This window comes from Cerasicoccus maritimus, assembly GCA_031296935.1.
GTDB classification, from domain to species: domain Bacteria; phylum Verrucomicrobiota; class Verrucomicrobiia; order Opitutales; family Cerasicoccaceae; genus Cerasicoccus; species Cerasicoccus maritimus.
Genome location: JAVDPD010000012.1, coordinates 57,672 through 149,494 on the forward strand (window position 1 = coordinate 57,672; position 91,823 = coordinate 149,494).

General features: G+C 56.2%; 66 protein-coding genes and 1 tRNA gene (1 of these 67 only partly in view). 33 read left to right on the forward strand and 34 right to left on the reverse strand.

Annotated features, from left to right (window positions below):
- Positions 1–207 carry the 5' end (the start) of a phosphatase PAP2 family protein gene (locus RBB62_RS09295; RefSeq protein WP_309398484.1) on the reverse strand. It extends 2,127 nt beyond the left edge of the window, so only the first 207 of its 2,334 coding nucleotides appear in the window; it begins with the start codon at positions 205–207; the stop codon falls past the left edge of the window.
- A 132-nt stretch (positions 208–339) separates the two neighbouring features.
- Positions 340–897, reverse strand: a complete 558-nt coding sequence (gene efp / locus RBB62_RS09300) for an elongation factor P (RefSeq protein ID WP_309398485.1) — start codon at positions 895–897, stop codon at positions 340–342.
- Between the two features lie 294 nt (positions 898–1,191).
- Here efp and RBB62_RS09305 point away from each other — a divergent pair, with 294 nt between their 5' ends.
- Both RBB62_RS09305 and lpxA read left to right on the forward strand, forming a co-directional pair.
- Complete coding sequence (locus RBB62_RS09305) at positions 1,192–2,517, forward strand: bifunctional UDP-3-O-[3-hydroxymyristoyl] N-acetylglucosamine deacetylase/3-hydroxyacyl-ACP dehydratase (protein ID WP_309398486.1); 1,326 nt, start codon at positions 1,192–1,194, stop codon at positions 2,515–2,517.
- A gap of 10 nt (positions 2,518–2,527) precedes the next feature.
- The gene (gene lpxA / locus RBB62_RS09310; RefSeq protein WP_309398487.1) at positions 2,528–3,301 is read left to right on the forward strand and encodes an acyl-ACP--UDP-N-acetylglucosamine O-acyltransferase; all 774 of its coding nucleotides are present in this window, start codon (positions 2,528–2,530) and stop codon (positions 3,299–3,301) included.
- 142 nt (positions 3,302–3,443) lie between these two features.
- On the opposite strand, the gene RBB62_RS09315 is transcribed toward lpxA, so the two are convergent.
- From RBB62_RS09315 to hrpB, 5 genes are all read right to left on the reverse strand, one after another.
- On the reverse strand, positions 3,444–4,439 hold the full coding sequence (locus RBB62_RS09315; protein WP_309398488.1) for a DUF6625 family protein: 996 nt from the start codon (positions 4,437–4,439) through the stop codon (positions 3,444–3,446).
- A 14-nt stretch (positions 4,440–4,453) separates the two neighbouring features.
- Positions 4,454–5,374, reverse strand: coding sequence for a hypothetical protein (locus RBB62_RS09320; protein WP_309398489.1), 921 nt, complete (start codon positions 5,372–5,374; stop codon positions 4,454–4,456).
- 322 nt (positions 5,375–5,696) lie between these two features.
- Positions 5,697–9,596 carry a DNA polymerase III subunit alpha gene (gene dnaE, locus RBB62_RS09325; protein ID WP_309398490.1) on the reverse strand — a complete coding sequence of 1,300 codons (3,900 nt, stop codon included), beginning with the start codon at positions 9,594–9,596 and terminating at the stop codon, positions 5,697–5,699.
- Between the two features lie 157 nt (positions 9,597–9,753).
- On the reverse strand, positions 9,754–11,244 hold the full coding sequence (locus RBB62_RS09330) for an alpha/beta hydrolase (RefSeq protein ID WP_309398491.1): 1,491 nt from the start codon (positions 11,242–11,244) through the stop codon (positions 9,754–9,756).
- A gap of 241 nt (positions 11,245–11,485) precedes the next feature.
- Positions 11,486–14,059 (reverse strand): ATP-dependent helicase HrpB, encoded by a 2,574-nt coding sequence (hrpB, locus tag RBB62_RS09335; protein WP_309398493.1) that lies wholly within the window; start codon positions 14,057–14,059, stop codon positions 11,486–11,488.
- Positions 14,060–14,102: 43 nt separating this feature from the next.
- Here hrpB and RBB62_RS09340 point away from each other — a divergent pair, with 43 nt between their 5' ends.
- Positions 14,103–15,686 carry a S1 family peptidase gene (locus tag RBB62_RS09340; protein ID WP_309398495.1) on the forward strand — a complete coding sequence of 528 codons (1,584 nt, stop codon included), beginning with the start codon at positions 14,103–14,105 and terminating at the stop codon, positions 15,684–15,686.
- Between the two features lie 18 nt (positions 15,687–15,704).
- Here the strand turns inward: RBB62_RS09340 and RBB62_RS09345 are convergent, their stop codons facing one another.
- Both RBB62_RS09345 and RBB62_RS09350 read right to left on the reverse strand, forming a co-directional pair.
- Positions 15,705–17,756, reverse strand: coding sequence for an alginate lyase family protein (locus RBB62_RS09345; protein ID WP_309398496.1), 2,052 nt, complete (start codon positions 17,754–17,756; stop codon positions 15,705–15,707).
- Between the two features lie 4 nt (positions 17,757–17,760).
- A complete protein-coding gene (locus RBB62_RS09350; RefSeq protein ID WP_309398497.1) occupies positions 17,761–18,003 on the reverse strand; it encodes a hypothetical protein in 243 nt (80 codons plus the stop codon).
- Between the two features lie 127 nt (positions 18,004–18,130).
- Here RBB62_RS09350 and RBB62_RS09355 point away from each other — a divergent pair, with 127 nt between their 5' ends.
- Positions 18,131–18,340, forward strand: coding sequence for a SlyX family protein (locus RBB62_RS09355; RefSeq protein ID WP_309398498.1), 210 nt, complete (start codon positions 18,131–18,133; stop codon positions 18,338–18,340).
- A gap of 25 nt (positions 18,341–18,365) precedes the next feature.
- On the opposite strand, the gene RBB62_RS09360 is transcribed toward RBB62_RS09355, so the two are convergent.
- Entirely contained in the window at positions 18,366–19,217 is an 852-nt protein-coding gene (locus RBB62_RS09360; protein ID WP_309398499.1) for a carbohydrate kinase family protein, read from the reverse strand.
- 127 nt (positions 19,218–19,344) lie between these two features.
- Between RBB62_RS09360 and RBB62_RS09365 the strand changes: the two genes are divergently transcribed.
- Together RBB62_RS09365 and RBB62_RS09370 are read left to right on the forward strand one after the other, a co-directional pair.
- Positions 19,345–20,094: a putative 4-mercaptohistidine N1-methyltransferase gene (locus RBB62_RS09365; RefSeq protein ID WP_309398500.1), complete on the forward strand. Its 750-nt coding sequence runs from the start codon at positions 19,345–19,347 to the stop codon at positions 20,092–20,094.
- Between the two features lie 150 nt (positions 20,095–20,244).
- Positions 20,245–22,590 (forward strand): Tex family protein, encoded by a 2,346-nt coding sequence (locus tag RBB62_RS09370; protein ID WP_309398502.1) that lies wholly within the window; start codon positions 20,245–20,247, stop codon positions 22,588–22,590.
- Here the strand turns inward: RBB62_RS09370 and RBB62_RS09375 are convergent.
- Positions 22,587–23,285 (reverse strand): hypothetical protein, encoded by a 699-nt coding sequence (locus tag RBB62_RS09375; protein WP_309398504.1) that lies wholly within the window; start codon positions 23,283–23,285, stop codon positions 22,587–22,589. The genes RBB62_RS09370 and RBB62_RS09375 overlap by 4 nt on opposite strands.
- A gap of 131 nt (positions 23,286–23,416) precedes the next feature.
- A complete protein-coding gene (locus RBB62_RS09380) occupies positions 23,417–24,148 on the reverse strand; it encodes an AraC family transcriptional regulator (protein WP_309398505.1) in 732 nt (243 codons plus the stop codon).
- 175 nt (positions 24,149–24,323) lie between these two features.
- Here RBB62_RS09380 and RBB62_RS09385 point away from each other — a divergent pair, with 175 nt between their 5' ends.
- Both RBB62_RS09385 and RBB62_RS09390 read left to right on the forward strand, forming a co-directional pair.
- On the forward strand, positions 24,324–25,148 hold the full coding sequence (locus RBB62_RS09385; protein ID WP_309398506.1) for a sugar phosphate isomerase/epimerase family protein: 825 nt from the start codon (positions 24,324–24,326) through the stop codon (positions 25,146–25,148).
- 9 nt (positions 25,149–25,157) lie between these two features.
- Complete coding sequence (locus tag RBB62_RS09390) at positions 25,158–26,261, forward strand: Gfo/Idh/MocA family protein (protein WP_309398508.1); 1,104 nt, start codon at positions 25,158–25,160, stop codon at positions 26,259–26,261.
- 121 nt (positions 26,262–26,382) lie between these two features.
- Here the strand turns inward: RBB62_RS09390 and RBB62_RS09395 are convergent, their stop codons facing one another.
- The 4 genes from RBB62_RS09395 to RBB62_RS09410 all read right to left on the reverse strand — a co-directional run bounded on the left by RBB62_RS09395 (position 26,383) and on the right by RBB62_RS09410 (position 29,103).
- Positions 26,383–27,396 carry a glycosyltransferase gene (locus RBB62_RS09395; protein ID WP_309398509.1) on the reverse strand — a complete coding sequence of 338 codons (1,014 nt, stop codon included), beginning with the start codon at positions 27,394–27,396 and terminating at the stop codon, positions 26,383–26,385.
- Between the two features lie 56 nt (positions 27,397–27,452).
- Entirely contained in the window at positions 27,453–27,833 is a 381-nt protein-coding gene (locus tag RBB62_RS09400; RefSeq protein ID WP_309398510.1) for a hypothetical protein, read from the reverse strand.
- Between the two features lie 13 nt (positions 27,834–27,846).
- Positions 27,847–28,290, reverse strand: a complete 444-nt coding sequence (locus tag RBB62_RS09405) for an ABA4-like family protein (RefSeq protein WP_309398511.1) — start codon at positions 28,288–28,290, stop codon at positions 27,847–27,849.
- Between the two features lie 204 nt (positions 28,291–28,494).
- On the reverse strand, positions 28,495–29,103 hold the full coding sequence (locus tag RBB62_RS09410; protein ID WP_309398512.1) for a thioredoxin family protein: 609 nt from the start codon (positions 29,101–29,103) through the stop codon (positions 28,495–28,497).
- Positions 29,104–29,177: 74 nt separating this feature from the next.
- Between RBB62_RS09410 and cysE the strand changes: the two genes are divergently transcribed.
- Entirely contained in the window at positions 29,178–30,017 is an 840-nt protein-coding gene (cysE, locus tag RBB62_RS09415) for a serine O-acetyltransferase (RefSeq protein WP_309398513.1), read from the forward strand.
- 329 nt (positions 30,018–30,346) lie between these two features.
- Here cysE and RBB62_RS09420 read toward each other — a convergent pair whose 3' ends face one another.
- From RBB62_RS09420 to RBB62_RS09440, 5 genes are all read right to left on the reverse strand, one after another.
- Positions 30,347–32,668: a sodium:solute symporter family transporter gene (locus RBB62_RS09420; protein WP_309398514.1), complete on the reverse strand. Its 2,322-nt coding sequence runs from the start codon at positions 32,666–32,668 to the stop codon at positions 30,347–30,349.
- A 27-nt stretch (positions 32,669–32,695) separates the two neighbouring features.
- On the reverse strand, positions 32,696–32,947 hold the full coding sequence (locus RBB62_RS09425) for a hypothetical protein (protein WP_309398515.1): 252 nt from the start codon (positions 32,945–32,947) through the stop codon (positions 32,696–32,698).
- Positions 32,948–32,952: 5 nt separating this feature from the next.
- Complete coding sequence (locus tag RBB62_RS09430) at positions 32,953–33,567, reverse strand: hypothetical protein (protein WP_309398516.1); 615 nt, start codon at positions 33,565–33,567, stop codon at positions 32,953–32,955.
- A gap of 92 nt (positions 33,568–33,659) precedes the next feature.
- A complete protein-coding gene (locus tag RBB62_RS09435) occupies positions 33,660–37,415 on the reverse strand; it encodes a hypothetical protein (protein WP_309398517.1) in 3,756 nt (1,251 codons plus the stop codon).
- A gap of 43 nt (positions 37,416–37,458) precedes the next feature.
- Positions 37,459–38,868 carry a GH1 family beta-glucosidase gene (locus tag RBB62_RS09440; protein WP_309398518.1) on the reverse strand — a complete coding sequence of 470 codons (1,410 nt, stop codon included), beginning with the start codon at positions 38,866–38,868 and terminating at the stop codon, positions 37,459–37,461.
- Between the two features lie 419 nt (positions 38,869–39,287).
- On the opposite strand from RBB62_RS09440, the gene RBB62_RS09445 reads away from it, so the two are divergent.
- From RBB62_RS09445 to RBB62_RS09470, 6 genes are all read left to right on the forward strand, one after another.
- On the forward strand, positions 39,288–41,948 hold the full coding sequence (locus RBB62_RS09445; RefSeq protein ID WP_309398519.1) for a CBM96 family carbohydrate-binding protein: 2,661 nt from the start codon (positions 39,288–39,290) through the stop codon (positions 41,946–41,948).
- Positions 41,949–42,209: 261 nt separating this feature from the next.
- Entirely contained in the window at positions 42,210–43,979 is a 1,770-nt protein-coding gene (locus RBB62_RS09450) for a GH1 family beta-glucosidase (protein WP_309398520.1), read from the forward strand.
- 109 nt (positions 43,980–44,088) lie between these two features.
- Positions 44,089–46,107, forward strand: a complete 2,019-nt coding sequence (locus tag RBB62_RS09455; RefSeq protein WP_309398521.1) for a family 16 glycosylhydrolase — start codon at positions 44,089–44,091, stop codon at positions 46,105–46,107.
- Positions 46,108–46,358: 251 nt separating this feature from the next.
- On the forward strand, positions 46,359–47,780 hold the full coding sequence (locus tag RBB62_RS09460; RefSeq protein ID WP_309398522.1) for a PEP-CTERM sorting domain-containing protein: 1,422 nt from the start codon (positions 46,359–46,361) through the stop codon (positions 47,778–47,780).
- A gap of 226 nt (positions 47,781–48,006) precedes the next feature.
- Positions 48,007–49,629, forward strand: coding sequence for a sulfatase family protein (locus RBB62_RS09465; protein ID WP_309398523.1), 1,623 nt, complete (start codon positions 48,007–48,009; stop codon positions 49,627–49,629).
- 6 nt (positions 49,630–49,635) lie between these two features.
- The gene (locus tag RBB62_RS09470; protein WP_309398525.1) at positions 49,636–51,228 is read left to right on the forward strand and encodes an arylsulfatase; all 1,593 of its coding nucleotides are present in this window, start codon (positions 49,636–49,638) and stop codon (positions 51,226–51,228) included.
- A 547-nt stretch (positions 51,229–51,775) separates the two neighbouring features.
- Here RBB62_RS09470 and RBB62_RS09475 read toward each other — a convergent pair.
- The 3 genes from RBB62_RS09475 to corA all read right to left on the reverse strand — a co-directional run bounded on the left by RBB62_RS09475 (position 51,776) and on the right by corA (position 54,129).
- Positions 51,776–51,850, reverse strand: a tRNA-Gly gene (locus tag RBB62_RS09475).
- Between the two features lie 100 nt (positions 51,851–51,950).
- On the reverse strand, positions 51,951–52,841 hold the full coding sequence (locus RBB62_RS09480; RefSeq protein ID WP_309398526.1) for a transporter substrate-binding domain-containing protein: 891 nt from the start codon (positions 52,839–52,841) through the stop codon (positions 51,951–51,953).
- 124 nt (positions 52,842–52,965) lie between these two features.
- Entirely contained in the window at positions 52,966–54,129 is a 1,164-nt protein-coding gene (gene corA, locus RBB62_RS09485) for a magnesium/cobalt transporter CorA (RefSeq protein ID WP_309398527.1), read from the reverse strand.
- A gap of 393 nt (positions 54,130–54,522) precedes the next feature.
- On the opposite strand from corA, the gene RBB62_RS09490 reads away from it, so the two are divergent.
- The 3 genes from RBB62_RS09490 to RBB62_RS09500 all read left to right on the forward strand — a co-directional run bounded on the left by RBB62_RS09490 (position 54,523) and on the right by RBB62_RS09500 (position 56,032).
- Positions 54,523–54,972: a hypothetical protein gene (locus tag RBB62_RS09490; RefSeq protein WP_309398528.1), complete on the forward strand. Its 450-nt coding sequence runs from the start codon at positions 54,523–54,525 to the stop codon at positions 54,970–54,972.
- 177 nt (positions 54,973–55,149) lie between these two features.
- Positions 55,150–55,479, forward strand: coding sequence for a hypothetical protein (locus RBB62_RS09495; RefSeq protein WP_309398529.1), 330 nt, complete (start codon positions 55,150–55,152; stop codon positions 55,477–55,479).
- A 181-nt stretch (positions 55,480–55,660) separates the two neighbouring features.
- On the forward strand, positions 55,661–56,032 hold the full coding sequence (locus tag RBB62_RS09500; RefSeq protein WP_309398530.1) for a hypothetical protein: 372 nt from the start codon (positions 55,661–55,663) through the stop codon (positions 56,030–56,032).
- A 51-nt stretch (positions 56,033–56,083) separates the two neighbouring features.
- Here the strand turns inward: RBB62_RS09500 and RBB62_RS09505 are convergent, their stop codons facing one another.
- Positions 56,084–56,380, reverse strand: a complete 297-nt coding sequence (locus tag RBB62_RS09505) for a hypothetical protein (RefSeq protein ID WP_309398531.1) — start codon at positions 56,378–56,380, stop codon at positions 56,084–56,086.
- Positions 56,381–56,591: 211 nt separating this feature from the next.
- Between RBB62_RS09505 and RBB62_RS09510 the strand changes: the two genes are divergently transcribed.
- The 5 genes from RBB62_RS09510 to RBB62_RS09530 all read left to right on the forward strand — a co-directional run bounded on the left by RBB62_RS09510 (position 56,592) and on the right by RBB62_RS09530 (position 61,901).
- The gene (locus RBB62_RS09510) at positions 56,592–58,031 is read left to right on the forward strand and encodes a phage terminase large subunit family protein (RefSeq protein WP_309398533.1); all 1,440 of its coding nucleotides are present in this window, start codon (positions 56,592–56,594) and stop codon (positions 58,029–58,031) included.
- A 140-nt stretch (positions 58,032–58,171) separates the two neighbouring features.
- Positions 58,172–59,350 (forward strand): phage portal protein family protein, encoded by a 1,179-nt coding sequence (locus RBB62_RS09515; protein WP_309398534.1) that lies wholly within the window; start codon positions 58,172–58,174, stop codon positions 59,348–59,350.
- Positions 59,351–59,435: 85 nt separating this feature from the next.
- Positions 59,436–60,323, forward strand: a complete 888-nt coding sequence (locus RBB62_RS09520; RefSeq protein ID WP_309398536.1) for a phage protease — start codon at positions 59,436–59,438, stop codon at positions 60,321–60,323.
- 63 nt (positions 60,324–60,386) lie between these two features.
- The gene (locus tag RBB62_RS09525; protein WP_309398537.1) at positions 60,387–60,929 is read left to right on the forward strand and encodes a capsid cement protein; all 543 of its coding nucleotides are present in this window, start codon (positions 60,387–60,389) and stop codon (positions 60,927–60,929) included.
- A gap of 48 nt (positions 60,930–60,977) precedes the next feature.
- The gene (locus RBB62_RS09530; protein ID WP_309398538.1) at positions 60,978–61,901 is read left to right on the forward strand and encodes a hypothetical protein; all 924 of its coding nucleotides are present in this window, start codon (positions 60,978–60,980) and stop codon (positions 61,899–61,901) included.
- 220 nt (positions 61,902–62,121) lie between these two features.
- Here the strand turns inward: RBB62_RS09530 and RBB62_RS09535 are convergent, their stop codons facing one another.
- The 3 genes from RBB62_RS09535 to RBB62_RS09545 form a co-directional block, all read right to left on the reverse strand.
- On the reverse strand, positions 62,122–62,691 hold the full coding sequence (locus RBB62_RS09535) for a DNA-3-methyladenine glycosylase I (protein WP_309398539.1): 570 nt from the start codon (positions 62,689–62,691) through the stop codon (positions 62,122–62,124).
- The gene (locus RBB62_RS09540) at positions 62,688–64,703 is read right to left on the reverse strand and encodes a thioredoxin domain-containing protein (protein WP_309398540.1); all 2,016 of its coding nucleotides are present in this window, start codon (positions 64,701–64,703) and stop codon (positions 62,688–62,690) included. Before RBB62_RS09540 ends, RBB62_RS09535 begins: the two co-directional genes overlap by 4 nt.
- A gap of 318 nt (positions 64,704–65,021) precedes the next feature.
- Positions 65,022–66,833: a cation:proton antiporter gene (locus RBB62_RS09545; RefSeq protein ID WP_309398541.1), complete on the reverse strand. Its 1,812-nt coding sequence runs from the start codon at positions 66,831–66,833 to the stop codon at positions 65,022–65,024.
- 128 nt (positions 66,834–66,961) lie between these two features.
- Between RBB62_RS09545 and RBB62_RS09550 the strand changes: the two genes are divergently transcribed.
- The 7 genes from RBB62_RS09550 (at position 66,962) to RBB62_RS09580 (ending at position 78,880) form a co-directional block, all read left to right on the forward strand.
- A complete protein-coding gene (locus tag RBB62_RS09550; protein ID WP_309398542.1) occupies positions 66,962–68,551 on the forward strand; it encodes an aspartate:alanine exchanger family transporter in 1,590 nt (529 codons plus the stop codon).
- A 163-nt stretch (positions 68,552–68,714) separates the two neighbouring features.
- Positions 68,715–69,179, forward strand: coding sequence for a VOC family protein (locus RBB62_RS09555; protein ID WP_309398543.1), 465 nt, complete (start codon positions 68,715–68,717; stop codon positions 69,177–69,179).
- 71 nt (positions 69,180–69,250) lie between these two features.
- Positions 69,251–72,262: a DUF748 domain-containing protein gene (locus tag RBB62_RS09560; RefSeq protein ID WP_309398544.1), complete on the forward strand. Its 3,012-nt coding sequence runs from the start codon at positions 69,251–69,253 to the stop codon at positions 72,260–72,262.
- 838 nt (positions 72,263–73,100) lie between these two features.
- Entirely contained in the window at positions 73,101–75,047 is a 1,947-nt protein-coding gene (locus tag RBB62_RS09565) for a hypothetical protein (RefSeq protein ID WP_309398545.1), read from the forward strand.
- 146 nt (positions 75,048–75,193) lie between these two features.
- Positions 75,194–76,612 (forward strand): vWA domain-containing protein, encoded by a 1,419-nt coding sequence (locus RBB62_RS09570; RefSeq protein WP_309398546.1) that lies wholly within the window; start codon positions 75,194–75,196, stop codon positions 76,610–76,612.
- A gap of 160 nt (positions 76,613–76,772) precedes the next feature.
- On the forward strand, positions 76,773–77,342 hold the full coding sequence (locus RBB62_RS09575; protein WP_309398547.1) for a flavin reductase family protein: 570 nt from the start codon (positions 76,773–76,775) through the stop codon (positions 77,340–77,342).
- A gap of 143 nt (positions 77,343–77,485) precedes the next feature.
- Positions 77,486–78,880: a hypothetical protein gene (locus tag RBB62_RS09580; RefSeq protein WP_309398548.1), complete on the forward strand. Its 1,395-nt coding sequence runs from the start codon at positions 77,486–77,488 to the stop codon at positions 78,878–78,880.
- 129 nt (positions 78,881–79,009) lie between these two features.
- Here RBB62_RS09580 and RBB62_RS09585 read toward each other — a convergent pair whose 3' ends face one another.
- Entirely contained in the window at positions 79,010–80,611 is a 1,602-nt protein-coding gene (locus tag RBB62_RS09585; protein ID WP_309398549.1) for an FAD-dependent monooxygenase, read from the reverse strand.
- Positions 80,612–81,098: 487 nt separating this feature from the next.
- On the opposite strand from RBB62_RS09585, the gene RBB62_RS09590 reads away from it, so the two are divergent.
- The gene (locus RBB62_RS09590; RefSeq protein WP_309398550.1) at positions 81,099–82,253 is read left to right on the forward strand and encodes a hypothetical protein; all 1,155 of its coding nucleotides are present in this window, start codon (positions 81,099–81,101) and stop codon (positions 82,251–82,253) included.
- A 38-nt stretch (positions 82,254–82,291) separates the two neighbouring features.
- Here the strand turns inward: RBB62_RS09590 and RBB62_RS09595 are convergent, their stop codons facing one another.
- From RBB62_RS09595 to RBB62_RS09610, 4 genes are all read right to left on the reverse strand, one after another.
- On the reverse strand, positions 82,292–82,963 hold the full coding sequence (locus RBB62_RS09595; protein WP_309398551.1) for a hypothetical protein: 672 nt from the start codon (positions 82,961–82,963) through the stop codon (positions 82,292–82,294).
- Positions 82,861–84,258, reverse strand: coding sequence for a hypothetical protein (locus tag RBB62_RS09600; protein WP_309398552.1), 1,398 nt, complete (start codon positions 84,256–84,258; stop codon positions 82,861–82,863). The genes RBB62_RS09595 and RBB62_RS09600 overlap by 103 nt, the downstream gene beginning before the upstream one ends.
- Before the next feature lie 172 nt (positions 84,259–84,430).
- The gene (leuB, locus tag RBB62_RS09605; protein ID WP_309398553.1) at positions 84,431–85,534 is read right to left on the reverse strand and encodes a 3-isopropylmalate dehydrogenase; all 1,104 of its coding nucleotides are present in this window, start codon (positions 85,532–85,534) and stop codon (positions 84,431–84,433) included.
- Between the two features lie 147 nt (positions 85,535–85,681).
- Entirely contained in the window at positions 85,682–87,103 is a 1,422-nt protein-coding gene (locus RBB62_RS09610; protein WP_309398554.1) for a sugar porter family MFS transporter, read from the reverse strand.
- A gap of 86 nt (positions 87,104–87,189) precedes the next feature.
- On the opposite strand from RBB62_RS09610, the gene RBB62_RS09615 reads away from it, so the two are divergent.
- The gene (locus RBB62_RS09615; RefSeq protein ID WP_309398555.1) at positions 87,190–89,145 is read left to right on the forward strand and encodes a sulfatase family protein; all 1,956 of its coding nucleotides are present in this window, start codon (positions 87,190–87,192) and stop codon (positions 89,143–89,145) included.
- A gap of 166 nt (positions 89,146–89,311) precedes the next feature.
- On the opposite strand, the gene RBB62_RS09620 is transcribed toward RBB62_RS09615, so the two are convergent.
- Entirely contained in the window at positions 89,312–90,496 is a 1,185-nt protein-coding gene (locus RBB62_RS09620) for a KamA family radical SAM protein (RefSeq protein WP_309398556.1), read from the reverse strand.
- Positions 90,497–90,617: 121 nt separating this feature from the next.
- On the opposite strand from RBB62_RS09620, the gene RBB62_RS09625 reads away from it, so the two are divergent.
- Positions 90,618–90,932 carry an ArsR/SmtB family transcription factor gene (locus tag RBB62_RS09625; RefSeq protein ID WP_309398557.1) on the forward strand — a complete coding sequence of 105 codons (315 nt, stop codon included), beginning with the start codon at positions 90,618–90,620 and terminating at the stop codon, positions 90,930–90,932.
- Positions 90,933–91,823: the final 891 nt, after the last annotated feature.

Below are 91,823 nucleotides of genomic sequence, written 5' to 3' on the forward strand. Positions count from 1 at the left end.
ATTGTTCTGGATGTGGAAGCTGGTATTCAGGTTGTCCTGAAGCGCCTGAACACCATCCGGCGTGCTGAGCAATTGGCTGAACGGCATGAGCAGTTCGACGGAATCAGCCGCGTAATCCGGATAAGTCGTTTCGGCATTGGAGCCAGCGGCAAGGCTAAGCGCTAGTATGCATCCGAGCCTTCGATAAGCAGTAGCAGTAAACGGCATTAGTGCATCTAAGGCCAATTGATCCCACCTTGCAATGAGGCATTTTGCCAAATTCTCATGCCAACAATACCAAATAAGCGCCAGCTGATGAGCTGGCACTTTTTAATTAAAGCTTGCTTGAACAACGGTCGCTTAGGCGCGGCCGAGGTAGCTGCCGTCTTCGGTGCGAATCTTGAGAACCTCGCCGGGCTTGATGAACAGCGGCACCTGAACGACCAGGCCAGTGGACATCGTGGCGGGCTTTTGCACGTTGGAAGCGGTGTCACCCTTAACGCCCTCAGCGGACTCGGTGACTTCCATTTCCACGGCGGCCGGGAGGTTCACGGAGACGGGATTGTCGTCCACAAAGAGGATTTCGTAAGTGTTGTTTTCAACGAGGTACATCTTGGCGTCGTCGCAGACTTCGGACGGAAGTACATGGTCTTCAAAGCTTTCCGGGTCCATGAAGTGGTAGCCCATCTCGTCGATGTAGGAATACTCGAGCTTCACGTTGGACGTGTGGCAAAAGTCGACGCTATCAGTGGAGCGGAACTTGGCGTTGGTGGAAACGCCGTTGTTGAGGTTGCGCATGGTTACCTGCACAAAGCCAGCCTGACGGCCCTGCGTGCGGTGCTGCATATCGAGCACAAGGTGCGGGGCGTTCTGAAAGTTCATTACGCGGCCTTTGCGGATTTCGGTGGGTGACGCCATTGGGATTCCTTTTGGAGATTTGTCGTTGCTGAAAAAACGATGACTTGTGGGGGAATGCAGGCCATCTGTCAAGATCAGGGAGCGGTGGACGGTGATCGGAGGACGGATGTCGGAGGTCAGTGGTCTGAAGTCAGCAGTCGGTATTCGGTATGGATAGGTCTTCTGCTCTCGGACTTCCGATTACCGATCACTGACCTCCGTCCTCCGACTTCCGCAATCGAGCGAATCGGCGCTTTACACAGCGGCACATCCCCCTACTTTCATTGGATTTTGGATACGATTCTACTCCAACACATGAAGCAACGGACCATATTGCGCGAAGCCTCTGTTAAGGGGAAGGCCCTCCACACCGGAGAGGTCGTTACGCTGACCCTGAAACCCGCGCCCGAGAACCACGGGGTAGTCTTTCGTCGTGTCGATCTCTACGGCAATCCGGAGCTGAAGCCCGACGTTTCCCTCGTCTCCGACTTGGTTCGCAGCACCACGATTTCCAACGGCCACGCCAAAGTTCACACCATCGAGCACGTCCTGAGCGCCCTCCACGGCTGCGCAGTCGATAACTGCATCGTGGAAATGGACGCCAGCGAACCGCCGATCCTCGACGGTTCCGCCAAGCGCTACGTAGAGCTCATTCAGGAAGCAGAACCCGTGGAGCAGGAAGCCCTCCGCGAATACATCGAGCTCGATACGCCGATTTCGGTGTCCAAAGGCGGCAGCTCGTTGATCGCCCTGCCCTGCGACAAGCTCAAGATTACCTGCACCAGCGCCGACGACCGCGGCATCCACACGCAGCACTATTCGCTCGAGATCGACCCGGAATCCTATGTGACCCAAGTCGCACCGGCCCGCACGTTTACCATTTACGAAGACATCGAAGAGCTGCTTAAGCTGGGCAAGATCCAGGGCGGCAGCCTCGACAGCGCAATCGTCATCAAGGGCGACAAGATTCTCTCCAAGGAGCCCCTGCGTTTTAAGGAAGAATTCGCACGCCACAAGATCCTCGATATCGTGGGCGACCTGATGCTGCTCGGCAAACCGCTCAAGGCGCACATCGTCGCCGTGCGCCCGGGCCATGCGCTCAATGCCGACCTCTGCCAGGCCATCGTCAACTCGCGAAAGGGCGGCGAGTCGAAGAAGGAAGTCCCGCACGTGCAGCAAGTCCTGCCGACGGAGACCGCGCTGGACATCCGCCGCATCCTCGACACCTTGCCGCATCGCTACCCCTTCGTGATGATCGATCGCGTCATCGACATCCCCAACCCGGATGAAGTTTACGCGGTTAAAAACGTCACGATCAACGAACCGTATTTCCAAGGACACTTCCCGGGCCGCCCCGTGATGCCAGGCGTCCTGCAGATCGAAGCTATGGCCCAGGCCGCCGGCATCCTCATGCTGCGCCGCATCAGCTCGGAGAACAAAATCGCGTTCTTCATGAGCTGCGACAAGGTGAAGTTCCGCCGCGCCGTCGTTCCTGGCGACGTTGTGGAGATCCACGTGAAGCTGGTTAAAAATCGCGGAAACAAAATCGGCGTGGCCGAGGGCACTTGTAAGGTCGACGGGAAAATCGTTTCCTCCGGCGAGTTGATGTTCACCATTGCCGACTCGCTCAACGATACCTAACTTCCCCTCAATGCCCGACATCCACCCGACCGCAATCATTGAACCCGGTGCTCAATTAGCCGAAGGCGTCCAAGTTGGTGCCTACGCTTACATTGGCTCAGAGGTGACGATTGGCGCGGGAACCGTCGTCCACCATCACGGCACGGTTGAAGGCTGGACCACCCTCGGCGAAGGCAACGAAGTCTGGCCCTACGCGATGGTCGGCGGCAAAACGCACGACCTGAAGTTCAAGGGCGGCAAGCCCGGCCTCAAGATCGGCGACCGCAACGTTTTCCGTGAATACTCTACCGTCCACTGCGGCACCAACGACGGCGAGTTCACCACTATGGGCAACGACAACCACATCCTTGCCTACAGCCACATCGCGCATGACTGCCACGTCGGCAATCATCTGATCATGAGCAGCCACGCCGCGCTTGGCGGCCATGTGATCGTTGGCGACCGCGTGGTCATCGGCTGGAACGCCGGCCTGCATCAATTTTGCCGCGTCGGCGACTACGCCATGATCGGTGCCTGCTCCAAAACCGTGCAAGACGTCCCCCCGTTTATGATCGCCGACGGCAACCCGGCCGAAGTGCGCACGATCAATAAAATCGGCCTTGAGCGCGATGGCTTTTCCGCGGAAGAAGTCGCCCTCGCCCGCACGATTTACAAGCTCTTCTACCGCGAAAATCTCAATAAGACCCAGGCGCTGGAAAAGCTACGCGCGCACCCGGAGGTCGATTCCCGCGTCGCCCAAATGCTCCTCATCTTCGCCGCCGCCGGCGACCGCGGCTGGGCCTAGCAAGGCGCAGCCTTGCAACCCCGATGCTCCGCATCGTGATGGGGCCATGCCCCATCGCTCGCATTGCTCGCCGCCCCCAATGACCTGCCCCACAGCTTTCGCACAATGTGCGAAACCTCCGGTGCAGCAGGATGCTGCCTGCCTAGGTTTGGGCGACTGGTTTGGCACCGCGTAGCTTTTGGCGCAGGCCAGCAGGAAGCACCCGCTTGAGGGCGGACTTCAGATAAAACGGCAAGGTCCGCACGAAAGCGGACAGAAGTGAGCGGCGGTAGCGTTTGCGGTCCGCAGCGGTAACCAACGGACACAACCCATGCTCATCGACAAAAAACTCGTCACAATCTGCCGGCAAGGGCTCGTAGCGGAAACCGTCCTTCCGCTTGCTTTGGATAAAGTGGAAATACCCGAGCGACCGGCCAATCAACACATCGCGCACCAGCCCCTGCTTCCAGTGAATCACAAACTTTGGACGCCCGGACCACCAGATCAGGCAATCGTCCACCTGCATGCTTTTTTGGAAAAACTTGATCTCGCCTGTGTCCTTGAGTGACAGCAAATGCTCCGCAAACACCTTTTCGTCGAAGACTTCATAATCCCGGCTGCTGAGCATTTCTAGGTAGCGGTCGCAGCTGCGGTAGAGCAGGTTGAAGAATTCGTTGTTTCGCAACAGCGTGCAATGGCCAACGATCATGTAAGGCGAAGCCGTGATGACATCGTGCTGGTCCAGCACCTCATCGGTGATGCAGTCGCCCAGCCGCCCCAACACGAGATCGACATCCGTGTATCCCCAGAAGTCGTATTGCTCCAAGTAGTCCGCGAAGATTTCCCCGTAAGCTGGCTTCATGTCGCAGAGCTTGTAGCCGTAGGAGAACTTATACGGGATTTGAAACACCTTGCCCACCCGCTCATCGAACTCCGCACGCGTGATGGAGTGTAAAATGACATTCTCCGGCGGATTCACATCCACGCTGCATTCGGTAAAAATCCGCCAGTGAAAATCCGGATTCGCAGAACAGGTCTTAAAAAAGTAATCCAGCCAATCCGGCCATTGCCCAAAGAACACCACCACAAAACAAACGCGCGCCTTGCCAGTCTGCTTGGCCACTGCCGTTGAATCCGCTTGCTTGAGTGTCGTTGTCATAATTGCCCCGCCGCTTAGACGAAGTAACGCCGATTGATGGCATCGGTCAGCTTGGGGTTGCGGTCATACTGGTGAACGATGGAGATCAGCTCGCCCGCAGCGGTTTTTACCGTGCAGGGCGGCTCAAAGCTGATCGCCTTACTCGACAGATGATGCAGCGTGACCAAGCGGTCGCTGCCCTCCGCGCAAAGCTCCACCCGCTCGCCCATTGGCGTAAAACGAAGCAGATGATTGTGCACGGCCTGGTCGTAGCCATTGGCCCGCACAATGCGGTTGCCCGCGTCGAAAATCACCTGACAAAACGCGCGCAGGTAGTCGCCCATCGCTTCAAATTCGCCACCCGTCACGCCGGAGCAGAGGATGAGTTTCTCCCCGATCTGCCTGTATTCGTCCTCGCCAAAGACTTGCACATACCAGTCGCCATTGACCTGGCACTTGCCCATTTCCAGGCACTCTTCACCGGTGAAGATCGGCTTGTCCGACTGGTGATCGAAAGGGTCTGCCTGAAAGAAAACGTCTCGCGTATCAGCCAGCAACACCTTGCCATAAACACCCGGCTTTTGCTGCAGATACCAGTCCAAGTACCAAAGATAACGCGCAATAGCCACACCATAGCCCAGCGTCACAAAGTGGTCGCTACAGAGTTCAACCCTACGCTTGGCGCTGCGCTTCTTCCCATAACTAAGCGCCATTTCTGACAGGCGACGTCTGCCGCGCCGAAACCTGTTCAGCCAATACCGCAGGCTGATGTCTCCCGGGCGAATCAGTGTAACGCTGGGGCAAGCCGCCTTCGCCTCGGCCACCGCCTGAGCATCGTCGCGGTGATAGAAAATAAAAACATCGGAGTTCGGGATCGCCTCATGGCAAGACGCCAAAAACGGCTTTAATTGCTCAATTGTGTATCCGCAAGCGGCACCTAAAATTACTGTCTTCATTAGGGCTCCTTACTTAGCATCTGTGCTAATTGCATCCACCCGGCTGCGTATCAAGTCCGTCGGGATTCCCCCGTCAACGGACATTTCAGCATTCCTGCCAAGGAACGCGCCATCACGATTGTGAGCATAGAGCAGCATACTGATCAGGAAATACCCGCAGCCCTTTCTGAGGCAAGGGTAATTTCCCGAGGTAGCGTGCCGCTGCACCCAGAGATTTGCGCAGGGCGCAAATGGCCTACCCAACTGAAAGAGGGCGGGCGACACCACTCCACTGCCCCACCGCTTTCGCACAATGTGCGAAACTATGGATTGAACCGCAGGTTCATTTTTTGCCGCGGGCCCAGGCGGGCTTAGGGGGCTCGGGGAGGGAGCGGGCTTGGCCGAAGACCCCGCGCACGCAGGGCTCGGCGCGGAGCTTTTTAAAGGCGTCCGGGATCAGCTGACAATTGAGCGATACGCCGAGGTCGGCATGGAGCGCGCGGTCGGGCTCAGTGAGGATCGCCAGCTTGACCGAGGTCGGGCCTTCGTTATTTTGCAGGTAGTCCGAGAGCTCGTGCGCGAAGTTGTCGAGGCGGTGCGCATCGTTGTCCACGTAGAACGTCACTGAGTCAATGAACGCCGACAGCGCCGTATCGAGGCGTGCCACGCGGTTGCCATTGAGGCGGACTTCATCGCGCTCGGTGTCGTAGCGGATCTCGCCCTCGATGCACACAACGGCACCGTTTTCGAGGTTCTGCATATTCTGCTCGAAGGCGTCGGGGAAGATATTGATCTGGTAGCCCATGCGCCGCGTCGACAGCGTGAAAAACGCCCACGGGCGATTGTCTTTACGCGTGAGTTTTTTAACGATGTTGTTGATGACGCCGCACAGGCGAAAGCTCTCGCGGTCCCAGCGTTTGAGGTCCTCACTTGGGCCAAAGCTATTGATAATATCGTCGAGGCCCGCATAGGCGTTCATCGGGTGACCAGACACGTAGAAGCCCAGTAGCTCCTTTTCAAACTGAAGGCGGTCAGCCTGAGACATCTTCGGACCACGTGTGTCGTAGTTGGCGGTGTTCGATTTGCCTGCCGCCGGCTCGGGTGCCGCCAGCAGATCGAAGAGATTGGCTTGGCCAGACTCCTTGTCCTTCTGCAAATCGGCAACTTCAGAAATGATGCCTTCCATCGAGCTGAGCAAGTGCTGGCGGTCGATGCCCGAGTAGTCGAAGGCTCCGGTTTTAATCAAACACTCCAGCACGCGCTTGTTGACGGCCTTCATGTCGACGCGCTGCGCAAAATCATGGAAGTCCTTAAACGGCCCGTTCTCTTCGCGCTCAGCAATGATCACCTTGGCCGCCGCGTCGCCCACGCCCTTGATCGCGGACATCCCGAATCGGATTCTTCCAGAAGAAGAATCCGATTCGGAGGAAAAAGCAGAATGATTAAACTTTAAAGACTCAGAATCAGAGGACGGAGCGACGCCATTAGACTCTTCACCATCCCCTTTTTCCTTTAACCTTTTTCCCTTAATCTCCCGGTCGTCGAGATCAACCACCGGCGTAAACATTTCGCGCGATTCATTGATGTCCGGCCCGAGCACTTCGATCTTCATCGACTCGGCTTCCTCGACGAAGTGCGAAACCTTGTCCGCATTGCCAAGCTCGGACGACAGCACCGCCGCCATGAACTCGGTGGGGAAATTCGCCTTCAGGTAAGCCGTGCGATACGAGAGCATCGCGTAGGCCGCCGAGTGCGATTTGTTAAAGCCATACTCCGCAAACTTCTCCAAGATGCCGAAAATTTCCGTGGCCTTGCTCGCTGGGATATCGTGGTGCTCCTTGGCACCCTTGATGAAGATCTCCTTCTGCTGGTCCATGACGGACTTGATCTTCTTACCCATCGCGCGGCGGAGAATATCCGCGCCGCCGAGCGTGTAGCCGGCGATGATCTGCGCGCTCTGCATGACCTGCTCTTGGTAAACCAGGACGCCGTAAGTTTCCTCCACGAGCTCCTTGAGCAGCGGGTGCGGCACCTGAATCGTCGAGCGGTCTTTTTTACCGCGAATATACTGCGGAATAAACTGCATCGGGCCCGGACGATACAGCGCGATAAGCGCCACAATCTCGTCCATGCTCGACACTTCGAGCTGACGACAAAGGCCCTGCATACCGCCGGATTCCAGCTGAAAGACGCCGACTGTTTTCGCCTCTTTGAGCAGTTGGAAAGTCGGGCCATCTTCGAGGCTGACCTTTTCGATGTCAAAGTCCGCCATGCCCGGCAGACGCTTCACATTCTCCTGCGCATCGGAGATCACGGTCAGCGTTTTCAGGCCGAGGAAGTCACATTTGAGCAAGCCGAGGTCTTCGGATGGCCCCTTCGGATACTGTGTCGTCAAGTCGCCCTCCTGCAAGGTGACGGGGATCAGATTCGTGATCGGCTGGTCCGCAATGATGACGCCGCAAGCGTGCTTGCCGGTGTTGCGCACCATGCCCTCGATGACCTTGCCCTGCTCGATGATCTTCTTCGCGATCGGGTTGACCTTCATCTCCGTGCGCAGATCAGCGGACTTCTCCACCGAGTCGTCGAGCGAGATGTTCAGCTCGTCCGGAATCATCTTGGCGATCTTGTCCGCGTCGCCGAAGGGAATGTCGTTCACGCGGGCCAAGTCACGCACGATCATCTTCGCGCCGAAGGTGCCAAAGGTGATGATGTTCGCCACACGGTCGCGGCCATATTTATCGCGCACGTAGTTGACCACGTCGTCGCGGCGGCGCATGCAGAAGTCCACGTCGAAGTCCGGCGGGCTAACACGCTCCAGGTTGAGCATTCGCTCAAAGAGCAGACCAAAACGGAAGGGGTCGATGTCGGTAATTTTCAACACGTAGGCGACCACGCAACCGGCACCCGAACCACGACCCGGGCCGACCGGGATGCCGCGGTCACGCGCCCATTTAATGAAGTCCCAAACGATGAGGAAGTAGTCGATGAAACCCGTGCCAATGATGATCGCGAGCTCATACTCCAGCTGATCACAGACGCGCTTCGAATACTCGAAGCTCAGTTCCTCGTTCTTGGTTCCTGATTCTTGGTTTTCGTCGCTCGAGTCTCCCGCCTCCGACTGCTGACCACCGTCCTCCGACTTCCGAAACGCATCGTAGTCGACATCATAGCGCTCCTTCACGCCCTCTTTACACAGCTCGAACAGGTAGAGGCCATTCTTGCGGAAGGCCACGCGCTCGTCGTCGGATAGCTTAATCGGGTCCTTGCCGTCGCGCACGAGGATCTCGTTTTTCTTCACCTCATAGAGGTCGAGAATGCGGTCGAAGTTGTCCGTGTCCTGCGCGTGGGTGATCTCAATCGGCTTTTCGTAAACCGGGTAATGGTCCTCGCCGAAGGGCAGCTTGACCTCGCACATTTCCGCGACGGCGTTGGTGTTGACGAGACAGTTCGGGTCGTAGCGATCGAACACCTGCGCCATCTGCTCGCGGCTCTTCAGGAAGAACTGATTGCTGTCGTAGCGGAGGCGTTTTTCGTCGGCCAGCTTGGCACCGGTCTGAATGCAGATCAGCGAATCGTGCGGCTGCCAATCGGTATCGTTCACGTAGTGCACGTCGTTCGTGGCGACGACTTTCAGGTCGAATTCCTTCGCCAACTTGAGCAGGTCGGGGATGATCCGCTGCTGCTCCTCGATGCCGTGGTCCATCAGCTCGATGAAGAAAAACTCCTTGCCGAACAGGTCCACAAACCAGCCGCAAGCTTCGCGTGCGCCAGCGTAATCGCCCTCCATCAGTCGCTGGGGAATCACCGCCGCCAAGCAGCCGGAAAAGCCGATCAAGCCCTCGCTATGCTCCGCAAGCTGACGCCGCGATACGCGCGGGTTGCGGTAAAAGCCCTCGGTGTGGCCCATGCTAACGAGCTTCGTCAGGTTCTGGTAGCCCTTGAAATTGCGCGCCAGCAGGCCCATGTGGTGGCTCTTCTGCTTGGCTTTTACGTCGTTGGTCGCGCCGAGCTCGTCCTCGAAAATCAGGTAAATTTCGCAGCCCAACAGCGGCTTCACGCCGGCCTTGTCCGCCTTTTTGTAGAAATCCGCCAACCCGAAAAGCACGCCGTGGTCGGTGATCGCGATGGCTTTTTGCCCGAGCTGGGCAGCCTTCTGGCAGAGTCGGTCGGTACGGCTGCAACCATCGAGCAGGCTGTAGTCAGTGTGGACGTGCAGGTGGACAAATTCGGGATCTTTGGACATCGGCGAAACCACCAAACAGTGCCCGTCGAAAACAGCCAATGCAAGCGGAACAACTTCACGGGTTATTCACCAAGTTATTAACATCCGTGAATAACTTCTTGCCTTGTCGCTATTTAGCCATCTTTGAGACCGTATTATTGCGAATAACAACAAATGATCAGGGCCGTGTGTCACCGGCTGGCGGCAAGTCCAAAAACGCGAATATCTCGCCGGCCATGTAATCGTAAAACGGATTCCAGTGCAAGCGGAGCATATCGCCAGGTGCAACGGTCAACACGCCGCGCTCTCCACGCAGCGCCAAATTGCCCAGCACAATGCGCTCACCCGGCTGCCGTGGCGCATCGCCATAGAGCGGGTCGTCCGGCGCAAACGGGAGCGCAATGTGCGACAGCGAGTAAACATCCTGTGGCCACGCCGCCTCGAGCAGACGCTCTGTCGGCTCGGTCTCGTCGGGCGCATGCGAGCGCGCGAGAACCTGCGGGCTGTCGGGACCGACGTTGGTCACCGCCGTCAGCGTGTAAGTCAGGTCCTGATCCTTGAGTAACGCGACGAGCTCGGCCTTGGGGTCGTGCTTGAGCAGCTCCTGCACCGGCGCAATGCGGTTCAGATCGAAAAGCACTAGCTCGCTCCCATTGGCGGGCAGGTTGGCAAACAACCCTTGCAAGACCGCCGGAGTGGACACCGTGGCGTCCACTGCCGATTGAAACGCCAGCAGCGGCGGACAATTTTTCAGCTTTCCCGCCTTGCCCATCTCGTGGATGCGCTCGCGAATGTGCCTGGTAATCCGGTAGGCTTGGTCCCCCGCATTGACGGCGAAGGAATTGTATTTATAGGGATCATACTCGGGCTGAATCGAGTTCCACGCCAGCTTGTCCATCCCCAGCAAGCGCCCGAGACTCGCCTGCATCCAGGCAAACTCCGCCACGGGCGAGACGCCAATCTCCGGCGAAATCAGCACGCCCTTCGTCACCTGTGGCAACGAGTCGTCTTCGATCGAATCCAGCGCATACTCCACCGCCAACGCCGCGCCATTGGAGTAGCCTACCAGGTAAAGCGGCCGGTCACCGACCTGCTCGGCCAAGTGCTTCATGGCGAGCTTCACGGCGGCTTCCATATCCTCCCAAGTCGTCTTGACCAGCCCGCTCGGCGCTGTCCCGTGCCCGGGAATCCGCAGCCCCACCACGTAAGCCCCGCGCGCGTGCATCGCCTCGCCCAGCGCGCGCAAGCTATAAGGCGCGTCCGACATACCATGCAGCAGGAGCACGCCGGCGACTGGGCTGCCTGCTTCGGGCTTCAGCACAAAAGTGCGGTTCCAATCGCGCTCCCAACGGCTGGGATTCGCAATACTGCCCGCGCCATAGCGGTTGACCTGTCCGTATTTCGCGGCGTCGACCTGGTCACAAACCTCCTCCTGCAACTGCGCAAAAAGCCGATCTTCCAACGCGAGGTATTCTTCGAACGTTTCAAGGTCATCCCGCGCGCGAAACTCTTCATCGAGATCCGCCGTGTGCCACACTTGCAGATCAGGGCGGTTATTCAAAAACAACACCACCGCGAGCAACAGCCCACCAAACAACCCCACCGCGCCATACAGCAAAAACAACAATGCATGCCTGAGGATTTTCGATTTAGGAAGCGGCAGTTTCATTCAACTACTCAGCCAAAAATCTCCCCGCGAGGCGAGGCTGTTTAGAGATAGTTCGCCTAAAAGACCTTCTGTATGGGGTGCGGCGCGAGGACGCGCCTGCGCTACCTAAGTTAGTATGTATAAACTCCACGCCACCGTGCGGCTTGTCTGGAGACTGCGCCCTACCTCGTTCAGTTGGAGTGGCATTTGCGCACTGCGCAAATCCGGATGCAACGCATCCGACGGTCCAGCCGGAGGCTGGCTAACGCCATTCGTGCTTGGGGTAGCGGCCGCGGAGTTCTTTTTTGACGCCCTCATAGGAGGTCTTCCAGAAGTTCTCCAAGTCCTCGGTAATTTGACACGGGCGACCATTCGGTGCGAGCATCTCGATGACCAACGGGATGCGCCCATTGCCGATTATGAGCTGCTTCGGGTCGACATCGTAGAAATCTTGCAGCTTGCTGGAGATCACCGCACGCGGACCGCCGGGAGCATCGGGTTCATAGCGAATCTTCGACGGGCGACGCCGATTCGGCAGCGTAAACTCAAGCGGCGCCATGTAATCGAGCGCGGCAATCTGCTCACCCGTCAGCCAGTCTTTGAGGAACGGCCACGGGTCCTTGTCGCGAATTTCTTTGTAACTCACGCAGCCATAGCAAAACTGTTCAAGGATCATCTTGCGCGCCTCGTCGTCGATTACTTCGACCTCCAGCTCCGGGAAACTTTGCGCTGCAAAGTTAACGCGGCTAATCCACTCATCACGCTGAGACGTCCACTTCTTGAGCTCCAGCTTACCCGCCATGATTTCATCCGCGAGCAAAGCCGCAGCGGCATAACTGGTAGGCTCGCCGCGATCAGTGGAAGCCAGCACAAGATCGCGGAACTTGCGCTCCTCGCGCATCACCACGCGGCGCAGGTCCTTGTCGTAAACGACTTCACTTTGCACTGCAAAGTCATCGGGGAAGAATTCCTCCAGCCAACCCTCCTCAATCTCCGTCGCCAGCGAGAGGACCACGTTGACATCGCCACGCGTTTCGATCTCGTCAATTTCGGCTGCGACAAACAGCTCGGCATCACGCGCCGCGCTGTCGCGCTTCAATTCGCCACGACGCCCGTGCACGATGGAACAACGCAGTGTGCCGCGACCATCGCGCTTGGCGAGGTGGTCCGAAAACGCGAGCAAGATGCAGCGGCGCAGCGCGTCTTCATCCAGCGGCCCCGGGCCAGCATTGAGCCCCTGCGACTCCGCAATGCGGCGGAACTGCTCCGCCGCGCGGTCTGCATCGCGGCTGGCGTTCGCATGGATGCCCCACTGGCGACAAAAGCCGTGGTTAAAGTTTTGCTTCCGCGCCATGCCCCACGCTGAGAGCCATTGAAAGAAGTCCGACGGCGCATCACCCAACACCGCCTCGCGCTCCTCGCGCTTACGGCGTTCCCGAAGCGGCATCAGGATATCGCGCCCCTGCGCAAAGGCAGCGAGCAGCGCCGCGTGCCACACGCAGCCCTCGTCGTGCGCGGCGAGTAACAAACGCGCCCAGCGCGGATGCAGTGGGAAGTCCGCTAGCTTGCGGCCAATCTCCGTGAGCTCGTAATGCTCGCCCTTTACTTTGCGTGGCAAATCTACTTTGCGATGCAAAGCGCCGAGATCCATCAGCAGTTCGATGCCGCGTTTGAGCGATGCCTGTTCCGGGCGCTCGAACCACGGAAATGCGTCAAAATCCGTCACCCCGGCCTTGCCCAATGCGAGCAGCGTTTCGCTGAGATCGATACGCTTAATTTCCGCCAGCTCGCGTTCCTCGCGATGCTCGTGCTCCTTCTCACTCCATAGGCGAAGGGCATGGCCCGGCGCGGTACGGCCGGCGCGGCCCGCGCGTTGGTCAGCCGACGCGCGGCTCGTTTTCTCGATGAGCAAAGTATTCACGCCACGATGAGGATCATAGCGTGCCACACGCACGAGCCCGCTATCAATCACCAGGCGCACACCATCGATGGTGATCGATGTTTCCGCGACGTTCGTTGCGACGACGACTTTGCGCTTATCGTATTGCGCAACGGCGGCGTCCTGCTCCTCGGGCCGCAGCTCGCCATAAAGTGGAAAAACCAACGACTCGCGCCCGGCCTTGGTGCACTGGATCGACTCCACCGTCCGCTTGATTTCATACGCGCCCGGCATGAAGATAAGGCAGTCGCCATCGTATTCGCGAGAGAGGCGCTCGAAGTGGTGCGCGGCCTGATCCCAAACCGGCGCGCCGGCCACTTTTTGCGCGGCGGCGGAGTATTCAATGGTCAGCGGGTAGGTACGCGTATCGACCGTCAAAACCTCCGCCGGTGCCAGGTATTCGGCGAGAGACTCGGTGTCGAGTGTCGCGGACATGACGATGATCTTCAGGTCCGGTCGCACAGTCTCCTGAAGCTGCTTAACCATCGCGATGCCAAGGTCGCTGTAGAGGTGACGTTCGTGAAACTCGTCGAAGACGACTGCGCCAACATTCGGCAACGTTGGCTCACTGAGCATTTGCCGCAGCAGGATGCCCTCTGTTACAAGTTTGATACGCGTGTGCGCGCCGAACTGGCGGTCAAAGCGAATGTGGTAGCCCACTTCATCGCCCAGTTTTCCATCGCGCTCGTGGGCAATGCGCTTGGCCAGCAAACGCGCGGCGAGCCGCCTGGGCTGGAGCACGACGACTTGTTGCCCACTCGGAATCAGCCCTGAATCGAGGATGATTTGCGGGGCCTGAGTCGACTTACCGGAGCCGGTCGGCGCCTGGAGGATTGCACGCGGCAAAGATCCGCTGAGCGCATTTTTCAACTCGACGGCAATGGAATGAATAGGCAAATTATCGGATAACATAACATCAACGCATACAATCCGCAAAGGAATGAAACGAAAACAACAGCATGTAACGCAAATGCGCCCCGGGAGAAGCATAAAAGCCTGGGTCGTGCTGAGCATCTTCATCTTTGGCGCGATTTACTCATCCGCAGCCGTCACCTGGCAAGCAAGCCCCAAGCAATCCTTTAAAGTCGGTTTTCCCGCTGGAACCGGCTCAGTCACGCTAGAGCCCGGCACCGCATATCCGATTATCTGGGAGAAGCAAGACGAGTGGTACATCACCGTCAATTTAGACGGCAAGGCTCGCAACCTGCTCGTGAGCAAAACTTCCGGTGCCACCACACGCGATAATGAACTCGTGGTGGCCAAGCCGTTGAAAATCGACGCCAGCCAGCAGTATGCAATCCTTCGAAAAGAGGAGCAGTATCCTGTCATTGAACGCTCCGAGGATAAGATTTCCATCGAACTGCCTGACGATAGCCCGCTACGCACCTGTGCCTTTCCCAAAAAATATTTCTCGCTGATCGCGATCATGGTCAGCGAAGATTCGCTCGCCCCGAGCGAGAGCGGCGACGCACTGAAGCAGCAGCATGACGCACTTAAAAAGCAGCACGCCCACGACCTCATCCTGAAGGCCGACAAGCCGGAAGACTACGTGCTGCTCATCATTGGGGACGCAGGCTCGGGCACCGGATTCCTGATGCGCGAGGGCGACAACGTTTATTGCTACACCGCCTTCCACGTCATCGACGGATTGAAGGGCATGCAAATCTTCAAAATGAGCGGCGAAGAGCTAACGCCACTCACCCTGGAAGTCTCCAACCGGCGCGACATCGCGCGCATGCTCATTGGGGGCATCGACAAGGCCTTGCCCGGCTTTCGCGAGGCAAAAATCGGCGAGGAGCTCACCGTTTACGGCAACTCCCAGGGCCGCTATCGCATCACCGAGCTAAAGGGCAAAGTAACCGGCGTCGGCAACAATGAGATCGAGACCAATGCCGAGTTCACCTCGGGCAATAGCGGCAGCGCCCTGGTGGCCAAGAGTGACGGCTATGCAATTGGAGTGGCCAGCTACATCGAATCCAGCGCATCCCCCGACGACCTCAGCGTGCGCGGCACCCAGTTTGCCAAGCCCCGCCGTGTCAGCGAGGCGCTGGACGATCGTATCGACTGGATCAACGCCGACCCCAGGCGCCTCATTTCCGCCAACCGAAAATACCAGGAGAACAAGGAATTCATCGGCCAATGCCTCTACGTGATGCTGCGCATCGTCGGCAACCCCTACAAGCCGGTTAGCGACCTGAATATCTCCGACCTAGGCCTGAAGCGCTGGATCAGCAACTACAACCGGCGAATCCAGCAAGCGCGCAAAGGAGTCTCTGATTACGAAAACAGCCCCGAAGGCGTTCAGGAATTTGCCAGCGATTTGCTCGTGCTTTACAAAGAAGAGATGGAGCGCTTTACCCGCTTGTGTAATGCCCGCGAAGCGCAAATTCGCGCGATGCGCTTCTACCCGGGAACTCATTTCCAAAACGAACAAAACCAGCGCATGCTTTACGAGATGGAAGCCTTGAATGAGATCAACGAGAACTTCGTCCGCCGACTGCAAACCCTGGCTTCAGGCAACTAACTTTGCATCGCAAAGTCTTTACGGCGCCAGCCTCAAGCCTTCCCGAAAACGGTCAAGCAGCTGATCCCAATTCGCATCGACCGGTGCAATAATCCAGTAGAAGGTTGCCGGAGCAGTAAGCTGGGTGCTGAAAATCGCCTGCGTCGCAGGGAATCGCTTATTAAAGGACGGGCTATACCAGCCCGCCTCAAAAGGCTCCGTTTGGCCGCGCAGAAGATCTACCGCCCAAGGCTTGTCGCTAACTAATACCATGCGCAGATTCGCGCCCTCGGCATCCACTGTCACCAAGCCATCATCATCCTGCTCGACCATGCGATCCGGGTGAAACAACCAACGCGCCTCCACCGTCGTCGGCCCAAAAGCAATCACTTCATCTTCCACAATCCAAGCCTCCCCGCGCAGGTAGCGCACCGTGCGCCGGTGGGTGCGTGGCCCCTGCCCCTTGAGCGGCTGCGCGGGGAACTGGACGCTAGCGGAAAAAACATCCTCACCCTCGCCAATCTCCGCTACGACCTCCATTGGCGTGCCGACTTTAGACGGGCCGGGCAGCGGCGCCAGCCTGTCGAGCATGATCGTGTTGTGCCCCATCGGCCCGGTGAAGTAATCCCGCGTCGCACCAGGCAGATAGTTGTAGCGCCCGGTATCGACGAGGAAATCTTTTCTGCCAAAAGACACCGACAAATGCAGCCGATCATTGTGGTGGTGATCGCTGCCGTAGGGGCCGATATCGAAGAACGCCCATTGCGCATCCCCCGTCCAGCCGTCGCGCATAATCGCGTGCCCCGCCCACGGATAGTACCGCGACTTGAACCCCTCAGGCTCTTGCCCACTTACACCTGCTGACGCGAGGTATTCCCAATCCGGATGCTCAAACCATTTCAAGGCCCGCTGCAATTCGCGGCGGTTATTGATCAGGTCAGAATCATTATTGAGCGGGCCATGACCATCGGGGCGCATCGCGTAAGCGAAGTAGTCCCACATGCGTTCCACACCAGGCTTCACGCGCTCGATGTATTTCGTTTTACCAGAGGCAACCAACAGCTCCAGATAACGCTGAAAACTCAGCAGCGCTGTGAATTGATAATGGTTCGTGAGCTCTTCATAAGCGCCATCAGGATAGACCTGCTTTTCCATCAAGCCGGCTACGGTGCTCACCGAATCATCGAGCCACGCCCCGGCGTCTTTGAACTCCGGAAACGCAATCGCGAGCAGCCCCAGCATGACCTTTTCCGTCAGCAAATGATTGCCCCATAGGGAGGGGTAATTCAGCAGCGCATCGGCGTGATCAGGAATGCTCGACAGCAGCAGTAGCCGCGCACTCGGAGAAAAATCCGGCGAGTCTTCCAGGCGCACAAAAGCAAACAGCCATGCGCGGTCGATGCGGCGCGCTACCTCCAGCGGACGCCAAGCCGACGAAAACGAACGTCCACCCGGGTAGGGATTCGCGCGCACCCAGTCGGCAATATTCTCGCCGGCAAACTTCGCGTAGCGCGGATCACCCGTCTGCTCCCACATCGCAGTGACGGGTATCAGGTAGCCCATGCGGTTGATCCACCACGACCACTCCGGATCATCGCGCGGCCCGCGATCCGCCCAGTCGAGGAGTCCATTCTCCTGCCGAGGTTGAAGCCCGTAGTTTCCATGCTGCTCGTAAATGTCCTGCATTACCAGCTCGGCCATCGCATAGTTCGCACCGATGCCCGAGACGTCCTCCGAAATAATCTCAGCCCACTCACGCTGCCGGTAATACTCGACCAAGGCCAGGCCCGCGGCCTCAAGATCGCCAGATTCGTAAAACGCCTTCACCGACTCAAGGCCCGGGTAGCCTAAATTGATCTGCTCCAGCAAACCACGTAGGCGCTCGCTCGATATTTCCAACGGCTCATTTGGCAGCCGCTCGTCGGGCGCGAGCTTAACACCCGCCCAGTCGATTTCCGCAGGCGGCCGCCATTCCGCAGCTTGCGCCTTCACTTCCGCCACGGTCGACGCTACATCGCCATAACCGGACGCAGCCAAAGCGCTCAACGCCACCGCGCAAACCAGCCCCCATCTGCGCATTGCCCCGCGCATGTCCTTAGGAAAGTCCACGCCCGAGCAGACGGCCCAGCGGCTTGCTCAGCGCCCACATCAGCCCGGCTATGACGATCAAGCTCAGCGGGCGCGCCACTTGGATCAGGATGAAATAGCCGAGGTAGGTGGGGTTAAAATCGCTCGCCCCTTCAATGAGGTTTGCGACCAACAGCCACAACCCCAGCACGCCAAAGAATAACGCGCAAAGCCGAACGCCGAGGATTGCATGGGCGGTAGTGGAGTTCATGAAGCCCACCTTAGTGGCCGAAGATTAAAGGAAAAAGATTAAAGATTAAAGTTTTTCGTAGCCCCAAGCCCAGCCGCGCCTCCCCTTTTTCCTTTAATCTTTTTCCTTTTTCCACTTAAACGCTTCCATGAACTCCGACGACTTCGAGCAATCCATCATCCGCCTGGAATCCCAGTTGGCGCACCTGCAGCGCCACGTGGAAGAGCAGGACCGCGAGATCTACCGTCAGGGCGAACTCGTCAACCGCCTCGTGAGCGAATCGAAAAAACTGCGCGACCAAATGCAAAACATGGCCGACGCCAAGGACATCCCCAACGAACGCCCACCGCATTATTAGACGACCAAGCTTTGCGTTGCAAAGTTTAGACCGCGCCGTCCTGCCCGGCAATCATCGCGCCACGCGCGCAGGCCGCCTTCAGCGCCTCGGCAACCGGCTGACCTGAAATCAGTCCGAAAATCAAAGCCGCCATAAATGCATCTCCCGCACCCACCGTGTCTTTCACTTCGACGGGCGGTGACTTGGCCGAGTGGACCTCGCCATTGTCCCAGAAAACACCGCCCTCGGCGCCACGGGTTACGCAGATACGCTGGCAACCGGCAATCACCTTCAGCTTCGTGCATTGCGACGCGACGCCGTCCACTGAGTCAGCGGGGTCGGAGTCGGTCAGGCGGCCCAGTTCGATCTCGTTGAGCTTCACCAAGTCGGCTTTAGCGGCGAGCTTGAGCGCGAGCTCCACATCGTCGTAAGGCTCGCGTAGATTCACATCCAGGCAGCGCATCGGCCCCTTGGGCGTCAGCAGGGACTCCAGCCGCTCGCGATTGGTGTGCAGCCGCAGCGCCAAAGTTCCGTAAACGATCGCTTGCACATCTTTCACTGCGGAGAGCACACATTGCCCTACATGAATTTCGTCCCACGCAACCGGCGTCGGAAAAGTGTAGCTCGCATTGCCCTCATCGCTGAGCGATGCGATCACCGTTCCGGTCGGCAACTCATTGTCGCGGAGGACATATTCCAAACCTACGCCGTGTGCCTCAGCTCGCCGTAGCGCTTCGTCGCCAAGAAAGTCTTTGCCTACCGTGGACACAAGATGCGAGTCAGCACCTAGCTGCGCCAGGTGACACGCGACATTAAAGGGCGCGCCGCCGAGGAAAAGCCCCCGCGGCAGGCAGTCCCACAGGATTTCGCCAAAACAGATAATGGATGGTTGAGGCACAGTATAATGAGGGGTCGAAGTTCCGTTAAAAGCTCGCCCTGTATCATACACCACCCCAAGCAGAACGCAAAAAGAAACCTGCGCTTCCGTTCTTGGCGGACGCACTTTTTTCCCTACTGTGGCGTATATGAGCGTCTACGAGACCGAACCCTTACTTGCCCAATATTTGTTACTTCACTACGGCACCGCCGATGAAGTGCTACCCTTCGCTTTCGGGCCCAAGAGCGCGCTGGACTTCCCACTTCGCTGCGTGGAAGACCTCGTGGCCCGCATCGATATCCCCGCCAGCGCCCGCGCGCTCGACGTCGGTTGCTCCGTCGGTCGTACCAGCTTCGAGCTCGCCCGCGTCTGCGAGGAAGTGATCGGCATCGACTTCTCCCAAAGCTTCATCAACGCCGCGCTTACTTTGCGGGACAAAGCTCAACTCGACTACGAACGCCCGCACGAAGGCGACATCACCCTGCGCACCACCGCCGTCGCACCCGACCGAGTGGAACGCGAGCGCGTGGACTTCCGAGTCGGCGACGCCATGAACCTCCCGGCCGAGCTCGGTCAGTTCGACGTTGTCATGGCGTGCAACCTCATTTGCCGTCTCCCCGATCCGATGAAGTTCCTCAGCCGCCTCAAAGAGCTTGTGAAACCCGGCGGTCAGTTAATCATCACCACCCCATTTTCCTGGCTCGAAGAATACACCCCCAAGGACAACTGGCTCGGCGGCCTACCCGACAAGTCTGACTCATTTCTCGGCCTCCGCAGCGCGTTGAGCACCGACTTCAAGAATGAGCTTACGCAAGACATGCCCATGCTCATCAAGGAGCACGCGCGCAAGTATCAATGGACAGTCGTCCAAGGCACACGCTGGCGTCGCAAAGGCTAAACAAAAACCCCCTGCGCCCACTCTACCGCTACAGCTTGCCTGGAGACTGCGCCCGACCTTTGCCAGCGATCTGTAAAAAGAAAAAGTCGCGCCGAAATTCCTTTGCCAACGGCGGCAACGTTGTCTGTATTCCACCCTTTTTCTCGCGCTATGAACGAAACCCATGTGATCTCCATTGCCCAGGAAATTAGCGTCCCCGTCATGCAAGTGGCGGCGACGGCCAAACTGCTCGACGAAGGCGCCACCGTGCCCTTCATCGCCCGATACCGTAAGGAAATGACGGGGCAGCTGGACGAAGTACAGATCACCGCGATTCGCGACCGCCTGGGCGAAATGAAGGCCCTCGACGATCGCCGCGCATCGATCGTGAAGTCCCTCGAAGAGCGCAACCTGATGACCGACGACCTCAAGGCCAAGATCGACGCCGCCGAGTCCGTCGCCCGCCTGGAAGACGTTTACCAGCCCTTCCGCCCCAAGCGCCGCACCCGCGCCATGATCGCGCAGGAGAAGGGCCTCGCCCCGCTGGCGGATTTCCTCTTCGAAAACCAGGGCGCCGCCGTCGACGCCGAGGCCGCGAAGTTCATCGTTGAAAGCGAGGAAGAAGACAAGGCCGTGCCGGACGCAGCCGATGCGCTCAAGGGCGCGCGCGACATCCTCGCCGAACGCTTCAGCGACGACACCGATATGCGCGTGAGCATGCGCAAGCTTTACGAAGAAGACGCCATTCTCGAGTCCAAGGTCATGTTTGGCAAAGAGGCCGAAGGCGCAAAGTTCCAGGACTATTTTGACTTCAGCGAGCCGCTCGCCAAGGTGCCCTCGCACCGCATGCTGGCCATCCGCCGCGGCGCGAACGAAGGCTTCCTGTTTTTCCGCATCGTCGTGGATGAAGAGCACGCGACCGGCCTCATGAAGCGCCGCTTCCTCGCGGGCAACGGCGAGGCTGGCAAGCAAGTCGAGCTCGCCATTGAAGACTCCTTCAAGCGCCTGCTCGGGCCGTCGATGGAGACCGACTCGCGCCTCTCCTCCAAGAAGCGCGCCGAGGAGCAAGCCACGAAGGTCTTTGCCGAAAACTTGCGCGAGCTGCTGCTTGCTTCGCCGCTCGGCCAAAAGCGCGTCATGGCGGTCGACCCCGGTTTCCGCACCGGCTGCAAAGTCGTCTGCCTCGACGCCCAGGGTGCACTGCTGCACAACACCGTCATCTACCCGGGCATGGGCGGCTACAAGGACGAGGAGGCGAAGAACGTTATCCTCGCGACCTGCCACCAGTTTAACATCGAAGCCATCGCGATCGGCAACGGCACCGCCAGCCGCGAGACCGAGGCGTTTATCAACAAGTGCGGCCTGCCGAAGTCGATCACCGTGGTGATGGTCAACGAGAGCGGCGCGTCGATCTACTCGGCGTCCGAAGTCGCCCGCGAAGAATTTCCCGACCACGACCTGACCGTGCGCGGCGCGGTGTCGATTGGCCGCCGTTTGATGGACCCGCTGGCCGAGCTCGTGAAGCTCGATCCGAAGAGCATCGGCGTGGGCCAATACCAGCACGACGTCGACCAAATGAAGCTCAAGGATAGCCTCGACGACGTCGTGGTCAGCTGCGTGAACGCCGTCGGCGTGGAGGTTAACACCGCCTCGAAGCAGCTGCTCAAATACGTTTCCGGCCTCAACACCCGCCTCGCCGAAAGCATCGTCGCCACGCGCAATACCAACGGCCCTTTCCGCTCCCGCAAAGAGCTGCTCAAGGTAGCCGGCATGGGCCCGAAGAGCTTTGAGCAATGCGCGGGCTTCCTCCGCATTCGCGATGGCGAGCACCCACTCGACGGCTCCGCGGTCCACCCGGAGCGCTACACGCTCGTGGAAAAGATGGCCGCCGACGCCGGTTGCTCGGTCTCCGATCTCGTCCACAGCGACAAACACCGCACGCGCATCCAACTGGACAAATACGTGAGCGACGAAGTCGGCCTACCGACGCTTAAGGACATCCAGTCCGAGCTCGCCAAGCCCGGCCGCGACCCGCGCGAAAAGTTTGAAGCGTTCAGCTTCGCCGAAGGCGTCAACACGATGGACGACCTTTCCCCCGGCCTCAAGCTGCCCGGCATCGTGACCAACGTTGCGGCCTTCGGCGCTTTCGTCGATGTCGGCGTCCACCAGGACGGACTGGTCCACATCAGCGAGCTGAGCGATGATTTCGTCAACGACCCGGCAGAGGTGGTCAAAGTCCACCAGCACGTGCAGGTGACGGTGCTCGAAGTCGACGCCGCCCGAAAGCGCATTTCGCTTTCGATGAAGACCATGCGCGACGGTGCCCAGCCGCACAAGCATGCCGGCCGTGGTGGTGATCAACGCGGACAGCGCAACGACCGTGGCGGCTTCCGTGGCAACGACCGCGGACGCGGTGGCTACGGCGGCGGCAATCGAGGCAATGATCGTGGCCCACGTCGCGGCAACGAACGCCAGCGCAACCAGTCCTTCGGCAACTCGCTGGGTGATTTGTTTTAAGGCGTGCCAGTGCTCTTGCCAGCCTTCATGCCCTTCAACCAACGCGCATGGGCCGTCCCACATTCCGGGCAATAGTAGATTCTTCGTGTTTTTTCTGGCATAACAACACAGCCACCCAACACTCTTTTTTTATAATGGGGGAAGCTGTTTGCTAACAACTTCCAATCAGGCTCAAATTCTTCACCAAGCGGAAGGCCGTATTCTATCTCGGCGTCAATTATCTGCATTGGGCGACCATGGACCTCACACACACCGCGTTCGTATACGACGACATCATTGCTCAGAATCTTAGTAATGACAGGTTCCATTCCATCAAAACAATATTCCGGGACTCCCTTCGCCAAGTAGTCCTTTTTATCTTTTTCGCTAACACTCGAAAACAGCGACGGATGAGTTTCCTTTTCCCAAACAAGATGAAATGAATAGACCTCACCTTCCTGAATGTTCTTTGGGAAGTATTCGAAGTCGCCATATTCATCAGGCGTGTCCCACTGAATCCAGAGAATTTGCTCACCAAAAGGTAGAGTCAACATCCTGGGCAAGTCCCCAGTCTCGCTACCAGTCGGAGCAAACTCTGCGGGGGCATTGATGACGATAGGCTTATAAACATCTTCCGCATAAGTCGCGATCGACATACAACAAACCAGCAATTCGGTGAATAATCGTCCAAAAACCTTCATCACAATTAGCAGCATACTTCACGCACCATAATTATCAATAGTGATTACACATGATCACTAGCTACGCTATCGGAATGAATCGGTGCCTGCGGTAGCCATGCTCGCTGCCCCAAGCGAGGCATTCGCCGGATGCGCAGGCAAAGACATCACACCAGATCAAAATCAGTTGCGTTCTTTGAGCGCGTATACGCCTCTCGATAATCAGAAGCCGAGCGGTCGTAAAACTTACGAAAAGCGCGGCAGAAGTTCTCGGTATTGGCGTAACCACATTCGGCTGCCACAGCTTTGATCGGCGTGTTCGTGGAAGCCAGTGCATGCCCGGCCGCGCGCATGCGCTTTTGAATCAGGTATTGATGCGGGCTCTCGTCAAGATGCTCACGGAACAGCGCATGCAGATGCGATACGCTGAGGTCGGCGCTTGCCGCGATGTCTTCCAAGCCGATAGGCAACGCGTAATTTGAGTTGATGAAGTCCGTCGCGAGCCTCAACTGCGGATGCAAGTTCTGGGTATTGGCTTGAGCATGAAAATGCTCCAACTCGAAACGCAAACGGCTCAAAAAAAGATTACCGATGACACCACGGTCCAAGGCCTCAAAGTGAAAGGCGTGCAGCATTTGTTCGGCAAACTGATGCATTGCCTTCCGGTCGCCCCATTGAAACACCCGCGGCCAGGGCGACATTGCTTCTCCCCGCAAGCGAACGATCTCCACATTCAGGCAATTGTAATAGCTATCCCGGGGCGACTCCGATACTGTATACTCACCCTCTTGATGGCAAAAGACCGCGCCTTCTGTATGCAAGACTGGTTCTTCTTCAAAACCGTAAACCGAACCCTCCAATATGATTTCAAACCGGTAATACCGCTTAGGAATTTGCACGGATTTAATCGCCCCGCCTTTTCCACTAAGGTATAAGCCGATACTTTTTAGATCTGGAAGATTTCGCCAACGATTCATAGAATTAGTCAATATACTGAATAAAGCAGCTATGTTATAGTGCTATTTATATAAATTTACAAAAGAATTTATCAAACCCCGAACTAGGACCCTTACTATGACTCCACAAATATCCGTGCAACTTTTCAGCGTTCGCGATCAGGCCAAGGCCGATTACGAAGGCACCATCCGCGCCATTGCCGACATGGGCTTTGGCTGCGTCGAACCCGCTGGCTATCCCGGCTCCTCGCCCGAAGCAGCTGCCAAGCTCTTCGCCGAGCTCGGCCTCAAGGCGCCCTCCGCGCACATCGGCCTGCCCATCGGCGACGATAAGAACGCGATCATTGAGCAAGCTCAGCTCATGGGTCACCAGTATCTCATCACCGGCTGCCCCCCGAAATTCAAGGAACACTACGAGTCCATGGACGGCGTGAAGGCCATGACCGAGCTCTACGCCGAAGCCGCCGCCAACGTTGCACCCTACGGCATTCAGATCGGCTACCACAACCACGACTGGGACCTCGCCGAAGTGGAAGGCCAGCGCGGCTACAAGTATTTCCTCGCAAATACGCCGGACACCGTCGTCTATGAAGCCGACATCTTCTGGGTCGCCCGCGCAGGGCTCGACCCCGCCGCCTTCATCAAGGAAATCGGCGTGCGCGGCAAGGCCCTCCACTTCAAGGATGGCATCGTCAACGATCAGGCCAAGTTCCAGGAAGCCGAAACCGAAAGCGGTAAGATCATGCTCAGCAGCTCGATCCCCTTCCGCGCCGCTGGCACGGGCCAAGTGGACCTCCTCGCCGCTTACAAGGCTGTTCAAGAAACCGGCCAGACCGAAATCATCGCGGTCGAGCTCGACAGCTTCGAAGGTGACATGATGGGCGCCATCAAGACCAGCTACGACTACCTCACCAGCAAGAACATCGCCCAAGGCACGAAGTAAAGGAACCCCATGGCAGACAAAATTGGAATCGGCATCATCGGCTGCGGCAACATCTCGCAAGCCTACTTTAACGGCGCGAAGCTCTTCGAAGTGCTCGAAGTGGTTTCCTGCGCAGACGTCAACATGGACGTCGCCAAAGCTAAGGCGGAAGAAAACGAGTGCCTCGCGCAAACCGTGGACGAGCTGCTCGCCAACCCGGATGTGCAACTCGTCATTAATTTGACGATCCCCGCCGTCCACGCGGAGGTCAGCCTTGCGGCGCTCAACGCAGGCAAGCACGTGCACAGCGAAAAGCCATTGGCGGTCACCCTCGAAGACGCCAAAAAAGTGCTCGAAACCGCGAAGGCCAAGGGCCTGCTCGTAGGTTGCGCGCCAGACACCTTCCTCGGCGGCGGCATCCAAACCTGCCGTAAGCTCATCGACGATGGTTGGCTGGGCGACATCAAGAGCGGCACCGCGTTCCTCATGAGCCGCGGCCCGGAAAGCTGGCACCCGAACCCGACCTTCTTCTATGAAGTCGGCGCCGGTCCGATGTTCGATATGGGCCCGTATTACATCACCGCCCTCGTCAGCCTGCTGGGTCCGGTCAAGCGTGTCAGCGCAGTGACCACCAAGGCTTTCGAAGAACGCATCGCAACCTGCAAGGAACAGTTCGGCAAGCTGCTGCCTGTCGAGATTCCGACCCATTACAGCGGCGTGCTCGAGTTCCATAGCGGCGCGGTCATCAACATGACCATCTCCTTCGACGTGCATAAGCATGGCCATAGCCCGATTGAAATCTACGGCACCGAAGGCTCACTCAAGGTGCCGGACCCGAATACCTTCGATGGCCCGATCTCCCTGTGGACAGCGGCAACCAAGGAATGGCAGGAAACGCCCTTCAGCCACCCCTACCGCATGAACTCCCGCAGCATTGGCGCGGCCGACCTGGCCTACGCAATCCTCAGCGACGGCAAGCACAAGCACCGCGCCAGCGGTGAGCTCGCCTACCACGCATTGGAAGTCATGCACTCCTTCCAGAAGGCTTCGGAAGCTGGCGCAGCAGTGACGATCGAGTCCTGCCCGGAACAACCGTCAGCCCTTCCCTTGCAGTTGATCGAAGGCCGCCTGTAAGGCGCAACAACTTAAGCATCTTCAACACAGCGCCTATCGAGGAAATCTCTCGGTAGGCGTTTTCTTTTTGCGCAGCTGTAGCGTTAACGGGCCTGCGAACTTTGTAATGAAAAGTAGGTAACTACGCCGCCGGAATATAATCCACGCCGAGGCGGTAGCCGCGCTTTTGTAAGTCGGCTTCAATGAGCTGACGCGCGCCGCGGGCGCCGACATAGATCAGCACCGCAACGGGGCCTGGCTCGGGGAGTCCATCGGGGGAAATAACGGGGATTCCTTCGATCTCCTGGCCGATTTTATTTTCGTCGATGTCGATGTAGCTCGCGATCTTAACACCGAGGCGGCGCAAGTGCTGAAGCCGCTTACGCGTCGTCCGGCCAGCTCCCCACACGTAGAGTTGCTTGCGGGCAAAGTTATCCCTCAGCCACTGATTCAGGTAGTAGGCCTTGAGCTGGTAAAACACATCCACGTCGTAGCGCGGATCGTTGCGCGAGAGGCGCGTCGGCAAGTCGCGCCAATGCAGGAGCGACTCTGGGCATTTTCCCATGCGGACCCCGGCAGCGGCCCAACGCAGCCACAACTCGTAGTCCTCGGGGAAGTCGCCGTTTTTATAGCCGCCATGCTGCTCGACGATCGAGCGCCGAAACGCCACGCTCGGGTGCGCGAAAGGCGACTCGACAAAGCGATAGACATGAATGTCTGAGGGGGTGACGAGCGTGTTAATCCAGTCCACGTAATTCGCATAGCCGGCGTTAGCGTCGCGGTCGCCGAGGAACGTTACACAACTGCCGACCACGCCGATGTCCGGGTTTTCCTCCAAGAAACGAATCTGCGTTTCGAGCCGGTGGAAGGTGGCGATATCATCGGCATCCATGCGAATCAAGTAACGTCCCTGCGAACTTTGTATTGCAAAGTTAAGCGCGTCCACAATACCGCGCCCTGGATTCATTTTGCACTGGATACGCGGATCGGCGGTGGCGAGCTTGCGTGCGATGTCGCCCGTGGAGTCAGTCGAGTGGTCATCCACCAGAATCATTTCCCAGGCGAAAAGCGACTGGGCCATGATCGATCGCACGGCGAGCTCGAGCGTTTCCTCGGCATTCCTCACCGGCAATAACACAGAAACCTGTGGCGGCATGAGCTAGACGCTAAGCATTCCGTACCAAAGCGCAAGCGAGGAGCGATGCCCGCTCGTCAAGGGGCAACGACGCTACTCAAATGAAAGATTGGCAGGAACAACACGCCAACACACAGCGCTCCAATGATCAGCACCAGCACGGATAGCGCCCAGAACACGCCACTGCTCTCACGCTCAGATTTAGACGAAGTCGCCACCACAAAGCCCGCAATTAAAGCAGCGAATATACCTGCGGTAACCAGCAGATTGTATTTCAGCAAGTGCGCCACGTCGAAGACGATCTGAGTCAGCTTCGGCAGCTTAGCGCCGAAGTCCGCAAACATCTCGGCAAAAACTGGCACGACAAAGAGTAGCCCCAGCAATAACAGCAGGCACAGCGAAAAGAAAACCGCAGGGGCTACGACGGACCCACTTTCTTCAGCATGGCGATCACTCATGCTGTAACAATACCTACTTTCCGCCCGCCTTGGCTAGCATTAATCGCAGCGCATACACCAGCAGCCCAATTGGCCCAAGCAGCCAACACAGCACCAGCTCCACCGGAATGCTCCACTTGCGCTTGCGCGCATCGATGTAAATCGATTCGCCGAGGAAGAGGTTCAGTATTTGCGCATGCGACCAAAGAATCAACAGCACCAGCGGATGCGTGGCGACGGCGGCTTGGTCGCTGTAGTCGAGCCCTGTTGGTGCATCGGGCAAGCCCACGGACCACAGCTGGTAATACAAGTAAATCAGCCCCAGCGCAAAGATCGGCGGCGCGAGGTACGGCGTGCACAAGTGCCGCGTGTAGGGTTTGCCCGGCAGGAAGATCATCAGCCCCCAAAACGGCGCGCCCGCGAGCGTTATGATCCAGAAGAGCTGCGTGAGCGTCTCTTCGGCAAAAAGTTCAATCATCCAACTGGGCATGCGAATACTGCGAAATTTAACTGCGGATCAACGCGGATTACTCATCTGGAGCCATCTTCCGAATGCACATAGAAATAGCAAAAAAATTTCCCCGCCCGGCCTAACACCGAGCGGGGACCTCTCATCTACCCCCTGGTTAACTGGGATGCTCCCATCCCAACTAACTGGAAATTGGAAAATCTAAGCTATCACCTAGTATTTGACGCTGCAACCATAAGGTTTGCTTTTAGGCGTGGTAATTTCTTTGCCCTCCATGGCTGCCGTCAGGGCCAGGTCCACGTAGTTGTCGGCCGACGCGGCATCTTTCGGATTCGCCGATGGCTTGCTGTCGATCGCGCCCATGTAGACGATCTTGCCCTCGGGGTTGATCACATACATCTGCGGCGTGTTGGTGGCGCCGTATTCCTTGCCGACCTTGCCCGTGTCGTCCACGAGGTAGGCCGAGCCAGACCAGCCCTTTTCAGAATTCGTGGCCTGCGCCTTGGCGGGGTCCATGTGGCCTTGCTTGCCAGGCGCGGAAGAGCAGACCGACAGCCAAACGACGTCCTTGCCCGTCCACTCCTTTTGGAGCTCGGTCATTTTCGTCGAGCCGTCGTAGAACTTTTTCACGAATGGGCAGCCGTAGTTCGTCCACTCCAGGACGACCCACTTGCCCTTGTAATCAGCCAGGCTGACTTCTTTGCCATTGGCGGCGGGCAGGGTGAAATCGGGCGCGGTCTGGCCGACGTCCACCTTCGCGGAGGCAGTCAGCGCCAGAGTGAAAACGGATGCGGCGAGGATTGTGTTGCGGATAAATGTCATAGCTTCAAGTGAGTTGTGAGCCCATTGGGACCGTTACTGTTCGAGTTTGTTCGAAATAATATCGTTACCAGAACATGAAAATCGTCAAATTACTTGCGCCGATTTCGTGTTCGCACCAAGTTCTCCCCATGCAAGCAGAGGAACTTTGGCAGGAATTATGGCAAGAGGCTGAAATCGTCGCGCGGCGTGAGCCTGCGCTGTCGGGCCTGATGAACGAAGTCATCCTGCTGCGGCACTCCCTACAGGAGGCGCTCAGCGTGCGCCTCTCGCGCAAGCTCGCCTACCACGCCACGCCCGAAGGCTACTTGAAGGGTATCTTCACCGAGGCCTTCGACCAAGACCCCACGCTGATCAAGCGCATCGTTAACGACATCGTGGCCGTCAACGAGCGCGACCCAGCCTGCCCCAACCCACTCTACCCGGTGCTCTATTTCAAGGGCTTCCAGGCATTGACCTGCTACCGCATCGCGCACCACCTGCTCTCGCACAACCGCGAGGACCTCGCCTTTTATTTGCAAAGCCTGATCAGTGAAGTGTTCGCGGTGGATATCCACCCGGCCGCGCGTATCGGCTCCGGCATCCTCCTCGACCACGCCACCAGCTTTGTGGCGGGCGAAACCGCTGTCATCGAAGACGATGTGTCGATCCTGCACGAGGTCACCCTCGGTGGCACCGGCAAGGAACGCGGCGACCGCCACCCGAAGATTCGCCACGGCGTGCTCATCGGCGCGGGCGCCAAACTCCTCGGCAACATCGAGATCGGCCAATGCGCCAAAATCGGTGCCGGCTCCGTTGTCCTCAACGACATCCCTGCGCACAGCACCGCAGTCGGCGTCCCCGCGCGCGTCATCGGCGTCGCCGACGAAGACGAGCCCTGCCGCATGATGGATCATCGCATCCGCAGCACCGACTAACCCCAGCCTCCGGCTGGACCGGCGAATGCCTCGCATCCGGATTTGCGCAGTGCGCAAATGCCACTCCAACTTGTCGAGGCAGGGTAACGCTCTTAAAAGCAAGCCGCGACGCCCAAAGAGGGCGTCTAAAAGTCGTACACGCAAGAAATGACTGCACAATGATTTACAATTCTGACACAGCCTTGTGATGCGTGCACGATATTCGAGTGATCATAGCCATTTGGGCCGACCGGGGATACGCCGGAAAACTCATTAATTGGGTTCCCCAAATAAGGCGTCACCGAAAAATACAACTGCACACCGTCAAACGATCCGATAACGCCAAGGGGTCACGCTTTTCCTCCAGCGTTTACATCGTCTCGCTCAATCTTGACCTCCTTGGCCTCGAAAGCTGCTTTATCGGCGAGGGAGACATGTCCATCCACCATTCCGTTGTCCAGTGGGTCATCGACGCGTGCAGCAAGATCGATGAAGAGTTTGCGGATATCAATGATGCCACCGATTAGGAACCAGACCGTAGAAATGATGCCAAGAATTGCAGTTACCCATAAACTCGTGACGAGGAAATAGTTACTCCACCACTCGGTCGGCCAAGGCGAGATGAGGTTCCAAATCAGCACACCACAAAAGCACAGTCCGAACTTGTAGATAAGCGCATAGCCAAAGACTGACCACGCAATGATTCTATCTCCAAGAGTATATTCAGGGGTGATACCGATTAGCTTATTGAAGGCATTGCGCAGACTCCACTTGAAAGGCTCTTTATATTCGTGTGCGACATCATAGACGCCACGGTGCAACAGTCGATCCAGGTTGAATGGTTTACGCTGAGTCAATGCAGATCCGATTACGTAGGCGAGGATCCCACTAACCATAGCCATAAAATAAAGTTCATAGGAATTAATTGGAAATTTGACCGCATTCATTTCCCATACGACGTATGGATTTAGCGGACTGGAAACATTCTTGAGGAATTGGCCAATAGGCGTCACCCAACCATGCGCATCAAGCCACGGATAAACCGTCTCGGCCCAATTCCTCTGCAGCAAAAGCCCAACCAGCGAAAAACCGGATCCAAAGATTAGCGAACCAAATGCGCCAACGGAATTACCAAACCGGCTGTAGAGGCCAAAGATCATGATCGGCCCGGCCCCACCTAGCCATAATCCGGTCATGATGACCGTGAACATCATAATATAGTCAAGCTGAACAAAGAATATCGAAACAACAAAGAAGAATAAACAGACCGCAACAGAGATCAGACGTATGGCGAGCAAATGCTGCTTCGGTGTAAACGGCTTCTTGCGGAAAGGAAGGATGATGTCCTGAACAATGGTCGATGAGGCATTAAAAACCCGCGAATCATCGGTGGAAATCAGTAGCATGAACATCAGTAGGCAAAATAATCCCATGAGCCCAACCGGAAGAATATTCCTCAGTGCAACGGGTAACATCATCTGATGATAGAGTGTTCGGAACTTTTGAAACTCTAAATTGCCCTCTGGCGTTCCAGTTAAAGTTGCGCGTGCAGTTTCAATATAAGGCGTGTCAATGTTCTGATGTCGGGAAAGCGGATCATCTTCGCCGATCTGATGATTCTGGACCGGCAGTTGAGATAAATTGGCATTGAGTTGATCCCTTAGCGTAGCATCAGCCACCGACTCCAATGAAACTTTCGTGGTTAGCTCCTGACGAATTTCGTGGGTCTGCTCTGCGAATTTCTGGTGCGTCATCAATGCAATCATCATAACTGCAATGAGCAGCAGCATGAGTTGGGCATAAAGCGAACGCCAAGTTCCCAGCATCCCCGCCATTTTTTGTTCATGCGGTGTGCGACCACAATTGGTCGTATCATTTCCGATCCAACTAGCGCGATTTAATACGTTTCCCATGATCGTCACCAAGAGCGCAAAGATGTTAAAATCGCGAAGCTTCTCGATATCGAAAGGGTTAATGAAGCTCTCGCCCTGCACACGATCCATCATCACAGGGCCAATCGTATCATGCCAACCGAAGTTCAGAAAAATATACCCAGCGACGATGACAAAAATCGGATAACTCAGTAACCCTTGAATTGCATCAGAAACGAGCAATGAGATACGCCCTCCTGGCCAGATCACTAACATGCATAGACACAGCGATAGCGCAACGATCAGCCCAAAGGTCGGCATATTAATACCGAAGAGCATGAATTTATGAGGGAGTCCGAGAAAGTAGATGAAAAAGTTGGCTGCTACCGCTGGACCAATCGAATTGGTCACCATCTCCGAAAATGTTCGCAGGCCCGCAGCAACAATGCGTAACGGGCGATTATAGCGCATTTCGAGGAACTGACCAATTGATAGCGAACGCGTCTCTCGAAAACGATAAACACAATAGCCTGTAAGTCCCATAATAACCCATACCGGGACCGTTAAATACTCCCAAAAAGTTAGCGCGTACCCGACTTGATATTTGGCTTCAACCAACGCCACCAGTGTAATGACACTGAGCCCTGAAGTGAGGTCTCCCGCTGACAATACATAGCGACCTGCAACTCGACCGGCAGCCAAAAAGTCGACCACTCCACGAACATACCGGCGACTATAAACAGCCAACCACAGGACCACCAACACGGGCCCAACCGCAATAATCCAATCGATCCAATGCATCGTCTTGTAAGATTAATGGCTGAGAGTTTACGCTGCCGAAATCCGCGCCATTGGTGAGACTTCCTTAGCCATCTCCGCTTGTATAAAGCGATGCAGGAATGTTGCCTTGATGTTGGCGTATTCTGGATCATTAAAGCGATTTATGTAATCTCCGATAGCTGTCTTCAGGTCGAAGAGCTCACCTTCATCCAAATTTCGATAGATCGTAAGTTTGTAATCAGCCTCGTGCTGTTGCTCACTGGTAATAAGCAATATCTTGGGTTTCGAATTTTTCTGCATCTGACTTATTGAATTAGAATACCGCTCTCGGTCTCCACTGTTCTCTCCCGGAACTCCCGGATGCTGACTCCCTTCGGATTGGGGTCTCCTTCGGAAGGAGGTATATCGGTAAGGAAAAAAGTTGTCCGGGTTCGGGAACTGACTGAGCGCGGTGAGCTGACCACTTTGATCCACCCTTCGTCATCATCGGCAACTGCGACTTTGAGCCACGCCTTTCGCTCCTCAGGATAACTCACGACCTTTGATTCCCCTGACTTTAGCAGTAGATTTTCACCCGACAACTGGACTGCCATATCGCGCTTTGAAAAATTGAATATACGAAATGCGCCAACGGGATGCGAATCGATTGAGGCATCAATGATCGCATTCCGGTAATAGGGTTCTCCGTTTCTGAATTCAGTTCGTAAAACGACTAGAAAAGGTCCATCCCCTGAGGGTAGATTCATTTGAGCAACGGGCACCTTTACCGGAGCCGAACTATCCGTAGGAGTCGTCTCGACATAGAAGCGAATTCTTCGGTCAAGAGGTGCTTCATACAGTTGGGAAAATGATCCTGCACTCACGAACAGCTTCTGGGGCTCACCTTCGTAATCGTAGTAGAATTGCGGGATGTCGTGCATCGACACCAAGCGGAATTTGACCGGTTGTTCCCCCTGCCCATGAATGCGGGAGATGCAGGCCAGCAAAAGCAGAGCCAGAATCCAATGCGATACTATACTTCGTCTGCAGTTAACCATCGAAATGAAATGATTTTAAATTTGCGGCCAAAATTGCGGTTCGTCTCATCAGTTGCGGGATCCTCGGGAGAGTCACTTTCATTAACATACTCCGGCAGACGCTGAACGATTGCCTCACACCACGCAGTAGAAACCACTTCGGAAGTCAATGGGTCCAACGCTTCTCCGCAGGCCCGGATGGTGAAGGTGTCCGAACGAGCGGTGAGATTGGCGCCAATTGCTGAAAGAATATCCCCCTGAGTTACATATTTGGGCGCAAAGGCAGAGCGGTTACTGTAAGGCCGGGCAGGCTCATCCGCTCCCCAGATCTTCTCTTTCTCATAGTGCGTCGAAATTTGATTGGCCTTGAGATCATCGGTCAACTCATCAGCCGCCCAGAATGACAACGAAGGATCGTTGGCAGGAAAATTTACATTCGTGCGATCCAAGGCAGCCTGTAGGGTCCCCCTGAAATCCTCATGCTCATATGATTCATTGTTGGCATTGGCGTCCCCTGTATCCGGATTGTCAACCAAGCGGCGGTTTACAAAATCTGAAAGCGAGGTGAACGGACCACGATTTTTAATCTCAATGACAATGTTATGCGCCAATTGAGCAATTTGCTCTTCGGTTAGGGTACGGTAGCCTTGCCACGGATCATTCGGATCGTCATCCGAAGTAGGCCTTCGGAAGCGTGGAAAGGCAGAGCCCAACTGATTCATGCTCGGCTGGCCTGGGTTTTCCGGATCATACTGCAATTGGTATAGACCTCCGAGCACCGCCCGCCACGCCTGCTCCGACGTTGAATTTACATTAAAGCCCCCTTCCAGCATCAAGCCTGCGGCGGCAACATCAGGATCACGCAGATCAACATCACTATATTTACGATGCCGCTTGTTGGGCAACTCATCAGGGATTGTTCCAGTTGCCGACACAGAAGAAAAGAAATACTGGTCCCAAAGCGTGCGATTCAATAGATAAGAAATATCATAATACCCAACCATGTCCGCTTGAAGACCACCCGACGACGCGCCATCCACCCGCGCAAGCTGATAGCCAACAGGTGTGCTTGAGTCCTGGTCATTCAACCGGAAGTCAGCCAAACTATTCCCTACAGGATACGCTGGGTATGAGCCCACGAGTGAAAGATTGGCATGCTGCAGTTGCCCAATCGATTGCAATGGCTCATCTCCAAATGGAAATTCAAATAAGGTCGCGTCCACCGGGGAGCCATTTTCCCAATCATGACCACTCCCTGCTGATGCTCGATTAGAGTTCTCCCCCTCGTCCGTTTGAAATTTTTGCCAAGGCGTTGTCACTCCTTCGGAACCCGTGGTGGCCGTGAACAATACATTGAAGTCTTTGTCACGACTGGTTCTACCGGTGCGCACTGCCCGCATATTTCCCTGCGCAACCCAACGCGTAGGGAACATAAATTGCCCCTTATTATACTGAGCATTGGAACCGGAGCCCGAAAATAAAGCCTGAGTTACAAAGGTATAGGCAGGAGGCAGGGCATCTGAAGGCGGGTCATAATAAAGTAGTTCAGGACCTTGCATGACAGACACGCCGCCCTCGTCCGAAGCGAATTCATCATAGAGAATGCTTTCGTCGAGAATTCGGCGATCACCGTCATCATCGGTATCCTCAACGAGCACTTTAGACAGAGCCATGCGGTTGACTACATTCCCATCCCAGCCAACACCTTGATGAGTCTGATACCAGTTCAAGTCCGATGAAGTTGGATCATACAAATGCGAGTCATTGTTGAGGTTATTGCTCATGGGAACTCGATCAGTTGACGGCTCCCCTAAGTAAACGAACATTTGCCCATTTTTCCCATCAGTCAGGCTCTTTCCTTTTGCCTGCCAAGTTTGCGCCCAGTTTCCCCAATAGTTAAAGGAAGTTAAACGGAATGGAAGACTCTCCTCCCCCTCTTCGAACGTCGACAAAGGAACCGACACGTAGGATGCGGGCTCTGGTTCAATATTCTCCAATACCGGTAAATTTGAATCTGAGTAAAGATCTCCACTGCTGGAAGCAGGCAATGAAAAGATCAGGCTTTGCCCAGGTGGAATATCAGGACAATTCAATCGAAAGCGCATGAATTCGAAAGTATTCGTGCTGCCATCTGAATCTTTCTGAAAATCAAAAGACGCCTTCGAACGCCATTCATAGGATTCAGTCGAAGCCTCACTCCCATCTTCGTTGTATTTGGTTATATCGCCCGGATCAAAAACCTCCAAGCTAACAGCGACATTCCACGTCGGGTAAATACCGACTTCGAAGTTACCCTCCCCGCTGGATGTTTCTGGAGCCTCTAGCGTAAAATCGTATGGATTCCATAGAATCACCAGTGGATAAAAATTTAAATTGATGTCTACTCCCGGTGCAGGATTGCCTCCGGGTGCCGCACGAAAGCCAAGCGACACATAGGTCAAAACGGGTGCAACGCCAACATCGTCCTGAGTGCCTACCTTATCATGCGCTGGTAAACGAACAGCAACGGAATTTGAGTCTGGATCGACATGTGTTTGCGCAAATGATTTCAAGTGCTTCCATGTTGGAATAGCATAGCCAGTTGTATCCCCTGAATGAGGTGTCCACAGGCGGTTACCATCATATGTTGGGTCATCGCTATTGGCAGTGAAACTCACATCCAGCAATGTGGACAGGTCCCGCTTGAGTCCGCCAGCATAGGTGTCCGATAAAACAGACAGTGAAAATGGCGTCAGATCATGGTAGCGATATTGAATAACGCTTTGAAACGCATTCTGGTCTGGAGACATTAAGGCGAGATCTTCCAAACCAACGACGCGTTCGAGTTCTCCATTGGGGTCATATCCGTCGCCTATCCTCGCGGCCTCCAATTTCCCCTGACTCAACTCGATGTCATCAAAGTCAATTGCCTCCGCTCGGTCCATAAGCTCAATCGCGTTTCTACTAGCATTGCTGAAGGCGTTCTTGCGGTCCTCCGTAGTAGTCGCCATTTCGAGATTCGCCCGCGCTTTGACGCCTTCATCCCCAACCCACCAGGCATAGCGCCCAGTTGTTGCAGAATTATTGTTTTCAAGATCGACCAGTGGGGCGACTACATAGGCTTGGGGAGCTACATTGCCAACGCTTCCTGGGCCCACCATAAGTCGAGCAGCATGCACCTTCCCTTGAGTATCTTCGATTTCGATATCATGCGAATTAGCGGTCACATCAGCAGGCATGGTAACGATGGCATCAGGCAAGAAATTAAACTCATCACTTGCAGGCGCATTAACAACTTCACCATCGTCACCAATGTCAGTTTGCGGGTTGAAAAACGCCGCCTCATTTCCACTCACCAGCCAGTTGAGTAATCGAGCGGAAGATCCCCGATCGTTCACCAGCTCGGTAGCCGTCAATTGGCTAACAATTACCTCAGGCGTCGCCTCATAGACAGGCGCAATAGAACTACCATAAACGCCCACCCAATACGCATTAGCATTCGCATCCCCATACTCCAAATCAGCACGAGCCGTCACACGTTGATCCGGACCCGCAAACTTTTGCAATTCTCCCAAAGCAACCTGCAGTCCAAGCAGCGCATTATTCTCGGCCTGTGTTTTAATTTTAGCGGCGGACGAAGTATGCACCTCAATCCGTGTCATACACACCAGTGAGGTGAATAAGATAAACATAAACGTCATGAGCATTAAGCTCACAATCAGCGCAAAGCCTTTCGGTATCGCGCGTTGTTTACGACTGTTTGCGTTGAACATACTAGGGGTAGTTAGTTGGGGCAGTTCTTCTAAATGTATGCGGTCATGCGGTAATGTAATCCATATTGCCGATGGATGAGGGTGAGCAAACACTGTTGCTCGCAATTATCTCACGGTAATAAAGGGCAGAATCTTTCAAGGTGCGCTCCTGCGTCTCGTAGTCGACATATATCAGGCCAAAGCGTTGTTTGTATCCCTCAGCCCATTCAAAATTATCCATGATAGACCAATGGAAATAACCACGAACATCCACACCGTCGTCAATCGAACGCTTAAGTGACTTGAGGTATCGCTGCATGTAATCGATGCGCTGCGGGTCATGCACCTGCCCATCCAATGACATCCAATCGTGGCAGGAAATTCCGTTCTCGGTAATATAAACCGGAAGCTGATATTGCTCATACAGAAATTTCGTCCCCCAGTACATCGCGTCAGGAGAGACTTTCCAGAGCATATGCGTGTGCGGGAAGCCATGATGCGGGGCAACTGGCTTCGGACGGCCATCCTCTCCAGCCTTGATCGCCATGCCATGATAGATGTTGCAACCGTAGAAGTCGATCGGCTGCTGAATAATGTCAAAATCACCAGGTTCGACCCTTGGGCAAGACTTGCCATATGCCCGCAACCCCTCCTCCGGATATTGGCCATGAACAACAGGATCACCCCACCAGCGATTATTAAAATTCGAATCAGCGTACACGCCACTCATGGCGGCATATGCCGCCTGGCGGTCTGCCTCAGAATCGGTCGCAGGGAAATAGCAAACGCCGACTGGTGCCCAACCGACCTTAGCCGGTATTTTAGCCCTGGCGCGAATAACCTGCGTAGCCCTGCCGTGCGCCAATAAGGCATTATGCCCGGCTTGGAGCACTTTGCCCATTTCAAGTTTCATCCCCGGAGCATGACTGCCGTTACCATAGCCTAAACCCAGGAAACACTGTGGCTCATTTAAGGTAATCCAGTGGCTGACGCGGTCCGATAGCGCATCCACAATGACTTGCGTGTATTCCGCAAACCACTCCGGGCTCTGCGCAGAAAGCCAACCGCCTTTAAGGTCCAGCGCATAAGGCATATCCCAGTGATACAAAGTCACCCAAGGCTCGATATTCGCTGCCAATAAAGTATCGACCAACCGATCATAAAAACCGAGCCCCGCCTTGTTGATGGTGCCGGTCCCATCGGGTATAACCCGCGGCCAGGAGATCGACATACGGTATGCCCCGAGACCGATCTCGCGCATTAATTCAACGTCACCCTTGTAACGATTATAATGGTCGCAGGCATCATTGCCATTGTGTCCCAACCAGCAATTCTTGTCGTTTTGCGAAAAGACATCCCATACCGAGAGGCCTTTGCCATCGGCATTCCATGCGCCTTCGATTTGGTATGAGGCCGCAGCTGCGCCCCACAAAAATTCATTTGGAAAGGTATCGTTGTTATTTCGGGTGTCCATCAACTCGCTTCTAAAAGGAAAGGGTTTGGGTTCAGAAAACTCTATTCTATACGACTTTCCACAATACCATGAACGCGAAACCGACTTCATTCGTGTCATTTTACGCTGCTAAAAATCGAAGCGATCGCATCCACAGAGAAATCCGACCAACCACGACCGCTCCACAGAGCCAAGGGTGAGCCAACAAAGCCCCTGCAGCCCTAGAGCACAAGCGTCATTCAGACGAAAACAGCGTCTAAATCCACTTGATTAAGAAACAATCGCGACAATCCAAATAGTCGGAAATCAATACACATAGAGTCGCAAAACGACTTACTCTTTTTCGCTTAAAGTGTTAACATTCCTACTACGACTGCGCCAGTCCTCCCCGCACACACCCCGCATTCACTGGTCAGTCCCGAATCGAACAACACAACCCCATGAAACATACACCCATCCCAATTCTACTTTGCCTAGCCCTACCAATTGCAACATTTGCCTCCAACATCCAATGGAGCGGCACCGCGGGCGACCACGACTACAGCAACCACCTAAACTGGTCTGGAAGCGTTGCCCCGGCCAACAATTTGACTAGCGACACCGCCGTTTTTGCCGGAACACCCGCCAGTCAGTCAATCGTGATTCCAGCCCATCGCCAAGCTTACGCGATAGACCTTCAGAGCGGAGGCTGGCAATTCTCCGGAACCAACAGTATATCACTGTCGGACTTAGACAGTGCAGGCACCGCCGCAAATACGTTTCTGCTAGATGTAAAAGTGCAGAACGACAAGACTTGGGTCGTCAGCAATTCACTAAGCTTCGAGTCCAAGTTGCTTCAATTCAATGATTCACTAACCATCCGGGGCGGTGGCACGGTGACTCTCTCGTCTCGCATTGCCGGCACCCCAACCTCAGGCAATCCCCGTGAGTTGCACATTAAGAGCGCCGAAGTCATCGTTCTTGATGATCGCGTATACCCTGACTATGCATCTGGCACTGTCTATTTGGAAGAAGTCAATTCATGCCTTGTCCTGCAAGCCACTATGGCAGAAGTCGAGAACTGGATCACATCGGGCAAAATCGTAGATGCCTACGGCGAAGGCTTAGTCCTAACTAACGATCCTGCTACCGGCTTTACCTCGGTCATGCCGCAAACGCAATTCGCCGTCGAGTGGACCGCCTCAGGCGGCAGTGGAGATTTCAATAACGTCCTTAACTGGGACCGAGGGGAGGTTCCCGACGCCGACGACTTTGCGGTTTTCTATAGCGGCAACACTGGAACAGCGGGAACCGTAACCCTCCCCGACTCGCAAACCGTCTTCGCCATCGATTTTCAAGACACAGGCTGGACCATTGCGAGCACGGATAAATACCTAAACTTGATGGACGTATTCAGTGCTGGCTCAGGCACGAACACTTTTGATTTAGAAGTTCGCCTCGGCGGAGCATCTTATTGGGTGGCACCCGAGGGAAACTGCATCTCCATTGCGGATAAGCTAACACAGATCGGAAACGACTTAACCGTGGACGGCGGTGGGCGCTTCGAATTTGCCCAGCGCATACTGGGCAATAACTCCAATGGCGACACTTGGGGCATCTACATCAATGAAGCAACTGTCTCCATCGAGGATACGAAAGTCTTCCCTGATTATTCAACCGGGATCGCCTTCATCAACAACGCCAACGCAGTCTTGGAAATGCAGGCGACAACCAGCCAAGTCCAAACTCTCATCGACAATGGCAGAATCGTTGATCTGACCGGCAAAGGATTGTTGCTAACTGACACAGGCAGCGGATGGACGCAAGTTTCACCCGCGATCGCCCCACCCATGCCTGGAAATTGGCAGCTTGAATTCGAGGACGACTTCGAAGGGACCGAGTTAGATGGAGACAAATGGCGACTTGGGACAATGTTTCCAGACATTGTTGGAATCGCCGGCATGGGCCCCAACAATGTCACGCTGGCAGACGGCAAACTGCGCTTGGGTGCCACCGTCATCGATGATGGGAACGGAAACCTGAGTTATACCAGCGCGCAGATTAGCACGTTCCGCAAATACCGTCAGCAATATGGCTACTTTGAAGCACGCATGCGCTATCCGGTGCTGGGCGGATTCTGGCCTGCCTTTTGGATGATGCCAGACCGCGGAAATTACGGGCGTGCTGCCAAGTATTTCGAGTCATTCCTAAAATTCGACCTCACCGGGATCGACCCCGCCACTATTTCTACTGCAGAACTCAGAGTAAATGTTGCCAGCTTGGAAGACACGACAAAGCACAGCGTGTGTTTCATGAAATTGGACGACGATTCATGGGATGAAACAACCCTAACCTGGAACAACAAACCCTCCCCTAAGCCCATCTGGATTAATCGCATCGCCAACGAAGCCGTTGTTGGCCAAGACATGGTCGTCGATGTATTTGACTACATATTAGAGCAGACTGAGGGCGATCAAGTTGTCAGTTTCGTTCTATCCGACCAATTCATGACAACCAAGGAAGTCGGCCTCCACACTCGTGAAGCGACTGACCCTGCGATTCGCCCGCGCCTGATCGTCGACGGTGTCACCTATTACCCGGTAGCAGACACCCAGGCACACCAACTGTCCCCCGACACGAACTACGGCACAAACACGGTGATGACCGTTTGCGAGGGATACGCGAACGCATCGTCCACTAAGACCATCGACGACGGACAAGGTATGGAAATCGACATCATGGAGCACCTCGGCGTATGGGGGCCAGACACTGCCTCACACGCCTTGCATTGGGACGGCTATGCCGCAGATCACAAATCTCTCAGCAGCGGCCACTTCGATTTTACCTCCGCTGAAAGCGACTTCCACGTCTATGGCGTTTACTGGGATGAAGCTCTGATTGAATTCTACGTCGATGGCGTAAAAACCTTCACGTGGGGCAATGGAGTGAATGAAGAGACCTACGACGCCTCACGCATCATGAATATCCCGGCCTACTTGATCTTGACCCTCCAACTCGGCGGTTGGGACGGAAATCTGGATGCGCTGGGCTCCCACGTTGACGGTCAGTATATTGAAATTGATTGGGTTCGCGCCTGGAGCGGGACTCCGACAAATCCATAGCATGACAAAGGCCTGAGTATGCGCACACTCCTCCAACATCAGACCATACCAACGAAAGAGTTGGCGCACCTCAGGCTACACTTGGTTTTAGCACGAGCCTTGGGCAATAAAACCAATCGATGTGTCGCCGTTGCCCCTCACTCAAGGGCAACCACCGACACTCTGCTCCATCCGGTCAATCACCTCACGCAATGCATCATAAGATGCGTTGCTACACAGTCATGAACAGGCAAACTCTAAACCATGTTCGATGACATCACCATGAGCAAAAAAACAGACCGGTTTCCCGACGGATTCATTTGGGGAGCCAGCACCGCGGCCTATCAAATAGAAGGAGCCTGGAACGAAGACGGTAAAGGCCCTTCCGTCTGGGATATGTTTACCCAACAGAAGGATAGAACCTGGAAAAACAGTGATGGCAAAATTGCCTGCGATCACTACCACCGTTACAAAGAAGACATTGCCTTGATGCGACAAATAGGCATCAAGGCCTACCGGTTTTCAATCTCCTGGCCTCGCATCATGCCGAATGGCACAGGCAAGGTTAACGAAAAAGGCATCGCCTTCTACGACAACCTCATCAACGAGCTGCTCGACAATGATATCGAGCCGTGGGTGACCATCTTCCATTGGGATCTCCCCTACGATCTATTTTTGAGAGGTGGCTGGCTAAATCGCAAGTCGGCTGACTGGTTTGCCAACTACACCAAAATACTAGTCGACCGCTTCTCCGACCGCGTGAAGCACTGGATCACAATTAACGAACCACAATGCTTCATTCAACTTGGCCATAAATCCGGAACCCATGCTCCGGGTTTACAGCTCGGGATGCCCGAAGTGTTACTTGCCGCACATCACACGCTACTCGCACATGGTCGCGCAGTCTCTGTGATTCGGGAATACTCGAAAAGTAAAAAGCCCATCATCGGCTGGGCACCAGCCTGCTCGGTTTACTGCCCGGCGACCCAGTCCGTCGAAGATTTGGCAGCCGCCCGCCAAGCATTCAACGGAGTTTTCCCTGATGGAGTGTGGAATAATCGCTGGTGGGGGGACCCCGTTGTGTTTGGCTGCTACCCGGAAAATGGATTGAGAACTTTCGGGGATGCGGTGCCCAAAGCAACCGCGAGCGACTTCGACATCATCAGCCAACCCATCGACTTTTACGGCTGTAACATTTCACACGGCGTCCTGGTTAAAGCCTCAGCAATGGGCGGTCCGGAAAAAGTTGAATCCGGCCAGAACACCAACTTAAGCCTGTATGGATGGCCCCAAGTCCCCGACTGCATCTACTGGGGTCCGAAGTATATTTCAGAACTCTACTCGCTCCCCGTAGTCATCACCGAGAATGGATTCACCGACATCGATCAGGTTCACTTCGATGGTGCGGTCCATGATAGCAATCGCATTAACTTCCTGATCAAGCATCTGCTTTCATTGAGGAAAGCGATCAGTGAAGGCATCGATGTTCGTGGCTATTTCCACTGGTCCTATTGCGATAATTTCGAATGGCAGGAGGGCTATCGACAACGTTTTGGACTCGTCCACATCGACTACAATACGCAAAAGCGAACGATCAAAGACTCCGCGTTCACCTATAAGGGCATCGCAGAATCAAATGGGGAAAGCATCAAGATGTTTGCCACTGACAGTGAGGATGAGCTGCCATACATCGTAAAAGAGGCAGTCAACTACATTGAAAGAAATATCTCCGAACAGTTTAACATCAAGACTCTAGCCAACAAGCTCAGGTGCCACCCAGACTTCCTCAGCCGCCGCTTCAAGCAACATTACGAGGTCAGCTTAAAAGATTATATCCGGCATGCGCGGATCGAGTTCTCACGCAATTTACTCCGAACAACCAACATCATCATCGATGACGTTGCTGACCGTTCAGGATTCTCCGACAGAATTCGCTATAGCAAAGTCTTTCGCGAACTGACCGGCATGACACCCGGGCAGTACCGCAAGCAGTATCGGGAAACCAGCGACACGTCGCCCAACTTAATTTCGGGCAACGATACACCTCGCTAAGTGGCGCCGCTCCAGATCATACACGAGTCCATGACGAACTTCATCTTTTGCCAGTAGCTTTCTGCCGACCTATTTAACATCAAACGTCCACTTGATTCTTTTATACAAAATGAAATCACCCAAAGACATATACAGAGAAAGCACCCCCAAACTGATGGCTTCGTGCATGGTCGCAATCCTAGCAGCCCTGTCCCTCACGAGCATCGCCAACGCAAATACCGCGAGCGAGGAAGACGTCCTATTCGACATCGACGCCGTCACCGACATCAGCACATTGAAAACGACGCATGCAAAAGCTGCCCTTAAGGAATCGAATGGAGCAGAGACCCTGCAAATCGAATTCGACTCCACAATCGCCTATCCCGCGTTTCATTTTCCAGTCCTCGATAGCGGTTGGGACCTGTCGGGCTACACTGGGGTGGAAATCGAAATCACCAATCCTGGCCAGGAAACGATTGGTGTCGGCATGCGAGTAGACAACCAAGGTCCGTGGAAAGATAAGCCCTGGAGTACAAACTATACTCGGCTAAAGCCTGGCGAGACCAAGACGCTACAGGTCACCTTTGGCATGGAAAGAAACGAGCCCGGATACCCGATCGATCCATCTAGGATCACCAAAATCCAGCTATTCACCATGAAGCCGAAGTCGCCCGTCGTAATCCAAGTATCTGATTTGAAAGGCTTCGTCTCCGAGAATGCCGAATCGGCGCAAACTGAAGCCGGAACGATTGGCCAGACCAATATGAACCGTCCACGCATCCAGGGCGACTTGATCAACCTTGACCACGCCACTGACTTCAGTGGATATAAAAAGCATCATACTGACGTTCACTTGATTCAAGGTGGCGACGAATATTCGCTGGAGATTGATTTCAAGAATAACACCCAATACCCGGCCCTCCATTTCCCCATCCCTGAAGGCGGCTGGAACCTCTCAGACTACGCCGGCGTGGCAGTACAAGTCACCAACCCAAGCGAGGAAAAAATTGGCGTAGGCATGCGAGTCGACAACAAAGGTGACTGGAAAAAGAAACCTTGGAATTCTAGTTACACGCGACTCAAACCTGGTGAAACCAAAACGCTACAAGTCGTATTCGGCATGGATGGTAATAATCCAGGTTATCCACTGGACTCTACTAGAATCAGCAATATTCAGCTCTTCACGATGAAGCCGAAGTCTCCGGTGAAAGTAATCATCAAAGATCTAAAAGCATTCGGGTCCCCACAAAACATCCCGGAGCAAGCCTCAAACGATGGCTACAGTTCGCCCAAAGACATCACTACACCGGTTACGCCTGCGGAATGGGTTGGCCAGCGCCCGCCCGTCGATGGCGATTGGGTCATGACCTTCGAAGACACCTTCGACGGCGATTCCCTAGACGAGACGAAATGGACCAAGTGCGATGACCACTTCAGTAGATTTTTCATCTACCAAGAGGAGAATAGCTACGTTGAAAGTGGTGTGCTCAAACTACGGGCTGAGAAGAAGGCTGTCGATGGACGCCAATACACCTCTGGGCAAATCGAATCATTTGGCAAATGGGCACAGCAATACGGCTACTTCGAAGCACGCGTAAAATTACCGACAACGCGCGGCTTCTGGCCAGCGTTTTGGTTGATGCCAGACCGTTTTGTGGATGGGCCGTCCGATCAGCGATCCATCTGGATTCGCAATAGCACCCAATGGGGTGGCATGGAGTTCGACATCATGGAACATCTATGTGAATGGGGCCCCGGACGAAATAACGTTGCGGTCCATTGGGATGGCTATCGGGACGATCACAAAAGCTGGGGCACCAACAAGGCATTCTTCGGGCCGACGCCAGATGGTTGGCATAACTTCGGTATGCTATGGGAACCCGGGAAACTCACCTGGTTCATCGATGGCGTCAAAAAAGCTGAATGGAGCAATGAGCGTGTCGGCTCAGTGCCCGCTTACATGAAAATAAGCCTCCAACTCGGTGGCTGGGCCACTGAAGACATCGACATGGGCAACATTCATCAGACTTACGACATTGATTATGTCCGCGTCTGGCAAAAACAGGAATACATAGACAATCCCCCCAAACAGGCCCCCTTGCCCGCAGATCGCCAAGCACACATTGATAAATCAGCCAAGGACGCTTAGACACTCAGCAACCCCAATTCCAGATAGAGAGATACGGTTAATATCCGCCAAACACACAAAGCAAAAACGCCACTTGTAGCGTTTCCCGACCTCAAAAAGATCAAAAACCACCCAAAATGTCGGATATTGGCACGTCTTTGGTCGGCTTCCGTTCTACTCTCCGTGTATTTTTTATGATACAGTTATCACCCTATTCGAATAGAGCTGCCCTACGGGCAATCAGCCAACCCTAAAAAAATAGTACTATACCCATGAAACACGCAAACCGTTCCCCGCTCACTCCAAGCAAGCCCAAGGAGCTCGCAGTCATTGCGGCCATCCTTTCTTCATTTGCGACAATCACTGCTCAGGCAACCGTCACCCCCACCGGCTTTACCACGCCCGACTCCAGTGACGCATTCTGGTCAAGCGGGGGTGATGCTGGCACACAAGTTCAAGTTGGCAACAACTCAGGCGATGGCTCTTTACTTATCGAAGGTGGCAGCACCCTCACATCTGCCCGCGGCTTCATCGCTAACTCAAGCGGTATTACCGCCAGCGTCACGATCTCTGGTTCTGGATCAGCATGGAACTTCGCCACCGGAGAATTTCTCAACATCGGACAGGGCGGCAATGGCACATTACTCATTTCCAACGGCGGTGGCTTAAGCACGGAAGGAACAAGTAACGTGGGCAATAGCACGGGCTCCATTGGTCGTGTAACGATTACCGGTGCAAGCTCATACTGGAATGCCGGATCCATCTTTCTTGGTAATTCTGGTGACGGCGCAGTAGTCGTTAGCGACGGCGCGAACATCACCTCGGGGGGAATCTCCCTGGGACGTAGCTCGGGCGGCACTGGCTCATTGGTCGTTACCGGCAGCGGTTCCAGTGTGACAACCGATACCATCTCCAATATTGGCTTTGCTGGCTCGGGTTCGTTAACGGTCGCAAACGGTGGCAGTTACTCGACGACCGCGAACAAAAACATCATCGTGAATCGCAACGGAACCGCCGAGTCCGGCATGGTGAATATCCACGTCACCAACAATGGCATGGTCAATGCCACCGGCCAATTCCAAAACAATGACACCGTCAACCTCTTCGCCTCCCCCACACTCACCGCAGGGACTTACACGCCAATTACCGCGAGTTCCTTTACGGGAACCGGGGGCGTTTACAACACCTGGGGCGGCGAATGGAATGGCAGCAACGAGTTTGTCGCCAACACCGTCAGCGCATCAACGGGCACGGTCAGCGGAGACTTGAGCAGCCAACGTCTCAGCTATGACAGCGCCAACTTCATCGCAGCATTCCGCAGCGACGTGGGCACTGGCGATTTCTCTGCCACCAGCTTGAATATTAGCGACATCGGCGGCGAAACCGTTCTCAACGCCTACACCATTTCCTCAACGCTTACGGAATCAGCAGATTACATTTACCTCTCCTTGCTGGTCGGCGCATCTGTCGATGAATACAGCATCTACTTCCGGGAAGACGATCAAGAATCCTGGTCAATCGCGGCCGCCGAGAATGTAGTTTACGATGGCGAATACCTCAGCTTTACCATTAGCCAAGCAGGCGACTATGCTGCAACCGGAAGCATCATTCCTGAACCGTCCACCTACGCGTTGATTTTATCGCTTGGCGTATTCGGTGCCTTGATCCGCAGAAAGCGTGCAGCTGCTCGCTAAGCGTAAGGGTCATTCGGATAGACGAACTTTAACCCGTCCCAACGACCACTGAGATTAACCCCGAAAGCGGAAGTTTTAGTGAAGTTGGCGTCACACTCGGCCACCTTGCCTGCAAATAGCTTTGCACAAGGTGGCAGGGTGTATCGCGCACAATTTTAGACGGCATTGAAGTTGGTGGCGCAGTTGGCAACGACACCGCCCATCATTGACGAAATGATTTCTTATAATGTCCCAAAAACTCAACATCCTCTGGATTTCCTTTGAAGACACCAACCCTTACTACGGGTGTTATGGGGATCCCGTAGCGATTACCCCCAATTTGGATCGACTGGCAGCCGAAGGGTGTCGCTGGCCAAATGCCTATTCAACAGCCGGGGTATGCGCACCGGCGCGTGCAGGAATCATTACAGGCATGTATCCAATCTCGATTGGAGCACACCATATGCGCACGACCCACGTCCAGAAGGGGATGCCGGAGTTGCCCACACCCTACAACACCGTAGCGCCTCCTCATGTAAAGTGCTTCACTGAATACCTACGCGCGGCGGGCTACTTCTGCACAAACAACGAGAAAACCGATTACCAGTTCCAAACGCCACGCACCGCATGGGATGAACAAGGCCATCAAGCCCATTGGCGTAATCGGCCTGCCCCTGATCAACCATTCTTCTCCGTGTTCAACTTGGGTGTAACTCACGAAAGCGGCATGTGGGAAGACAAGAACCCCAAAGCCTATGTTGATCCAGACACGATCCCCCTCCCGCCCTACTTCCCTGACACGCCAAAGGTTCGAGAGTCAATGGCCAGGATGTATAACAACATCAGCTATAACGACTCCCTTCTCGGCCAGATGCTCCAAGACCTTGAAGATGATGGGCTCGCCGAAAACACCATCGTCTTTCACTGGAGCGACCACGGTCCGCTCCCTCGAGGCAAGCGCTGGCCATACGACTCCGGCATTCACATCCCCATGATCATTCGCTGGCCGGATGGCCTGACCGCAGGCGAAGTCCGCGATGAGCTCATCAGCAGCATCGATCTCGGACCAACAGTACTGTCACTCGCCGGACTGGATATTCCACACCATATACAGGGCCAGGCGTTTCTCGGACCGGAGCGCGCTCCATCGCGAGACTATGTTTTCGCATCGAGGGATCGTCACGACTGCACCTACGACCGCGTCCGCGCCTGCCGCGACCAACGCTTCAAATACATCCGCAACTACTATCCCGAAGCACCGCGCGCAGTCTGGATTCCCTACCTCCACCAGCATCCGATTATGGAGGAACTGTGGCGCTTACATCTGAGCGGAGAATTAACAGATCTACAGGAGAGTCTTTTCTTTGCAAATACCCGAGCAGTCGAAGAACTCTACGATACAGAAGCTGATCCTTTCGAAACAAACAACCTCGCAAAAGATCTAGCCTACGACTCGGATCGCCGGCGCCTCAGCGACGCACTCGACAACTGGCTGGATGAAGTTGGTGACATGGGCGAAATTTCTGAGTCAGAAATGGTCGCGCGGTGGTATCCCAACGGCAAGCAACCGCAAACCGTGGCGCCCATCGCCGCATGCTATCAGGAGGGATGCGCCGGCCTCGGCGTGATGGATGAAGAAACCTGCACCAGCTTTCCTGCAACAATCATACTTCAAAGCGCCACTCAAGGTGCCTCAATCGCATATCAACTGGAGGGCGACAGTCACTGGCGGCTCTACACCGGTCCCCTACGACTTCAACCCAAACAGCACTCCATTAAGACAATCGCGAATCGCATCGGCTATGCTGAAAGCGAGGAACGACTATACCGAGTAAACGTTAAACAACCATCCACAACCATCAGCGCGTAGCCAAAGATGCCTAAGCAAGCTCCGAACTTCCTTTTAATACTCAATGACGATATGGGCTATTCCGACCTCGGTTGCTATGGCGGCGAGGTCGATACTCCCAATCTTAATTCGCTCGCGGAAAATGGCCTGCGGTACACCCAGTTTTATAACACGGCACGCTGCTGTCCCTCCCGTGCGTCACTGCTCACCGGCCTGCACCCGCATCAAGCAGACATCGGGCACATGACGAATAACGACGATGTCGATGGTTACTTGGGCGATCTGAGCCCCCGGTCCGTCACCATCGCCGAGGCGCTCAAACCCGCAGGCTATCGCAACTACGCTTCCGGCAAGTGGCATATCACGCGTCACATTCAAAACGATGCACCAAAGCACAACTGGCCACTTCAGCGTGGCTTCGACGATTACTTTGGCATCATCGGTGGAGCGGCTAATTACTACCAGCCTTGCACGCTTGTCCGCGGTAACGAACGCGTGGACCCGCTCGACGAGCCAGACGATTTTTTCCTAACCGACGCAATTTCAAACCACGCCATTCAGCAACTCACTGCGCATGCCACAACGCATGGCGATCAGCCCTTTTTCCAATACGTTGCCTATACCGCTCCCCATTGGCCTCTCCACGCCCATGAGCACGATATCGCCAAATATAAGGGACGCTTTGATGCCGGGTGGGACCGCCTTCGCGAGGAACGTCTCCACCGTATGAACCAGATGGGCATCATTGACACCAACTGGGACCTGACCAATCGCGACCCCGAAGTTGGCCCCTGGACGGAACAACCCAACCAAGCTTGGGAAGCACGCCGCATGGAAGTTTACGCAGCACAGATTGACCGCATGGACCAAGGCATCGGTCGCATTATCCAGGCACTCAAGAACAATGGACAGTTTGAAAATACAGTAATCGTATTCCTCGCGGATAACGGTGGTTGCGCCGAAGAAGTCCAGGCCGAATGGGCGAAGTGGATGCATGGTCGCGCGAGCACCGAATACACACGCGATGGTCGCAAAGTAAGCGTGGGCAATACACCAGACATTTGGCCCGGCGATGAAAGCACCTATAGCAGTTATGGAGTTCCCTGGGCCAATGTGTCCAATACGCCTTTTCGTCTGTACAAACACTGGGTGCACGAGGGCGGCATCTCGACGCCATTTATCGTTCACTGGCCTGCCGGCATCAAAGCACACGGCGAATTACGCACCCAGTGCGCCCAGCTCCCCGACGTAATGGCCACATTCCTAGAGCTTGCCGGAACCGAATATCCAAGCGCACGTCAGGGGATGCCAGTCAAACCACTCGAAGGCTACAGCATGTCGGCTACGTTTGAAAACATGCCGTTCGACCGAGAAGTCCTTTGCTGGGAGCATGAAGGCAATAAAGCGATACGCCGCGGCAAGTGGAAGCTCGTCTGCCGACATCCGGGTGCTTGGGAACTGTTCGACATAGAAACCGATCGCACAGAAATGCACGACCTGGCCAAGGAAAAATCTGAGATCGTCGCAGAGCTATCCTCTCTCTACCAACAGTGGGCGAACCGTGTAGGAGTGCGTGACTGGGATGAAATCAATGCCCGCCGTTGCGCACCGAAAGCATAGCGAAGACTGAGCGAATGAGGTAAACCGATATCACACAACAGACACCCGTCACCGGTGAACGGGCTGATGCAGAACCATGCTCCAACCAGAACGAAACGACGTCTCGCAAATCGACACCGCCAGCCAACAGTTTCGCCTCTCGATACTCAGCAATCTTAATCATCGTCAGCGTTGCATCGGTTCCTGTTGTAGCATACTGAGCACGTTGCTGCTTCTGCCGCTTCCTAAGAGGGCGTATAAAAACTCAATTGACCTTCGTTGGAGAGCGTCTTCGTGGTCAAAATTCCATTTCTTCACCTCGACGAAACTGGTTTCGCCTCGCTTCAGAAGCCGAAATTTCGCCTCTCGAATACATCTCCCCGACTCGATCAGACTTTTTAGACGCCCTCTTAGTTTCAAAGGTGTTTTGTATGCCCCGGTATTTTCGACTAGATTCTTTGAAAATGAGGGCAAATCGAGCCCAATTTGACATCTTAATGAGATGATCGACCTCAACAATCCACGCACTAAAAACCACCCAATCCTATCACATTCAGCACTTTACACATGGTGCGGGCGGAGGGAATCGAACCCTCATCTCAAGCTTGGGAAGCTCACATACTAGCCGTTGTACTACGCCCGCGCTTTGCAATGCAAAGCATGCACACTGGCATACTGCCTATCGCATGTAAAGCTAATGTCTTTCTGTCAATTCGAAGACTTGTTCAAACAGCATGTTATCTCTAGCGTGCGCCGCCCTGAAAATGGTCAGGGTTTCGCGGCTTTGCTTCTTCCTCCTCCGTCACAGGAGTAGGTGGAGTGGGCCTTCGCTGAGGCAGCGTTGTCGCGCGCGCCACATACGGCAGCCAATGCTTCACCATCACGTCGAGATCACCACTGGCCTGCAACTTCGCCACAAAAGAATCCGCCGCATGCTTAAGCCCGGGGTTCCTTTTGGCAATGCCCCAGGCGATGTATTCATTCGTCAGCACCGCCCCAACCGGAGTCAGCCCCTTCATGCTATCGTCAGCGGCGAGCCACCAGACAGTCGGCGCATCGGCCACCACCATATCAATCTGCCCCTTGGCCAAATCAGCAGCCGCCACACTGATATTATCATAGGGCACGCGCTCGGCGTAGAGGAAGTTTTCGCGCACCAGGAAGTCGCCCGTCGTGCCCTTCTCCACTCCCACACGCGCCTGCGTGTATTTGAGCGCAAGTGTCGTCGGATAGCGGGATAAGTCACTGGCTCGCACGAGCGGCATCTGCCCAGTCACCAAGTACGGCGTCGAAAAATTAATGCGCACCGAGCGCACCTCGGTCGCTGTCATGCCCGACATAATGATATCAATCTTCCCACTGGTCAGGGCTGGGATGAGTTCATCCCAATCCATCACCACAAAATTTAGCGGCACACCGAGGTCCATTGCGAATGCACGCGCCAAATCCGCCTCCAGCCCCGCTATGCGCTTGTCCTGAACAAAAATCACGGGTGGCTGCTCCGGGTTAATTCCCACCCTCAGCTCCCCTGCGGGTAAAAAGTCAAGAGCAGGTGAGTCTGCCACTTGCGCGCTAAGCGGCGCGGCAACAGGCCAGAGAAGAAAAAACAGGAGGCAGTAAAAGTACTTTGCCATGCCCCTCATTTTTCCCAATGCGCCCGCAATCGCAAGCGGTTTTTCCCGGCGAAAACAGACGCTCTATGGATCTGCTTTACGCAGCACAATTCAGCGGCTCATTAACTTTGCGTCGCAAAGCAAACTAGATCCAACGCTTCTTTCGGAAGTAGACCAAAAACGCTGCAAAGATGAAAAACATTAGCCCCAGGCACAATGGATACCCATACTTCCAGTATAGTTCGGGCATATTCCACGGGCTTACCTCGTGATCAAAGTTCATCCCATAAACACCGGCAATGAACGTGAGCGGCAGAAAAAGCGTCGCAATGATCGTCAGCACTTTCATGACCTCATTGGTTCGGTGTTCCTGCTCCAAGTGATAAAACTCCTGCATCGTTTGCAGAATGATTCGGCTATGGTCCATGCGATCGACAGCACGGCGCGCTGAGTCTGCCAGGTCGCGGAAATAAAAGCGGTCCTCCTCGGCAATTAGTGAATGGTCGAGGAGCTCCAGGCGGTTCGCATTATCACGTATCGGCAGCAGAATTCGCATCAGAGCAAGCACGGATCTTTTTTTACGGTAGATCATCTCGATGCTAATGCCACCATCGCGATCGCTGTGCCTTCTTTTCCGTGGAGCCTCTTCGTCGCCCTGCGGATCAATCATCACTTGTTCCGTCGCCACAATGTCATCCTCAACCTCATCAACGATTGACAACAAGAAATCGTTCTTCACATCGAGCAATGCAAACATCAGGTAGCTATGCCCGCGGCTGCGTATGCGCGCTCCGACCTTGCGAATGCGGCGCGCGACCGGCTCGAACAGTTCCTCATTACTCTCCTGCACGCTCAGCAGAAAGTTTTCACCCAGGTAAATCGCCACCTGCTCCATATAAATCGCGCGCTCTTCCTGTTTAAAGAGGCCCGCTTTGGTCAGCAGAAAAAGGTCGTCGTCAAACTCATCGAGTTTCGGGCGACCATCGGTGTTTAAAATATCCTCGATCGCCAGCGGATGCACCCCGAGCTTTGTCGTGAGCTCGGTGATCGAAGCACGGTCGCCTACCCCGCGCACGTGTATCCAGGTAACTGCGTCCTTCCCCACCATAGCCAGCGCATCGTCTACAGTACATGTGCGCTGCTCCACGTAATCATCAAGCCCGTAAGACATCAGCCGCAATTCCGTTTTTGGGCAGATTCCGCTTTCCAAGGGAACAACTTCGCCCGGCGGCAGGCCAATGCCGTGATGAAAAACCGTTTCCCGGGTCACTATACGCATCTTTTTAAAAAAAAATATTTTTCCGGCCATTCCAAGCCCGCGTTTTGTTGAATTTTGGCGCCAGTGAGCACGAGTGAGAGCTACTCACTATTAGTCACTAATATTCAGAGCCACTCAGTGGCGCCGAAAATTAGACATAATATAGAAAAAGTGCCCCACCGAGCCAACTGAGCCAACTGAACCTGTGTAGCCAGCTGAGCCATTTACGCCCGGAAAAAACTTTGTTATTATTTAGCCATCGTCAGGGGCGAACGGGCAGACCGCCGGTTCCAACCAAATGGCAAACACCACCATCAACGCACTTCTCATAAAACGCCAACCGCAAACCGTCCGGTCTCCCCGTTCGCCCCTGACGAAACTCTGCAACACAAAGTAAAAAATCACTCATCCTAATTCTTAAAACCTAATTCCTAAAACTTCGCCATGAATCCAGCATTCCCAGCCGAACTCATCACCCTTGTGGGCTCCTCGCTCATGGGCGGCATGATGAAAATGTGGGCCATGTCCAACGCCGCTCGCCGCGAAGAGCGACTGCTCGCCATGCAAGCGCTCAACCAACAAGCCGGCCATATCGACAGTGCCCGCCGCTACTCCAACTCAGGCTTTCAATGGACGCGTCGCGTCATTGCGCTGACCTGTGTTTTCTCCGTCATCGCCCTGCCAAAGATCATCGCCATTTGGCGTCCCGACATCCTCATGCAGGTCGGATACCCAGAGCTCGAAGAAGGCTTTTGGTTCTTCACCAACGACGTGGAAAAAATCCACTGGAAGGAAGTCCGCGGCCTCACCATCACCCCGCTCGACACCCACCTGCTCAGTGCGATCGTCGGTCTCTACTTCGGCGGCTCGCTCGCCGGCCACAACCGCTTCTAACTTTGCAATGCAAAGTTATAACGTTCGTAAAGTGTGTAGATTCGTAAAGTTCAAACGCCCACAACCCTACGAATCCACGAACCTACACACCTACACACCTACACACCCTACACACCTTACACACTCTACACACCCTACACACCCTACACACCTACACACCTACGAACTTATAATGAAATGAATGCCAATCCTGAATTCCTCGGTTCACTCGTCCTGGCGGGCGCCACACTCCTCGGCGGTCTGCTCTTGATCATGCGACTCCGCGAACACTTCACGGAGTCGCCCGACCCCAAGCTCACCTACGCCACTCAAGCTCAGCTTCACCAACTGCGCAAGGAACTGACCGCCCACCAACGCGACATCAAAACCGACCACGGCGACATCCATCGCCTCATCCGACAAAACGCCGAACACATCGCCGCCCTCATTGCGCAGTCCAAAATCTACAACCAGCGCATCACTGAGTTCGACGCCAAGTTCGACAACCTCCACTCCCGCCAACGCTAGCTCTGCATCGCAAAGTAAAACCCATAAACTAAAGCCAAAGACTTTGCGTTACAAAGTTACTCGCTAACTCCCGCCATCCCCCAACGTCCCACTCAACCCGGCGTCGCAAATCCACGCGGCGCCGGGCGGGGCCCCCGCATACCGATTTCCCACCCTACACACCCTACACACCTTAACTACCATGAACAACCAAGACCAACTCCGCGCCGCACGCCGCCAAGTCGAGCAGATCCTCGAATCCGCCTGCCCGGGCCACAACATGGCCGAGGCCTCCCTCGCCGTCACATGGGAAAACCTCTTCTCCCAACTCTGCGAACTCAAACACCTCGACCTCGCCGAACTCAACGTCATCTCAGCCGTCATCCACAAGCTCGTCGGCGCCTTCACTCAGCTCAAGTCACTCGAACTCAAGGTCCACGACGCCGACATCAAACGCGCCGAGTTCGAGCTCAAGCGCGCCCAACTCGAACAAGCCCTCGAAGCCACTACGCGCCCCGGCGGCCTCACCCCCGAAGTCCTCCAGGAAATCGAGCAAAAGCTCAACCTCCTCTAACGCACTTACACACCTACACACTCACGCACTTACACACCAACACCCATGCCATCAATTATTATTAAAATCGATCCGATTCAGCTTCTGCACAAACTGCTCATAAAACGCATTGCCCGTGCGGAGTGTCTTCTCCGGAACGTCCAGCGTATCCCACTCAGCGCCGCTCACGAGATTCAGAATCGCCACCTTCCCTTCATAGGTATCGAGCCGCCACAGGTCGCCTTCCGCTGACACCAGAAAAACGTAGCGCCCGCCCTGCTGTTGTATCAGCCGATCCAGCTTCGCATTCAGCGACTCAATGCTCGTTGAGCCCGTCGTCTTCTTCGACTGCGCCTGCGCTGTGCCCATCAATCCAATCAAAAGGGCAATCATTACAACCCCCATCCGCCAACTAAAAATGTGTGTGTTCATCAACACACAATGCCACACGCCCTCCCCCCTGTCAATCACCGCCACCCCCCACAAAAAACCCTACACACCTTACACACCTACACACCCTACCCACCTTACACACCCTACACACCCTACCCACCTTACACACCTTACAAACATCCCTCCCATGTCCTTCTTCCTCCCATACCAGCAGCGCTGGATCGCTGACCCCGCGCCTTTCAAAATCATGGAAAAGTCGCGCCAAGTCGGCATCTCCTGGGCCAGTGCCTACGCCTGCGTCCGCCGCGCCGCCCGCCACGGCCAGCGTCTCGACACCTGGGTCAGCTCCCGCGACGCCATTCAGGCGCAGCTGTTCTTGGAAGACTGCCGCGCCTTCGCCGACACATTGAACCTCGCTGCCACTCAACTCGTAGCCCCCCTCCTCCCGGGTAAAAACAGTGCCAACAACCAAACGCTTCGCTTCGCCACCGGCCCGCGCATTCACTCCCTCACCAGCAACCCCGATGCGCAGGCCGGCAAGCGCGGAGCCCGCGTGCTCGACGAGTTCGCGCTCCACCGCAACCCCCGCCAACTCTACGCCATCGCCGCGCCCGGCCTCACCTGGGGCGGCCAGCTGGAGATCATTTCCACACACCGAGGCGCGCAAAATTACTTCAACGAGCTCGTCAACGAAGCACGCCACGGCGGCAACCCCAAGGGCATCTCCCTGCACCGCGTCACTCTCGAAGACGCACTCGACCAAGGCTTCCTGGCGCGCCTCAAAACCAAGCTCCCCGCCGACGACCCACGCCAGCAAATGGACGACGCCGACTACTTTAACTTTGTGCGGCAAAGTTGCACGGACGAAGAAACCTTTCTCCAAGAGTACTGCTGCGTCCCTGCCGACGACCAAAGCTCCTTCCTGCCTTGGGACCTCATTGCCGCTGCTGAATACAGCGAGCAAGACACCTGGGAACTCGACCTGCTCACCCTTAAGATCGGAAGCCGGAAATCAGAGATCGAAAATCAGAAGTCAGAGATCCGACCTCCGTCCTCCGAACACCGACCTCCGAACACCGTCCACCGGGACTCCGTATTCTACCTCGGCGTCGATATCGGACGCGACCACGACCTCTCAGTCTTCTGGCTCGTCGAAGCCATCGGCGACCAAACTTTGTCACGCAAAGTAATCTGCCTGCGCGACACGCCGTTTGCCGAGCAAGAGGCCACGCTCGACTCCCTCATGCGCCTGCCCGGCCTTCGCCGCGCCTGCATCGACCAGACCGGCCTCGGGCGCCAGTTCGCCGAGCGTGCCCGCGAACGCTATGGTCGCTACCGCATCGAAGGCGTCACCTTCACACCCGCGCTGAAAGAGTCCCTCGCCTACCCGCTCCGCAGCGCCCTCGAGGAGCGCCGCGTAAAGATCCCACATTGCAAGGACATCCGCGCCGACCTGCGCGCCATCAAAAAAGAAGCCACCACAGCAGGCCACATCCGTTTCAGCGCCGACCGCGGCCCCAGCGGTCACGCCGATCGATTCTGGGCACTCGCCCTCGCCCTGCATGCTTCCACTAAAACCAAGCCACGCCTCCACCTGCAACGCATTCAGCTCTCACGCCCTTACTAACTCTGCAACGCAAAGCAAACGAACGGCGATGAAAGAGCATGGCCCGCAATCCCACCACACAGCGGCTTGTCTGGAGACTGCGCCCTACCTTTTCCAACACACCTAAAACTTAAAACCTAATTCCTAAAACCTAACCGACCATGAAAACAGCCACCGCCATCCATCCTAACCGACTGCGCCGCTCCCGCCGCGCCGCATTCAGCCCCGTCCGCAACCTCACGCCTGAGAGCCTCACCCGCCAGCTCGACGCATTTCACGCTGGCTCGCTCGCCGAGGCCGCCCGTCTGTGGGAAGTCATCGAGCAGCGCGACGACATCGTTAAATCCGTTGCCACCAAGCGCAAGAAGGCACCCGCACGTTTCGGCTGGGACATCATTGCCGAGGACAGCTCGCCGCAAGCTTTGCGTCACAAAGCTTCACTAGAGCAGTTTTATCAAAACGTCGAAGCCACCAGCGCCGTCGACCAAAACGAACGCGGCGGCATGGGCCTGCTCATTCGCCAAATGATGGACGCCATCGGCAAGCGTTACGCCGTCCACGAAATCGTCTGGCGCCCACAGGCTGGCGCCGAGGCGTCGCTCAGCGCGAGCTTCCGCTTCGTCCCGCTCTGGTTCTTTGAAAACCGCACCGGCGCGCTACGCCTCCTCCCCAACGACGCCGCGCAGGAAGGCCAAAGCCTCCGCGACGGCGAGTGGCTCATCACCACCGGCGACGGCCTCATGGAGGCGACCAGCGTGGCCTACCTCTTCAAGCACCTCCCCCTCCGCGACTGGCTCGTCTACTGCGAGCGCAACGGCATGCCCGGCGTCCGCGGCGTGACCGACGCCACACCTGGCAGCGCCGAGTGGGATGAGGCTCTCGACGCCGTTCAGCAGTTTGGCACGGACTTCCGCGCCCTCATGTCGACCGGCACCGAGATCGAAGTCGTCGACCTCACCCACGGCAACAGCCTCCCCTACCCAGCCCTCATCGAACGCATGGATAAAACCATTGCCACGCTCTGGCGCGGCTCGCCGATGGGCACCATCCAGGACAGTGGCACCGGCATCAGCCTCATGGGCAAAGAGACCGCGCTGATCGAACGCGAAGATGTCACCCACCTATCAGAAATCCTCCACGGTCAGGTCGACCGCTGGGTTACACAATACCTCTTCGGCGAGGCACCCCGCGCTCGCATCCAGATCCGTCATAAAGACGCGGGCCCATCGGTCAATGAAGTCGACGAAACCCGCGAAGTCATCGCCGAAGCCTTGCCCAAAGCATTCGGCAGTTTCTTCCAACGCTTTTTCCAACCGCAAACTTTGCAAGACAAAGCTTAACCACCAACCGCACGACGACGACACGCATCGCCCTCCACCTTACCCACCCTACACACCCTACCCACCTTACACACCCTACCCACTTATGAACCAATCCATCACCTCCACCGGTCTCTGCAACGAGATCCCCTCCGTCACGCAGCGCAGCAGCGCCTGGCTCCGCCTCGCCGAGTATGGCGACTGGCCGCACAGCCAGGGACTGCAACGCTTTAACCGCTCGTCCGCCGAGCAGCTCGTGAGGCATTTCAAGAGCCTGCGCGGTCGCCTCGCCCGCAAGTTCGGCGGCCTGCCGGTTTACATCGGTCATCCGGACGACGAGCACTTTGCAGGACAAAGTGGCCACGCTGACACCCGCGCCTATGCGTGGATCGAAGCGCTCGACGCTCGCCCGGACGGGCTCTACGTCCTCCCCCGCTGGTCCGACGCCGGCCAGAACCTGCTCCGCAATGCGTTCTATAAATTCCTCTCACCGCGCTGGGCGATGAAGCCGCTCGGCGACGGCGTCTTCGAGCCCGTCCGCCTGATCTCCGTCGGTCTAACGAACCAGCCCAATATCCCGGGCGACGCCATCGCCAACGAAGCCACCGGCGACGATGCTTCCCCCTCCCCCCAGGTCAACGCCGATGCCGACTGGACCAACGTCCTTGCCAACGAGCGACAGGAGCGCATCGGCGTCATCCTCGACAACGCAGTCCTCACCGGCGTCATCGCGCCAAACGAACGCGAGCGCTGGCAGGCGGGCCTCACTGCGGACTTCGAGCTCGGCCTCAGTGAGCTCAAGACCCGCCGCCCCTCCCTGAAGACCACCGCCAGCACGCTGAACCTAAACCTCCGCCAGGCCAGCAACGCGAGCCGCGGCTTTCTGGACCACGTGAACGAGCGCATTGCGCAAACCGGCGAACCTTTCGCCACGGCATGGAAAGCCGTCAAGCAAGAGCGCCCGGAGCTCTTTGAAGAACTCAATACTTTTTAACGCAAAGTAGCTCTGTGCTGCAAAGCGTTTAACCCAAAACAACCAAGATAGAAAAACAAAATCATGAATACACTAAACGATATCCTCCGCGCCCTCTTCGGCTCGCGCCCCGTCTTTGCGAATGTCGCAACCGGCGTCCACGAAGGCGGCCTGACCCGTAAACTGTCCTACGCAATTAGCGAACGTTACTTGCTCGGCGCTGGCACCTTGAGCGAAAGTGAAGTAACGCTTTGCGGCTCAGACCAAATGCCGCTCGGCGTGATCACTGACTCAGGCAGCGCTGGCGACTACGTCAATGTAGCGCCGTTGGGCAACGCGTCTTCAACACTGCTGATGGTCGCCAGCGAGGCGATTACCGCCGGTAGTCCGGTCTATGTCGCAGACGACGGCCAAGTACAGAACGAACCGGAGTTCGCCGGTGAGTATTACCACGTCGGCCATGCACTGAGCTCCGCCAGCACCGCAGGAGATCTGATCGAAGTGATCCCGCAAACACCCGCGAAGACGATCATCATCGACGCCTTTACCGGCACGGCCAGCTCCGACATCGCATCGCTGGGCGCCGCGCTCGCGGATGCGCCCGACAAAGTGATCGTCCTCTCCTAACCCTCCCCCCCTCCAATCCATAAAACAAACTCCCAAGCAAAAAACATCATGACTACACCCGCCATCAATGAAATCCACGCGGCCAACGAAAGCCGTTTTAACGCCGCTCACTTCAGCGAAGCCCTCACCGCGTTTACCGTCGGTTGGAAAGACCCGGAGAACCTCGCCGCGCTGCTCGACTTTGTCGCGCCGAGCGTGCCGGTCGGCCGTCGTTTTGAGTTCCAGAAAGCGAACAACGCCGAGGCGTTTTTCTCCGAGACGGATGACATCCGCGCAATCGGCAGCGCCTTCAAGCGCGTCGAATACACCGGCGAAATCGTTCAGGCAAAAACGCTCAACAAGGGCCTGACAATCCGCATCGACCACGACGAGATCACCACCGACGACTGGGAAGAGCGCACCGTGCAAATCCTGCTCCAACGCCTGTGGCGCAATGAGCTCCGCCGCGCCATCACCGCGCTCGACACTGCCGCGACCAATGCAGCCAAGGTGTGGGACAACGCGAGCAACCCAGACGGCGACTTGCGCGCCATGCTCATTGCCGCAGCAGATGAATCTGGCGTGCGCCCGAACCGCCTCATCCTCGGTGAAGGCGCGTGGGATCTCCGCGCGAGCGCCTATGAAAGCCAAGACAACGCCGGCGCCAATGCAGGCGCGAGCTACACGCTCGATCAACTCGCCAAGAAGCTCTTCCTGGAAGATGCCCGCGTGTTCTCCTCGCGTTACCAAAGCACGGCTTCGGCCAAAAGCGCCATTGTCGGCAACGCGGTTTACGCGTTCTTCGGCCAACAGGCGCTGAGCAAGGACGAGCCGTCGAACCTGAAGCGCTTCGTCACCCCCACCGACGGCGGCGACTTCCGCGTGTATCGCGAAGACCACGCGAAGTTCACCGACATCACCGTGGAGCACTACAGCTCCGTCATCGCCACCAGCGACCTCGGCGTGCGCAAGCTCTCGGTGTCCGCCTCCTAACCTCAATACAACGAACTAAACCAACTGTGTTGCCGAGTTAACTAAAGCGCGCGCGGGCCGTCCGATCCGGTCCGCGCGTCAGCGTCTCACTGAACGAGAGATTTTTCCAGCATGCAACGAAACCAAACTGGTCATAAGGACGGTGTTAAGAAGGGGTGTTACAAAATGCGGCTGAAGGTGAGTGCGATGACTCGGAACAATCAGCCCCCCTTTGACTTGTTTAGCCCCGCAATTCTTGATGCCGGAAACAATCAGTCGTGTGGTCGTTGACCATGCCGACGGCCTGCATGAAGGCGTAGCAGATGGTGGAACCGACGAAGTTGAAGCCGCGCTTTTTTAAGTCCTTGCTCAGGGCGTCGGAGATCGTGGTCTTTGCGGGGACTTCGGACAGCGAGCTCCAGGTATTTTGGATCGGCGCGCCATCGACGAAGCGCCACAGGTAGTTGTTGAAGCTGCCAAATTCTTCGATGATCGCCAGCGTGCCGCGGGCGTTCTTCACGAGTGATTCCACCTTCAGCCGGTTGCGGATGATGCCCTCGTTCGCGAGGAGTGTTTCCAAATCCTTGGGCCCAAATTCCGCTATGCGCGCGTAGTCGAAATCGTGCAGCGCTGCGCGGTAGTGCTCGCGTTTGCGGAGGACAGTTATCCAGCTGAGGCCGGCCTGCGCGCCTTCGAGGATGATGAATTCAAAGAGCTTGCGGTCGTCGTGAACGGGGACGCCCCACTCGCGGTCGTGGTAGTCGACGTAGAGCGGGTCATCGCCGCACCATTCACAACGATGCGGGCTCATAGGTTTTCGGCCAGCGTGGCGGCGTCGGTGGTGGGCGCGAGGCATTGCGTGCCCACGCAGAGCTGGAAGCCGTCGGGCTGCGCGGCGTCGTCGGTGGTTTGCAGGAAGACGGGGCGCCACGGGCGGGCGCTGATCGCGTCGCGCAGGGCGTCGAGGTCTTGCGCGCCTTTGATCTTAACCACTGGAATGCCGACGGCGCTGTGTGTAAAGCCGGACAGCGCATGCGCGGCGGCGCTGGGCGCACGCTGGGCAATGCCGGTGTAGGCCGGGCGGAGCGCCTGGAGCTGCGCCTCGTAGTCGCCGGCGCCGGTCAGCGCGTAGAGCGCCGCGTAAACCTGCACCATGGCCGAGTTGCCCGCGGGCGTGGCGTTGTCGAACCACGTTTTCTTGCGGGTGACGAGGTCGGTCTGGTCGTCGGCGGTGAAGAAGCAGCCCGGCATGTTCGGGTCGGTAAAGCGCTCCTGAATCGTGTTGACGAGCGCGATGGCGCGGTCGAGGTAAACCTGCGATGCGCCGGGCTCGATCCAGTCAACTTTGCCACACAAAGTAAGCAAGGCTTCGGCGAACCACGCATAGTCGTCCAGGCGGCCATCGTAGCGCGCGCCTTCGCCGCTGTAGTAAACAGCCTTGAGGCGCGTGTAGCCGTCGGCGTCTTCGCTGGCAAAGGTTTCCCAGAGCCAGTCGGCGACTTCGCGCGCGCGCTCGATCCACGCCTTCTCGCCAAAGGCGAAGCCCGCGGTGGTCAGTCCGCGGACGACGAGGCTGTTCCACGACAGGAGCACCTTCTCGTCGAGCCCGGGGGCGATGCGCTCTTGCCGCGCGGCCAATACTTTGCGACGCAAAGGTTCCAGCGACTGGCGCTTCTCAAAGCTGTCGTAAACGAACGCGGGGTTCGTCGTGCCGTGCTCGAAGTTGCCCTTCTCGGTGATGTTGTAGGCGTCGCAGAACGTGGCGCCGTCTTCCTCGCCGAGGATGGCTTTGATCTCCTCGGGTTTCCACACGTAGTATTTGCCTTCTTCGCCTTCGCTATCGGCATCGAGCGCGGCGCGCCAGGCGCCTTCGGGGGCACGCATTTCGCGCTCCAGCCAGGCTAAGGTTTCTTCGGCGACGGCGCGAAACATCGGGTCGCCGTAGCGCTGCCAGCCCTTGGCGTAAACGTCGAGCAGCAAGCCGTTGTCGTAGAGCATTTTTTCGAAGTGCGGGATCAGCCACAGCTTGTCCACACTGTAGCGGGAGAAGCCGCCGCCGACCTGGTCAAACAAGCCGCCGTGGGCCATGCCCTTGAGCGTCATGCGCGCCACTTTGTCGATGCGCTGGGCGAGCTCGGGCTTCGCCTCGCAGGCGGCCGATCCGCGCACGGCGAGCAAGAAGTCGAGCGTCATCGAGGGCGGGAATTTCGGGGCCTCGCCAAAGCCGCCCCACTCGTCGTCGTGCTGGGTGCAGATGCCCTCGGCGGCGGTGATCAGGTGCTGGCCTTCGAGGTCTTCGCCGGTGGCGCCGATGGGCTTGTTGCCCTCGGTCATGTTCTTCAAAATGTTGTCCGCATTCTCCTCCAGCTCGTCGCGATTCTTCTGGTAGTAGTCGGAGATGCGCATGATGAGCTGGGGCCACGGGACGATGCCCTGGCCGCGGTCTTCCGGCGGGAAGTAGGTGCCGCCAAAGAACGGGCGCCCGTCCGGCAGGCAAAAGGCGTTGAGCGGCCAGCCGCCGCGCTGGGTGATCATCTGCACGGCCTCCATGTAGATCTGGTCCACGTCGGGGTGCTCCTCGCGGTCGACCTTGATGCACACGAAGTGCTGGTTCATCAGGCGCGCGATGGTGGGGTTTTCAAAGCTCTCGTGCGCCATCACGTGGCACCAGTGGCAGGCGCTGTAGCCCACGGAAACGAGCACGGGCTTGCCGTGGCGTTTGGCTTCGGCAAAGGCTTCTTCGCCCCACGGATGCCAGTCGACGGGGTTGTCCGCGTGCTGGCGCAGGTAAAGACTCGGGGATTCGGCTAGGCGATTCGGCATAAAAATTACAGAGCGGATTTCAAATAAAGCAGGATGCCGACGACGGCCCCCGCCGCTGCGAGGAGCCCGATCACGGCGCACCCGATCGGGATTTGGCGCACGCCTTCCCCGCACCGTCCGCAATAGTCGGCGTCTTTGGGCAAAGGGTTTTCGCATTCTCGACAGACTCTCTTACTCATCGACGGTTAGCTTGGGCCGTGAGCGCGCGGAGACCAGCGTAAAGTTCGAAGCCGCACCACAGGCTCAACCATTGGGAATGACGGGCGACTGACGCTCGACCATCCTTTCACCTTCTTGCGCCAAGCGATAGCGACGCGATTATTCTCCCTCGGCAGCCAAGCGCATGAAGACCAGGGTGGCGCCCTCCTTCGGGCTGATCTTAGATTTCGCGTTGAAGATGTGGACGTCGCCCTCCTCTTCAATGCAAAAAAGCAGCACCGCGCGCGCGCCGTATTCTTCATCGAAGGCGGACATATCGAAATTCTCGCGCAGCGTGATGTGTTCGAAAGTGGCGCCGCCAGCCAACTGCTTTTCAAAGAAGCCGTAAGTCGCATCTTCAGCAAACAGCGGGTTCATCTTCTTGGACTGGTTGTCCTGAGGGTTGGTGCTCTTCTCCGGAAGCAGGTGGTAGATATCGGCGCGCTCGATGTAGTCATGCAGCGTGGTCTGGGCAAAGGCGTTGACCTCGTCATTGGCGGTCAGTGCGACGGCGTGGCCGATGTTGGAGAAATCCAGCTCCTCCAGGAATTCTTCGGAAAAGACATTACCGGGGTGTGCGGTCAGCTCTTGCCGACGCGCACGGTGAACATGAAAGCGGTTGGAGTCGATCAGGACGACATCGCCGCCGGCCTGTTTGAGCTCACTTGCCATTTTAATGGCCCAGTCGTGCGCGCCGATAAACAATACGCCCTGCGGGTCCAGGTTGGACAGCCCGAGCTTGGCCGAAAGCGGCGCCGCTAACAGCCCATAAAAACCCACCGTCCCTACGACCACGAGCAGCATGACGGCCATCATTTTATCGGCATCGGCCACCCCTGCTTCTGAGAGCTTGAGCGTGAAAAGCGATGTCAGCGCCACGGCCACAATCCCTCGCGGGGCGAGCATCATGAGCAGCACGCGCTCTTTCCAGGACGTGCCCGAGCCGATGGTCGACACGAGAATCGCCGCCGGGCGCACGATGACGATCAAGCCCACCACGAAAAGCACACTGTTAACACTGATCGCGTTGACCGTCTCCGGTGAAACCCGCGCCGCCAGCAAGATAAACAACATCGAGATGAGCAGGATTTGCAGGTTCTCCTTAAAAGCCGAGATGTGACGCACGTCGAAGAGCTTTTGGTTGCCCATGATGATGCCCAGCAGCGTCACAGTCAGCAGGCCAGATTCTTCCTGGAGGTGATTCGAGACGCCAAATGAACCCAACACCAGCGCGAGGACCACGAAATTGTGCAAAAACTCAGGCAGCAATTTCAGCTTCACCAAGCCAAGGAGCAGACCGCCACTAAGCGCCGAGAAGATAACGCCGATGCCAATTGTTTTCAGCAAGCCCAGCATTACGATCATGCTGCCAGCCATATCTTCGTGCCCATGACCGCCACCCCGGTTTGAGAGCAAGACCTCAAATACGAGCACTGCCAGGATCACACCAATGGGATCATTAAGAATACCCTCCCACTTGGCCATGTATTTGACCTTCCCGCGTGGGCGAATGGTGCGCAACATTGGCCCGATCACCGTCGGCCCAGTCACGGTCAACAGCGCGGCAAACAAGGCGCTCAGCATGCTGTCGAAGCCCAGAAAGAATTTGGCCAGCGCAAAGGTGATGCCCCAGGTAACGACCACGCCCAGCGACACCAGCCGGACAATCGTCACCCCGGCCTCTCGCAAGTCCGAAAATTTTAAGGTGAGTCCCCCCTCAAATAATATGATCGCCACCGCGGCCGAAACTATGGGAAAAAGAAGATCACCAAGCACTGCATCCGGGTTGATCCACCCAGTGACCGGTCCAACCAAGAATCCTGCTCCCAGCAAAAGCAGGATCGCCGGGATCTTGAGTTTCCAACCCACCCACTGCGCAATCGCGCCCAATGCGATGATCCAGGCGAAGCTGCCATAAATCGAAACCTCCATTGAGGCACAAGGCTTTGATTTTCAAAGCCCATCGCAACTCAAAAGAACATTAATGTTTTTTATTGCATAAATACTCAGAATTAGCATCACTTAAACCGCTTATGGAGGAAGGCGTTATACACACTCTGATGAGCAACCCGCTAATTGCGCTATTCGTGATTATTGGCAGTGGGCTGCTATTAGGACAAATATCGATCAAGGGGGTTAACCTTGGCAGCTCAGGCGTACTCTTTACCGCGCTACTAGCGGGGCACTTCCAGTATGGCCTACCAACGGCGATTGGGTCTGTCGGCTTGGTGCTCTTCGTGTATTGCGTAGGCATCGGCGCCGGGGGGCGCTTCTTCTCGGCGATTGCGCGCGAGGGTAGCCAACTGGCCTTATTGGCTTTGCTGATCGTCGTCATTGGAACCGCATTGGCCTATGGATTGGCGCTCGCGCTGGACATCCCGGCGGACTTGGCGGCGGGTATATTTGCAGGCTCCTTAACGAGCACACCGGCCCTCGCGGCAGCCAGCGAAAGCCTGTCCAACGTCGGGGAGTCGGCGCTGGTCATTGGCTACGGCATCGCCTACCCCTTTGGGGTCGCTGGGGTGGTAATCGTCATTCAGGTGCTGCCCAAGTTCCTGAAGTGGGATCTGAAAAAGGCCGCTGCCGAAGCCAAAGACCCGCGCGAAACCGAAGCCCGCGTCGAAAACGTCCTCGTCGAAGTGACTAACCCCAATCTCGAAGGCAAACGCATTTCCGAGAGCGGCCTGGCACAGTTCAATGCTTGTCAGGCATCTCGTGTCCAACGCGGCGAAAAGCTCGAACCGCTCAGCTACGACGACACGTTTCACGTCGGCCAGCGCCTCATGCTCGTCGGCCTGACCAAGGAGATCGGCATCGCGATAGACTACCTCGGCAAACGCTGCGACCAGTCCCCCCTGCGCGACGTAGAAAACGAGAAACGGGAGCTCGCCGTGACCAGCAAGGACTTTGCCGGTAAAAATTTACGCGACATCGCGCCGTTGAAAAACCACGGCGTCGTCATCACCCGCGTATCTCGCCTGGGCCTCACCTTTGTGCCCAACGCATCGACCGTGATTGAAAACCACGACGTACTGACCGTCGTTGGCCGCCCGGAAGCCATTAAAGGCTTCTCCGAAACCGTGGGCCACCGCAGTAACAGTGTCGACGAGACCGACTTGCTGTCGCTCTCCCTGGGCCTCGCCCTGGGGATCATTGTGGGCCTGATCCCGGTGAAGCTGCCCGGCGGCAGCCCCTTAACGCTTGGCCTCGCTGGCGGGCCGTTAATCACCGGCCTCGTGTTGGGTCACTTTGGCCGCGTAGGCCGCATCGTGGGGCATATTCCCCGCCCAACGCGCATGCTCTTGCAGGAATTTGGTCTCGTGCTGTTCCTCGCTGATGCTGGCGTCAAGGGCGGCGGCGCGCTCGTGGCGACCTTGCAGGAATACGGCTTCGTGCTCTTTGGCATGGGCGTCGTGCTGACCGTTGCGCCAATCGCCATTGCCCTGCCGATTGCGACCAAATTCTTCAAAATGAACATTCTACAGGCCTTGGGCGGCATCTGCGGTGGCATGACATCCACCCCCGCTCTGGGAGCCATCACCGCCAAGACCGACTCCCAGGCGCCGGTTGTCAGCTACGCTACCGCGTATCCGATCGCGCTGATCATGATGACGGTTTTTGCCAAGCTCCTCGTGTCCACCCTCTCCTGAGGCAGCGTGCCGCTGCACCCTAAGATTTTCCCATTGGGAAAATGCGGTGAGGCAGGAACCAGACGATTTCAATGCAGGCCCGGATGCACTTCCGGGCCTGTTTTATTACTTTCGTCGCAGCATTGTTGCACTAGAATCAATTGACATACGTTCAATTGTTCTCATGTTCATACCCATGCAACCACACAACCAATCCCTCACTATCTCCCTGACCGTCGTGGGCGCTGCCGCCGCTCTCGAACACTACCCCAAAGCCGTCAACGCCGAGCTCGTGCAAAAGTTCGCGATGCCCAATGGCGACATCGTGCACGCGACGCTGAAGATTCAGGACACACTGGTTTATCTGTCCGAAGAATTCCCCCAATGGAAAGCCCTGAGCCCGAAAACGTTGGGCGGCTGCCCGAGCCTGATCTGCCTGCAAGTCGAGGACCCCGATGCCGCACACGCGCAGGCCGTTGCGGCGGGTGCAGAAGTCATCGACCCGGTGCAGGACTACCTGTGGGGCGAACGTGGCGGCGTGGTCGTCGACCCCTTCGGCTACCGCTGGGCCTTCACCAAGCACATTGAGGACGTATCCGAGGAAGAAATGTTCCGCCGGGCCATGGAGCAAATGAGCGGCCAAGGATAGTTAATCAATTTTAACCGGCAGTCTGCATTGTCCGGTTGCCACGGTGGGGAAGTTCACTACCCTTGACCAACATGGCGACTACTACATGGAAACGTTGGGTGAAGCGTCTGGGCATTACAGCCGGGATCATGTTTGTATTATACGTGATTGGCGGCTTCTGGGGTGTCCCACTAATCTTACGCTACTATGCGCTGCCCTCGCTCAACGAAAAAGTCGCCGGCCATGCCGAAGTTGAAGCGTTTTACAGCAACCCCTTCACTTGGGAGCTGACTGTTAGGGGCTTCAAGGGCTACACGCCCGATGGCATGGAAGCCCTCAGCTTCGCTGAATTTCGCATCAACGTGCAGCCAACGTCCGCCTTCAGCGAGGAAAAGGCGATCAAGGAAATCTACCTCGACCAGCCCTTCCTGAATTTAGTCATCAACGAGGAAGGCAAAATCAACATCATTTCCTCGCTTGAGCTTCTGCAAGCCAAAGCTCAAGCGCAGATCTCCGCCGTTGAGCGGGAGGAAAAGGCCTTTGTCATCCCGCAAATCCACATTGGTAGCCTGCAAGTCATCAACGCTGGCATGAGCACCCAGATCGATTCGTTCGGCCGCCCCTTTGTCCGCGTAGTCAAGGACCTCTCGTTCACGATGAACGACATCCATACCAATTCAAGCCACGACAACCCCTACGACTTGCACCTCGAAACTGAACGTGGCGAGAAAATCCTGGTCAATGGCGAACTCCGGCTCGACCCACTGAGCTCTTGGGGCCAAGTATCCGTCAACCAACTTGACCTCAAAGACTTCGATGTTTTCGTGGGGAACAAAGTTGGCTTCGACCTGGTAGACGGCGTGCTCGACGTGGCCATCAACTACAATTTCCTGCCCCTCGCCGACAACCCACGCATGGAGGTTTTTCAAGGAGACATCACCTTGAAAAACATGCAACTAGTCCCCCGTGACCAGCCAGACCAACCCTTCGAGCGCATTGACAAAATGCACATCCGCGGCGCTCGGCTGGACCTGATGAACAGCGAGGTTGGCTGCGACCTGTTTTCCATCGAAGGCGGCTTCCTAAAGGTCGTTCGTGAAAAAGACGGCGTGCTCAACCTCATACGCTACATTACCAGCGAGGAACGTCAGGCCGAGATTGCCGCCGAGACCGAGCGCGAGGCCAACGCAAAGGCCAACACCCGCCAGATCCGTCTCGGAGTTGTATCCGCAGACATGGACCTTGGCATCGCCCTCACCTCAGCGTGGCAGCAAATTCAAGAACTGGTCGAGCTCAAGTGGGCTCTCTCTGCCGGGCAGGTAGACCTCTCCGGACTCAGCCTCACTTGGCGTGACGACTACCTCGCCACCCCCGCTGAACTACGCTGGACAGAGATTGCCCTCAAGGCGCAAAACCTCACCAACGGCGACAAACCATTTCCCTACGACTTAAGCCTCGTCATGAACGACACCGGCAAGCTCGCGCTCAATGGCTCCTTCACCGCCACACCCGCAACCACAGATTTCGAAGTCTCCGCTGAAACCATACCACTGCAAGTCATCTCGCCCTACATCACGAACATTCTCGATGTCGACTTGATCAGTGGAGACCTGAGCGCCACCGGAAAAACCGCCATTGCGCTGCCCGACGACAAACTGCCGCAGCTCACTGCCGAAATCAACGCCCAGCTCGCCAATTTGCAAGTCGACTGGACCGACCGCGTTGGCCCGTTGGTTGCTTGGCAAAACCTCGCCATGCAGGCCGTCTCGATCACCACGGAACCCATGGCTCTTCTGGCGGAACAAGTCACCGTCACCGCGCCCAAGCTCTACGCAGAGCGACTGGCCGATGGCTCCATCCGCATCCCCATTCCGACGACTAAGGAAGCAGCGACGCCCGCAACAGAGCCCACCGAGCCCGCGACTACAGAGTCCTCGCTGCCACCCATCGATTACACGGAAGCCAGCCTCACGCTGACTGAGCTCGTGGTTGAAAACGGCACGGTCACCATCCTTGACAACGCCGTGAGCCCAGCCATGCAATTCAGCTCGACCGATATCCAGCTTCGCGCCGGCCCACTGGCCTACCCCAACATCGAGCCTGCCAACTTCGACCTCGCCCTGCAACTGAGCGATGGCCCCACCGGCGGCGTTAAGCTCAGCGGCGCACTGGATCCGCTCCAGCCTTTCGAGGCCACCGAGCTCAGCGTAAAAACGACCAACGTCACCCTCACCCCATTCGCTGCCTACGCCGTGCCAATCATTGGGCGCCCGCCGACCAGCGGCAAACTCACCGCCAACCTTGGCTACTCGATCACCACAGGTGAAATCCAGGGCAACAACAAGATGCAAATCAAAGACATGCGCTTCGGCAAACGCCCGGCAGACACCAAGGCCCCCAACCTACCGCTTGATCTCGGTGTGGCTATCCTGGAAGACAGCAAAGGCGTCATGAACATCGATGTACCCGTCTCCGGCAACATCAATTCACCGGATTTCTCCCTCGCAAACATGATCAGCTACGCCCTCGGCAATGTGATCGAAAAGCTCGTCACCGCGCCCTTCTCAGCCCTCGGCTCGCTCCTGCCCGGCAACGAAGAAGTCGGCAACTCGATTGCCTTCGAGCCCGGCATGGCCACGCTCTCACCGGCCGCCACCGAGGTAGCAACAGGCCTCGTGACCATCCTCCAGGACCGCCCGAATCTCCTGCTCACCCTGACACCGTCCATCAACCCCGACACCGACGGAACCGCCCTGATCAACACCAAATTCCAGGCCATGCTCCAAGCCCGTATGGAAGCTGAAAATGACGATGACAAAGACGCCACCGAATATCTATACAACGCGCTACCGAACAAAGCGGAGACCACGCCCAAGGCCAGCGACCTCACCCTCGAACAGCAGCAAATGGCGATCAAGGACACGATTCAGCTGACGACCCAGGACTTCTCCGAACTCGCGCAAGCACGCGCCGACGCGGTCCTCACTGCCTTGACCCAAGGCGGCCTTGCCTCCGTGCGCGCCAAGGTCATTGAAGCCGACGGCGCCCCTTACGCCCAGGACGGCGCCAAAATCGAACTAGGCCTTAGCGCAGACATCGAGTAGACTACCCGCGCACACCTTGAGAACCTCCACACGCTCAGCCCCCGATATGGAGTGCGCCAGCCCTCTGGCGCTTTTAGCATTTTGCGTAAGCGGAGAAGGTTCGTATCTGCCTCGTTCCATTCGAAAGCGCCAGAGGGCTGGCGCACTCCATATCGCAAATTAGCGCACGGGCGCTTTTACCTTTTTCCCCATTAAGCTTTTTCCTTCCGAAACCCGCAGGGGGCGGGGGAGGGGCGGGGGGGGGGGGGGGGTAAACCCGCATTTTTCATTTTCAAAGAACACTGCCCAACCCGCCCGCTCGCCGTTAATCAGGCGCAGGTGGGACCTAGGCGGCCCAGAGGCCACCGACTCAAGCGGCGGTTACTAAGGCGGATGGTGTTGGCTCGGGAGGTGCATAAGTGTGTAGGTGTGTAAGTTGCGAGTTGGAGTGGAAAGGAACGCGAAGCTTTAGCGAGTGCATGCGTTGAACGAGCGTGATGCGATGAGGCAGCGCAAACACTCGCTGAAGCTTCGCGTTCCGACAGTGAGGCAACAAGATAGCCTTGTTATGTGATCAAGAAAACACTATACCACGGCACCACTGGCGCCAAACAAAAAATGAACACCCGAGCACTTTATTAGTGAGCAGCTCTCACTATTAACTCGTGCTGGGCATCAACGGGTTACAGCGTTATTCATCCAGCTTGAGCGATTTGGCTCCGTAATTTTCGCGTCGAACAAGGAGACTTGAGCGAGACAAGCTGTTTTTTTCACCGTTGACCCGCCAAATTACGCAAACAAGTTATATATCCCTTAATCGTTTGATTAAAGCTTCCCCCCTCAAATACCCAACTATTTTATGAAAATCGCCCTCCCAAACGCACACCCTGCGCAACAACTGGCGCGTAGCCTCGTGACCGCCGCCTGCCTGCTCACGGCTCATCATGCCGTGGCGGAACTCCGTGTTGCCGAGATTTTCTCGAGCAAAATGGTTCTCCAACGCGAAAAAGACGTGCCGGTATGGGGCTGGACCGACCCCGGTGCCAGCGTAAGCGTCAGCTTCGATGGCCAAACCGTTACCACCAAAGCCAACGCCAACGGCAAGTGGATGGCCAAACTCGCGCCAATGGACGCCGACGCCACTGGCCAAACCATGAGCGTCGAGACCACCAACGGCGACAAAGTTGAGTTTACTGATGTGCTCGTGGGCGAAGTATGGCTGGCTGCCGGCCAGTCCAACATGGTCGCGGGCGGGCCGGACAAGCCGACTGGCGTTTATCCATTTTACCAGAGCCCGGACACCGCTACCGCGCCAATGCGCTTCCGCACCTTTGGCTTTGGGACCAATCAGGAGCCCGTGGAGGACTTTCCCAGCGTCTACCGCGACGACGCGAAACAGGAATGGAGTGACCTTCAGTTTGAGAAGGAGTCGGCGATCCCACAGTATTTCACTCGTGTGGTGCGCGACGGCATCGATGTGCCCGTAGGCATGATCCGCGTGGCCTTCCCTGGCACCAACCAAACCGCCTGGATGTCCAAGGAAACCCTGGAGTCCTTCGATGGCAAAGGCGGCAACTACTACCTGGAATACAAAGCCGGCAAAGACAAGGGCCTCGCCGAAAAGCCCAAGGAAACCAGCGACGGCGAAACGATCTCCACCTACGAGGAATTCACGGAATACCAGAAAAAGTGGATCGCCGACCCCAAGGGCAAGGGCCGCTACCCGGGCGGAAAGCTGCGCGAGATGGACTTCGTCAACTGGCCGACCACGCTTTATAATACACGCATCCACCCGCTGGCGCCGTTTGCGATGCGCGGCGTAATCTGGCACCAGGGAGAGGGAGGCCCTCGCGGCAATTATGACGAGCGCCTGATTGCCATGTTCAAGCAGTGGCGCGAGCTCTTCGGCCAGGACTTCTATTTCATCTGGGGCACGCTTAGCCGTGACAGTCGTCAAAGTCCACCAGTCGAGCCGACCCGCACCAAATTCTACCGATCCTTCACCAATCTGAGCCTCCGCAACGCCAAGCAGCTGGCCGACGACAAGATGGAATACGTCGAGTTCTATGACCTAGGCCACTGGAACACCCACTGGATCGAAAAAGCAGAGTCGGGCCGCCGTATGGGCCTGGCCGCACTCGACCTCGTTTACAACCAGGACCACCTCTACACCGGCCCGCGCATGAGTGAGATCAAGGCCGAGGGAGGGAGCGTCCTAGTGAAGTTCACCGACGTCGGCGAGCGCCTCATATACGAGCCCAATATCGAGGGCACAAGCGGCGTCGTCCTGATCGGCACCGACAAGACGGCCGTCTGGGCAAATGTGGAAGTGATCAACAAGGATACGATTAAAATTTCGCATCCAGACATTGCTGAAGCAGCAGTCGTTAGCTACGGTGCAGCGACCAACCCGGTGGAGACACTGTTCAACTCCGCTGGCCTGCCCGCCTCGCCGTTCAGCGAGACATTCAAGGACTTGGGCCGCTACACTGACCCCAAGCCGGTTATCGCACTCGTTAAGAAGCTGGAGAAATCCAAGGCAAACCTGGGCGTGGGCCACGTGCGCCGCGATGGCTACTCCTTTGACTTGACCGACCGCAAACCGGGCGAAGTCCCCGTGCAAGCCTACGTCTCCAGTGAGTGGCCGGATGTCGCCGTGCAAACTCAGGGTGAACCCGTGCCATTTGAGACCACCGAAATTGACGGCCATAAGTATGTAACCTTTACCGCGAAAACCGACGGCAAGCCCTACGCCGTCACCACCAAGGCCAGCGCAGCCAAGTTTGTTCCCATCCACCGTTACTAAATGCGATGGAAGTGATAGGGGAATGCTCAAGCCGTTGATAAGAATTGACAGCGGTTTGGGCGTTCACTTCACTATTCAAGGTGCCTTGGTTTGACATAACTAAGGCTCTACGCGCCTTGGCGCATCACTCCTTGCCTTTTACACCCATGCCCAGAAGAAAGAAAGTTAACCTGCCGCTGATCGAGGTTGTCGCGATCAGTCTCATCGTGCACGTGGCCGGCTTGTTCGTCCTCGGTGGCCTGACCATCTGGCAGGCGATGAAGCCGGAAAAGCCTGAGCTGGAAGCGCCCGCGATTCCGCCGCCTCCGCCGGAGCCGCCGCAGCACCAAGTCACCCTGAAGAACTCGCAGAAGAGCAGCGCGCGCCCCAAGGCCCGCATCGCAGTCACCAACATTTCCCAGATCAACCTGCCGAATCTCGACGTGAATATGCCCGTCGTGGAGTCCAAGGTGGCTGTCGGCACAGGTGGCGTCGTTGGCGGACGTGGTGGATTTGACGGCGGCGGCGTGGACTTCTCGCGCTCCGCAGTGGACTTTTTCGGGATTAAGGACAATGGCGAGAACGTAGCTTTCATCCTCGATACCGCCAAAAGTATGGTGGAAAAGAAGCGCGGCGACGTCTGGGGCTACGACGTGGTAAAAGATGAGATCGCGGGCATGATCAACAACCTCAAGCCCGGCACTCTCTTTAACATCTACGCCTTCGACGATAATCTGGAGGTTTTTCGCCCCAAACCAGTAGCCGCCAGCACTGCTAACCGCCAGGCAGCTGCACGCTGGATTAGCCGCTTCTGGGAATGGGACAAGAACTCCAAGAAATTTACCTACACGGGCGCACGCGGTTATGAACACCTGCCCGATATGACAGACCTGCCAATCCGTCGGCAGAAGCTCGTGCGCGTGGAAGGCAAGAAGGATGACCCTAAGGCGAAATTTGCCCTTCAACCGCTGAGCGAAACCGTCCAGAAGCGGGGCGAAGGCAGCTCCCGTATGGACTTGGCCATCCTCGCCGCCGCCGAGAATGGCGCCGACGCCATCTTCATGATCACCGACGGCACCCCCAGCTTGGCTCGTGCTGTAACCGATCAGGACCTCAAAAATTACCAGCGCGCCTACATCGAATACCACCGCAAGAAGAGCAAGTTCCGTGAATCCAAGGAGTGGAAAGACTACCAGGAGGCCATGAAAGAATTTCGCAAGAAAATTGCGGATTACCAGGCTGACCGCAAGCGTCGCGGGCTGCCACCAGAAATCGTTGAGCACGGTTACCCGGGTGGCTTTAAGCAGCCCAGTGCTCCTAAGAACATCGGCTGGGCACCCAGCTTCTGGCACCGGATGCCCTTCGACATGTTCGTCAGCATGGTTGGCAAGCGCGTGAAGGAGCTCTACCGCCAAGTCCACAAAACCGAGCTGCCTCCGCTGCACGTGGTCGGCTACTCCACCGAAGACAAGGAGAAGAAAAACATGCAGGCGCTCCAAAAACCGTTCAAGGGTGGAAAATTCCGCAAGATCGAAGAAAAAGACCTCAAGAAGTTCGCCGAAGAGAACAAGGAGAACCAATCCTAACGCAGATAACAATTTAAGAGAAGGCGCAGACCAGCAATTCTGGCTGCGCCTTTTTGTTTGAGCTCACTTTTGACTTCGTCCACCGCTTACAACGACCCCCAAAGGCATTCACATGCTAATCGACTTCGCACATTTATCCAAAGTCCAGGCATACCATGTAATGACGCATACCATCACGCCGCGTCCCGTTGCCTGGATACTAACGCGCAATGAAAACGCTACGTATAATCTCGCGCCGTTTTCCTACTTTCAGTCCATCGGTAGCCAGCCGCCTACGGTCATGGTTTCCATCGGCTTTAAGCACGACGGCACTAAGAAAGACACACAGATAAACATCGAGCGTGAGCGTGATTACGTGATCCACATCCCGAGCACCTCACTCGCACCGCAAGTCAATCTCTCCGCCAAACCACTTGCCTACAACGAGAGCGAAACCGAGTTGTGCAATTTAGAAACCACCACCGTTGATGGCTGGCCGCTGCCACGCATTACCCAAGCACCCGTGGCGTTTCATTGCCAACTGAGTGAAGTCAACGTCATCGCCGGCATGAACGTGATCTTTGGCGAATTGAAAGAAGTTTGGATCTCCGACGAGGTACTCATGCCAGCGCCCATGAGTGACGACTTCCCCGATCTGCCCGACCCCGTGAAACTCGATCCCCTCGCTCGCCTTGGGTACATGAGCTACGCCCGCCTCAGCCACCCCTTTGAGCTCGAGCGCCCAAGCTAGCCAAGCAAAAGGGTAGCTCCTCAAGCCCTGAGTGAGAAATCAATCAGCGACGCCAGTCAAAGGCTTTCAGGCAGACTAAAGCTGTTGCATATCTTGTTATATTTCTCTCGCAAAGGGCCCATTCCTGCAGTTAGAAATTGAAGATGTCCATATTCCGCCCCCTGCTCGTCATTGGCGCTAGCCTTGCCCTGGCAAACATCACTCTGGCCGATGCCATTACATTTCGCGACAGCGTGGCGGTTGCCACCGACAACGACCGCGCCGTACTCGAAGCCTTTGTCGGCCACGCGGTAAACGCCGCCACGCCCGACGAAGCAAAGATCGACAAGGCCCTCAACCAAGATGGCGTCGAGATGCTTGCCTGGATTGATTTTAAAAACCTGGACTTGCTCAATACAGCCTACGAACTGACGGGCGACACGCAGTATCTCGACCTCTTCAAGCAAGGCATGCAGCCCTATATGAATCGCGTGACGGAGTTTAGTGATGGCTACCGCGGCTGGACCGGGGTGCCGATTCCCCCGCGCCGCCCGAAAAATAATCCAGACAAGAAGATCGAAGAAATTCAGATGACCTTTCGTGGTATCTACGTGATGGCGCGCTGGGTCGCGCTGGCGAAGACCAACGCCGAGTATGCCGCCGCCAACGAAGCCACGATCACTGAATACCTCGACCTCTGCGAAAAGGATCTCTTCCCCAAGTGGGATGCGCGCGGCTACTGGACCATGCTGCCTCACGCGGGCGGCGTTTACCACGGTCTGGATTACCCGGTGTTCACAGGCCCGTCGCTATCATTTGAAAAGCTGTCCATTATGGTGGAAGGCTTATTGGCCCTGCACGACGCCACGGGGAACGCGCTTTACCTGAAGCGCGCATTGCAGATAGGCGCGTGGTATAAGTCGAACCTCATCCTGAAAGACGGCGATCGCTACGAGTGGATGAGCTGGGTTCCCGCCGGCCCGTGGGACATTAACCCCGATAAACCCGACGCCTGGAAAGTTGGCTGGATGGGCCCGGACCCCAATGCTGCCTGGTATGTGACCTCACAATCCATCGCGCTCAACCTCTACCAACGTGGGCTACTGTTTGACGATGAAGACATCGCTCACTTTGTCCAAACCGCCAAAACCAAATGTTGGAACGGCGACCTCGAAAACCCGGAGTTTGCAACCGTGGCCGGCGTGAAGAACAAGTGGGTCAAAGGCCAGTTCTTTGCTTTCCAACTGGCACCCTACGACGCAACGCTGACGGAATTTGGCTTCCAGGGCTACATGGCCAATCAAGCTTTGCAGAACAAAGCTTCCAGCTGGAAGGGCGGCGTGATGGCCAACGAATATGTCATGAATAAGTTCGTCCTGGCCCCTCAGATCGTGGCTGGCGCCAAACAACCAATGGCCGCTGTCGGCGAGGCATTCCTGAGCAACGCGGACAACCGCGCATTCTATGATCGGCTCAACACATTTGCGATCCCAACAACGGCAGCGCCACCGACCAAACCCAGCATGATGTTTGCCGACCCGGCATTGGCTGACCAGTAATACCTAGAGATAACATGAAGTTGCCGGGTTGAGCAAGTGCTGGACCCGGTAACTTCATGGTATCTCTAGACTGCTGATAGCGGATTGAACAAGGATCGCGGCGTAGATGGCGTAGCAATTGCCCCAACGCTACCCGCCGAACGCCGCTTTCGCCGCTGTGGTCAGCGTCTCGGTGCCGCTCTTGGCCAGCGACGCCACCCGCGCGGCAACGTAGCCATCGGGGCGGACGAGCACCGCGCCGTCGGCCTCGATGCCATACTGCGCCTGAAAACCCGGGTGCACGATGAAATGCAGTTTGGTGGCGAGCACGCCTCTCAGTGGCCAGTCAGGTGAGTCGAGCGCCGCTTGCCAGCGATCGCCCTCCGGCGTGGTGAGCAGCGCGCAGCCGTCGCCAAAGAGATCGAGGGTCGAGCGCTCTTCACTCATCCAGAGATGGGGGGCGCGTTCGCCGGGGCGCCCGCTGGGCGCGTAATCATTGAGTGGGTCATCGCGCGTCCCAGCGTCGCTTCCGTCAGGAGCAAAGGCGCCGCTTTCGTAGCGTAGACCGAGGTCGAGCCCCAGCAGGCTGCCCGCGCGTCGACTGTTGGCAATCTGCTCACGAGCTCGGTCCCAATCGCCGCGCATCGCACACTCAACGATGGAGTAAATCTCCATGAAGTTGTTGTTACTGTTTTCAGAGATGGCGGCCGCCGCGCCCAGGCGTTCGCTTTCGTAGGTGGCCAGCAGGGATTCCGGCGCGTCGCCTTTGATGACGGCTGCCAGTTTCCAAGCCAGGTTATGCGCACCCTGAAGGCCGGTATTCATGCCCATGCCGCCACTTGGCGAGAGGCGTGCTGCGGAGTCTCCCACTAGAAAAAAGCGCCCCAGTCGCCACTGCAGCGCGATTTTCGGGCTCATGACCCACGGCAGGATCGAGATGATTTCTACGGGCACATCTGGCTGACCCGAGGCCTGCTTGATGTGTTGGGTCATTCGCTCCTCGGGGTAATCTTCGGCAGACTCACCTTCTTCCAGAAAGTGGTGCATCAGCCACAGATCGTGGCCATTTACGCTCACAAAAAATTCCATGAAGTCAGCGCCCACTGCGTTGTAGAGCAGCGCTTTACGTTCGGTTAGCAGAGGGCCGTAATTCGCGCGAAAATAGGTGTTGATAAAGTGCCCCAAGTCGCCGGGGCCTTGAACTTGGATGCCAAGCTTCTCACGGATTTCGCTGCGCGCGCCATCGGCGGCAATCAGGTATTGCCCAGTGACGGTTGTCTCGGCGCCCGTATCGCGGTCGACATAAGTTGCGGTCACGCCGTCTTCGGTTTCGGCAGTTTGCGTGACCTGCTGGTAATGGACAATTTTGGCAATGCGGCTTGCGTTGATCTCGCGCGCGATAACGGCCTCGGTGTGGGGTTGAGGCGCATGAAAACGCACACAGGGGGTCACGGCGTCGGCGTCCTCAACGTGGGGTGTGCGGCCAAGGATTTCGCCTGTGAGGCCTTTGCTCCAAATGGTGAGGTCGTGCGGTTCTTTGGCGGTCAGGTCGGCCGCGCGCATGCGCTCGTAGAGCCCGAGCTGGCGATAAATTTCCCCGGTGCGCCGCATGATGCCCATGGCTTTCGGATGAATCGAAATGTCGGGATGCCGCTCGATCACGAGACTGGATACGCCCATGCGCTCCAGCAAAAGCGACGTTAACAGCCCACAAGGCCCACCCCCGACTATGATAACATCGTAATTGTTCATGCGAGTTTTATTTAGCCAGAACCCGTATGGGGCTTAAAGGAAAAAGATACAGTGGTCCGCCCCGGCTGAGTTATTCGGGGACGAGCAATGCTGCGGCATTCAACCCGAATAGAGGTTTGGCATCGTTGAAGTCAGACTCCTTGATGGGCAGAAAGGTTTTACCTTCGTTATGCGGTTTTTGATTAATCGAAGTGCCCTACAGTCTCTGGTAGGGTATAATGTAATCTTAGGATTGACCAAATCGGCCCTGTCTAATAAGTATTTTCTTTAAGTTTATACCCTATTTGTCCGATTTCATGAATGGGGATTTCTCACGACTCACTCGACTGGGCGAATTTTGGTATGCTAGCCGTCAGTAATGTGAATCAGTTGGGCAGCCTCACGGGGAGGATGAATATTGAGAAAGACATGGAATAGGCAGTTTAGTCAGCGATGGCATTGGCAGAAATGCGGTGCCGTAATTTGCGTATGTCTATTACAGTTCGGCTTGAGCTCCAGCCTTGTTGGGCAGACCTGGACTGGCGCCACCAACAGCAGTTGGGGCACGTCTACGAATTGGTCGCCAAACGCAATCCCGGGCAATTGGGCCAGCCGTGGCGCCATTGTTTACCTCGACGACACTCCGGGTGCAGATCAAACCATCACAGTGGGCTACGATCGGCAGTTGTCGGAGCTCCAGATGACGAGTTCATACGACTACACGCTCAATTCCGGTGAGCTGAAATTTAATTACAATGACAAGACGCTGAGCTTCAATGGAACGGGCGATCTGACCATCAACGCCAATGTGGTCTTCACTGGCGGGGGCGATGGCTACATCGACGCCGACGGCAGCGGGATTCTTTACCTCAATGGCAACGTGGCGGGACAGAGCTCGACGACGGTCAACTTTATTGGCAGCGGCGAAACGGTGATCAATGGCGATGTCAGCGGAGGAACCGAGGTCACGTTATCGGGCACGGGAACGAATACTTTCAACGGCTCATTTGGCGGGGGGACAACGATCAACGTCGATGGGGGGACAAACATTATCGCCAGCAGCATCGGTGGCGGCGCCGATATCTCGGTCAATGTCAGTTCGGGTAGCTTGAGCGTGGAAGGAGATATTGGCGGCGGGGCGGATATCGATGTTTCGCAGGGGCAACTGGCGCTTTCGGGCACGGTTGGGAGTGGGGCTGGCATTGTCATCGAAAGTGGCGGCACCTTGCTGCTTGAGGACGGCGCGGATCTCTCCGGCGGAGGCAGTAACGTGGAGCTAAACGGCGGGACGCTCGCGGTCACTGCGGACGAGGTGAGTGTCTACAGCTTGACCTTGTCGGCGGACTCAACCATCGACCTGATGGATGACGAAGATGCTGATATATATTTTGGCAATATCACCGGTGACAGCGTCGTGAATATCGTCAACTACGACTCAACGGAGCAGCTGACCTACAACGTGGGCGGCTCCACGATCGATGTGCCCACGCAAATCTTTTTTGATGGTGTGCCAGCGACGGTGATTAACGGCAACCAAATCGTCCCCAGCGCCTCTCCGATCCCCGAACCAGCGACTTACCTGACCGGCGCGCTATTGGTGCTGTTGGTTGGAGCTTGGCAAGGGTATGGCCGATATCAGGCGATTAAATGCGTAGAAAGATGATTAACTTCATGCTGCCGCTTGGTTTCAGGATGAGGTACTTATTCTTGGCCTTTTAGAAAAAGATCATAGTCGGCGAGGAAGGCCTCAGTTTGGTACGAGGCGCGATTGACAATCTGGTTGAGGCAAGGAACTGGCAAATAGTTGAGCAGCACTTGCTCCATGCCGATATCTCCAAAGCGCCGCATATTTTTCCGGAACGTCAGGTATTCGGGATCGTTGTTTTCTTTTTCCTCGGGCAGACCTTTTTGTTTCCGATGAATCTCACGCGCGTAATTTTTGAATACCTGTACGAGGATGCGATCTGTTATTTTCGTGTCCGCTCGCTGGTCGAATAATTCTGCCCAGTGCTGATAAAAACTGATCAACAGATTTATGCGGTTTGGGTCCTGCTTAAGTAAGGCAATTTCGCTGCTTAAATTGATCTGATCAAGGAGGTGTCGAGTAGCCAGGAATTCGCTAATTGGACGAGTGAAGACACCGATATCCTGGTTGGTGCGGTTATGTAATTGTGCCAGGGCAAGACGAATGCAGCGCTCAAGGGTGTGCTTGTTGGAGGTGAATTGTTGGGTCTCAATAAACTTTGGCATGAGCGCCAGTTGCTCTTGGTTCAGTGGTGGCGCATTCTCGTATTCGTAGGCGTCGATGGTGGGCTCCCAAAGGCTTTCCGGTAGGAGCGGGTCGCCTTCGCCCAGCCATGCGATTTCCAGCAAGATGAAGTAGGCGTTCTGGGGATCAAGCTGCTGGCATTTTGGATGAGCGGTAAGACGACGGCTGGATCTTTATCCGAATTCAGCTTATACGCGAGGGCGGCTTGCTGGATGGCTATCGCTTCGGGAAAGCGCTCGGCGAGCTTTTGAATGTGGACCGCTTTTACTTCGGCAGGAGTCAGCATGACATAGCCGAGCGCCAGATCGGGGTTGTCAGTCGCGGCTGCTTTCGCGAGGAGTTCATCCACGGGCAAGTGATAGATGCCAGGCTTGAAGAGCATGCGTTCGCCTTGGAGGCGCGCGATGAAGGGGTCGCCATTGCCCGTGAGGCCAAAGGAATCCGGAGTTGGCGTCGCCAGTAGCTGAGCCCAAGCCGCGTGCTGCATTGATTCTTCAGGCGCGTCGAGCCGACGTTGAGCGAGCGCATGCAGGTAGGTAGCTGCAGGACTGCTGGGTTCTAACATCGCGGCGAGGTTAAACATCAACTTGGCCTCTGCGTAGTCGCCCATTTCGAAGAGCGCACAACCGCGCAAAAACGCCGCAAAGGCATCGTTCGAATCTTGATCGAGAATGTGCAGGTAAGCTTGTTCAGCTTCGGCGTATTGCCCCAGGAAGAAGCTGCGGTTGGCTGCATCGAGTTGGGCAGATTCATTGGCCTCGAGCGCGGCTTGCCGGTTGTCTTCAATGCCTTCAAACAGTTGCGTGAATGTGTTGTTGAAAGTATCAGCCAGTCCAGTTGGATCGTCTTTGGGCAGACTACTCAAAAAGTTCCGCATTGGTTGTTGTTCGAGCTTTTGTACTCTCGCCCGGAGGACTACCGGGTCTTCCATTGCGTCCCAGTCGAAGCCATTGGGGTGGGCCTCCAGCCAGTGCTTCCAGGCTTCGGGAGTGGAGTAGGTTTCTCCGGTGAGTAGGGAGAGCATGGCGTTGGTTAGCTGATCATCAAATTGATCGGTATTGCTTAAAATATAGCTGGCTCCTGCGGTGTCGTGCGACAGCATGCCGGCGAGTTTTCCCAGCTCCAAAGTCTGTTCGTGCTTGTTTAAGGAGCTCATGTATTGGGCCGCGTCCTCATATTCCAAGCTGCACAGGTAGTAAGCGAAAGCCAGGTTTGGTATTACGTCGTCACCGCTTTGCCAAAGGGCCTTGAGCGGTGCGACATCCTCGTCTTCGTCAAAAGAATCAATCGCGGCATCCAAGGCCTCAAATTGTTCATCGTTAAACAGTTCCTCAAAGCCGAAGTTCTCTAGCCAGTCGATATTCCCCGAACCCGATAGCGCGGAGGCCGAAATGGTCATCAGAAGAAAGAGTGTAACTTTCCTAATCACAACCAAATGTATCTGCTCTGGCTAGCAAACTAGCAACAAAAAAGGGGCCCCGTTGCCAGGGCCCCCACTTCAGTCAGAGTAAAACTTTTTCGTCGTAAAGGAAATGCGCCAATGGTGCCTCTCCGATGCAACGGGACGTTGCCTAGAGGCGCTCGATGATGGCGGCGGCCATTTCTTTGGTGCCGACCGGAGTCTTGCCGAAGGCGATGTCGCCGGTGCGGACGCCGTCTTGAACCGCTTTCTTAACGGCGTTGCCGATGCGGTCGGCAATGGCGTCGTAGCCGAAGCTGTAGCGGAGCATCATCGCGGCGGAGAGAATCTGCGCGCACGGGTTGGCGATGCCTTGGCCCGCGATGTCGGGGGCGGTGCCGCCAGCTGGTTCGTAGAGGCCAAAGGGCTTGTCGAAACGGTTTTGGCTCACGCCGAGGCTCGCGCTGCTCATCATGCCGAGGCTGCCGCAGATGACGCCCATTTCGTCCGAAAGGATGTCGCCGAACATGTTCTCGGTGAAGAGCACGTCGAACTGGTTCGGATCGCGGGCGAGCTGCATGGCGGCGTTGTCCACATACATGTGGCTCAGCTCGAGGTCCGGGTGGTTCTTCTTAAAGTATTCAGTGACGGTCTGACGCCACAGGACGGAGGTTTCGAGCACGTTGGCCTTGTCGACGGAGCAGACCTTCTTGCCGCGGCCATAGGCGGCGACGGCGGCCACCTCGGCGATGCGCTCGATCTCGCTGGTCTTGTAGATCATGGTGTCGAGGGCTTCCTTTTGGCCGTCCTCGAGGGTGCGCGTGGCCTTGGGCTGGCCAAAGTAAATGCCGCCGGTCAGCTCGCGAATGCAAACGATGTCGATGCCGTCGGGGATGCGTTCGGTCTTGAGCGGGGAGGCGTCCACGAGCTCAGGGAAGAGCAGGCCGGGGCGGATGTTCGCGAAGAGGCTGAACTCCTTGCGCAGCGGCAGCAGGGCGGCGCGCTCGGGCTGTTCCTTGGGCGGGAGGGATTCCCACTTCGGGCCGCCAACAGAGCCAAACAGGATGGCGTCGGCCGCGCGGCAGACTTCGAGAGTCGACTCCGGCAGGGCTTCGCCGTGGTTGTCAATGGCGATGCCGCCGACGTCGGCGCTCGAGAAATCGAGGGAGATGCCCTCGGGTTTGGTGGCGGCGGAGAGGACCTCCAACGCAACGTCCATGACTTCGGGCCCGATGCCATCGCCGGGCAAGACTGCAAATTTCAGGGTTTCGCTCATAAGGAAACCTTTCAGGAAGCGGCAGGAACTCAAAAAGGCAATGCCTTTTTAAAGTTCGAAAGTGTGTCGGTTCGTAGGTGTGAAAGTTCGTCGGGTCAAAAAGTTGAATCGAAGATCGTTTGTTCTAAGCAGCTAAACTTTTCGAACTTATCCGTTCTCCATTTCTTCGAGCGTGAGGCCCTTGGTCTCCCTGACGATCGCTTTGACCACGAAGAATGAGATCAGCGCGAAGGCCGCGTAGAGACCGTAGGCACCGCCGAGGCCGATCGTGCCGAGCAGGATGGGGAAGGTCATCGTGACCGTGAAGTTCGTGCCCCATTGGCATAGCCCGGCCACTGCCAGCGCTGCCCCGCGAATGCGGTTGGGGAACATCTCACCGAGCATAACCCACATCACTGGCCCCCAGGAAATGCCGAAGCACACGATGTATAGATTCGCGCAAATGAGCGCCGCCATGCCGGCAGGGCCGGTAAGTTGCAGGTCGCCGGTTTCGCTGACTCCAGCCGTGCCAAAGATGACCGCCAGCGCGCCGAGGAAGATGGCCATGCCCGCCGAGCCGGTCAAGAGCAGCGGCTTGCGACCCCACTTGTCCACGAGGCCAATGGCGACCACGGTCGAGACGACGTTGATGATGCCGCCAATGACGTTGATCATCAACGCGTCGCCTTCCGTGAAGCCGGCGGCTTTCCACAGCACGGCGCCATAGTAAAAGACCACGTTGATGCCGACGAGCTGTTGCAGCGCGGCAATGGCCAGGCCGACCCACACCACGGGGTGGAGTTTGCGGGTGGTTTCGTTGATGAGGTCGCTGAACTTCGGTTTGCGCTCGCGGTTGACTGTCTTGCGGATGTCGGCGACTTTTTGGCCGGTATTTTTGTCCGGTGCAATGCGGTGCATGATGTCCTTGGCCTTCTTTTCCCGCCCAGTGGCAATCAGGTAGCGCGGCGACTCAGGGATCAGGAACAGGCCAAGGAAAAACAGGCCGACGGGGATCAGCTCTACCCAGAACATCCAGCGCCAGGCGTCGTAGCCCATCCAGAATTCCTGGCTGGCGCCGCCGGCGGCGCGGGCGATGAGCCAGTTGGAGAGGAAGGCAATGAACAGCCCGAGCACGATCGCCATTTGCTGAAGGCTGGAGAGGCGTCCACGGTAGGCTGCGGGGGCTACCTCACTGATGTAAGCCGGGGAGATGATACTCGCGGCGCCCACGGCAAAACCGCCAATCAGGCGGAAGATAATGAAGGTTAACGAGTCGTTGGCAATGCCCGACCCAAACGCGCTGAGGCCAAACATGATGGCGGCGGCAAACAGCGCGGCGCGGCGGCCAAATTTATCTGCGATGCCGCCAGCCATGAAGGCACCCGCCGCGCAGCCGAGGAGCATGGAGGCGACGTTGAATCCGCTGCCCAGGTTACTGGCGCCAAAGGCTTTTTGGAGGGCGTCGATCGCGCCGTTGATACAGCCACTGTCGTAGCCAAAAAGGAAGCCGCCGAGTGCAGCCACACTTGAGATGAGAATGATGAAGCCGAAATTGACTTTTTCATCAACGGGGGAGGTTTCACGGAGCATAAGCAATTTGAGGGGTGTTATGTGTTGATAACGGACAACACTCTCACTGTCAAGTAGCTCTGGATTTTTTCAGAGTCATTATATCGATGCGGGAAATTAATACAGAAAGCAGTGTATCAGCAGGAATAAAGTTGCTGCGAAGCGCTTCTAATGCATTTTGCAATAATCCTACTATGAATAGACGCTCGTTTCTCCAATCTTCCAGCGTTATGGCTGGAGGAGCGTTGCTCGGATCGAGTAACGAAACACAGGCTGCTACTGCGCCTGATCGCCAACCAAAGGCTGTTCTCGGCAAGCTCCCCAGTAAGCCAAATATTGTAATCTTCATTAGCGACCAACAGCGTGCGACGATGCACTTCCCGGAAGGATGGGAGGAGGAAAACCTGCCGACCATGACCCGACTGAAAAGCACCGGTTTGAGCTTCAATCGCGCCTACTGCTCAACCGCGATGTGCTCACCAAGTCGTAGCGCGCTTTTTACCGGACTTTACCCAGCGCAGACCGGTGTCACCCAGACGTTGAGTGATCTGACGGGAACTTTTGATGGCAATGATTGCGCCGCTCTGTCGGCGGCCGAAGTTCCCCTCAGTCCCAATTTTCCAACACTCGCCACGGTGCTCAAAACGGCTGGCTACCGCTGCTTCTTTAAAGGTAAATGGCACCTGACCAAGCCTGACCCAGCTACGGAAGATTCTCTGTTGCCCTTTGGCTTCGAAGGCTGGGATCCGCCGGACGCAGGCCAGGACACAAATCCCTTGAACGCTGCTGGTGGGCCGAATCAGAATGATGAACGCTACATCAGTGATGCCTTAAACTTTATCGAGAATTATAATGACGACGCGCCCTTCTTGCTCGTCGTATCCCTGGTAAATCCACACGATCTTCTCGGGTATCCCGGCACGCCGAGCCAGCCATTTTCAGATTTTGATTATCCTACTTCTTATTTGGAAGGGGATGTCGCGCCGCCGGTAAACAACAAAGAGAATCTTGCGGATGCGTATAACAGTTATGATGTCACGTTGTCTGGCGGTCAAACTGTGCCTTTCGTAGTGTTCCCGAGTTTCAAGCCGAGTGCCCACCTCGACTTCCTATATTCATCGATTGGTTTAGGGCCGCTGACCACACCTTTGGTTGAATATAATTATATCAATTTCTATGCGAATTTGATCAAGAAGGTCGACAACCAGTTTGGCGAAATCCTAAGGGCAATGGATGATCGCGGGTTTACAGATAAATCGTTGGTGTTCCGTATGTCGGATCACGGCGAACATGGCATTGCTCATGGTGGATTACGGCAGAAATCATTCACAATGTATGAGGAGGCGTTGCGGGTGCCGATGGTCGTTTCCAATCCACAACTCTACCAAGGCGGATTTGAAACGGACGCCCTGATATCGTTAATCGATATGGTGCCGACTATCGGTAATCTCGTAGGCGCCCCAAATATGGATCAATACATATTCAAAGGTACGGATATGTCGCCCATTGTTCAGGACCCTTCCAATAACCCGCCGCAAACTTCGCTCCTCTTTACCTACGACGATATTCGTTGTGGCCAATGTTTGCCGCAGGTGGTTCCACCGCCGAACCGTTTGCGCGCCCTGATTACGGATCGCTACAAATACTGCCGCTACTTTGACGGCGATGGAGTCGAGCCCGAGCAATATGAAATGTACGACTTGAAATTCGACCAGTTCGAGATGGATAACGTGGCGAACGATGGTCATCCTCGACACGGTGATTATGCTACGGTGCTCATGCAAATGAGTGACATGCTTGCGACTGCGGAGGAGACCAAGCTCGCACCGTTGCCAACTTACACGCCGCAGGTGGTCATCAATGACAACTCCGGCAATCTCACCGTCAGTTGGAATGCCGAAGCAGGCGTGCCCTACCAGGTGCAATTTTCCGAAGATCTCGAAGTCTGGACCAATACGGGTGATGTGATCATCAATGCCTCTGGCGGCGAGGAATCCTTCGACGTCACCTCGCTCTACACCAACAGCGGCGAGTCGATGTTCTTCCGCATCATCGCGGTTTAGGGAAAGTCTCAGCGATTTGATCTTTAAGGATGTTGGCAAGGTGGAGCCTGGTGTCCCTACCAGGCTTCTTTGCCTCATAGCCAATCAGACGGAAAAGCCCGGTAGGGATACCGGGCTCCGCCTTGTTGAAGGGGCTACAATCTTTACGGAATCTCTCGCTGGATAATTACACGAGCAGCGGCTCGGCTTCGGGGGCGTTTTCGAGGTCGGCTTCCTTGCCTGCGATGAGCGGGTAGCTGTAGCGACGGCCCTCGAAGTTGCGGAAGATGATTTCCTCGTCGGTGACTTCCTGGATGTATTCCGGGTTGATCGGCACCTTGCCGCCGCCGCCGGGAGCGTCGATGACAAACTGCGGCACGGCGTAGCCCGTGGTGTGGCCGCGCAGGTGCTTGATGATCTCAATGCCCTTGCGCACATCGGCGCGCAGGTGGCGGCTGCCGGTGATCAAGTCGCACTGGTAAAGGTAATACGGGCGCACGCGCATCATCAGCAGGCGGTGCACGAGGGACTTCATGACCTGCGGGTCGTCGTTGACGCCCTTGAGCAGCACGCTTTGGTTGCCAATCGGCACGCCGGCAAAGCTCAGGCGTTCGGTCGCGCCGTAAAGTTCTTCCGTGCATTCGCGCGGGTGGTTGACGTGGATAGACATCCAGATCGGCCCGTGCTTTTTAAAGATTTCGCACAGCTCGTCGTCGATACGCTGCGGCAGGAAGACGGGGATGCGGGAGCCAATGCGGACAAACTCTACATGCGGAATCGCCTTCAGGCGGCCGAGCAGGTAGTCGAGCTTGCGGTTGCCGAGCAGGAGTGGGTCGCCGCCGGAGAGCAATACGTCGCGCACCTCGGGGTGCTCTTCGATGTATTTCAGGCCGCTCTCAAACTCGGGGTGAAAATTGTAATCCTGCGCGTTGGACACCAGTCGGCTGCGGGTGCAGTAGCGACAATACGACGCGCAACGGTCCGTTACGAGGAAGAGCACGCGGTCCGGGTAGCGGTGGACGAGGCCTTTGACCGGCATGTCGCCGTCTTCGCCCACGGGGTCGAGCAGCTCCTCGGGCGAGGTCTTCATCTCGCCGCCATGCGGGATGATCTGCCGACGGATCGGACAGTTCGGGTCGTTGACGTCGATCAGGTTGAAATAGTAGGGGGTGATCGCCAGCGCGAGCTTCTGGTTGGAGAAGTAGCAGGCCGCTTTCTCGTCCGGCGTCAGCTCTAGGTATTTTTCGAGCTGTTCGACCTTGGTGATGCGGTTTTTGAGCTGCCACTTCCAGTTGAGCCAGTCTTCGGCGGGGACGTCCGCCCAGTGACCCTGGCCTTGGTGCCAGTGCGCGAGGTTGTCATTCGGTTGCATGGTAGCGTAACACCGTGTGCGAAAATTGGGATAATGCAAATAAGAATTTAAATATTTAAATTCATCTATACGTTTGCCAAGGGCGCAAAACCCGCTTTATTGTGGGGCGTTTAATAGAGACATGCCAGACATCGAAGACGAGTTAGCCAAGCAACTGTGGGCGATTGGAGACATCACCCGCCTGCGCATCCTGCGCCTGTTGCCCGACAAGGCCGACTGCGAGCACGGCAATAATGTCTCGAAAATTGCGGAAGAATTAAATCTTTCGCAGCCGACGATTTCCCACCACCTGCGCGTGTTGCGGCAGGCGGGCATCGTCCAGCACGAGAAAATGTGCCGGGATTGCTTTTACTGGGTCGACCGCGACGCCGCGCGCGCCGTCATCGAGCGCATGGAAAAGCTGCTGCTCGAAAGCGAGCCCGTGACCAAGGCCTAATTGGCCGTCTCTCCGGTGCTCTAAGTCGTTGATTCCCAAGGTGGATTAATAGTGAGAGCTACTCACTAATAAAATGCTCAAGTGAGCACTTTTTGTTTGTGCGAAAGCGGAGATTGTTTAGTGTTTTATTGATCACTTGATTCAGCCTGTGCGTTGCCTCTCAGAAGGTAGGGCGCAGTCTCCAGACAAGCCGCCTGCATTGCCTCTAAGCTTTCAATCGAGGACTCTGAGGTAGCGCAGGCTCGTCCCCGCGCCGCGCCCCATGCTGATGGTTTCTAATCAACGATTTAAAGATGTAGGCGTCGCGCAAGCGCGAGCCCTACATTCAGTCAGATTTCTTAAAAGCCACTCCTCTGCGGCGGCTTGTCTAGAGACTGCGCCCTACCTTTCCACTCCAACTTACCCACCTACACACTTATGAACTTTCCCCATCACCATCCGCCTTAGCCGTCGTCGCTTAGGTATCCCAGTCGACGCCATGCGGGGGCATTCGCTCCGCGGGCGTTGCTACGCCGCGTAAACGGGCCCATTCGCTGACTGCCTTGGTGACAGCAAGCAGTCAACCGACGCCCAATGTTTTGCGCGAAGCGCACTTCGCCCGACGGACTATGCCAGTCTGCCCAGCGCAGCGTCGACGTATTCAATGTGGCACCTGAGCCGTGTTGGCCCCACCTGCGCCTCATTTCCGGCGAGCGGGCGGGTGGGGCAGTGTTCTTTGAAAACGAAAAAACAGTTTTTACCCCCCCCCCGCCCCCTGATCGGCCAAGTTAGACGAAAAGTGCTGCTATGAAGTTTTTTGAGTCAAGCATGCTGTTTGTTGTTGTTCGGTTCTGAAGTCCTCCCTCGTTTGCTCGCTTGTTTTCAAGCGGCTTATACTGCTATGCGCGCGCG

Excerpts from the sequence above, each read along its gene's own strand:
- efp (WP_309398485.1), bottom strand. The coding sequence starts at position 897 with ATGGCGTCACCCACCGAAATCCGCAAAGGCCGCGTAATGAACTTTCAG.
- RBB62_RS09305 (WP_309398486.1), top strand. The coding sequence starts at position 1,192 with ATGAAGCAACGGACCATATTGCGCGAAGCCTCTGTTAAGGGGAAGGCC.
- lpxA (WP_309398487.1), top strand. The coding sequence starts at position 2,528 with ATGCCCGACATCCACCCGACCGCAATCATTGAACCCGGTGCTCAATTA.
- RBB62_RS09315 (WP_309398488.1), bottom strand. The coding sequence starts at position 4,439 with ATGACAACGACACTCAAGCAAGCGGATTCAACGGCAGTGGCCAAGCAG.
- RBB62_RS09320 (WP_309398489.1), bottom strand. The coding sequence starts at position 5,374 with ATGAAGACAGTAATTTTAGGTGCCGCTTGCGGATACACAATTGAGCAA.
- dnaE (WP_309398490.1), bottom strand. The coding sequence starts at position 9,596 with ATGTCCAAAGATCCCGAATTTGTCCACCTGCACGTCCACACTGACTAC.
- RBB62_RS09330 (WP_309398491.1), bottom strand. The coding sequence starts at position 11,244 with ATGAAACTGCCGCTTCCTAAATCGAAAATCCTCAGGCATGCATTGTTG.
- RBB62_RS09340 (WP_309398495.1), top strand. The coding sequence starts at position 14,103 with ATGAAACGAAAACAACAGCATGTAACGCAAATGCGCCCCGGGAGAAGC.
- RBB62_RS09345 (WP_309398496.1), bottom strand. The coding sequence starts at position 17,756 with ATGCGCGGGGCAATGCGCAGATGGGGGCTGGTTTGCGCGGTGGCGTTG.
- RBB62_RS09350 (WP_309398497.1), bottom strand. The coding sequence starts at position 18,003 with ATGAACTCCACTACCGCCCATGCAATCCTCGGCGTTCGGCTTTGCGCG.
- RBB62_RS09355 (WP_309398498.1), top strand. The coding sequence starts at position 18,131 with ATGAACTCCGACGACTTCGAGCAATCCATCATCCGCCTGGAATCCCAG.
- RBB62_RS09365 (WP_309398500.1), top strand. The coding sequence starts at position 19,345 with ATGAGCGTCTACGAGACCGAACCCTTACTTGCCCAATATTTGTTACTT.
- RBB62_RS09370 (WP_309398502.1), top strand. The coding sequence starts at position 20,245 with ATGAACGAAACCCATGTGATCTCCATTGCCCAGGAAATTAGCGTCCCC.
- RBB62_RS09375 (WP_309398504.1), bottom strand. The coding sequence starts at position 23,285 with ATGCTGCTAATTGTGATGAAGGTTTTTGGACGATTATTCACCGAATTG.
- RBB62_RS09385 (WP_309398506.1), top strand. The coding sequence starts at position 24,324 with ATGACTCCACAAATATCCGTGCAACTTTTCAGCGTTCGCGATCAGGCC.
- RBB62_RS09390 (WP_309398508.1), top strand. The coding sequence starts at position 25,158 with ATGGCAGACAAAATTGGAATCGGCATCATCGGCTGCGGCAACATCTCG.
- RBB62_RS09395 (WP_309398509.1), bottom strand. The coding sequence starts at position 27,396 with ATGCCGCCACAGGTTTCTGTGTTATTGCCGGTGAGGAATGCCGAGGAA.
- RBB62_RS09400 (WP_309398510.1), bottom strand. The coding sequence starts at position 27,833 with ATGAGTGATCGCCATGCTGAAGAAAGTGGGTCCGTCGTAGCCCCTGCG.
- RBB62_RS09405 (WP_309398511.1), bottom strand. The coding sequence starts at position 28,290 with ATGATTGAACTTTTTGCCGAAGAGACGCTCACGCAGCTCTTCTGGATC.
- RBB62_RS09410 (WP_309398512.1), bottom strand. The coding sequence starts at position 29,103 with ATGACATTTATCCGCAACACAATCCTCGCCGCATCCGTTTTCACTCTG.
- cysE (WP_309398513.1), top strand. The coding sequence starts at position 29,178 with ATGAAAATCGTCAAATTACTTGCGCCGATTTCGTGTTCGCACCAAGTT.
- RBB62_RS09420 (WP_309398514.1), bottom strand. The coding sequence starts at position 32,668 with ATGCATTGGATCGATTGGATTATTGCGGTTGGGCCCGTGTTGGTGGTC.
- RBB62_RS09425 (WP_309398515.1), bottom strand. The coding sequence starts at position 32,947 with ATGCAGAAAAATTCGAAACCCAAGATATTGCTTATTACCAGTGAGCAA.
- RBB62_RS09430 (WP_309398516.1), bottom strand. The coding sequence starts at position 33,567 with ATGCACGACATCCCGCAATTCTACTACGATTACGAAGGTGAGCCCCAG.
- RBB62_RS09435 (WP_309398517.1), bottom strand. The coding sequence starts at position 37,415 with ATGTTCAACGCAAACAGTCGTAAACAACGCGCGATACCGAAAGGCTTT.
- RBB62_RS09440 (WP_309398518.1), bottom strand. The coding sequence starts at position 38,868 with ATGGACACCCGAAATAACAACGATACCTTTCCAAATGAATTTTTGTGG.
- RBB62_RS09445 (WP_309398519.1), top strand. The coding sequence starts at position 39,288 with ATGAAACATACACCCATCCCAATTCTACTTTGCCTAGCCCTACCAATT.
- RBB62_RS09450 (WP_309398520.1), top strand. The coding sequence starts at position 42,210 with ATGAGCAAAAAAACAGACCGGTTTCCCGACGGATTCATTTGGGGAGCC.
- RBB62_RS09455 (WP_309398521.1), top strand. The coding sequence starts at position 44,089 with ATGAAATCACCCAAAGACATATACAGAGAAAGCACCCCCAAACTGATG.
- RBB62_RS09460 (WP_309398522.1), top strand. The coding sequence starts at position 46,359 with ATGAAACACGCAAACCGTTCCCCGCTCACTCCAAGCAAGCCCAAGGAG.
- RBB62_RS09465 (WP_309398523.1), top strand. The coding sequence starts at position 48,007 with ATGTCCCAAAAACTCAACATCCTCTGGATTTCCTTTGAAGACACCAAC.
- RBB62_RS09470 (WP_309398525.1), top strand. The coding sequence starts at position 49,636 with ATGCCTAAGCAAGCTCCGAACTTCCTTTTAATACTCAATGACGATATG.
- RBB62_RS09480 (WP_309398526.1), bottom strand. The coding sequence starts at position 52,841 with ATGGCAAAGTACTTTTACTGCCTCCTGTTTTTTCTTCTCTGGCCTGTT.
- corA (WP_309398527.1), bottom strand. The coding sequence starts at position 54,129 with ATGGCCGGAAAAATATTTTTTTTTAAAAAGATGCGTATAGTGACCCGG.
- RBB62_RS09490 (WP_309398528.1), top strand. The coding sequence starts at position 54,523 with ATGAATCCAGCATTCCCAGCCGAACTCATCACCCTTGTGGGCTCCTCG.
- RBB62_RS09495 (WP_309398529.1), top strand. The coding sequence starts at position 55,150 with ATGAATGCCAATCCTGAATTCCTCGGTTCACTCGTCCTGGCGGGCGCC.
- RBB62_RS09500 (WP_309398530.1), top strand. The coding sequence starts at position 55,661 with ATGAACAACCAAGACCAACTCCGCGCCGCACGCCGCCAAGTCGAGCAG.
- RBB62_RS09505 (WP_309398531.1), bottom strand. The coding sequence starts at position 56,380 with ATGGGCACAGCGCAGGCGCAGTCGAAGAAGACGACGGGCTCAACGAGC.
- RBB62_RS09510 (WP_309398533.1), top strand. The coding sequence starts at position 56,592 with ATGTCCTTCTTCCTCCCATACCAGCAGCGCTGGATCGCTGACCCCGCG.
- RBB62_RS09515 (WP_309398534.1), top strand. The coding sequence starts at position 58,172 with ATGAAAACAGCCACCGCCATCCATCCTAACCGACTGCGCCGCTCCCGC.
- RBB62_RS09520 (WP_309398536.1), top strand. The coding sequence starts at position 59,436 with ATGAACCAATCCATCACCTCCACCGGTCTCTGCAACGAGATCCCCTCC.
- RBB62_RS09525 (WP_309398537.1), top strand. The coding sequence starts at position 60,387 with ATGAATACACTAAACGATATCCTCCGCGCCCTCTTCGGCTCGCGCCCC.
- RBB62_RS09530 (WP_309398538.1), top strand. The coding sequence starts at position 60,978 with ATGACTACACCCGCCATCAATGAAATCCACGCGGCCAACGAAAGCCGT.
- RBB62_RS09535 (WP_309398539.1), bottom strand. The coding sequence starts at position 62,691 with ATGAGCCCGCATCGTTGTGAATGGTGCGGCGATGACCCGCTCTACGTC.
- RBB62_RS09540 (WP_309398540.1), bottom strand. The coding sequence starts at position 64,703 with ATGCCGAATCGCCTAGCCGAATCCCCGAGTCTTTACCTGCGCCAGCAC.
- RBB62_RS09545 (WP_309398541.1), bottom strand. The coding sequence starts at position 66,833 with ATGGAGGTTTCGATTTATGGCAGCTTCGCCTGGATCATCGCATTGGGC.
- RBB62_RS09550 (WP_309398542.1), top strand. The coding sequence starts at position 66,962 with ATGAGCAACCCGCTAATTGCGCTATTCGTGATTATTGGCAGTGGGCTG.
- RBB62_RS09555 (WP_309398543.1), top strand. The coding sequence starts at position 68,715 with ATGTTCATACCCATGCAACCACACAACCAATCCCTCACTATCTCCCTG.
- RBB62_RS09560 (WP_309398544.1), top strand. The coding sequence starts at position 69,251 with ATGGCGACTACTACATGGAAACGTTGGGTGAAGCGTCTGGGCATTACA.
- RBB62_RS09565 (WP_309398545.1), top strand. The coding sequence starts at position 73,101 with ATGAAAATCGCCCTCCCAAACGCACACCCTGCGCAACAACTGGCGCGT.
- RBB62_RS09570 (WP_309398546.1), top strand. The coding sequence starts at position 75,194 with ATGCCCAGAAGAAAGAAAGTTAACCTGCCGCTGATCGAGGTTGTCGCG.
- RBB62_RS09575 (WP_309398547.1), top strand. The coding sequence starts at position 76,773 with ATGACGCATACCATCACGCCGCGTCCCGTTGCCTGGATACTAACGCGC.
- RBB62_RS09580 (WP_309398548.1), top strand. The coding sequence starts at position 77,486 with ATGTCCATATTCCGCCCCCTGCTCGTCATTGGCGCTAGCCTTGCCCTG.
- RBB62_RS09585 (WP_309398549.1), bottom strand. The coding sequence starts at position 80,611 with ATGAACAATTACGATGTTATCATAGTCGGGGGTGGGCCTTGTGGGCTG.
- RBB62_RS09600 (WP_309398552.1), bottom strand. The coding sequence starts at position 84,258 with ATGACCATTTCGGCCTCCGCGCTATCGGGTTCGGGGAATATCGACTGG.
- leuB (WP_309398553.1), bottom strand. The coding sequence starts at position 85,534 with ATGAGCGAAACCCTGAAATTTGCAGTCTTGCCCGGCGATGGCATCGGG.
- RBB62_RS09610 (WP_309398554.1), bottom strand. The coding sequence starts at position 87,103 with ATGCTCCGTGAAACCTCCCCCGTTGATGAAAAAGTCAATTTCGGCTTC.
- RBB62_RS09615 (WP_309398555.1), top strand. The coding sequence starts at position 87,190 with ATGCGGGAAATTAATACAGAAAGCAGTGTATCAGCAGGAATAAAGTTG.
- RBB62_RS09620 (WP_309398556.1), bottom strand. The coding sequence starts at position 90,496 with ATGCAACCGAATGACAACCTCGCGCACTGGCACCAAGGCCAGGGTCAC.
- RBB62_RS09625 (WP_309398557.1), top strand. The coding sequence starts at position 90,618 with ATGCCAGACATCGAAGACGAGTTAGCCAAGCAACTGTGGGCGATTGGA.